Annotated in this window: 110 protein-coding genes and 1 tRNA gene (2 of these 111 only partly in view); 48 read left to right on the top strand and 63 right to left on the bottom strand. The window is 60.3% G+C overall.

The window, feature by feature from the left end; all coding sequences use genetic code 11:
• On the top strand, positions 1-710 hold the 3' portion of the coding sequence (locus O9K64_RS23605; protein ID WP_275096816.1) for an HDOD domain-containing protein. It extends 529 nt beyond the left edge of the window; the window shows 710 of its 1,239 coding nt (coding positions 530-1,239); its start codon lies beyond the left edge, outside the window; its stop codon occupies positions 708-710.
• A 250-nt stretch (positions 711-960) separates the two neighbouring features.
• Positions 961-2,901, top strand: coding sequence for a sensor histidine kinase (locus tag O9K64_RS04120; RefSeq protein WP_275096815.1), 1,941 nt, complete (start codon positions 961-963; stop codon positions 2,899-2,901).
• Positions 2,902-3,226: 325 nt separating this feature from the next.
• On the opposite strand, the gene O9K64_RS04115 is transcribed toward O9K64_RS04120, so the two are convergent.
• The 5 genes from O9K64_RS04115 to htpG all read right to left on the bottom strand — a co-directional run bounded on the left by O9K64_RS04115 (position 3,227) and on the right by htpG (position 8,801).
• Positions 3,227-3,706 carry an Rrf2 family transcriptional regulator gene (locus tag O9K64_RS04115; RefSeq protein WP_275096814.1) on the bottom strand — a complete coding sequence of 160 codons (480 nt, stop codon included), beginning with the start codon at positions 3,704-3,706 and terminating at the stop codon, positions 3,227-3,229.
• 338 nt (positions 3,707-4,044) lie between these two features.
• Positions 4,045-4,542, bottom strand: a complete 498-nt coding sequence (locus O9K64_RS04110) for a DUF1249 domain-containing protein (RefSeq protein WP_275096813.1) — start codon at positions 4,540-4,542, stop codon at positions 4,045-4,047.
• A gap of 692 nt (positions 4,543-5,234) precedes the next feature.
• The gene (gene trxA / locus O9K64_RS04105; protein WP_275096812.1) at positions 5,235-5,597 is read right to left on the bottom strand and encodes a thioredoxin; all 363 of its coding nucleotides are present in this window, start codon (positions 5,595-5,597) and stop codon (positions 5,235-5,237) included.
• Between the two features lie 290 nt (positions 5,598-5,887).
• On the bottom strand, positions 5,888-6,541 hold the full coding sequence (gene adk, locus O9K64_RS04100; RefSeq protein ID WP_275096811.1) for an adenylate kinase: 654 nt from the start codon (positions 6,539-6,541) through the stop codon (positions 5,888-5,890).
• A 349-nt stretch (positions 6,542-6,890) separates the two neighbouring features.
• Complete coding sequence (gene htpG / locus O9K64_RS04095; protein WP_275096810.1) at positions 6,891-8,801, bottom strand: molecular chaperone HtpG; 1,911 nt, start codon at positions 8,799-8,801, stop codon at positions 6,891-6,893.
• Between the two features lie 396 nt (positions 8,802-9,197).
• On the opposite strand from htpG, the gene O9K64_RS04090 reads away from it, so the two are divergent.
• The 3 genes from O9K64_RS04090 to O9K64_RS04080 all read left to right on the top strand — a co-directional run bounded on the left by O9K64_RS04090 (position 9,198) and on the right by O9K64_RS04080 (position 13,900).
• The gene (locus O9K64_RS04090; protein ID WP_275096809.1) at positions 9,198-9,797 is read left to right on the top strand and encodes a hypothetical protein; all 600 of its coding nucleotides are present in this window, start codon (positions 9,198-9,200) and stop codon (positions 9,795-9,797) included.
• A gap of 35 nt (positions 9,798-9,832) precedes the next feature.
• Complete coding sequence (gene ppsA / locus O9K64_RS04085; RefSeq protein ID WP_275096808.1) at positions 9,833-12,193, top strand: phosphoenolpyruvate synthase; 2,361 nt, start codon at positions 9,833-9,835, stop codon at positions 12,191-12,193.
• A gap of 297 nt (positions 12,194-12,490) precedes the next feature.
• The gene (locus O9K64_RS04080; RefSeq protein WP_275096807.1) at positions 12,491-13,900 is read left to right on the top strand and encodes a dihydrolipoyl dehydrogenase; all 1,410 of its coding nucleotides are present in this window, start codon (positions 12,491-12,493) and stop codon (positions 13,898-13,900) included.
• Between the two features lie 72 nt (positions 13,901-13,972).
• On the opposite strand, the gene O9K64_RS04075 is transcribed toward O9K64_RS04080, so the two are convergent.
• Positions 13,973-14,329: a hypothetical protein gene (locus O9K64_RS04075; RefSeq protein WP_275096806.1), complete on the bottom strand. Its 357-nt coding sequence runs from the start codon at positions 14,327-14,329 to the stop codon at positions 13,973-13,975.
• 234 nt (positions 14,330-14,563) lie between these two features.
• Here O9K64_RS04075 and ettA point away from each other — a divergent pair, with 234 nt between their 5' ends.
• Positions 14,564-16,231 (top strand): energy-dependent translational throttle protein EttA, encoded by a 1,668-nt coding sequence (gene ettA / locus O9K64_RS04070; RefSeq protein ID WP_275096805.1) that lies wholly within the window; start codon positions 14,564-14,566, stop codon positions 16,229-16,231.
• A 253-nt stretch (positions 16,232-16,484) separates the two neighbouring features.
• Complete coding sequence (locus O9K64_RS04065; protein WP_275096804.1) at positions 16,485-17,357, top strand: ATP-binding protein; 873 nt, start codon at positions 16,485-16,487, stop codon at positions 17,355-17,357.
• On the opposite strand, the gene cysS is transcribed toward O9K64_RS04065, so the two are convergent.
• Complete coding sequence (gene cysS / locus O9K64_RS04060; protein WP_275096803.1) at positions 17,354-18,736, bottom strand: cysteine--tRNA ligase; 1,383 nt, start codon at positions 18,734-18,736, stop codon at positions 17,354-17,356. The genes O9K64_RS04065 and cysS overlap by 4 nt on opposite strands.
• 227 nt (positions 18,737-18,963) lie before the next feature.
• On the opposite strand from cysS, the gene O9K64_RS04055 reads away from it, so the two are divergent.
• From O9K64_RS04055 to O9K64_RS04045, 3 genes are read left to right on the top strand one after another with little or no spacing between them, the layout of a single operon-like run.
• Positions 18,964-19,497: a peptidylprolyl isomerase gene (locus O9K64_RS04055; RefSeq protein WP_275096825.1), complete on the top strand. Its 534-nt coding sequence runs from the start codon at positions 18,964-18,966 to the stop codon at positions 19,495-19,497.
• Between the two features lie 21 nt (positions 19,498-19,518).
• Entirely contained in the window at positions 19,519-20,007 is a 489-nt protein-coding gene (locus tag O9K64_RS04050; RefSeq protein ID WP_275096802.1) for a peptidylprolyl isomerase, read from the top strand.
• Positions 20,008-20,019: 12 nt separating this feature from the next.
• Entirely contained in the window at positions 20,020-20,763 is a 744-nt protein-coding gene (locus tag O9K64_RS04045) for a UDP-2,3-diacylglucosamine diphosphatase (RefSeq protein ID WP_275096801.1), read from the top strand.
• A 32-nt stretch (positions 20,764-20,795) separates the two neighbouring features.
• Here O9K64_RS04045 and O9K64_RS04040 read toward each other — a convergent pair whose 3' ends face one another.
• From O9K64_RS04040 to O9K64_RS04030, 3 genes are all read right to left on the bottom strand, one after another.
• The gene (locus O9K64_RS04040) at positions 20,796-22,928 is read right to left on the bottom strand and encodes a FimV family protein (protein WP_275096800.1); all 2,133 of its coding nucleotides are present in this window, start codon (positions 22,926-22,928) and stop codon (positions 20,796-20,798) included.
• A 394-nt stretch (positions 22,929-23,322) separates the two neighbouring features.
• A complete protein-coding gene (locus tag O9K64_RS04035) occupies positions 23,323-24,087 on the bottom strand; it encodes a DUF2189 domain-containing protein (RefSeq protein ID WP_275096799.1) in 765 nt (254 codons plus the stop codon).
• Positions 24,088-24,276: 189 nt separating this feature from the next.
• Positions 24,277-24,537: a hemerythrin family protein gene (locus O9K64_RS04030; RefSeq protein WP_275096798.1), complete on the bottom strand. Its 261-nt coding sequence runs from the start codon at positions 24,535-24,537 to the stop codon at positions 24,277-24,279.
• A gap of 165 nt (positions 24,538-24,702) precedes the next feature.
• Between O9K64_RS04030 and O9K64_RS04025 the strand changes: the two genes are divergently transcribed.
• The 4 genes from O9K64_RS04025 to O9K64_RS04010 all read left to right on the top strand — a co-directional run bounded on the left by O9K64_RS04025 (position 24,703) and on the right by O9K64_RS04010 (position 26,962).
• Positions 24,703-25,233, top strand: coding sequence for a hypothetical protein (locus O9K64_RS04025; RefSeq protein ID WP_275096797.1), 531 nt, complete (start codon positions 24,703-24,705; stop codon positions 25,231-25,233).
• Positions 25,230-25,730 carry a thioredoxin family protein gene (locus tag O9K64_RS04020; protein ID WP_275096796.1) on the top strand — a complete coding sequence of 167 codons (501 nt, stop codon included), beginning with the start codon at positions 25,230-25,232 and terminating at the stop codon, positions 25,728-25,730. Before O9K64_RS04025 ends, O9K64_RS04020 begins: the two co-directional genes overlap by 4 nt.
• A gap of 23 nt (positions 25,731-25,753) precedes the next feature.
• Positions 25,754-26,209 carry a hypothetical protein gene (locus tag O9K64_RS04015; protein WP_275096795.1) on the top strand — a complete coding sequence of 152 codons (456 nt, stop codon included), beginning with the start codon at positions 25,754-25,756 and terminating at the stop codon, positions 26,207-26,209.
• Positions 26,210-26,359: 150 nt separating this feature from the next.
• Positions 26,360-26,962 carry a hypothetical protein gene (locus O9K64_RS04010; RefSeq protein ID WP_275096794.1) on the top strand — a complete coding sequence of 201 codons (603 nt, stop codon included), beginning with the start codon at positions 26,360-26,362 and terminating at the stop codon, positions 26,960-26,962.
• Positions 26,963-27,138: 176 nt separating this feature from the next.
• Here the strand turns inward: O9K64_RS04010 and O9K64_RS04005 are convergent, their stop codons facing one another.
• The gene (locus O9K64_RS04005) at positions 27,139-28,719 is read right to left on the bottom strand and encodes an inorganic phosphate transporter (protein WP_275096793.1); all 1,581 of its coding nucleotides are present in this window, start codon (positions 28,717-28,719) and stop codon (positions 27,139-27,141) included.
• 269 nt (positions 28,720-28,988) lie between these two features.
• Between O9K64_RS04005 and O9K64_RS04000 the strand changes: the two genes are divergently transcribed.
• A complete protein-coding gene (locus O9K64_RS04000) occupies positions 28,989-29,330 on the top strand; it encodes a hypothetical protein (RefSeq protein WP_275096792.1) in 342 nt (113 codons plus the stop codon).
• Positions 29,331-29,419: 89 nt separating this feature from the next.
• Here the strand turns inward: O9K64_RS04000 and O9K64_RS03995 are convergent, their stop codons facing one another.
• On the bottom strand, positions 29,420-29,809 hold the full coding sequence (locus tag O9K64_RS03995) for an antitermination protein NusG (RefSeq protein ID WP_275096791.1): 390 nt from the start codon (positions 29,807-29,809) through the stop codon (positions 29,420-29,422).
• Between the two features lie 72 nt (positions 29,810-29,881).
• On the opposite strand from O9K64_RS03995, the gene O9K64_RS03990 reads away from it, so the two are divergent.
• Together O9K64_RS03990 and O9K64_RS03985 are read left to right on the top strand one after the other, a co-directional pair.
• Complete coding sequence (locus tag O9K64_RS03990) at positions 29,882-30,517, top strand: ankyrin repeat domain-containing protein (RefSeq protein WP_275096790.1); 636 nt, start codon at positions 29,882-29,884, stop codon at positions 30,515-30,517.
• 120 nt (positions 30,518-30,637) lie between these two features.
• Positions 30,638-30,922, top strand: a complete 285-nt coding sequence (locus O9K64_RS03985; protein ID WP_275096789.1) for a hypothetical protein — start codon at positions 30,638-30,640, stop codon at positions 30,920-30,922.
• 281 nt (positions 30,923-31,203) lie between these two features.
• Here O9K64_RS03985 and sbcB read toward each other — a convergent pair whose 3' ends face one another.
• From sbcB to ffh, 6 genes are all read right to left on the bottom strand, one after another.
• A complete protein-coding gene (gene sbcB, locus O9K64_RS03980) occupies positions 31,204-32,640 on the bottom strand; it encodes an exodeoxyribonuclease I (RefSeq protein WP_275096788.1) in 1,437 nt (478 codons plus the stop codon).
• Positions 32,641-32,856: 216 nt separating this feature from the next.
• Positions 32,857-33,201, bottom strand: coding sequence for a 50S ribosomal protein L19 (gene rplS / locus O9K64_RS03975; protein ID WP_275096787.1), 345 nt, complete (start codon positions 33,199-33,201; stop codon positions 32,857-32,859).
• A 19-nt stretch (positions 33,202-33,220) separates the two neighbouring features.
• Entirely contained in the window at positions 33,221-33,964 is a 744-nt protein-coding gene (gene trmD, locus O9K64_RS03970; RefSeq protein WP_275096824.1) for a tRNA (guanosine(37)-N1)-methyltransferase TrmD, read from the bottom strand.
• Positions 33,965-33,971: 7 nt separating this feature from the next.
• A complete protein-coding gene (rimM, locus tag O9K64_RS03965) occupies positions 33,972-34,493 on the bottom strand; it encodes a ribosome maturation factor RimM (protein WP_275096786.1) in 522 nt (173 codons plus the stop codon).
• Between the two features lie 74 nt (positions 34,494-34,567).
• Positions 34,568-34,819 (bottom strand): 30S ribosomal protein S16, encoded by a 252-nt coding sequence (rpsP, locus tag O9K64_RS03960; RefSeq protein ID WP_029135081.1) that lies wholly within the window; start codon positions 34,817-34,819, stop codon positions 34,568-34,570.
• 255 nt (positions 34,820-35,074) lie between these two features.
• Entirely contained in the window at positions 35,075-36,454 is a 1,380-nt protein-coding gene (gene ffh / locus O9K64_RS03955) for a signal recognition particle protein (RefSeq protein ID WP_275096785.1), read from the bottom strand.
• A 231-nt stretch (positions 36,455-36,685) separates the two neighbouring features.
• Here ffh and O9K64_RS03950 point away from each other — a divergent pair, with 231 nt between their 5' ends.
• Entirely contained in the window at positions 36,686-37,495 is an 810-nt protein-coding gene (locus O9K64_RS03950) for a cytochrome C assembly family protein (RefSeq protein WP_275096784.1), read from the top strand.
• A 64-nt stretch (positions 37,496-37,559) separates the two neighbouring features.
• Here O9K64_RS03950 and O9K64_RS03945 read toward each other — a convergent pair whose 3' ends face one another.
• The 20 genes from O9K64_RS03945 to O9K64_RS03850 form a co-directional block, all read right to left on the bottom strand.
• Positions 37,560-37,931 carry a DUF86 domain-containing protein gene (locus O9K64_RS03945; RefSeq protein WP_275096783.1) on the bottom strand — a complete coding sequence of 124 codons (372 nt, stop codon included), beginning with the start codon at positions 37,929-37,931 and terminating at the stop codon, positions 37,560-37,562.
• Positions 37,928-38,218, bottom strand: coding sequence for a nucleotidyltransferase family protein (locus O9K64_RS03940; protein WP_275096782.1), 291 nt, complete (start codon positions 38,216-38,218; stop codon positions 37,928-37,930). The genes O9K64_RS03945 and O9K64_RS03940 overlap by 4 nt, the downstream gene beginning before the upstream one ends.
• A 415-nt stretch (positions 38,219-38,633) precedes the next feature.
• Complete coding sequence (locus O9K64_RS03935) at positions 38,634-38,948, bottom strand: flagellar protein FliT (RefSeq protein WP_275096781.1); 315 nt, start codon at positions 38,946-38,948, stop codon at positions 38,634-38,636.
• Between the two features lie 9 nt (positions 38,949-38,957).
• The gene (gene fliS / locus O9K64_RS03930; RefSeq protein ID WP_275096780.1) at positions 38,958-39,380 is read right to left on the bottom strand and encodes a flagellar export chaperone FliS; all 423 of its coding nucleotides are present in this window, start codon (positions 39,378-39,380) and stop codon (positions 38,958-38,960) included.
• 54 nt (positions 39,381-39,434) lie between these two features.
• Positions 39,435-40,796, bottom strand: coding sequence for a flagellar filament capping protein FliD (gene fliD / locus O9K64_RS03925; protein WP_275096779.1), 1,362 nt, complete (start codon positions 40,794-40,796; stop codon positions 39,435-39,437).
• Positions 40,797-40,984: 188 nt separating this feature from the next.
• Positions 40,985-41,413, bottom strand: coding sequence for a flagellar protein FlaG (locus O9K64_RS03920; protein ID WP_275096778.1), 429 nt, complete (start codon positions 41,411-41,413; stop codon positions 40,985-40,987).
• A gap of 61 nt (positions 41,414-41,474) precedes the next feature.
• Positions 41,475-42,893: a flagellin gene (locus tag O9K64_RS03915; RefSeq protein WP_275096777.1), complete on the bottom strand. Its 1,419-nt coding sequence runs from the start codon at positions 42,891-42,893 to the stop codon at positions 41,475-41,477.
• A 317-nt stretch (positions 42,894-43,210) separates the two neighbouring features.
• Complete coding sequence (gene flgL, locus O9K64_RS03910; RefSeq protein WP_275096776.1) at positions 43,211-44,116, bottom strand: flagellar hook-associated protein FlgL; 906 nt, start codon at positions 44,114-44,116, stop codon at positions 43,211-43,213.
• A gap of 215 nt (positions 44,117-44,331) precedes the next feature.
• Entirely contained in the window at positions 44,332-46,317 is a 1,986-nt protein-coding gene (flgK, locus tag O9K64_RS03905) for a flagellar hook-associated protein FlgK (RefSeq protein ID WP_275096775.1), read from the bottom strand.
• Between the two features lie 245 nt (positions 46,318-46,562).
• Positions 46,563-47,627 (bottom strand): flagellar assembly peptidoglycan hydrolase FlgJ, encoded by a 1,065-nt coding sequence (gene flgJ / locus O9K64_RS03900; RefSeq protein WP_275096774.1) that lies wholly within the window; start codon positions 47,625-47,627, stop codon positions 46,563-46,565.
• A gap of 183 nt (positions 47,628-47,810) precedes the next feature.
• Positions 47,811-48,881, bottom strand: coding sequence for a flagellar basal body P-ring protein FlgI (locus tag O9K64_RS03895; RefSeq protein WP_275096823.1), 1,071 nt, complete (start codon positions 48,879-48,881; stop codon positions 47,811-47,813).
• A gap of 96 nt (positions 48,882-48,977) precedes the next feature.
• Positions 48,978-49,688 (bottom strand): flagellar basal body L-ring protein FlgH, encoded by a 711-nt coding sequence (gene flgH / locus O9K64_RS03890; RefSeq protein WP_275096773.1) that lies wholly within the window; start codon positions 49,686-49,688, stop codon positions 48,978-48,980.
• 15 nt (positions 49,689-49,703) lie between these two features.
• Entirely contained in the window at positions 49,704-50,489 is a 786-nt protein-coding gene (gene flgG / locus O9K64_RS03885; RefSeq protein ID WP_275096772.1) for a flagellar basal-body rod protein FlgG, read from the bottom strand.
• A 71-nt stretch (positions 50,490-50,560) separates the two neighbouring features.
• Entirely contained in the window at positions 50,561-51,301 is a 741-nt protein-coding gene (gene flgF / locus O9K64_RS03880) for a flagellar basal-body rod protein FlgF (protein ID WP_275096770.1), read from the bottom strand.
• Positions 51,302-51,648: 347 nt separating this feature from the next.
• Positions 51,649-52,935: a flagellar hook protein FlgE gene (flgE, locus tag O9K64_RS03875; protein WP_275096769.1), complete on the bottom strand. Its 1,287-nt coding sequence runs from the start codon at positions 52,933-52,935 to the stop codon at positions 51,649-51,651.
• Between the two features lie 23 nt (positions 52,936-52,958).
• Positions 52,959-53,639, bottom strand: coding sequence for a flagellar hook assembly protein FlgD (locus O9K64_RS03870; RefSeq protein WP_275096768.1), 681 nt, complete (start codon positions 53,637-53,639; stop codon positions 52,959-52,961).
• 77 nt (positions 53,640-53,716) lie between these two features.
• A complete protein-coding gene (gene flgC / locus O9K64_RS03865; protein WP_275096767.1) occupies positions 53,717-54,130 on the bottom strand; it encodes a flagellar basal body rod protein FlgC in 414 nt (137 codons plus the stop codon).
• A 2-nt stretch (positions 54,131-54,132) separates the two neighbouring features.
• On the bottom strand, positions 54,133-54,522 hold the full coding sequence (gene flgB, locus O9K64_RS03860; RefSeq protein WP_275096766.1) for a flagellar basal body rod protein FlgB: 390 nt from the start codon (positions 54,520-54,522) through the stop codon (positions 54,133-54,135).
• Positions 54,523-54,896: 374 nt separating this feature from the next.
• A complete protein-coding gene (locus O9K64_RS03855) occupies positions 54,897-55,715 on the bottom strand; it encodes a CheR family methyltransferase (RefSeq protein ID WP_275096765.1) in 819 nt (272 codons plus the stop codon).
• A gap of 229 nt (positions 55,716-55,944) precedes the next feature.
• Positions 55,945-56,898, bottom strand: coding sequence for a chemotaxis protein CheV (locus O9K64_RS03850; protein WP_275096764.1), 954 nt, complete (start codon positions 56,896-56,898; stop codon positions 55,945-55,947).
• A 269-nt stretch (positions 56,899-57,167) separates the two neighbouring features.
• On the opposite strand from O9K64_RS03850, the gene flgA reads away from it, so the two are divergent.
• The 3 genes from flgA to O9K64_RS03835 all read left to right on the top strand — a co-directional run bounded on the left by flgA (position 57,168) and on the right by O9K64_RS03835 (position 58,938).
• Positions 57,168-57,893 carry a flagellar basal body P-ring formation chaperone FlgA gene (gene flgA / locus O9K64_RS03845; protein ID WP_275096763.1) on the top strand — a complete coding sequence of 242 codons (726 nt, stop codon included), beginning with the start codon at positions 57,168-57,170 and terminating at the stop codon, positions 57,891-57,893.
• 122 nt (positions 57,894-58,015) lie between these two features.
• Positions 58,016-58,378 carry a flagellar biosynthesis anti-sigma factor FlgM gene (gene flgM, locus O9K64_RS03840; protein ID WP_275096762.1) on the top strand — a complete coding sequence of 121 codons (363 nt, stop codon included), beginning with the start codon at positions 58,016-58,018 and terminating at the stop codon, positions 58,376-58,378.
• A 77-nt stretch (positions 58,379-58,455) separates the two neighbouring features.
• A complete protein-coding gene (locus tag O9K64_RS03835) occupies positions 58,456-58,938 on the top strand; it encodes a flagella synthesis protein FlgN (RefSeq protein WP_275096761.1) in 483 nt (160 codons plus the stop codon).
• A gap of 327 nt (positions 58,939-59,265) precedes the next feature.
• Here O9K64_RS03835 and O9K64_RS03830 read toward each other — a convergent pair whose 3' ends face one another.
• From O9K64_RS03830 to arsS, 3 genes are read right to left on the bottom strand one after another with little or no spacing between them, the layout of a single operon-like run.
• Positions 59,266-59,889 carry a TIGR04282 family arsenosugar biosynthesis glycosyltransferase gene (locus O9K64_RS03830; protein ID WP_275096760.1) on the bottom strand — a complete coding sequence of 208 codons (624 nt, stop codon included), beginning with the start codon at positions 59,887-59,889 and terminating at the stop codon, positions 59,266-59,268.
• Positions 59,890-59,902: 13 nt separating this feature from the next.
• Positions 59,903-60,589 (bottom strand): TIGR04283 family arsenosugar biosynthesis glycosyltransferase, encoded by a 687-nt coding sequence (locus O9K64_RS03825; protein WP_275096759.1) that lies wholly within the window; start codon positions 60,587-60,589, stop codon positions 59,903-59,905.
• Between the two features lie 20 nt (positions 60,590-60,609).
• Positions 60,610-61,575 carry an arsenosugar biosynthesis radical SAM (seleno)protein ArsS gene (arsS, locus tag O9K64_RS03820; RefSeq protein ID WP_275096758.1) on the bottom strand — a complete coding sequence of 322 codons (966 nt, stop codon included), beginning with the start codon at positions 61,573-61,575 and terminating at the stop codon, positions 60,610-60,612.
• Positions 61,576-61,751: 176 nt separating this feature from the next.
• Between arsS and O9K64_RS03815 the strand changes: the two genes are divergently transcribed.
• A tRNA-Arg gene (locus tag O9K64_RS03815) sits at positions 61,752-61,828 on the top strand.
• Positions 61,829-61,867: 39 nt separating this feature from the next.
• Here O9K64_RS03815 and O9K64_RS03810 read toward each other — a convergent pair.
• Positions 61,868-62,197, bottom strand: coding sequence for a hypothetical protein (locus O9K64_RS03810; RefSeq protein WP_275096757.1), 330 nt, complete (start codon positions 62,195-62,197; stop codon positions 61,868-61,870).
• A 266-nt stretch (positions 62,198-62,463) separates the two neighbouring features.
• Here O9K64_RS03810 and O9K64_RS03805 point away from each other — a divergent pair, with 266 nt between their 5' ends.
• From O9K64_RS03805 to O9K64_RS03785, 5 genes are all read left to right on the top strand, one after another.
• Complete coding sequence (locus tag O9K64_RS03805) at positions 62,464-65,325, top strand: 2-oxoglutarate dehydrogenase E1 component (RefSeq protein WP_275096756.1); 2,862 nt, start codon at positions 62,464-62,466, stop codon at positions 65,323-65,325.
• Positions 65,326-66,528 (top strand): 2-oxoglutarate dehydrogenase complex dihydrolipoyllysine-residue succinyltransferase, encoded by a 1,203-nt coding sequence (gene odhB, locus O9K64_RS03800; protein ID WP_275096755.1) that lies wholly within the window; start codon positions 65,326-65,328, stop codon positions 66,526-66,528. It begins immediately after the preceding gene.
• 513 nt (positions 66,529-67,041) lie between these two features.
• Positions 67,042-68,862, top strand: a complete 1,821-nt coding sequence (locus O9K64_RS03795; protein ID WP_275096754.1) for a Na/Pi cotransporter family protein — start codon at positions 67,042-67,044, stop codon at positions 68,860-68,862.
• 27 nt (positions 68,863-68,889) lie between these two features.
• Positions 68,890-69,132 carry a hypothetical protein gene (locus O9K64_RS03790; protein WP_260291120.1) on the top strand — a complete coding sequence of 81 codons (243 nt, stop codon included), beginning with the start codon at positions 68,890-68,892 and terminating at the stop codon, positions 69,130-69,132.
• A 108-nt stretch (positions 69,133-69,240) separates the two neighbouring features.
• Positions 69,241-70,749, top strand: a complete 1,509-nt coding sequence (locus O9K64_RS03785; RefSeq protein WP_275096753.1) for a fumarate hydratase — start codon at positions 69,241-69,243, stop codon at positions 70,747-70,749.
• A 531-nt stretch (positions 70,750-71,280) separates the two neighbouring features.
• On the opposite strand, the gene O9K64_RS03780 is transcribed toward O9K64_RS03785, so the two are convergent.
• The 9 genes from O9K64_RS03780 to O9K64_RS03740 all read right to left on the bottom strand — a co-directional run bounded on the left by O9K64_RS03780 (position 71,281) and on the right by O9K64_RS03740 (position 81,403).
• Positions 71,281-71,523: a BolA family protein gene (locus O9K64_RS03780; protein ID WP_275096752.1), complete on the bottom strand. Its 243-nt coding sequence runs from the start codon at positions 71,521-71,523 to the stop codon at positions 71,281-71,283.
• Positions 71,524-71,653: 130 nt separating this feature from the next.
• Positions 71,654-73,234: a peptide chain release factor 3 gene (locus O9K64_RS03775; protein WP_275096751.1), complete on the bottom strand. Its 1,581-nt coding sequence runs from the start codon at positions 73,232-73,234 to the stop codon at positions 71,654-71,656.
• 333 nt (positions 73,235-73,567) lie between these two features.
• Entirely contained in the window at positions 73,568-74,032 is a 465-nt protein-coding gene (gene rimI, locus O9K64_RS03770; RefSeq protein WP_275096750.1) for a ribosomal protein S18-alanine N-acetyltransferase, read from the bottom strand.
• 287 nt (positions 74,033-74,319) lie between these two features.
• Positions 74,320-75,246 (bottom strand): uracil-DNA glycosylase, encoded by a 927-nt coding sequence (locus O9K64_RS03765; RefSeq protein WP_275096749.1) that lies wholly within the window; start codon positions 75,244-75,246, stop codon positions 74,320-74,322.
• 18 nt (positions 75,247-75,264) lie between these two features.
• A complete protein-coding gene (locus O9K64_RS03760; protein WP_275096748.1) occupies positions 75,265-76,809 on the bottom strand; it encodes a 2-isopropylmalate synthase in 1,545 nt (514 codons plus the stop codon).
• A gap of 325 nt (positions 76,810-77,134) precedes the next feature.
• Complete coding sequence (gene pssA / locus O9K64_RS03755; protein ID WP_275096747.1) at positions 77,135-77,926, bottom strand: CDP-diacylglycerol--serine O-phosphatidyltransferase; 792 nt, start codon at positions 77,924-77,926, stop codon at positions 77,135-77,137.
• Positions 77,927-78,082: 156 nt separating this feature from the next.
• Entirely contained in the window at positions 78,083-79,093 is a 1,011-nt protein-coding gene (gene ilvC, locus O9K64_RS03750) for a ketol-acid reductoisomerase (RefSeq protein WP_275096746.1), read from the bottom strand.
• 97 nt (positions 79,094-79,190) lie between these two features.
• On the bottom strand, positions 79,191-79,682 hold the full coding sequence (gene ilvN / locus O9K64_RS03745) for an acetolactate synthase small subunit (protein ID WP_275096745.1): 492 nt from the start codon (positions 79,680-79,682) through the stop codon (positions 79,191-79,193).
• A 2-nt stretch (positions 79,683-79,684) separates the two neighbouring features.
• Complete coding sequence (locus O9K64_RS03740; protein ID WP_275096744.1) at positions 79,685-81,403, bottom strand: acetolactate synthase 3 large subunit; 1,719 nt, start codon at positions 81,401-81,403, stop codon at positions 79,685-79,687.
• Positions 81,404-82,075: 672 nt separating this feature from the next.
• Here O9K64_RS03740 and O9K64_RS03735 point away from each other — a divergent pair.
• The gene (locus O9K64_RS03735) at positions 82,076-82,528 is read left to right on the top strand and encodes a DUF4124 domain-containing protein (RefSeq protein ID WP_275096743.1); all 453 of its coding nucleotides are present in this window, start codon (positions 82,076-82,078) and stop codon (positions 82,526-82,528) included.
• Positions 82,529-82,746: 218 nt separating this feature from the next.
• Here the strand turns inward: O9K64_RS03735 and O9K64_RS03730 are convergent, their stop codons facing one another.
• Positions 82,747-84,708 (bottom strand): EAL domain-containing protein, encoded by a 1,962-nt coding sequence (locus O9K64_RS03730; RefSeq protein ID WP_275096742.1) that lies wholly within the window; start codon positions 84,706-84,708, stop codon positions 82,747-82,749.
• Positions 84,709-84,790: 82 nt separating this feature from the next.
• Positions 84,791-85,492: a transglutaminase-like cysteine peptidase gene (locus O9K64_RS03725; protein ID WP_275096741.1), complete on the bottom strand. Its 702-nt coding sequence runs from the start codon at positions 85,490-85,492 to the stop codon at positions 84,791-84,793.
• 176 nt (positions 85,493-85,668) lie between these two features.
• On the opposite strand from O9K64_RS03725, the gene O9K64_RS03720 reads away from it, so the two are divergent.
• The 4 genes from O9K64_RS03720 (at position 85,669) to O9K64_RS03705 (ending at position 90,380) form a co-directional block, all read left to right on the top strand.
• Complete coding sequence (locus tag O9K64_RS03720; protein ID WP_275096740.1) at positions 85,669-87,393, top strand: proline--tRNA ligase; 1,725 nt, start codon at positions 85,669-85,671, stop codon at positions 87,391-87,393.
• Between the two features lie 71 nt (positions 87,394-87,464).
• Complete coding sequence (gene fabA, locus O9K64_RS03715) at positions 87,465-87,980, top strand: 3-hydroxyacyl-[acyl-carrier-protein] dehydratase FabA (RefSeq protein ID WP_275096738.1); 516 nt, start codon at positions 87,465-87,467, stop codon at positions 87,978-87,980.
• Positions 87,981-88,384: 404 nt separating this feature from the next.
• The gene (cpdA, locus tag O9K64_RS03710) at positions 88,385-89,230 is read left to right on the top strand and encodes a 3',5'-cyclic-AMP phosphodiesterase (RefSeq protein ID WP_275096737.1); all 846 of its coding nucleotides are present in this window, start codon (positions 88,385-88,387) and stop codon (positions 89,228-89,230) included.
• Positions 89,231-89,354: 124 nt separating this feature from the next.
• On the top strand, positions 89,355-90,380 hold the full coding sequence (locus O9K64_RS03705; protein WP_275096736.1) for a hypothetical protein: 1,026 nt from the start codon (positions 89,355-89,357) through the stop codon (positions 90,378-90,380).
• A 280-nt stretch (positions 90,381-90,660) separates the two neighbouring features.
• On the opposite strand, the gene O9K64_RS03700 is transcribed toward O9K64_RS03705, so the two are convergent.
• Positions 90,661-90,918, bottom strand: a complete 258-nt coding sequence (locus O9K64_RS03700; RefSeq protein ID WP_275096822.1) for an acylphosphatase — start codon at positions 90,916-90,918, stop codon at positions 90,661-90,663.
• Between the two features lie 8 nt (positions 90,919-90,926).
• Complete coding sequence (locus O9K64_RS03695) at positions 90,927-91,394, bottom strand: TlpA family protein disulfide reductase (protein WP_275096735.1); 468 nt, start codon at positions 91,392-91,394, stop codon at positions 90,927-90,929.
• A gap of 346 nt (positions 91,395-91,740) precedes the next feature.
• Here O9K64_RS03695 and arsC point away from each other — a divergent pair, with 346 nt between their 5' ends.
• Genes arsC through hda form a run of 3 tightly spaced genes read left to right on the top strand, consistent with a single transcriptional unit; the run spans position 91,741 to position 93,419 of the window.
• On the top strand, positions 91,741-92,088 hold the full coding sequence (arsC, locus tag O9K64_RS03690; RefSeq protein ID WP_275096734.1) for an arsenate reductase (glutaredoxin): 348 nt from the start codon (positions 91,741-91,743) through the stop codon (positions 92,086-92,088).
• The gene (gene wrbA / locus O9K64_RS03685; RefSeq protein ID WP_275096733.1) at positions 92,088-92,684 is read left to right on the top strand and encodes an NAD(P)H:quinone oxidoreductase; all 597 of its coding nucleotides are present in this window, start codon (positions 92,088-92,090) and stop codon (positions 92,682-92,684) included. Before arsC ends, wrbA begins: the two co-directional genes overlap by 1 nt.
• A gap of 3 nt (positions 92,685-92,687) precedes the next feature.
• Positions 92,688-93,419 (top strand): DnaA regulatory inactivator Hda, encoded by a 732-nt coding sequence (hda, locus tag O9K64_RS03680; RefSeq protein WP_275096732.1) that lies wholly within the window; start codon positions 92,688-92,690, stop codon positions 93,417-93,419.
• A 193-nt stretch (positions 93,420-93,612) separates the two neighbouring features.
• Here the strand turns inward: hda and O9K64_RS03675 are convergent, their stop codons facing one another.
• Both O9K64_RS03675 and O9K64_RS03670 read right to left on the bottom strand, forming a co-directional pair.
• Positions 93,613-94,170 carry a CDP-alcohol phosphatidyltransferase family protein gene (locus O9K64_RS03675; protein WP_335342226.1) on the bottom strand — a complete coding sequence of 186 codons (558 nt, stop codon included), beginning with the start codon at positions 94,168-94,170 and terminating at the stop codon, positions 93,613-93,615.
• A 42-nt stretch (positions 94,171-94,212) separates the two neighbouring features.
• On the bottom strand, positions 94,213-95,277 hold the full coding sequence (locus tag O9K64_RS03670) for a DUF2066 domain-containing protein (RefSeq protein ID WP_275096731.1): 1,065 nt from the start codon (positions 95,275-95,277) through the stop codon (positions 94,213-94,215).
• 253 nt (positions 95,278-95,530) lie between these two features.
• Here O9K64_RS03670 and purM point away from each other — a divergent pair, with 253 nt between their 5' ends.
• Genes purM through O9K64_RS03655 form a run of 3 tightly spaced genes read left to right on the top strand, consistent with a single transcriptional unit; the run spans position 95,531 to position 97,991 of the window.
• Complete coding sequence (gene purM, locus O9K64_RS03665; protein ID WP_275096730.1) at positions 95,531-96,583, top strand: phosphoribosylformylglycinamidine cyclo-ligase; 1,053 nt, start codon at positions 95,531-95,533, stop codon at positions 96,581-96,583.
• Complete coding sequence (purN, locus tag O9K64_RS03660) at positions 96,580-97,248, top strand: phosphoribosylglycinamide formyltransferase (RefSeq protein WP_275096729.1); 669 nt, start codon at positions 96,580-96,582, stop codon at positions 97,246-97,248. The genes purM and purN overlap by 4 nt, the downstream gene beginning before the upstream one ends.
• A complete protein-coding gene (locus O9K64_RS03655; RefSeq protein WP_275096728.1) occupies positions 97,245-97,991 on the top strand; it encodes a DUF3108 domain-containing protein in 747 nt (248 codons plus the stop codon). Before purN ends, O9K64_RS03655 begins: the two co-directional genes overlap by 4 nt.
• Before the next feature lie 10 nt (positions 97,992-98,001).
• Here the strand turns inward: O9K64_RS03655 and O9K64_RS03650 are convergent, their stop codons facing one another.
• Together O9K64_RS03650 and apbC are read right to left on the bottom strand one after the other, a co-directional pair.
• Positions 98,002-98,523, bottom strand: coding sequence for a deoxycytidylate deaminase (locus O9K64_RS03650; RefSeq protein WP_275096727.1), 522 nt, complete (start codon positions 98,521-98,523; stop codon positions 98,002-98,004).
• Between the two features lie 93 nt (positions 98,524-98,616).
• On the bottom strand, positions 98,617-99,708 hold the full coding sequence (gene apbC / locus O9K64_RS03645; protein WP_275096726.1) for an iron-sulfur cluster carrier protein ApbC: 1,092 nt from the start codon (positions 99,706-99,708) through the stop codon (positions 98,617-98,619).
• A 337-nt stretch (positions 99,709-100,045) separates the two neighbouring features.
• On the opposite strand from apbC, the gene metG reads away from it, so the two are divergent.
• The 7 genes from metG to O9K64_RS03610 all read left to right on the top strand — a co-directional run bounded on the left by metG (position 100,046) and on the right by O9K64_RS03610 (position 107,921).
• Positions 100,046-102,085, top strand: a complete 2,040-nt coding sequence (metG, locus tag O9K64_RS03640; protein ID WP_275096725.1) for a methionine--tRNA ligase — start codon at positions 100,046-100,048, stop codon at positions 102,083-102,085.
• A 557-nt stretch (positions 102,086-102,642) separates the two neighbouring features.
• The gene (gene rsxA, locus O9K64_RS03635; protein WP_275096724.1) at positions 102,643-103,224 is read left to right on the top strand and encodes an electron transport complex subunit RsxA; all 582 of its coding nucleotides are present in this window, start codon (positions 102,643-102,645) and stop codon (positions 103,222-103,224) included.
• A 12-nt stretch (positions 103,225-103,236) separates the two neighbouring features.
• Entirely contained in the window at positions 103,237-103,809 is a 573-nt protein-coding gene (rsxB, locus tag O9K64_RS03630; RefSeq protein WP_275096723.1) for an electron transport complex subunit RsxB, read from the top strand.
• Between the two features lie 9 nt (positions 103,810-103,818).
• Entirely contained in the window at positions 103,819-105,540 is a 1,722-nt protein-coding gene (gene rsxC / locus O9K64_RS03625) for an electron transport complex subunit RsxC (RefSeq protein ID WP_275096722.1), read from the top strand.
• A gap of 3 nt (positions 105,541-105,543) precedes the next feature.
• The gene (gene rsxD / locus O9K64_RS03620; RefSeq protein ID WP_275096721.1) at positions 105,544-106,587 is read left to right on the top strand and encodes an electron transport complex subunit RsxD; all 1,044 of its coding nucleotides are present in this window, start codon (positions 105,544-105,546) and stop codon (positions 106,585-106,587) included.
• Positions 106,580-107,230: an electron transport complex subunit RsxG gene (gene rsxG, locus O9K64_RS03615; protein ID WP_275096720.1), complete on the top strand. Its 651-nt coding sequence runs from the start codon at positions 106,580-106,582 to the stop codon at positions 107,228-107,230. Before rsxD ends, rsxG begins: the two co-directional genes overlap by 8 nt.
• Entirely contained in the window at positions 107,223-107,921 is a 699-nt protein-coding gene (locus tag O9K64_RS03610; protein WP_275096719.1) for an electron transport complex subunit E, read from the top strand. Before rsxG ends, O9K64_RS03610 begins: the two co-directional genes overlap by 8 nt.
• A 348-nt stretch (positions 107,922-108,269) precedes the next feature.
• Here the strand turns inward: O9K64_RS03610 and O9K64_RS03605 are convergent, their stop codons facing one another.
• Positions 108,270-110,357 (bottom strand): ATP-binding protein, encoded by a 2,088-nt coding sequence (locus O9K64_RS03605; RefSeq protein WP_275096718.1) that lies wholly within the window; start codon positions 110,355-110,357, stop codon positions 108,270-108,272.
• A 172-nt stretch (positions 110,358-110,529) separates the two neighbouring features.
• Between O9K64_RS03605 and nth the strand changes: the two genes are divergently transcribed.
• Together nth and O9K64_RS03595 are read left to right on the top strand one after the other, a co-directional pair.
• The gene (gene nth / locus O9K64_RS03600) at positions 110,530-111,165 is read left to right on the top strand and encodes an endonuclease III (protein WP_275096717.1); all 636 of its coding nucleotides are present in this window, start codon (positions 110,530-110,532) and stop codon (positions 111,163-111,165) included.
• A gap of 13 nt (positions 111,166-111,178) precedes the next feature.
• A complete protein-coding gene (locus O9K64_RS03595) occupies positions 111,179-111,610 on the top strand; it encodes a DUF1841 family protein (RefSeq protein ID WP_275096716.1) in 432 nt (143 codons plus the stop codon).
• Positions 111,611-111,617: 7 nt separating this feature from the next.
• Here the strand turns inward: O9K64_RS03595 and O9K64_RS03590 are convergent, their stop codons facing one another.
• From O9K64_RS03590 to pomA, 3 genes are read right to left on the bottom strand one after another with little or no spacing between them, the layout of a single operon-like run.
• Complete coding sequence (locus O9K64_RS03590) at positions 111,618-112,226, bottom strand: PilZ domain-containing protein (RefSeq protein WP_275096715.1); 609 nt, start codon at positions 112,224-112,226, stop codon at positions 111,618-111,620.
• Positions 112,227-112,278: 52 nt separating this feature from the next.
• Positions 112,279-113,130 carry a MotB family protein gene (locus tag O9K64_RS03585; protein ID WP_275096714.1) on the bottom strand — a complete coding sequence of 284 codons (852 nt, stop codon included), beginning with the start codon at positions 113,128-113,130 and terminating at the stop codon, positions 112,279-112,281.
• A gap of 5 nt (positions 113,131-113,135) precedes the next feature.
• A complete protein-coding gene (pomA, locus tag O9K64_RS03580) occupies positions 113,136-113,897 on the bottom strand; it encodes a flagellar motor protein PomA (protein WP_275096713.1) in 762 nt (253 codons plus the stop codon).
• A 198-nt stretch (positions 113,898-114,095) separates the two neighbouring features.
• On the opposite strand from pomA, the gene O9K64_RS03575 reads away from it, so the two are divergent.
• On the top strand, positions 114,096-114,166 hold the start of the coding sequence (locus O9K64_RS03575) for an SDR family oxidoreductase (protein WP_275096712.1). Its footprint extends 808 nt past the window's final position; 71 of the gene's 879 nt are visible here — the first part of the coding sequence; the start codon lies at positions 114,096-114,098; the stop codon falls past the right edge of the window.

Here is a 114,166-nt window from a genome sequence, read left to right as displayed (position 1 = left end):
GGATCATCTCGGCCGATCCGCCGCTGGCGGCACGCCTGGTGCGCACCGCCAACAGCCCGGCATTCGGTGGTGAAAGCCGCATCATCCACTGCCGCGATGCGGTCACCCGCCTGGGCCACGGCAACACCCGCAACCTGGTCACCAGTTTTGTCCTGAAGAACCTGTTCGCCACCGACTCACCGCTGATCCGGCAGCACATGCTGCAACTCTGGCGTCACAGCCGGCGTGTCGCCGCCATCGCCTACGTGCTGGCGCGCCTGTCACCCGGCCTGGTGGCGGATCAGGCGATGCTGTCGGGTCTGCTGCAGAATATCGGCGCCATCCCCCTGCTCTGCGCCGCCGCAAAATATACCGAGCTGCTGGAAGACCCGGAGAAGCTGGATCGACTGGTGGATGCGCTCAAACCGGAGGTTGGCGCCCTCATCCTGCGCAACTGGAATTTCCCGCAAAGCGCGATCGATACCGTACTGCAGGGTGATAAGTGGTTCAGATACACGGCACAGTCCGCCGACTATGGCGATCTGGTGATCGTGTCCCAGCTGTTCTCCTATATCGGCACCCGCAAGATGCAGCGACTGCCGGCGCCCGATCTCTCGCCGGCATTCCACAAGATCGCTGCCGGCAAGCTAAATCCCCTGCTCTCCATGTCCATCATCACTGAGGCGGAAAAGGAAATCCATGCCATCGAGGACCTGCTTGAAGGTGGCTAAGGGCTCGCGCAAGAATAAGTTCCTGTATTCGGTCGCCCCTGGACCCCGCTGGCGGCGTTACGCTTTTTGCCAAGGGATCAACCATTGTCTGCAAAGCGTGCCTTGCCAGCGTGGCCCAGGAACGTCCTCGGTACTGCGGAATTATTCTTGCGCGAGCCCTAAGGACCCGCGGCTGTCAACTACGGCTGGCCTTTTGGGATCTCTGCTGTAAGCTTTATAGACCGTAGGGAAACAACAACAGCGGACCCAGATGAAACTGCTTAAGATGCTTAAAACCCAGATCGCCGCGGCACTGGTATTGATCATGCTGCTGTTCGGGACGGTCTTCGCCCTGAGCATGATGGCCCTGCAGGAGCAGCAGAGCTACAACATCCTGCTGAACATCACCTCCCGGCTGGAGCAGACGGCGCAAAGCCTGGTCTCCCTGGGGATGAACTACTCCATGAATGTCCCCCCGGACAGCAGCAGTTATGCGCGTGATGTAAAACTGTATTACAGCGCCATGCACGGTCAGGTCGAGATGCTGGACACCATCACCAACAGCTTTATGCTGGCGGAATTCCCTCCAGCGCTTACCGATTACCCCGACCCGTTCCAACCCCATCTGACACCGGCCACGGAGCAGGCGGTTTCCGCCGTCGAGGAGATCTGGAAAGACTTTCGCGGGGGCATCATGCAGGCGCTCGGCAATGACAGCGACATGCCGCGCCTGGATCGCGCCTCGGACTACATTGCCCACTATAACGCGCCGCTGGTCGCCTCCATCAATATCCTGCTCTCCCGAATACAGCAGCAGACCGACCAGCGGCTGACCCAGGTGCATCGATTGCATCTGGGCCTGCTGTTCGCCGCTGTGATGATCACCTTCGGCGTATTCGCCTGGTTCTTTCTGGCGGTGCTGAGACCCCTGCGGCTGGCCGTGAACGGCTTCCAGAAGGTCGCCCGCGGGGATTTCGGCTATCAGGTGCCCATCACCATTGACAACGAATTGGCGCTGATGACCAGTTCGTTCAATACCCTCTCATTGCGACTGCATGCCATCTTCCGGCTGATTGACCAGATACAGCAGGGCTCGGACCTGAATGAGACACTCGGTTTTGTCGCCAAGGAGTTTGCCTCCCTGCTGCCGCTTGACTGGGTCGGCGCACTGTTCGTGGCCGGCGACAACAGCACCATTGTGCTGGAGGGCAGTTACCGGGCCGGGCAGCCGGAGATCACCCGGCGCAACCGCTATCCCCTTGGCAACACGCTGTTGCTGAAGGCCCTGGAATCCGGCGAGCCACTGCACATACCGAACATGTCGGCCACTGGAAGTCAGAACCCCGACTTCCAGTTTCTCAACCATCTGATCAGCGAGGGGGTCCAGGACGCCATATTCCTCCCCATAACCGATGCCAGCCCGATTCCCGGCGTCCTGGCGTTCGGCACCTGCACAGCGGACACCTACACCCCGGAACATCTGGAACTGCTCACCAATATCGCCGGCCTGGTCACCCACAGTTTCGGTAAGACCGTAAAGCTGGCGGAACACATCCGGCTGGCCGCCATCGGCGGCTTCGCTTCGAGTATTGCCCACGAAATACGCAGCCCGCTCTCCACCATCAGCATGGCACTGGGCTATTTCCAGGACGCCGGACTGTCCGATTCCGCCAACAAACGGGCCACGCTGGCGCAACAGGAAGCGGAGCGGATGGCACGACTGCTGGAAGAGATCCTGCTTTATGCCAAACCGCTCCAGTTGCGGCTGGAGCCTATCGACATCAAGCAGCTGCTGACCCAGCTGTTCGAAACACACCGGAAGATCGCCCAGGAGAAGCAGCAACGCTTCGAGCTGGTTGCACCGGACACCGAGCTGCAAATACTGGGCGACCAGGATCGGTTGATCCAGATTTTCCTGAACCTTGCCAAAAACGCCTGTGATGCGGCGCCACTGCATGACCCCATCGTCTGGCGCCTGGAGAAGGACAGTATCGCCCGGGTCCTGAAGGTCAGTGTGACGAACGGGGGGAATCCGATCCCGGAAGATCAGCTACCCCAGCTGTTCAATCCGTTCTTCACCACCAAGGCACACGGGACCGGTCTTGGACTCAGTATTGTTAAGCGTATTGTCGAGGCGCATGGCGGTGAAATCGTCATCGCCTCCAGTCAAGCACAAGGAACCCGCGTCACCCTGCTGCTGCCGCTGGCATGACTACGCCGGCGATTTTCGAGAACCATGGGGCGCCCGCTGACCGGTTTTCGGGGTAGGATGCAGAGGGAGGAGTGATGCCGGCCCGTTCATGGTACCCAGGGGTCGGAGTCAAACCGGTCGAAATGGACCAACCGGTTTTCGAAAATACGCGGCTTGACTCCGACCCCCTTTCAATCTCGACTTCGCGTTATACATCCGTCCGTAAACAGCGTCGCTCTCACACATCCTGTGTGCCCTGCGGGATAAATCCAACCATGAAAAAAAGGCCACCGGTACGGGTGGCCTTTGATATTACACACAGCGGGAAATCTTTACTGAAACCGGTTCAAGCAGCGGCGGTCGTATCCGCCCGGGGCATGATCGGTTCCTTGTTCTGCTCCTTGCGGCACCCCTCTTCCTTCAGGCCACCCCGTTCAACCAGCTCCGCCAGGGTGATACTCTGCAGGAAAGAGAAAATCTCGTTACTGAGGTCATCCCAGAGATTGTGAGTCAGGCAACGTTTGCCGTCCTGGCAGTCACGGTTGCCGCCACAACGGGTAAACTCCACCCACTCATCAACGGCACAGATGATATCCGCAATGGAGATCTCATCGGCTTCACGACCCAGATAATAGCCCCCACCCGGCCCGCGCACGCCCTTGACCAGTTGCTTGCTGCGCAGGGCGGCAAACAGCTGTTCCAGGTATGACAATGAAATACCCTGGGTTTCGGAAATCTCAGCCAACGTCACCGGCCCGTCATTGCCGTTGAGGGTAAGATCCAGCATTGCAGTTACGGCGTAACGCCCTTTGGTTGATAGTCTCATAATTTCAGTTCCACTTAGTGAATAATTACCCACTCCTTTACTTGGTTATAAAACTATCATTTCCCTATGGAAATTGTCAACATTTATTGGATTGACTCCAACAACAAACAGGCATATACCCTGATGTCCCATAATTTTATCTGAAATAACAAAAAGTTAACTCTAGCTCCGCGTCATCTCAATCACCCCGTAAAATCTGGTTTTCGGGGGTAGGATGCCGGTGAGGCACGAACCACACCTATCTGACCTCCGGCGAGCGATGCGTTTGAAAGCTCACCGGCATCTACAATTCGCATACAAAGCTGAAGCTATTGATAAATGGTGGTAAATAAGGGTCTTCAGACCGGGGCGAGGTGTTCTTGTGTCGGGGCTGTCGTCATCGCGTGGCGGGGTAGAAAGCAGTGGCCTTGACGGACTGAATAGGCGAGCCATTTTGAAAGGAACAGACTGAGTTTCCACTTCTGTTCCAGGGTCGGGCGGATGAACCCCCTGTTGAGGGGAAGTATATGCTGCTTGAGACTGAGCACCTCGGCCTGACGGGAGTCATGGTAGATTCTGATGGTGGCGTCGGGATCCGGCGACTGGCCCGACTCGTGGGCAAAATAGTAGGTCAGATGCAGCAGGCTGGTGTAGGGCGTCTGCTCCAGCACCTCCAGATAGAGATCCATGACCCCATCCAGGCGGGAAAGGTAGCGTCCCTGCATGTTCCTCATGTCGGGGGCCAGCCGCGTCAGATAATGATAGTTCTCGTCACACAGATCCATCAGCCAACCCACCGTCGGTTTTCCCGACAGCAGCGTCTTCAGGCTCCAGGGGTAATGCGGTCTGCGTCGCACATATTGTCTCTGCATTATCTGTGTCTAACATTTATGGTGAGATTTCCGGGATCCGCCCGACCCACTTGCCTTGCACCTGCCCGCCTATCCGTGAACTGCGGGATTTTAATTCCGCCCGTCTGAAGCAACGTCCGCGACCTGCCTCCATGGCTTAATCATAGTCATCGGCGTCCCCGTATAATACTGAAGCCGCTCACTGTGGCAATGACACCTTCAGACACTATAGCAAACGGCCCACGACGTCCTCCAGCATAACGGAGCAGTCCCAGAGCCACGTCATCTAAACACGTAACTGCTTGTGAGAGTGGATCTGACTGCTTGACCGCTCCTGGGCATCCCTGCCCTCGCGGCATTAGTGAATCCATTCACGTCATTGGCGGGTGTCCGCGGCCATGGGTGAGGCAAGCGCTTGCGAAGTGCAGCCGAACGCTGAAGCAGCTGTGCTGCGAGACCGGAACGGCCGCGGCAAGCCCCCAGGGGTGAGCGCCCACCCAGGGATGGGTGGGCCGGGCTTTCATGCGAAGCAGGATGCGTAGCATGAAAGGGTATACGGTGTCCCGGCAAGCAAGGAGGCAGATCCTCCACCGCTCAGCGTTAGATGACGTCGTCCTGAAAACAGTCCTGTATTTTCCCCACAAAGCAGAAGGCCGGCATTTCAGCCGGCTCCGATTCTACAGTCTGGAGAGCCCGGATCAGGCGTTCTCTGTCGCTATCTGCTGATGAACCTCACTCATATCCAGTTCACCCGCCTTCTGCACCAGATCGCGGAATCCGCCCTCGGGCAGGGCACCGGCCTGACTGAAGATGATCACCTTCTCACGGAAGATCATCAGGGTGGGAATGGAACGAATCTGAAAATGTCCGGCGATCTCCTGCTCCACTTCCGTGTTCACCTTGGCAAACACGATATTCGGATGATCCTCGGACACCTTTTCATAGGTAGGTGCAAACGAGCGGCAGGGACCGCACCAGGGGGCCCAGAAATCGACAATGACAAAGTCATTGTTGGTCACGGTCTCTTCAAAGTTATCTTTGGTCAGTTCTATGACAGCCACGGGAAGATCCTCTTTCACTAAATACAGTTGTGAAAGACTATATCATCATTTTCTAATGGATACTAATTTTATCCGCGCATAAAAAAAGCCGGGGGATACCCGGCTTTTCCGTAACCCTGGCGATGGACTTAGGGCTCGCGCAAGAATAATTTCGCAGTACCGAGGGCGTAACTGGGCCACGCTGGCAAGGCACGCTTTGCAGGCAATGGCCGTTCCCTTGCCAAAAAGCGTAACGCCGCCAGTGGGGTCCAGTTGCGACCGAATACCGAAACTTATTTTTGCGCGAGCTCTTAATCCAGGGCGGCAAAGATGTTGTCGCGAATCTGGTCCACACTGCCGACGCCGGCAATCTTGTGATGTACCGGCGCCCCGCTCTGGCCGCTGGCGGCCCAGCTGGAGTAGAAATCGATCAGCGGCTCGGTCTGATCATGGTAGACCTTGAGGCGCGCCTTGACGGTCTCTTCCTGATCGTCATCCCGCTGGATCAGTGGCTCACCGGTGACATCATCCTTGCCCTGCTCCTTGGGTGGGTTGAAGGTGACATGGTAGGTACGACCGGAGGCCAGGTGCACGCGACGGCCGGACATACGCTTGATAATCTCTTCATCGGGGACATCGATCTCGACGACCGCATCCACCAGGACCCCGGCATCTCGCAATGCTTCAGCCTGGGGAATGGTGCGTGGAAAGCCGTCGAACAGGAAGCCGTTTGCGCAATCGGCATCGGTGATCCGCTGTTTCACCATCCCCATGATGATATCGTCTGAGACCAGCCCCCCTTCATCCATGATCATCTTGGCCGCCTTACCCAGTTCGGTCCCCGCCTTGACATGGGCGCGCAGCATGTCGCCGGTCGAGATCTGCGGAATATTGTACCGTTCCTTGATGTAGTTGGCCTGGGTACCTTTGCCCGCGCCGGGGCCTCCTAGCAGAATCACTCGCATTCAAATACTCCTTGGTTCTGGATAATAATCATTTTTGAATGGCGGGAGTCTGACACAGGCCACCCCCAATCACCATTCGAGTATGCAAATATATGAATATAAAAGACTTATGTTGCAACCGCACATAAGCGTGACAACCCTACCAAATAGTTAAATATCACACAATAAATCCACTCCCGGCCCTCCATGGACAAACCTGTTCCCTTGCCAAAAAGGGTAACGCCGGCGGCTGAGTCCAGGGACCGAATAGCGGAACTTAATTTTTACGCGAGCCCCGAGTCCATCCCTGAATAAAAAAACCCGCCACGTCTGAGCCGTGGCGGGTTTTTGTTCGCTGGACGGTATCGGCTCAGGCCGACAGGCTCAGCATCAGCTTGTTGAGCCGGTGAACAAAGGCGGCCGGGTCCTCCAACTGCCCGCCCTCGGCCAGGGTTGCCTGATCCAGCAACACCCGGGAGAGATCGGCAAAACGCTCCTCGTCCGGCTCCCGGTCCATTTTCTCCACCAGCGGATGCTTCAGGTTCAGCTCCAGGATCGGCTTGGTCTGGGGGGCGTCCTGTCCCAGCTGTTTCAGCACCCGTTGCAGGTTGGCCCCCATATCATGCTCGTCGGCCACCAGGCAGGCAGGCGACTCGGTCAGACGACTGCTGACACGTACTTCTTTCACATCGTCCCCCAGTGCCGCCTTCACCCGATCCAGCAGCCCCTTGTGCTCCTCGGCCTCCTTCTCCAGGGCCTCCTTGTCCTCCATGTCGCCGAGATCCAGCTGGCCCTTGGCCACCGACTGCAGCGGCTTGCCCTTGTACTCGTTGAGGTGGGAGACCAGCCACTCATCGACCCGGTCGGTGAGCAGCAACACCTCCACACCCTTGGTGTTGAACACCTCCAGGTGCGGGCTGTGGCGGGCCGCGGCATAACTGTCGGCGGTGATGTAGTAGATTTTTTCCTGCTTCTCCTGCAGCCGCTCCAGATACTGGTCCAGGGAGACCGTCTCCTCCTTGCCCTCCGACTTGGTGGTGGCAAAACGCAGCAGACCGGCGATTTTTTCCTTGTTGGCGAAATCCTCCGCCGGCCCCTCCTTCATCACCCGGCCGAACTCCTTCCAGAACTTCTGGTACTTCTCCGCGTCATCCCTGGCCATCTTCTCCAACAGACCGAGGACCCGTTTGGTGCTGGCGGTGCGGATACTGTCGATCTTCTTGTCATGCTGCAGCAGTTCGCGGGAGACATTCAGCGGCAGGTCATCGGAATCGACCACCCCCTTCACGAAACGCAGGTAGTGCGGCATCAGTTTCTCCGCCTCATCCATGATGAAGACCCGGCGCACATACAGCTTCACCCCGTGCTTCTGGTCGCGCTCCCAGAGATCGAAGGGCGCCCGGCCGGGGATGTAGAGCAGCGAGGTGTACTCGTTCTTGCCCTCGACCCGGTTATGCACCTGGTCCAGCGGCTCCTCGAAATCGTGGGCGATGTGCTTGTAGAATTCGTTATATTCCTCCTGGGTGACATCCGCCTTGTTGCGCATCCACAGCGCGGTACCCTTGTTGACCTGCTCCCACTCGGGTTCCGGCGCCTTCTCCTCCTCGTCCGTAGCGAAATGCTCCTTGAGCATCTCGATCGGTATGGAGATGTGGTCGGAGAATTTACTGATGATGCTGCGCAGGCGGTAGCCCTCCAGGAACTCGCCCTCCTCTTCGTTGAGGTGCAGGGTGATGGAGGTGCCGCGACCCGGCTTTTCGATGGTTTCGATACTGTACGCACCCTCGCCGGTAGACTCCCAGCGCACCCCGTGCTCCGCCCCCAAGCCGGCCCGGCGGGTCTCCAGGGTCACCTTGTCGGCGACAATGAATGCGGAGTAGAAACCCACACCGAACTGACCGATCAGCTGGCTCTGGCTGGCCCCCGAGTCATCCCCCTTGCCGCCCAGCGCCTCCAGAAACTTCTTGGTGCCGGAACTGGCGATGGTGCCGATGGTCTCGGTCACCTCCTGACGGCTCATGCCGATGCCGTTGTCCTCGATAGTGACGGTGCGGCGCTCCTTGTCCATAGAGACCCGGATGCGCAGATTGGGGTCCTCCTCATAGAGCGCATCGTCCGTCAGGGCCTCGAACCGGAGCTTCTCCGCGGCATCGGACGCATTGGAAATCAATTCCCGCAGGAATATCTCCTTATTACTGTACAGCGAGCGAATCACCAGGTTGAGAACCTGGCTCACTTCCGCCTGAAACTCCAATGTCTCTTTATGCGCATCGACTGTCATGGTGTTGCCGCCTCCAATAAAATTTCAAGTAGCTCGTATTTCAAGTGGATCGATGTTCTCGGTTTTGGCCCTAACCCCCTAAATTCCGCAGGGTAATCGGCCATCGACAGAAGGTGAGGGTCAACCGGTGAATTTCAAGCTGGCCGGGCGAATTGGAAAGGCGGCGGGCAAAATTCCGCATGCGCTATTCCGCTTCCTTGCCAGGGTAGCGCCCAATCGCCTCCTCACCCCCATTTTGTTTGCAAAATATGACAAAATCCGTACACTTCAACCCCACCTGAAGCGAGTAGCGTTCCGATACTGTGTATAGCCAAATACCAACCACAGATCGACGCCCTGGCGCCAACTACTGAAGAGCGGCCCTGCGCCCGACACACAGGCCGGATCACGACTGCCATGTTCAAGCGTCTGCTCTTCGTCGTTGTCATCGCCTATGGCGCCTATGCGACCTACACCTCTCGCTCCATAGAATATGATCCGGGGGTACTGGTCAAAAACGCACCGAGTCAGCGCGACCCCGACAACACCAGCCCCTTTACCCACAACGGCTACCGGGTGACGCCGCTGGCGGAGTTCAGTCTGGAGGCCAGGATACTGGGCATCGAGCGCTACACCCTGGGTAGGGAGTCGGACCTTTCACCTGTTGACCTGGCTCTGGGCTGGGGTCCGATGTCCGACAGCGCTGTACTCTCCCAGCTTTCAATCCGTCAGAGTGGCCGCTTCTATCACTGGTCCGCCGAGAGATTGCCGATCCCGCAACAGGCCATCTCCCGCCACTCGGCAAATATGCATATGGTGCCGGCCGACAAACAGGCCGAGGCCGAGTTAAAAAACCTGCGCGAGGGCGATATTATCCATTTGGCGGGCTATCTGATCCGTGCCGATGCAGCGGACGGCTGGCAATGGGTAAGCTCCCTGACACGGGACGACACCGGAAACGGCGCCTGTGAACTGGTCTGGGTCAGGGAGATCAGCCGGCGCGGGACAACGCTTTAAGATTTTATATTTGCTGCAATTTACCGAGGAAGATCATGAACAACTATGTCCAATGGCTGAGCGAACTGGGGATGGATGACGTCGAACACGTCGGCGGCAAAAATGCCTCCCTGGGCGAAATGATCCAGAACCTGTCCAATCTTGGGGTACAGGTACCGGGTGGTTTTGCCACGACTGCCTTTGCCTATCGGGAATACCTCGCCACCGACGGCCTGGCCGATCGCATCAACGAAGCCCTGGACAAACTGGATGTGGACAATGTGCGGGCGCTGGCCGAGACCGGCGCCCGGATCCGCCAGTGGATCATGGAGACCCCCTTCCAGGCGGCCCTGAATCAGGCCATCGACGAGGCCTATGTCGCGCTGATCGAGGAGTATGGTGAGGAGGTGACCTGGGCGGTGCGCTCCTCGGCCACCGCCGAGGATCTGCCGGACGCCTCGTTCGCCGGCCAGCAGGAGACCTTCCTCAACGTCTCCGGCCTGGACAATATCAAAAAACAGATCCACGAGGTGTTCGCCTCGCTGTTCAATGACCGGGCCATCGCCTATCGCGAGCACCAGGGATTTGAACATTCGCTGGTCGCCCTCTCCGCCGGCGTGCAGAAGATGATCCGTTCCGACATCGGTGCCTCCGGTGTGATGTTCACCCTGGACACCGAGTCCGGCTTCCGCGACGCGGTCTTCGTCACCTCCAGCTACGGCCTGGGCGAGATGGTGGTGCAGGGGGCGGTCAATCCGGACGAATTCTATGTCCACAAGCCCACCCTGGCAGCCGGACGGCCGGCGGTGGTGCGGCGTAATGTCGGCGGCAAGGCGATCAAGATGGTCTACAACCCCGGTGGCAACAGCCCGGTCAAGATCGTCGATGTGGACGAGGCCGCGCGGCACCTGTTCTCCATCACCGATGCCGAGGCCGAGGAGCTGGCGCGCCAGGCCGTCACAATCGAGAAACACTATCAGCGTCCCATGGATATCGAATGGGCCCGGGACGGTATCGATGGCCGGTTGTACATCGTCCAGGCCCGGCCCGAGACCGTGCAGAGCCGCAGTGGCAACATCATGGAGCGTTATGAACTGAAGGCCAAGGGCAAGGTGCTGACCGAGGGACGCTCCATCGGCTCGCGCATCGGTGCCGGTACCGCCAAAGTGGTGATGAGCCTGAACGATATGGACCATGTGCAGCCGGGCGACGTGCTGGTGACCGACATGACCGATCCGGACTGGGAGCCGATCATGAAGCGGGCCGCCGCCATCGTCACCAACCGCGGCGGGCGCACCTGCCATGCCGCCATTATCGCCCGCGAGCTGGGCGTGCCGGCGGTGGTGGGCTGTAATGACGCTACTCAGCATATCCACAATGGACAGGAGGTGACCGTCTCCTGTGCCGAGGGGGACACCGGCTTCATCTACGAAGGCAAGCTCGATTTCGAGTACAAGACCATCGAACTGGACGCCATGCCGGAGATCCCCACCAAGATCATGATGAACGTGGGTAACCCCGACCGCGCCTTTGACTTTGCCAGCATTCCCAACGCAGGTATCGGCCTGGCCCGGCTGGAGTTCATCATCAGCAACATGATCGGCATCCATCCCCAGGCGCTGCTGGAGTATGACAACCTGCCGGATGACCTGAAGGCCGAGATCGGGCCGCGCGTCGCCGCCTACAAGAGCCCGACCGACTTCTACATCAGCAAGATCGTCGAGGGCGTCTCCACCCTGGCCGCGGCCTTCCCCGGCCCGGTGATCGTGCGCATGTCCGACTTCAAGTCCAATGAGTATGCCAACCTGATCGGCGGTACCCGCTACGAGCCGGATGAGGAGAACCCGATGATCGGCTTCCGTGGCGCCTCCCGCTACATCTCCAAGAGCTTCGCCCCGTGCTGGGAGATGGAGTGCAAGGCACTGAAATATGTGCGCGAGGTGATGGGCTTCACCAATGTGGAGATCATGATCCCGTTCGTGCGCACCCTGAGCGAGGCGAAAGGGGTGGTCGAGGCGCTGGAGGCCAACGGCCTGAAGCGGGGCGAGCACGGCCTGCGCCTGATCATGATGTGCGAGCTCCCCTCCAACGCCGTGCTGGCCGAGGAGTTCCTGGAGTATTTCGACGGCTTCTCCATCGGCTCCAACGACATGACCCAGCTCACCCTGGGCCTGGATCGGGACTCCAGCCTGATCGCCGACGGCTTTGACGAGCGTGACCCGGCGGTGATGAAGATGCTCAGCATGGCCATCTCCACCTGCCGGGCCAAGGGCAAGTACGTGGGTATCTGCGGCCAGGGCCCCTCGGATCACCCGGACCTGGCCAAGTGGCTGCTGGAACAGGGGATCAGCAGCGTCTCGCTGAATCCGGACACCGTGATCGACACCTGGTTGTTCATGGCGGGGCAGCAGGCCTGACTGGATAGCCGGAAAACCGGGCGCTAACGGGACCGGGCGGGGGCAACTCCGCCCGGTTTTTTTGTCCAGGGATGGACTTATGCCGCGGAGGCCAGGGATGGCCGGGAGCGGCTTTGCCAGAGATGGACTTATGCCGCGTAGACCAGCGTCCCGACCGGGTACCCTGCCCTGCCACCGGCAAGACCTCTACCCAACCCCGTAAACTGAAAGGCTTTGAATCTGCGCCCCAGTGTTTACAATGGGGGCGAATTTCACAACGGGCAGAGACCCGCCAGCGAATCACGGGAGCGTATTACAGTGGAAGAGAGAAACGTTGATGTCGCCATTATCGGCTCCGGCAGTGCCGGACTCTACGCCCTGGGCCGGGTCAAGGCCTCGGGAAAAAGTTTCGTGCTGATCAACGGCGGCGCGCAGGGCACCACCTGCGCCCGGGTCGGCTGCATGCCCTCCAAGGTACTGATCCAGATCGCCGAGGATTTCCACCGCTGCGGCATCCTCGGACGTTACGGGGTGGAGGGCCACAAGGCCCTCACCCTGGACGGCGAGGAGGCGATGGGCCACGTACAGGACCTGCGCGACACCTTTGTCGACCGGGTCGTCAGCAACAGCACGGCGCATATGGGTGAGGAGCTGTTCATCGAGGGCTATGCCCGCTTCCTCGAACCCCATCTGCTGGAGGTGAACGACATCCGCGTTCGGGCGGAGAAGATCATCATCGCCACCGGTTCGCGTCCCATCATACCCAAGCCGTGGCAGGCCTTCAGCGAACGTATCCTGACCACCGACAGCCTGTTCGAGCTGGAAGAACTGCCGGCATCACTGGCGGTGATCGGGCTCGGCGTCATCGGCCTGGAGATTGGCCAGTCCATGGCCCGCCTGGGGGTGGAAACCAACGGCTTCGATCAGCTCGAAAGCGTTGGCGGACTGGATGATCCGGCGGTGGCCAAGGCGGCCATCGAGATCATCGGGCGGGATTTTCCGCTCCACCTTGGTCACGCCGCGGAGATCAGCGAAGAGGGCGACAAGTTGCGGGTCAGCGCCGGCGAGCACTCGGTGCTGGTGGACAAGGTACTGGCCAGCCTGGGGCGGCGCCCCAACCTGGACAACCTGCAGATCGAGAACGCCGGCATCGACCTGGGGGTGAATGCCATCCCCACCTATAATCCCCAGACCATGCAAATCGGCGACAGCCATGTCTTCCTGGCCGGCGATGTGGATGCCGAACGGCCGCTGCTGCACGAGGCCGGCGACGAGGGGCGGATTGCCGGCCACAATGCCTGCAGCGACCGGGTCCAGGCGTTTCAGCGCAAGACCCCGCTGGCCATCAACTTTGTCGACCCCAATATCTGTCACGTCGGCCGGCGCTGGTCCGAACTGGACCCGGAACAGAGCGCCATCGGCGAGGTCAATATGGCCCCGGTGGGTCGCGCCCTGATCATGGGCAAGAACAAGGGCCTGATCCGGGTCTATGCCGACAAGGCCAGCGGCCGGCTGCTGGGCAGCGAGATGATCTGCGCCAAGGGTGAGAACCTGGCCCATCTGCTGGCCTGGGCTATCCAGCAGCAGCTGACCGTCGGGGATCTGCTGCGTATGCCGTTCTACCATCCGGTGATCGAAGAGGCGCTGCAGGCGGCGCTGTATGACCTCTACAACAAGGTCGACCGCAAGAACAGCGGCCCCATTACCGAACTGAAGCTTGTGGAGTGAACCCACCCGGGCGACAGGGAGGTCGCCCCGCCACCTCCAATCTCATGGCAACCCCGTGGCTACCTCGTGGGCTCAGCCCTCCGGGGTCCGGCGGAAACGGCCGATCAATGCCTCATCCCTGAACAGCTGCGCCGTGCCGTCCCCCTCTACCCGCAGGTTGAAACGGATCCGGGTCTCGGTATCCTCCGGCGTGGTGCAGTCCAGCTGAATCTCGCCGTCATTTTTCGCGCCCCAGAAACAGTGGTGACTCTCCGCGCCGCTGGCGGCATCAAAGAGTTCGGCCCGGCCCTCGAAGTGGACCAGCAGCTTGGCAAAGGGCGTCGCGGCAGTATCGACCGCCTCCCAGTTGCCGGCACCGGGATGGGGCGAACAGCCGGCCAGGCCAGCGGTCGCCAGAAGTACCAATCCCGCCATTCCCATCTTTTGCATTATCAATCCCGTGTTTAGCCGCTGCTTGTCGTGGCGGCATTATAAAGCAGAGCATATCGGTTTGGTTACCCATAATCTCAGCAGGTTCCGGGATCCGCGGAAAGGCAGATGAGGAGAGCCGCCAGATGTGCCACAATAGACGCCGATTTATAACTCCCGGTAAACCGGCCCGCTGCCCGAAACGGATCAACAAGCGCCGGCAAACCCCTCTCAGTCTCAACCAAAAGAAACATTATGGCCCAGTACATCTATACAATGAATCGCGTCGGCAAGGTGGTACCGCCGAAACGGGTAATCCTCCGCGACATCTCCCTCTCCTTCTTCCCGGGCGCCAAGATCGGCGTACTGGGCCTGAACGGTGCCGGCAAATCGACCCTGCTGCGCATCATGGCCGGGATCGATAGCGATATCGAGGGCGAGGCACGGCCGCAGCCGGGCATCCATGTCGGGTACCTGCCGCAGGAGCCGCAGCTCGATCCGGCCAAGGATGTGCGCGGCAACGTGGAGGAGGCGCTGGCTGACGTGGTCGAGGCACTGGCCGAACTGGACCAGGTCTACGCCGCCTATGCCGAACCGGATGCGGATTTCGATGCCCTGGCCACCAGGCAGGCCAGGCTGGAGGATCTGATCAATGCGAAGGACGGCCACAACCTGGAGCGCACCCTGGAGATCGCTGCCGACGCGCTGCGCCTGCCCCCCTGGGACGCGGATGTCACCAAGCTCTCGGGCGGTGAACGACGCCGCGTAGCGCTGTGCAAGCTGCTGCTCTCCAAGCCGGACATGTTGTTGCTGGACGAGCCGACCAACCACCTGGATGCGGAGTCGGTGGCCTGGCTGGAGCGCTTCCTGCACGATTACCCCGGCACCGTGGTGGCGGTCACCCATGACCGCTACTTCCTGGACAATGTGGCCGGCTGGATTCTGGAGCTGGACCGCGGCTACGGCATCCCCTGGGAAGGCAACTACAGCTCCTGGCTGGAGCAGAAGGAGCAGCGCCTGGAGATGGAACAGAAGCAGGAGGCGGCGCGCATCAAGAGCATGCAGCACGAGCTGGAGTGGGTGCGCTCCAACCCGAAGGGACGCCACGCCAAGAGCAAGGCGCGCCTGCAGCGCTTCGATGAACTGCAGAGCCAGGAGTTCCAGAAGCGCAATGAGACCAACGAGATCTATATCCCGCCCGGCGAACGGCTGGGGGATCTGGTGATCGAGGCTGAGGGGCTGAGCAAGGCGTTCGGCAACAAGCTGCTCTACAGCGATCTCTCCTTCACCCTGCCCAAGGGCGGCATTGTCGGCATCATCGGCCCCAACGGCGCCGGCAAGACCACTCTGTTCCGCCTGCTGACCGGCCAGGAGCAGCCGGACGGCGGCGAACTGCGCATCGGCGAGACGGTCAAGATCTCCTCCGTGGAGCAGTCGCGCGAGGCTCTGGATGATAAGCACACCGTATGGGAAGAGCTCTCCGGTGGCGCCGACATCATCACCATCGGCCGCTACGAGCTCAACTCCCGCGCCTATGCCAGCCGCTTCAACTTCAAGGGCACGGATCAGCAGAAACGCATCGGCGATCTCTCCGGCGGCGAGCGCAACCGCGTGCACCTGGCCAAGACCTTGCAGCAGGGCGGCAATGTACTGCTGCTCGACGAGCCGACCAACGACCTGGACGTGGAGACCCTGCGGGCCCTGGAAGAGGCGCTGCTCACCTTCCCCGGCTGCGTGGTGGTGATCTCGCACGACCGCTGGTTCCTGGACCGCATCGCCACCCATATCCTCGCCTTCGAGGGGGATTCCAGCGTCACCTGGTTCGAGGGTAACTATGCGGATTACGAGGCCGACCGGAAACGGCGCCTCGGCGCCGAGGCGGACCAGCCGCACCGCATCAAGTACAAGCCGCTGAACCGTTGATGACACCGGGGCCGGGGCAAGTCGTGAAAGGAGTGTAGTGTCAGCTTTGAGTAATCTCTCGCAAAGACGCAAAGCGCGCAAAGGAAAAGCGTACCAGTAGATTCTTTGCGTTCTTGGCGTCTTTTCGAGAATAATATTTCTGACTCACAGGGGTCGGAGTCAAGCTACCTGATCTCGACAATATTTATCACCGTTGGTGCGCGGCTTGACTCCGATCCCTGCACCAGCGACCTGATCCAGGCAACCGACCACCATGAACCAGACAGAACAGCTCCTTGAACGGGCACAACAGCTGATCGAACGCCTGGAGGGGGTCTTTTCACCCAGCGTCCAGGAACCGGACTGGGGTTGCATCGCCTTTCGCTGGCAGCGGGACAAAGGACTCCAGGCCGTGGCCCGGCCGCATCGGGTGGCGCTTGACGACATCCTCTGTGTGGACCGGGTCAAGGCGGAGATCACCCGCAACACCCGCCAGTTTGTCGAGGGTCGCAGCGCCAACAACACCCTGCTCTGGGGCTCCCGCGGCACCGGCAAGTCCTCCCTGATCAAGGCACTGCTGAACGAATTCGCCGACCGGGGACTGCGCCTGATCGAGGTGGAGAAACACGACCTGATCGACCTGCCGGCCATCGTCGAGCTGATCCAGGACCGGCCGGAACGCTTCCTGCTCTATTGTGACGACCTCTCCTTCGAGGCCGATGACGCCAGCTACAAATCCCTCAAGGCGATACTCGACGGCTCGATCTCGGCACCGCCGGAAAACGTGCTGATCTACGCCACCTCCAATCGCCGCCACCTGCTGCCGGAGTTCAAGCAGGAGAACCAGGACGTGCATATCGTGGAGGGGGAGATTCACCAGAGCGAGAGCGTCGAGGAGAAGATCTCGCTATCCGAGCGCTTCGGCCTCTGGCTCTCCTTCTACCCGTTCAGCCAGGATCAGTACCTGACCATTGTCGATCACTGGCTGACTCGCTTGGGGGCCGCGACAACCGCCGATGAGACGATCCGCCTGGAGGCGTTGCGTTTCGCCTTGATGCGCGGATCACGCAGCGGCCGGGTGGCACTGCAGTTTGCCCGCGACTGGGCCGGCAGGCTGCCGGATGAGCGGCCGGCAGGTGTCGACTAACCGCGCCGCCAGGTGGTGCCCTGGGGGCTGTCCTCCAGCACCACGCCCTGCTCCTTGAGCTGGTCGCGAATGCGGTCGGCCTCGGCCCAGTTCTTCGCCGCCTTGGCGTCCTGGCGCTGCTGGATCAACTCCTCGATCCGCGCGTCACTGAGTCCGCTGTCGACATCGCCGCCGCGCAGATAATGTTCCGGGTCATCCTGCAGGATACCCAGCACCCCGCCCAGGCGGCGCAGTTCGCCGGCCAGGGCCGCGGCCCGGCCTTCATCCTCGGCGCGCACCCGGTTGATCTCCCGCACCAGCTCGAACAGCACCGCCAGCGCCTCCGGGGTGTTGAAGTCGTCGTCCATGGCCGCCAGGAAGCGCTCCGCGAAGGCCTCCCCGCCCGCCGGCTCGGCTACCGGCAGGCCGCGCATAGCGGTGTAGAAACGGGTCAGGGCGCCGCGCGCGTTGTCCAGATGCTCGTCATCGTAGTGGAGCGGACTGCGGTACTGGCTGGTGAGGATGAAGTAGCGCACCTCTTCCGCCTGGTAGCGGGCCAGGATCTCCCGTACGGTGAAGAAATTGCCCAGGGATTTGGACATCTTCTCGTCATTGATGCGCACAAAACCGTTGTGCATCCAGTAGTTGACGAACGGCTTGCCGGTCGCCCCCTCGGACTGGGCAATCTCGTTCTCGTGATGGGGGAAGGTCAGGTCCGCCCCGCCGCCATGGATATCGAAGGTATCGCCCAGGCAGCAGGTGGACATGGCCGAGCACTCGATATGCCAGCCGGGCCGCCCCGCGCCCCAGGGGGAGTCCCAGGCCGGCTCCGCCGGCTTGGCGGCCTTCCAGAGCACGAAATCGAGGGGATTGCGCTTCTGATCTCCCACCTCGACCCGGGCCCCCGCCTGCAGGTCCTGCAGCGTCTTGCCAGACAGCTTGCCGTACCCCTGAAAGCTGTCGACCGCGTAATAGACATCGCCGTTAGTCGCCACATAGGCGTGGCCATTGGCCAGCAGCCGTTCGATCATGGCGATGATTTCTGCAATGTGGGCGGTGGCCCGCGGTTCGCTGTCCGGCTCCAGCACGCCCAGTGCCGCGGCATCCTCGTGCATCGCCTGGATGAAGCGTTCCGTCAGCGCGGCAATCGGCTCGCCATTTTCGTTGGCGCGGTTGATGATCTTGTCATCAATATCGGTAATGTTGCGGATATAGGTGACGTCGTAACCCTGCGCCTGCAGGTAGCGATAGACCACGTCAAACACCACCATCACCCGGGCGTGCCCCAGATGACAGAGATCGTAGACCGTCATGCCACAGACATACATTTTCACTTTTCCGGGTTCCAGAGGCACAAACGCCTGTTTCTGGTTGGTAAGATCGTTGTAGATCTTCAGCATAACGACTCCGACAGCTCATCTTGATACGGCAAACCGGCAGCGGACAGAATCCGATTGCCGCTCCCAGACCGCGCATAGTAAACGAAAGCGTGCGGGCAACAAAGGGGAGCAACAAAGCGGGGGTTTTTCCGGGGGCCGGTAACCTATATCATTGACCCCTGAATCACACTACTACGCGAGCATTGAATATGAATAGACGCCTTTTTTCGCTCCTGCTACCGCTGGTCATGTTGTTGGGTTTCACTTCTCAAGCCAGTGCGGATAGCATCCGGGTGCTGATGAAGACCAATCTTGGCGAGATTGAACTGGAACTGGACGGCGACAAGGCGCCCGCCTCAGTGGAGAATTTCCTTCGCTATGTCGATGAAGGATTCTACAACGGCACCATTTTCCATCGCGTGATCAACGGCTTCATGATCCAGGGCGGTGGATTCACCCCCGACCTCGACCAGAAGCGCGGCCACGCCGCGATCACCAACGAGGCCAAGAACGGGCTGTCCAACGCCCGCGGCAGCATCGCCATGGCCAGGACCAATGCCCCGCACTCCGCCACTTCCCAGTTCTTCATCAACCATAAGGACAATGACAATCTGGACTATCCCAGCTTCGATGGCTGGGGTTATGCGGTCTTTGGCCGGGTCACCCGGGGAATGGACACCGTGGACCGGATCGCCGACGTCGCCACCGCCAACAGGATGGGCATGCAGAATGTGCCCGTCACGGATGTCATGATTGAAAACGTCACCCGACTCTCCAACTAAAAGACCACAGGAAGCCAGCACATGATCACTCTCAAAACCAATCGCGGCGATATTGTCATCGAACTGGATGAGGAGAAGGCGCCGATCACCAGCGCCAACTTTGCCCAGTATGTCAGGGACGGTTTTTATAACGGCACCATTTTTCACCGGGTCATCAACAACTTCATGATCCAGGGCGGCGGCTTCGAGGCCGGAATGGCCGAGAAAAGCACCCGCGCCCCAATCGAGAACGAGGCCAAGAATGGCCTGAGCAACGTCACCGGCTCCATTGCCATGGCACGCACCATGGACCCCCACTCCGCCTCCGCCCAGTTCTTTATAAATGTGGCGGACAACAAATTTCTTGACTATCCGGGCCAAGACGGCTGGGGCTACTGTGTCTTCGCCCGGGTGGTCGAGGGCATGGACGTGGTCAACCAGATGAAAAGCGTCGACACCACCATGCGCATGGGGCATCAGGATGTGCCGGTGGAGGATCTGATCATCGAGGAGGCGATCATCGGCGAATAGGCGAACGACGCCATGCCGCAAGATACCCTGCTCATCTCGGACCTGCATCTGTCCCAGGCACGGCCCGGGACCGTGGAGCTGTTCCTGCGTTTTCTGCGGGAACAGGCCTGCCGTGCCGGCGCGCTCTATATCCTTGGCGATCTGTTTGATGCCTGGATAGGCGACGACAACACCCTGCCGCCGGCACCCGAGGTGATCGGGGCTTTGCGCCAGCTGAGCGACGGCGGCTGTCGACTCTCGGTGATGCACGGCAATCGGGATTTTCTGCTGGGAGAGGATTTTGCCCGGGCCACCGGCGCTCGCCTGTTGCCCGACCCCTGTGTTGTGGAGCTGGGTGTGGGGGAACCGGGCGGGCAGCCGACCCTGCTGATGCACGGTGACCTGCTGTGCAGTGATGATCTGGAGTATCAGCAGGCACGGCTGCTGCTGCGCAGCCCCGAATTCATCCGCGACTTCCTCTCCCGGAGCATCGAGGAGCGTGTCCAGCTAGCCGCCGAGTACCGCCGCCGCAGCGGTGAAGTGATCTCACTTAAATCGGCTGACATCATGGATGTGAATCAGCAGACGGTCGAGCGCTACATGCGCGAACACCGGGTCAGGCAGCTGATACACGGCCACACCCACCGTCCGGCGTTACATGAGTTTCAGCTGGATAGTAAACCGGCGCAACGTTATGTGCTGGCGGACTGGCATGAACAGAGCGGTTCCTGCCTCAGGATTCACGATGGGCTGATCCTGCAGGAAACCTGTGGCTGAACGCCCTGACCTGAATACTCTACCTTGAATGCCTACTTATCCTTCGGTAAGTCATCCAGATTATCGAAATCCAGGTCAACATCGATATCGATGGAGGGGATATCGTCCTCCCCCGCCGGATAATCCTTCTTGATCAGGTCATCAAAGGAGACCGGTTCACTCTCCCCACCGGAGATATCCAGATCCTCCAGCTCGATATCAATATCGAACGGGTCCAGCTCGGAAGGCTCCTCCTCCTCCGCCTCTTCACCCAGCCCTTCCTGGTACTCCCCGGGGGCGACCGGTGGGATCACCTCGGTGGTTGCGTCCGACTGCCAGGCCGTATGTTCCGGCACCAGATGCCGGCCCATCTCCTCCACTTTCTCCCATAGCTCCGGTGCCTGGAGCATCAGCACGGGATATACCTGGTCCAGGTATTGGGTGAAGGCCTTCTTGTCACGCCGGAACGCATAGATCTCCAGACGTTTCGCCTTGAGTTCCAGACTCTCGGGATTCTGTTCCATCGCCTCCTCCACCAGGGACTCGGCCTGACTGTAGCGGCGATAGGCCAGATAGATATCTGCCTCCATCAACACCGAAGCGACATCATTGCGCGTTTCAGGCAGCGCCTCGGCATCCTGAGGCGCGGTATCCAGTGGCTCCTTTAGCGGCGTCATCGGTGCGGCGGCCCGCTGGTCACCCCACGCTGCCGGTTGGGCAGACCCCTTCTCACCGGGTGCGGTGGTCCCACTGGACATCTCGAACAGCTCCGGCGTTTCAAATCGGGTCTCGCGCTGTCGTCCACGCCGGTTGAGCAGGAGCAAGGTGGAGAGGATGACGATAATCGCCCCCATCAGCATCATCCAGTACTCATTCTTCCAGCCGGCGGCAAGCGGGGAGATCTCCGTGACGGGGGCGGATACCGCGACATTGCCTTGGGGCGGTGCCGCCACAGCCAGCGTGCCTGTAGCATCCGTGGCCGAACCCGGTTCCGGTTTGACACTTCCCCCGGTGCCACCGGCCTGGGCAATCTGCTGGCGCAGGTTTTCGAGTTGGGCGTCCTTCTCCGCCAGCGCCTTCTTCAGCGCATCCACCTTGGATTCGAGTGCCGCCCGCAGCTCGATGATGTCCTTGTTGATCTCCTGAACGGCCACCAGCTCCTGTTCGGAATCCCTGATGGCTTCCCGCAGCTTGTCGCTCTCCTGTGCCGGATAGCCTGCTTCGCTCTTCTCGGTGACCTGCCAATTACGCTCCGGCTCAACCACGCGAAGCCGTTGCCGCTCCTCGGCGGTCAGCTCCCGGTCAGCCGCCGCGGGCGTGGCCGGCTCCTCCACTGCGGCAGGTGTGGACACGGCCGGCTGGTCAGCGCCCGGCTGGCTTTCGGATGCCGCGGGTTGCCGCTCCGCTACGGGTTGCGGTTCCTCCGGCCCGGGTCGGGATGCCGCGGTTGCGGAGCGACGCCCCTCGCGCCACTCCGCCATCTGTTGCCTGACGGCCGCACGCGCCTCCGCCTCCGTAACCGCCGCCATCTCCCCGGGCGTGGGGATGGTCAGCAACGCACCGCGCTTCAACAGGTTGATGTTTCCTCTGTGGAACGCCTCTGGGTTCGCCTTCAACAGGGCGATCATGATCCGATTACGTGAGAACCGCGCATCGGGCTGAACCTTTCCGGCAATCAACCACAGCGTATCGGTCCGCTGCACCGGACCGTAGCTGGTGGCGGCGGGTGAAGGACGGCTTGGCGCCGGTTGAGGCCGCGCCCGTGGCGCCGCGACAGACTCCGCCCGCGGCGGTTGATATGTGGGCGGATCGAGCAGTATGGTGAACTCGCGGACCAGGCTTCCCTGCGGCCAGCTGATCTCCAGCAGGAAGTCCAGAAACGGCTCCCTGATGGTCTCCCGCGTGCTGACCCGGATATAGGCGTCGCCATCCTCTGGAAAAACCGGTTGGAAGCGTAACCTGGACAGCAGCAACGGCCGGTCGAGGCCGGCCCGCTTAAAATCATTTGGCGCCGCCAGCCTCACCCGGATGTCGTCGATCGCCATCTGTTCGACCGATATCAGCCTCACCCTGGCATCCAGGGGCTCATTGAGGGCGGAGTCAACCTGGATACCACCCAGCCCCAGAGCAAAAGCCGAGGCTGACGGAATCAACAGCAGAAGAGATAACAGTGGCTTTCTGATCATTATTTTATTTGGATTTTATGCAAACCCATTTCTCTGTTGGTCCAGCGACTTCCCCGGGCCGGTAAGAAGCCCGGTAAATGTTAGGAGTCTGTCGGGCTTGACCGATCGTAGCGAGGGAAAGCCGGTTTGTTCCGCACATCCCTGTGCTTCACCCCTTCGGGGTTGGCACGTCAATCGCTCCCGGCGATTGAATGAGACAGATTTTTCGATCTTTCGAGGCCAATAGTGGACCTATTAAACGAGAAAGATCGGAAAATATGGCCAAATCCGGCTTTTCCGCAGTAGATCAGCGTTAAGTCCGACAGACTCTTACGTCTCAATATAAAACAATAAGATAACCACGTCACTTAAATCCAGACACAAATTCTCCCGGGCGCTGAATAAAAGCAGGCCATCATTCAGGCCCCATCAGTTGCCGCATATCGCTGTAGGTCGCGTAATTGGCGTAGGCGAGCACCGGCAATACCACCAGCAGCAGCGGCAAGGCTAACAATACGGTAAAAAAGGTCAAACCGCCCAACACGACAGCCCAGAACAACATGAGCCGGGGGCTGTGCGACACAATCCGGACACTGAAAGAAACCGCGTCCACCAATCCGCAGCGCCTCTGAAAGGCGTAGGGGATGGAAAACGCCGTCACGCAAAAGCTGATGAAACTGAGTACAAAGCCAAGGAAGCTGACGAACAACAGAAATGCCAGGGCGTCCGTGCGCAGTACCGGGTCGGCCTTATAAGCCGCCAGGGACGTCGACACAAAATCAAAGTAAACGCTATAGATGATGAGCGCATCGGTTATCCAGATCAGATAGATCACCAGCGAGACCAGCCCGATCACCAGAACAGAGACCGGGCATTGCCTGAATCCCTCGGTAATATCGACAAAGCCGGGCTTGTTACCGCCGTGAATCCTTTCCGCCAGATGGTAATAGACGGCGACCAGGCCGGGGACAACGATAAGAAACCCGCCCGCGACAATAAAATAGACCAGACTGAAGCCGCGGTACAGAAGCAGCGTGCCGATGGCCAGCCCAATCAGCAGAAAAAGCGCGGCGAAGATCATATTGAGAACCGCAGCCTGTCTGAAATCATGCCAACCGCGCCGCAGCCACTCCCCGGCAATGGTGAACATCATCTTCTCCCGCGCGACATCGACACTCATCTATCCGCACCCAACTGCTTAAGCTACTGTTCTGTATAATTCTAGACGTCTCAGCGAGAATAATCGGAGTTAAAGGGGTAAAAAAATCCGTTTGGCAGCGGAGGGACACTTTGGAAACGCCGGGCGTGCGGCAACCGACCATCCGCGGCGGCGGCCTCAACCGCGCAGCCCGGGAGGCCGAATCCGCCATTATTTCAGTTTGGATTCGTCATCATTTTCCCGGGTGGATTTTATTTTCAGATTGGGGAGATCGACCCGACCGATTACGTGCAAAACAATCCCCGCCCCCACGAAAAAGACCACTGCGGCCCCAAAACTGGCCGCCACCGGGTGATCACCACCCAGCTCTGCAGCATAATAAATGGCCCCAAAAAGGGAGCCGATTGCGGCGATATAAGAGAGGATTGCAATAAAGAACGACACTTTCTGCGCCCTGCTGGTCTGTTTCACCCGGATCCCTACTGTTCAAGCCAAAAGATCGTTGCAGGGTACGCTAATCACCCGTAACTGGCTAACGGTTATCCCCAATGGCGCGCGAAATTAACTTGCTTATAATCAGAAATTTAGTTTATTTTGATCTAACGTTTTCCGCGCTGTTAACCCTATCGGTAACCCATGTCCGCTGACGAACCCATCACGCTTCAGGTCTCGGCGCACCAGATTGAGCGGTTCTGTGCCGAACTCCGTCGCGGCAGCGCCAATACCAATCGCAAGCACTCGGCGCTGATTGCTCTTGAGGGTTTTATCATCCGACATGCCGCAACCGATAAATATACCAGTGCGTTCAACAACATAGTTAACATCATCCAGGGCCATGCGGAACAGACACGCCAGGCACTGCTAAACGAGTACGCCGAGAATCTTGAACCGGCGCTGAAAAACAGGGACCGGAACGCACTGGCCGCAATACACCAGTCTGTTTCGCGGAACGGATTCGACCAACTGCTGGAGCAGGTGTTGGTGAGACTATCCCCGGAGCTGCTGCATTCATTGAAACTCTGGGCTGAAAAGTGGGTCAATGAGGCAGAGTCCAAGGCACGTCGGGCAAGCGGCTATCCCGATGCCCTCAATTTCAAACAGGCCGGCATTCCGCTTGACCAGTACCGGGCACTCAGCGAGCTGAAGAGAAAACTGACACCACTATGAAATACCTGGCCGCACTCTTTCCAGTATTATTATTCATTGCGCCGTTACATGCCGATGCTGAGAGGGAGCACGCCGCGTTGGCCCCGGTGACGGTCGCCGCCAACCTGCAGGCTGATGGTGAGTCCGCCAGGAAAGCGCGGAAGGCGATACTGCTGCTGGTATCACAAGAAGAATGCAGCTACTGCATCCAGATCAAACGCGAAGTGATCGGCCCGATGATCCGCAGCGGCGATTACGCCGACCGCCTATTGATTCGCGAGCTGCTGCTCGATGGCGCCTCCACCGTGATTGACTTCCAAGGGGTGACAAGAGACAGCCACAACGTGGCCTACGACTATCGGGCCTCGGTCACCCCGACGCTGCTGTTTCTGGATGCCGACGGTAAAGAGCTGACCGCCAAAATGGTCGGCATTCAGACCCCCGATATGTACTATTACTATGTTGATCAATCCATCCAGGCAGCTATCGAGGCACTCGACAGTCGGTCTGGACACTGACATCCTGACCAATACGGACTTTAATGACTGTTAAGAGCACCGCCTGCCGCCTGTTGTTGCCCTTGCTCTGTATCGCCCTGACGGCCAACGGCCAATCCAACGCAACCGGCGGTCCGCAAAAGAGCGGCGGCAGTGCCTGTGTCATCGCCAAAAAGCTGGGAGACTCCCTCGCCATAGAATGGGCTGTCGGGGAACCCTCTGTTGGCCATGCCATGGAAAAGGCGAAGCAGGCACTGCACGCGAAAGGTTATGAATATGTGTTCCCCCAATCCAACAGCAGTAACCAACATGGCTGGATGATCATTGTCAAAACCCGCTATCGCACCAATACCGGCAGGGAACGCACCAGTTATGGCTGCGGTTTCAGCAACCAGTCGCCGGCCGCCGCGGAGACCAATGCGCTGCTCAATCTTCGCACCTACTCCTGGGGCTGGAAAGAGAGCAGCGGCTACGAAGTGATCGAGAAACAGCAGTACTGATATCCCCGGCCGGAGCGGCAGGCGTTTGAAAATAGGGCCACGCCGGCACGCGCTCAACATCAACAGCGCTGCACAGATCTTCTCCTCCACTTGCGGTTATACTTGCCTTCAGACAAGCACCATCCAGACCGACTGAAGGAAGACAGCGATATGCCCGTACAATGCTACGACATCTTTTTTTCAGGCAAGACCGTGGAGGGGGCGGACCCGGCGGCGGTGAAGCAAGAGCTTGCGCGGATCTTCAACACCCGGAGCGAGCAGCTTGAATACCTCTTCTCGGGAAGCTCGGTGAAGGTCAAGAGTGGCGTGGATCAGGAGACCGCCATCAAATACCGGGTCGCCTTCAGAAACGCCGGCGCACTGGTGGAGATCCAGTCCGCGGATCCTGTTGCCGACGCCCCCCGGCCGGCCGCGGCTGCAGCCCCACCGGTGGAGCGGCAAAGCAAGGAGAAAATGACCCTGCTTCCTCCCAGGAGCGGTAGCCTGATTGACTGTGCCCCGGCCGTAACGCCCGCGCCGCTACCCGATATCAGCGGGTTATCCCTGGCCAACCCGGGCGCCGTACTGGACGAGACCCCACCGCCAGCGCCCCGCGGAATCGATACCAACGGCCTTGAACTGGCCCCGGCCAACAGCGGCACCCTGGAAGATTGCCAGATAAAAAGGGAGGCCGCCGAACTGCCGGATATCAGCCGACTGGCGATCGTTGAGGATGACGACTTACCCCCATATCCATCCCGCCCGGAAACCTGACATCCAGCTTATTCGTCGGATTACGCTGATCCGACCTGCGATCTCGCGGCATCACCCGCAATCGTTGGGTGGGTTACGGCGCGCACGGTGCAATGCAAACAATCATGCCCTGGGCCAGGTGCGCCTAACCCACCCAGGAGCTGGGATGTGGATCCGCAGGGAGCGGCACCAAGCCCTCAGGGCAGCATCATCCCGCGAATCATGAAATAGAGCAGCGCCGCCATCAGTCCGGAGACCGGTACGGTGATAACCCAGGCGGCCGCGATCTTCAGCAGGGCTGAACGCCTCACCAGCTCATGCCGATAGACCTTGCGCAGACCTTTCCGCTCTTTCTTGGTCAGGGGTGCGTCGTGTTGCGTTTTCGCCCGCTCCTTCAACTCCGCCAGTATTTCACCCTTGCGGGTCAGGGAGGCCTTTTTGAAATCCATCAGGTAGGCCTCGATCGCATCGGGATCATCCTCCTGATGATGCAGTTTGATCTCCTCGACCATCTTGGCATAGCTGGTTTTGATGAATTCACGCAGAAATCCCACACCGAAGATACCACCAACGGCGATATGGGTGGAGCTGACCGGCAGCCCGAGCTGGGTAGCCAAAATCACCGTCACCGCCGCGGCCATGGCGATACAGAAGGCCCGCATTTTGTCCAGTTCGGTGATTTCACTGCCCACGGTCTTGATCAGCTTCGGACCATACAGGGCGAGGCCCACGGCGATACCCAGCGCCCCCACCATCATCACCCAGAGCGGGATGGCGGCCTTTTGGGCAATACCGCCATGGGCGATGGCATCATTGATCGCGGCCAGCGGGCCTACGGCATTTGCCACATCATTGGCCCCGTGGGCAAAACTCAGCAAGGCGGCGGCGAAAATCAGCGGCAGGGTGAACAGCTTGTTGATGCTCTGCTTCTCGTTGGGCAATCTGCCGGCCACACTGGAGATCAGGGGACGGACCAGATAGAAGACCGCGACACCCGTCGCCAGGCCGATCAGGACGGCGGAACCAAATTCCACTTTCCAGATTTTCTTGAATCCCTTGAGGACGATATAGGTGGTGAACGCCCAGATCATGAGCCCTACCAGCAAGGGCACCATGCGTTTGGCCGCCGCGATCATATCCGCCTGATAGGTAATGGTTCGCTTGATCAACAACAGAAAGGCGGCGGCGATCACCCCCCCCATGACCGGGGAGATGACCCAGCTGGCGACGATGGCCCCCATCTTGTCCCAGTTGGCGATACCGACGCCGCCGGCCGCAATACCCGCGCCAAGCACCCCGCCGACAATGGAGTGGGTGGTCGATACCGGCGCACCCAGTGCTGTTGCGATATTCAGCCAGAGTGCACCGGCAAGCAGCGCGGCCATCATCAGCCAGATGAAGGTGTCGGTGCCGACAATCGCGGACGGATCGATAATTCCACTTTTGATGGTGCCGACCACATCGCCACCGGCGATCAAGGCGCCGGACGCCTCGAACACAGCGGCAATAATGATCGCCCCCCCCAGGGTCAGGGCCTTTGAACCGACGGCGGGACCCACGTTGTTGGCCACATCATTGGCGCCGATGTTGATGGCCATGTAGCCGCCGATCACCGCGGCGACCAGCAACATCACGTGCCCCGGCGTATCCATTCCCCCGCGCATGACGGTAAACAGCATAATACCCACGATAAAGAGCAGGGCTACACCGATCCGAAACAGCTCCTGTCGGCCTTTACTGGTCGCTTTTTCAAGCTCACTTATATTCTGAAGTTCCATAAAAACTCAGTGTGAATTTGCTTTAGATTTCGGCATGGGAATCCACCATTGAACACGCGACATGCCACCCGAAAGTAAAGTGCGCACTGTAACATTTTTGTCACTTAAAAGCCCCATGGAATACCGCTAAAATCAATCGCGCAACCGATCAGCAAGACCCCGGCAAGCGCCAGTCAGGGTTAATCTGGCCCATGTTTTGCTTAACTGGAATCAAGACGCGTTCAACCGACGTCCCGAGTCAGTTAATTGACAGAATCTGGAGAGTAATCGTGGTCAGCCCTATTTCAAACGACAAATTATTGCCGCAGAACAACGACAGAAACAGCACCGCGACCAGCAAACGGTCCACGGGTGAGCAGCACAGCACCGCGGGTACGGGCGCCAGACGCCCGACCGGCGACACGGTGGAGCTCAGCAGTGCGAGCCGACTGGCCAACCAGGAGATCGCTGCCAGCAGAAACAGCGGCGCCGTCAACAGCGCCACAGAGGCCAGGGAGTTGGTCATCAAGATAAGGGAGCAGATTGAAGCCGCCGGTCGCCAGGCCCTGAAGAGCCACAACCCGCTGGAGAAAGGGGAGCTGACCGCGTTACTGGAATTTTCCGCGGCCTAGGACATAGCGCGGGTCGTGCCTGCCGAAGGCGCCCACGGGGCGCCCTATGACTGTCGGTCAACACGACGCAACCGAACTGCTACTCACCGTTATTCGGGACCGGTCTCCAATCGTTCCACCTCGGCCAGGGTCACCACCCTGCCGTCGGTGGTGACGAAGCTGCGCCCATCGATATCGCCTTTATAGGCCTGGTATGCGGTCACCCGGGCGCTACGGGTATCGATCACCCGGACGGTGACCACCTGATAGGCATCGCTCCACTGATGGTAGAGATAGAGACCCGCCCCCGCCAACATCAGAAACACCGCCCCAGCCGCCAGGAGTTGAGTGATGCGCCGTCGCCCCTGCCGGGCATCCATGGTTGCATTGAGCACCGGGGCCGGTGACCGGTAGTGCTGCATTTTGCGTTGATTACGCAGCCGCAGGGTCAGGAGTGCCCCAACAATCACCAATGCGGTCAAAAGAAGTTTCAGGAACATGGGCGCGTACCTTATCATGGGCTTGGTAATGGCGCTATTATTTGAACCAGGGAACCGGACTATCAGGCAGAAATGAACAGATTAAACCTCTTCGTATTAACGGCATTGCTTTTTGTGGCCGCGTGCAGCGAGCCTGACAAACCAAGCATCCCGCTCAGTCTGGCGGTCGAGCGTGGCGACATCAATCAGATCGAGCGCCATATCCTCTGGGGCAGTGATATCAACCAGCTCAATATCAACGGCGAAGCACCCCTTCATGTCAGCGCCACCCAGGGTAACTACATTGCCATCAAACTGCTTGTTGAAAATGGCGCCGATATCAATCTTCCGGATAAAAATGGAATCAGCGCTCTCGGGCGGGCTGTTATCTCGGGCCGCACGCAGATAGCCGAATATCTTTTCATGCAGGGTGCCCAACAGGAACCCGACCAGTTACTCGACCTGCTAGTCAGGGCCGGCAACACAAGCCGCGATATCATCCCCTTGCTGATCAAGAGGGGCGCACGGATCAACCACCAGGATGAAGCGGGCCAGACCCCGTTGATGCGCGCCATTGCCGCCAGCCACCGGGTCCTGGTAAAAAACCTGATCCAGAATGGCGCCGACGTCAATCTGGCGAACAATGCCGGCCAACGTCCGCTGGCTGTCGCCAGGGAGCAGGGAGATGAGGATATTATCCGCATGCTGGAACGTAATGGCGCACAATAATGAGCCGGTAAACCAGTCGCCAGATCGTGACGCGGCAGCTTACTTCTGTTAAGTTTCCGCCACTCCATCTTCAGTTATCATACGCGGGCCTGACTGGCCCTGAAAACAGGACTCACCCATATGGCATCGACCGTTGAAGAACTCACGATTAACTATTCAGAAGACGGTATAGACGTCGTCAAAGAGCTGGACAAGGTGATCCTCTCCAAGGGGGCCTGGTCAACTGTGATGTTCCGCTACCAGGAGTGGAACCGTTCCAAAAATGAGTACAGCCCGGACAAATACAGCATCCGCCGTTACCAGAAGCGCAGCGGTGAATATATCCCGAAATCCAAGTTCAACATCTCCAGCAAGGCCCAGGCGGAAGCGATCATCGAGGCCCTGAGCAACTGGACCAAGGATTGAGAGCCGGGCAATCACACCAGGGCAGCACTGTAGGGTGGGTTAGCGGCGCACAGCCACCCCACTTCCAGACCGCGACAATACGCGGGCGCCGCGTAACCCACCGTTTTCTCGACCCGCCCAATGGTGGGTTACGGCGCGCGCATGGTGCAATGCGAACAGCCAGCCCCTGTGCAGGGCGCGCCTAACCCACCCTACAAACTGGACCAGGGGTTGACTGTGGTGGTGGCTTCATCCAGGCCGTAAGTTGGGGTGAGCAGAGCGAACCCCAACGAGCTAGTCATTCAATCCAGCCCGATCATCATTGGCCAATCCGCCAGCTCTGAAAGCACCTGCTTGCGCCCGCTGTCGATTGCCGGATCGATCATGAGCCTGGCCAGTTGCTGGCGAAACGCGCTCAACGTGATGCTGCCGCCACCCTGCGGATCGGTCAAGCGGTCGATACGATACTCCTGCCAGCGTTCACGCTCGGCCACGGTCAGGGACTCCGGCCAGTTGCGCGCCCGATAGCGAAACAGCATCTCCGGCAGGCGGGCATCATCAAACACCGGCGCCATCTCCGCCAGCGACTCCGGGGTAGCGGTCAATACCCGGTCCATCCGCTTGCGATCATCCGCGCTGAAAAAATCCCCGGAGTAGAGACTCTGATCCGGATCCGTAATCGGCGCGAACTCCCGCCCCCCGTGAACCGACTGGATCTTCTCCTCCAGACCCGGCGCACTGTTCAGGCGATCAAGGTGGCGCAAGCCCTGCGCCTGATCGATCCCCCAGCGCTGGGCCGCCTGCTCGGTCAGGGTATTCATCGGCACCACTACCGGGCACTTGTTGAGATGAATGGTCTTCAGCGCGATCCGCGCCATGCCCTCGGGCAGCTGATCTCTCGGGGTAAACAGGCGGGATTGAATCTCCTCCACGGCCAGCCCGATCAGCGGCCCGGGATCCTGTCCCAGATCATAGACAATCACACCATTGGGATTACCGGGATGCCGGGCCAGCGGCACCACCATGGCAATACACCCCCGCTCCGCCGGATACATGGAGGAGACATGCAACACCGGTTGCCGGTCGCGAAGGTTGAGCAACTCCGCCACCTTGCGTTTGTTGCGCATGCCCAGCAGGTAATCGAACAGCCGGGGTTGCCGCTGCCGTATCAATCCGGCCAGGGCAATCGTGGCATGGACATCCGACAAGGCGTCGTGCGCCGCTTCATGGGCGATGCCGTTGGCCGCCGACAACTCCTCCAGCCGGAAGCTGGTGATACCATCCTCCCGCTTCGGCCAGACAATACCTTCCGGCCGCAGAGCGTGGGTCAGCCGCACCATATCGATAATATCCCAGCGGGAATTTCCATTCTGCCACTCACGGGCGTAGGGATCGATAAAGTTGCGGAAGAATCCGAAGCGGGTAAATTCATCGTCAAAACGGATGCTGTTATAGCCCACGCCACAGGTGCCGGGCTGCGCCATCTCTCGATGAATCAGGCGAAAGAACTCCGCCTCGTTCACCCCCTCGCGCAGCGCCTTTTGCGGCGTCAGGCCGGTAATCAGGCAGGCCTCCGGTTGCGGCAGCAGATCATCGGCCGGCCGGCAATAACAGACCAGGGGCTGACCGATAATATTCAGCTCTGCGTCGGTACGGATGCCGGCAAACTGGGCCGCCCGATCCTTACGTGGATCGGCGCCCCAGGTTTCGTAATCATGCCAGTAAAATGTCAGCGCCATTACCTGCTCTACCTGTTTTCCAGTGGAGATTCTTCAGCGGTATCTTGGAGGGTTTTGCCTGGGGAGGCAACCGTAGGGCAGGCCCCTGCGCTTGCCCGCTCCCAGCGGCAAACCTTCCCCCGGGCAACCACCGGGGGTTTCCCCTACGCCCATCCTTGAAAAAAAACACCCCGCCGGGGCGGGGTGTTTTCACTACAGGGCAAGATCAGGCAGGGATCAGATCTTCTCTCTGATACGCGCCGCCTTACCGGTGCGGCCCCGCAGGTAATAGAGTTTCGCACGACGCACATCACCGCGACGCTTGACTTCGATCGCGGCCACGGAGGGGCTGTAGGTCTGGAAGACACGCTCGACCCCTTCACCATGGGAGAGTTTGCGCACGGTGAAAGAGGAGTTCAAACCGCGATTTTTCTTGGCGATCACCACGCCTTCAAAGGCCTGCAGACGCTCGCGGGTACCTTCGACAACCTTCACCTGAACAACTACGGTGTCGCCGGCGCCAAAATCGGGAACCTCGCGGTTCATCTGCTCGGCTTCAAGTTCCTGAATGATATTGCTCACGGTCGTATGCTCCTGTATTTCAATCAGCGCTCGTTTGCGCCTGGATAAACTCGTTTAGTAAAATCTCTTCTTCCCGGGTGAGAACACGTCCCTCCAGGAGGTCTGGCCGTCTTTGCCAGGTCCTGCCCAATGACTGCTGCAGTCGCCAGCGACGAATCAATTCATGATTGCCGCCCATCAGGACCGCAGGTACACGGTCACCTTCAAATAGCTCTGGCCGCGTATAGTGCGGGCAATCCAGCAGACCATCTGTGAAGGAGTCCTGCTCGGCCGAATCCTTGTCCCCGAGCACCCCGGGCAGCAACCGGATCACGGCATCCATCAGCACCAGAGCCGGCAATTCGCCGCCACTGAGCACATAATCGCCAATGGACCACTCTTCATCCACATAGCGGTTGATCAGCCGCTCATCAATCCCTTCATAGCGTCCGGCAATCAGGATCATGCCGCCGCGCCGCGCCATCCGGCCCGCCGTGGCCTGGTCGAATCGCTGTCCCTGCGGCGAGAGATAGGCTACCGCCGAATCCGGAGCAACACTCCGGGCCTGGGCGATCGCATCACGCAGCGGCTCAATTTTCATTACCATACCGGGACCGCCCCCGTAGGGTCTGTCATCCACTGTACGGTGCACATCGTGGGTGTAATCCCGCGGATTCCACAACCCCAGGCTGACCTGCCCACGGTCCACTGCACGACCGGTCACTCCCTCGCCGATCATGGCCCTGAACATCTCAGGGAACAGGGTCACCACGTCAAAGCGCATGGTCACCTCAAAAATCCGGGTCCCAATCGACGGTGATCAGATCACCATCCAGATCGACCTCTTTGATCACCTGTGCAATAAACGGCAGCAGGTGCCGGCGGTCGCCCTCGACCACCATGACATCGTTCGCCCCCGTCTCGAACAGGTGATCCACCCGTCCAAGCTCGATTCCTTCCAGGGTAACGACCCTTTTCCCCTCGAGGTCACACCAGTAGTACTCATCCGCCGGAATCGCCGGCAGCTGGTCGCGCGGTATGGCAATTTCGGCGCCATTCAGCGCTGCCGCCTGATCCCGATCGTCCACACCTTCCAGGGCGGCGACTATCCCCTTTCCATGGGTCTTGCCCTGCTTCAGCTTATATTCCCGCCACTGCCCGTCCCGATATAAATACCAGGAGGGGTGGTTGAGGATATTCTCTTTCGGAGCCGTGTGTGAATAAACCTTTATCCATCCACGCACACCGAACAGCCCGGAAACCTGTCCCAGGATGGTCCAATCAGCTGGCTGCTCTCCCACCGCGACGCTCATCTCAAGCCACCCGGCAACAGATCTGTTCAGCTACTGGCAACACCCAGGGGGCTCCCAGCCAGTCTCCCGGCCAATCAGGCTGCAGCCTTGGATGCTTCCTTGACCAGCTGTGCAACGCGGTCGGTCGGCTGCGCACCCTGGGACACCCAGTGGCTGATGCGCGCCTGATCCAGGCGCAGACGCTCTTCACCGCCGGTCGCAATAGGATTGAAGAAACCCAGTCGCTCGATGTACTTTCCATCGCGGGGGTTTCTGCTGTCGGCCACTACGATGTGATAGAACGGCCGCTTTTTCGCGCCGGTCCGTGCAAGACGAATTGTTACCATTTCCAACCCTTAAGAATTTAAAAAAACTGCCACGCACCACCGGCCAACCAAACCGGCCGGAGTGAAACGGGGCATTCTACCCGTTTCCGGGGAAAAGTGAAGTGTTTTGTCATCTCAATTCGGAACCCCGCATTGGTGGATGCGCCTACCGGCTTATCCACGCCACGAAACGGCGTCCCGATCAATTACCCGCCAAGCACCGGACAGAACCGTAGGGTGGATAAGCGACAGCGCATCCACCACAAGACGACGGGCTCAGAAGGGAAAACCGCCCCCGGGGGGCATCCCACCGGGACCCAGCTTGGACTTCAGGCCACGCATCATCTTGGCCATGCCCCCCCCCTTCATCTTCTTCATCATCTTCTGCATCTGGGCATACTGCTTGAGCATTTTATTCACTTCCTGTACCTGGGTCCCCGATCCCAGGGCGATCCGGCGCTTTCTGGAGCCCTTGATCAGGTTCGGGAAGCGCCGCTCCTGCGGTGTCATGGAGTTGATAATGGCGATCGAACGGGTGATCTCCTTGTCATTGACCTGCTTTTTGACATGCTCCGGTACGTTGCCCATCCCGGGAAGCTTGTCCATCAGGGAGTTCAGCCCGCCCATATTGGACATCTGCTCCATCTGGTCGCGGAAATCCTCCAGGTCGAAGCCCTGCCCTTTATGCAGTTTCTTGGCCAGCTTCTCGGCCTTGGCCTGGTCCACCTTGCCCTGGACCTGCTCCACCAGGGAGAGCACATCGCCCATACCCAGAATCCGCGACGCCATCCGTTCCGGATGGAACGGTTCGAGGGCCGTCGTCTTCTCGCCCACGCCGAGGAACTTGATCGGTTTGCCGGTGATCTGGCGGATGGAGAGCGCCGCCCCCCCCCGGGCATCGCCATCGGTCTTGGTGAGGATCACGCCGGTCAGCGGCAGGGCATCATCGAACGCCTTGGCGGTGTTGGCGGCATCCTGGCCGGTCATGCTGTCAACCACGAACAGGGTTTCGACCGGGGTTATCCCGGCATGCAGCTCCCGGATCTCGTCCATCATGGCCGCGTCCACATGCAGGCGGCCGGCGGTATCGACAATCAGCACATCGATGAACTGCTTGCGCGCCCGATCCAGCGCCGCCCGGGCAATGGCCAGAGGCTGCTGCAGGGTGGTGCTGGGGAAAAATTCCGCCTCCACTTCGGCGGACAGGGTCTTGAGCTGGTCGATGGCGGCGGGTCGATAGATGTCACAGCTGACCACCATGACCGATTTCTTCTGGCTCTGTTTCAGCCAGCGCGCCAGCTTGGCCACGCTGGTGGTCTTACCGGAGCCCTGCAGGCCGGCCATCAGGATCACCGCCGGCGGTTGCGCCGCCAGATTCAGCCCCTCATTGGCCTCGCCCATGATCCGGACCAGTTCGTCATTGACGATCTTGATCAGTACCTGACCGGGGGTGAGGCTCCTCATCACCTCTTCGCCCAGTGCCTGCTGTTTCACCTGCTCGACAAATCCCCGAACCACCGGCAACGCGACGTCCGCCTCCAGCAGCGCCATGCGGATCTCGCGCAGGGTCTCCTTGATATTGTCCTCGGTCAGTCGCCCCTGACCGCGCAGCTTGTTCAGTACGCCACCCAGCCGGTCTGTCAGATTGTCAAACATGCTTTAACTCAGCCTCTCGCCATGAATTTGCCGTATTATATATGGAAACAGCCGGCGCCGCGTAACCCACCGATCCCCCGACCGCCAAACGGCGGGTTACGGCACGCGCACGATGGGATACAAACGCCCACCCCCTGCGCAGGGTGCGCCTAACCCACCCACAAAACTGAAGCCGCCCCTACAACCCGGGCTGGTCACAACAATGGTAGATATGCGATTATCACGCCCCATATGAACCAGACTCTCGTTGCTTTCCTCGCCATTGCCGGCTATCTCGCCAGCGGGACCATTATCGCCATCCGGCTGTTCTCGGATCGGACGGGGAAAACCCTCCCCCGCTATCTTGGGATCGCCATGGGCATGGTGGGTGCCGCCCTGCACGCGCTCCTGCTGTACCAGGGCATGGACAGCGAAGGCGGGCTGAATTTCAATTTCTTCGGTGCCGCTTCCCTGATCGCCTGGACCATCATCCTGCTGCTGATGCTGTCGGCGCTGACCAAGCCGGTCGAGAATCTCGGAATCACCCTGCTGCCGCTGGCGGCCCTGACCATCGCCCTGGACATGCACTTTCCCGCGGACCATATCCTGGCAGCCGATTCACCCTGGGCACTGCGCATCCATGTACTGATCTCCCTGCTGGCCTACAGCCTGCTGGCCATGGCCAGCGTCCAGGCCATCCTGCTAGCGGTCCAGGACTATCATCTGCGGCACCGCCACCCCGGGGGGTTCATCCGCGCCTTGCCGCCACTACAGACCATGGAAGCGCTGCTGTTCGAGATGATCGGGCTCGGCTTCATCCTGCTCACCGTGGCACTGCTGAGTGGATTCGTCTTCCTGGATGACCTGTTCGCGCAACACCTGGTCCACAAGACCATACTCTCCATCACCGCCTGGCTGGTATTCGGTATGCTGTTGTGGGGACGCCACCGCTCCGGCTGGCGCGGCCCGAAGGCGCTGAGTTGGACACTGGCGGGATTCGTGGTGCTGATGCTGGCCTATTTCGGCAGCAAATTCGTGCTGGAGATGGTTATCCCATCCTGACCACCGGATACACAGGAGTTGGATTGGATTGGTGTTTAGGGCTCGTCAGTCATGGCTTCATCCCTTAATCATGACAGTCTTCATCGTCGGCGTATTGGCGCACGGCAGGCAGTTGCCTGAGCAACTCCGGTAGCCATTCTTGTACCGTCTCCCACACCACATCGAGGTTGATGTCGAAATAGCCGTGGGCCATACGATTGCGCATATTGCGCATGCTGCGCCACGGCACTTCCGTGTGCGCCTGGGTGAACTCGGCGTAGCCGTCCATCACCTTCGTGGCGGCCTCACCGATGATGATGAGGCTCATGATGACGGCTTGCTGGGTGCGCTTATCCTCCAGGAAGTCATCTTTGGCCAGTCCCTCCACAAAGTTGCGTGCATCGGCAGCGGCCTGCTGTATGTGGTCGAGGTAGTCAGGTAGGCGGTTCTCACTCATACCGGCCGCGCTTCCGCGAGCACCTTGGCCCGAAACTTCGGCGGCAGGTCGCCGGGCGTCAATAAATCAACATGAACGCCGAGTAGCGATTCCAGTTCGTCCTGTAAATCGCCCAAGTCCAATAATGTGGCACCAGGCAGCGCATCGACCAGTAAATCAATGTCGCTACCATCCTGGTCGGTGCCATGCAGCACCGAGCCGAAGACGCGCGGGTTCGCCGTGCGAAAGCGGCTTACCGCTTCGCGCACCGCGGTTCGCTTGAGATCAAGTGCGTGTGAGGGGCGCATGGGCAACCTTCCTTTATCAAAATTCCACTGCATATGAATATATAATTTCTTGTATATTCACGCAATCCGAGCCAGGTGCGAGTAACAGACACTATCCTGAATCCGTGACTTCATGGAATGGTGTTGAGCGGTCGAGAAATCGGTGGGTTACACGGCGTCCGCTTTGTCGCGGCCTGGAAGTAGCGTGCTCGTGCGCCGCTAACCCACCCTACGGAACTGGCCATTCGGAATTCTGGATGGCCGGACAATGCCGCGACGGGCGTAGGGGCAACCCCCCGTGCCTGCTCGGATCGACGCGCCACCGATCGGCCCGGGCAGGCACAGGGGCCTGCCCCTACATCACCGCCTGGCTGGTATTCCGTACGCTGTCGTAGGCGTACGGCGCGCCGTCGGCGGCGCCCTATTGATGGTGGATTTATCCCCGCGAGGTATCCTGGTAGGCCCTGGTGGCTACCCGTCCCTGGTTCAGCTTGCCGAGGGTTTGGCCTATCTCCTGCTGCTGCGCCCGGGCCAACCGCATGAGCTGCCTGTCCAGATCCAGAATCACCCGGATCTGCCGGGCGGCATCGTCCGCAGCCCCAGGCCCCGCAGCCATAGCCCCCAGGTCCAGCGGAAACGCCTGCCCAATTATCTGCTGGCGCTCAGCCTGCCGCTCATTGAGACGTTCCCACTCACCCTGGCGGGCCAGCAACAGCATCTGTTCAGAGAGCGTGATTATTTGACCGAGCATCGGAGTTTCTCAAACCGCCGACTGGCGGTTCTCCGAATCCAGTTGTGACGGGATCACATCCCAGGCGGATTTCACCTCCAGCAGCAGTGACGACACCTCATCCAGAATGGCCGCTTCATTCTTGGCTCCGGCCTCCGCCAACCGACGCACCATGTAGTCGTACAGGTCATCCAGATTCCGCGACAGCTCGCCACCGGCCTCCATATCCAGACTGCTCTGCAGACCGCTGATGATGGAGATGGCCCAACTGATGAAGCGCCCCTTGTCGGCCGGCTCGTTTCTCAGCATATGTCCCTTGGCGGAGGCGATCTTGTCCAGTGCGCCCTCCATCAGCATCTGCACCAGACGGTGAGGTGTGGCGTCCTCGACTCCGGACTTGACGCTGACGCTCTTGTACTGAGACAAGGCACTTTTCATTCTTGATTTTACCATTGGGTACTCCCGATTGATTCAGACCACTGCCGAACCGGATATTCAAAGGTGTAATTATTTCTTATTCCCACCAGCCAAGTTGGAGAGCATATCCAATTGGCTCGTCAGATAATCACTGGTGGTGCTCATACTGGCAATCAAGCCATCCAGAACGCCAAATTCCCGCAGATAACGCGCTTCGACGACTTCCAGGCGCCGCTGCAGCGACTCACGACTCCGCTCAATTCTGTCCACTTGATTGTTACTGCCCTCGATGATGCTGTCGATGGTACCGTCAGATTTCACAAATCCTTCCAGCAGACCATCAAACCTTACCGCGAAACCACTCGTTTCATCACTGAAGAAACCGGCCACGCTGTCAGGCGTGTCCTCCATAGCGGTAATGAACATCTCACTGTCAAACTCCAACTTGCCGGTATCCGAGTTGGTGGTCACGCCCAACTGGGAGATATAGGAGTAGCTGCCCAGACCGGTCGCCTCGGTATTGAGCATGCTGCGCAGCTGCGCCTCAATATTGCGCAATACGCTCGCACTGGTACCTGCAGACTTTAATGAGGTGAGTTGGCCACGAACGTTGTTGTAAGCCTTCACCAGCCCCTCCATAGCCGATTTGGCGGTTGCTGTATCCTGGGCAATAGAGACCCCCGCCTGTCCCACTTCCTTCAAGTTTAGTGTCAGCCCCTCGATAACATCCGTGATGCGATTACTGCCGCGGGTGACCGCAACACCATCCACATTCAGCGACGCGTCCAGCTCACTCTCCGCCGCCAGCAACTGGTCATTTTCATCCCTGTTCAGCATCGAAAAGCTGAAGGTATTCGCATCCAGCGCACCCCCGAATGAGAGCTGGACCCGGTTATCATGACCACTTGATCCAGAAGTCAAAACCAGGGTCTGGTTGCCGCTGTCGCCGGTAATCAGGCCAGCCGTCACGCCGGTCTCATTGGCTTCCACATTGATTGCTGCCTGAATCTCACTCAGCGTCATGGCAGTGGAGAGATCCAGGGTAAAGCTCTCCGCGCCGACGGTCAGGGTCAATGCATCTCCCGCCGCGCCGCCAAAGGTTGCCAAATCGGCAAATTCCGACGAGCCCAGTTTATGTTGCTGTGCCAGTCGGTTGATGGTAACGCTATAGGAGGAGGTAACCGCATCGGAATCGGAAGAGGCGGTTAACACGGCACTATCGGAGGAGTTGGCCTTGGTCGCCTGAAAGGTCGCCGCGTCCATCAGTTTGGTCATCGCGTCCTGCAGGGAAGAGAGCCCCCCCTTCAGGTTGCCGTAGGCCGAGATCTGGGCTTGGGCCTGGGCCTCTTTCTGATTGAGCCGTGTGAGAGGCTGCCGCTCAATCGCCATCAACTGGGAGACAATGCCTGAAACGTCAAGCCCTGAACCCAGTCCTGGTGATGAAATGGCCATTTAGTTCTCCTGGTGAGACATATGTTGGGTGTAATGCGTAGTACAGAACCTTAGCGGCCTGCTTACTTAACAATGAACCTGTGAGCCGGATGCAGGTTGGGGTGCGTACCAGCCACCCCAACCTACGCACCAAACAGCCGGGTCAATACCAGCAAGCTGATGACCTCTCTGGCGCTGGAGCCAACGGGTTATGCCTTAGCCTGGAACAACAGCGAGATGCCCTCATTGCCGGTTTTGAAAATAGCCTCGCTGGTCTCCCGGAGTCTCTGCTGCATCTCCAGAATCTCTTCAGACGGAATACTCCGTACCATCTCTCCAGACTCTTTGTCTATAACCTTGATAACAGCCTTTCCACTCTGCTCATCCACCGAAAATTCCAGTTTACGCTGTACGGTCTGGGCAAACTGGTTCAGCCGCTCGACCGCCTGGTCGAGTGTTTGCCCATCCGTAGCGACTGATCTTTGCATCTGCTCAGCCACGCTTTCAGGGGATCCTGGTACATCCTGAGCGACCCGTTGGATATCAGAACTCTCCCGCACCCTTCCGGTACTACCCGCAGATCCTTTTGATTGAGCGGAGACACCGCTCAATATACTTTGCGAGATTTCATTAACCATGGCGATCACCTATTCAACGGGGAGTGGGGCGAACTGCCAGGTACCCCACCCCTCGCCCAGCTTACTGGAGAAGTGACAACACGCTCTGCGGCAGTGCATTCGCCTGGGAGACCATGGCCACACCCGCCTGCTGCAAGATCTGCGAACGGGTCATTTGTGCCGTCTCTGCCGCAAAGTCGGCATCGGTGATGCGTGACCGGGCAGCCGAGAGGTTCTCCACGGTAACACTCAGACTGGAGATCGCCGACTCGAACCGGCTCTGCACAGCACCCATATTCGCCCGCGCCCCACTGATGGTTGACATGGCGGCGTCGATCTTGGTAATCGCGTTATCGGCACCGGCGGTGGTCAGGATATTCATCAGCGTACCGCTTGCAGCGGCCGTGGCGGATGCCAGACCACTTGCCGTGGTATCATTGGCAACCGTGATATCGGCACCACTGGTCAGGGTGATGGTGGCTTTTGTGGTTGTAGTGGTATCGGAACCGCCCGCGACCAGTGTACCGGCGTTGGCAAAACCACCAGCCGTTGCACCGGCACCCCAGGTTTCGGCGAGATCGAACGCAGTGCCATCCGCCTTGACGAAGGCCAGATCACCACCCGCTGCGGTACCGGTTGTGGTAATCCCCTTAGCTGTCAGTGCTGCTGATGCTGCAGTGATAGCCGTGTCCACATTGGCAGCAGTTGTACCGACATCACCTTTTCCGGCAGTTCCATCCAGGATAGCAACGCCATCAACACTCAGTGCATAGGTACCACCCGCCACGGTGGTGAATGCGCCGAGGGAACCAGTCGTTGCATTGGAGGCCGCGGCGGTGACATCAACACCAGACGCGTTGATCGCGGTGGCCAGGTCAGCCGCACCCGCCGTACTGGTGGTAATCGTCGTGCCGTTGATATCGATGCTACCCGCAACAATAGTGGCCCCGGCTGTGCCGGCGGCCGTTGCCGACGCACCTTCCAGCCCCAGACCGGACAGTGCCTGGGCATTGGCAATGGCACTGATACTGATGGTCTGGCCCACATTGGCTCCGACCTGGAAGGCCTTGGAGGTAAAGGAGCCGTCCAGCAGGCTGGTTCCGTTGAACTGGGTCTGAGTGGCGATACGGTCGATCTCCGCCAGACGCTGCTGAACCTCGGCATCCAGCGCCTGACGATCGGCGGCGTTGTTGGTGGCATTGCGCGACTGGACCGCCAGCTCACGGATACGCTGCATGTTCTCGGTAATCTCACCCATGGCGCCTTCTGCCGTCTGGGAGAGTGAGATACCATCATTCGAGTTACGAATGGCCTGGTTCATGCCACGAACCTGGGTCGTCATCCGCTCGGAGATGGCCAGGCCCGCGGCGTCATCCTTGGCGCTGTTGATACGCAGACCGGATGAAAGCCGCTCCATGGCGGTCGCCAAGGAGGACTGGGATTTGTTCAGATTGCGCTGGGCGGTGAGAGACGCAATATTGGTATTGATGATCTGTGCCATTGTCTAGCTCCTTATTCCCCTTTAGCTACCTCACGGGTGCCCTCGGGGTCAGGTTGATAATTGGCGGATATATCTGATGGTTGATCTGATATTTACCGCCTCCGATGTCTGTAACGGCCATCCCGGTGGATTCTTTAAGGGAAAAAACAAAAAATCTTGAGAATGTCATTACAAAAAACATCCATCTTCTTTTTATTGAAAAATCAATTACGTAGAACGGGGTCTGGCAGGATGCGGTGGGGGGGAAGCGATCCGCATCAAAACCTTACCCCGAATGATGCGGTTCGCAAGCTCACCGGCATCCTACACTTCGGCTACTACAGGTAATTAAACAGGGAAAGCCCCTTCACCTTCACAAAGGCCTGCTGTGCCGCCTGCAGGGCCGTCATCTGGGCCTCGAAGCGGGCGATCGCCGAGGTATAATCCAGGTCCTGCTCATCCGAACGCTGGGTCTCCAGGTTCAGCTTAAGATCCTCATTTACCGTTTTCTGCTCCTCAATGGCGTTCAGACGGCCGCCCACCGAGGCTTTCGTCTCAATCACCCGCTGCAGGGCCAGGTCCACATCCGTGATGTAGTCGCCGACCGAAGTATTGGCCTCCAACGCGAGGGCCAGGTTGTCAAGCGTCTCGAACACACTTCGCCGGGGGGTGGCCGGGGGGGCCGTAGAGGCCACATTCATGAATACATCAAAGCCGTTGTCGCCGTCGGCGATGGTACGGCCCGGGGCTATCTGCAGCTCCCGCTGGCCGTTGTCACCATAGTAGATGTAATCGCCCGCGTTAAAAGGCGGGGTGCCGGTCTGGTAGCCGGAAAAGATGTACTCGCCATTGCTGTCCTTGGCATTGGCCATGGAGAACAGTTGATCGCGCAGCTGCCTGACCTCGAGCGCAATGGCGCCCTTGTCGGTGGCTGACAGCACATCGTTGTTGCCCTGCACCGTCAGCTCCCTGACCCGTTGCAGCAGGTTGGTTATCCCGTCCAGCGCCCCCTCCTCCGTCTCCAGGCGCGAGGTGAGCCGGTCGATATTATTCTGATACTGGGAGACGGTCTCCACCGCCCCGTTGAGCCCGAGTACCCGGACCGCGCTAGCGGGATCGTCCGCTGGCGTCAGCACCCGCCGGCCGCTGGAGAGTTGCAGCTGGGTGTTGCTCAGGTCACTCTGTTGCCTGAGCATGGCACTGAGGGAGCGCTCGGTGATCATCTGGGTCGATATGCGTATCATAATTGCCTCCGCGCATTAAGCGCGCATCAAGCAGTGCTATAGGTTGGGGTGAGCCTGCGAACCCCAACAAACACCCATTCAATGCCTTGATGTTGGGGTTCGTCCCTCACCCCAACCTACGGCCCTGATTTCGTAGGGTGGATAAGCTTGCGCATCCACCGCCAGCCGATTCATGGTGGATGCGCTGATGCTTATCCACCCTACCACTAATACCCTTACCTCCTGATCGCACCAATCAGGGTATCGAACAGGGTGTTGGCCACGGAGATCACCTGGGCCGCCGCCTGATAGGCCTGCTGGAACTTGACCAGGTTGGCCGCCTCTTCATCCAGGTTGACGCCGCTGAGCGAGAGCAGTGAGTTCCGGTGCCGCTCGCGCAGGCCATCGGTGGCGTTGAAATTCACCTCGGCCTGGTGGGTCTTGGTACCGACATCGGACACCAGCTGGGCGTAGGTCTCCTGGAAGGTGGCACTCTCCTGCCCGCCCCCGGTCTGCCCCAGCAGGGTATCGGCTGACTGCAGGTCCGCCAACTTGAGGGCGTTGCGGTTATCGCCCACCGCGCCACTGTTGTTCTCGATCACAAACCGGTCGCCGGCGGCGGGGGTGCCGCTCAGGGTGAAGCTCATACCGCCGTAGGCCGCGAAGGTGAAGCTGGCGCCGTTGCTCTGGGTCGCGGGATCATAGGCGATGGTCCCGCCCGGGCCGCCGGTGACGGTGAACCCGGGTCCGCCCAGGTGTGCCGTGGCACCCCACTCCAGGGTGATGGTGGCCGGAGCGGCCAGGGGAAGATTGGCGGTGCTGCTGAAATCGGGCTGGGAGATATCCCCGCTGCCCTGGTTGGGGCCGCCGGCCGAGTTGGTCGAATGGACCGCCCGGATGGGGCCGGCCGCGGCAATCTTGCGCGGATCGCTGATCAGCAGGTCCATGTTTCTGGCGGCATCCCGGGTCGGCTGGATCAGGTAGCTGTCACCGGCCACCGCGGCGGCCGAGATGGTCACGGCGATGCCGTCCACTTCCGCCGTCGTATACGGGTAGGTGCCGCCGGTATTGAGGGTGGTGACCTGGCCATCCAAAAGCCGGGTCAGGGTGAACTGGTCGGCCACCGTGGTCGCCTTCAGCTCATAGTCACTGGCCGTCAGGTTGCCGGTATCGACAAAGGCCGCCGTCACCACCGCCGAGCCGGTATTATTGGCGTTATCCAGAATGCCCACGCTGTGGGACGCAAAAAGCTGCCCGCCAAAGCTGCCATCCAGATCCAGACCCTGCTGGTGCTGGCTGTTGATCTGGTCGGTCATACCGATTGCCACCAGACCCAGTTGATTCATGGCCGGCTGCAATATCTGGTCCCGATAATTGATCAGCCCGCTGATCTCGCCACCACTCAGCTGGGAGGTGATCACCTGGGTACCCGAGACATTGGTAAAGGCGATATCGCGTTGGCTGGGATCACTGCTGCTGTTGACCGATGTCAGCGTGGCATTGGTGCTGCCCATCACCAGCGCCTGCCCCTTGCCGATAAAGACATTCCACGCCCCGTTATCCTGCGGCACGACCGAGATGCCCACCAGCTTGGAGAGGTCATTGAGCAGCACCTCCCGCTGATCCAGCAGATCATTGGGGGAACCGCCGCCGGAGGCCCCGACGGCCTCCACGATCCCCTGGTTGATCCGGGCGATCGATTGCGCCAGTCCGCTGATCTCGTTCGCCAGATCGCTCATCTCCTTGTTCACGTTATTGTTGGCATCGCTGAACTGGCGACTGAGATCCTGGTAGCGATTGACCATCGCCCCCGCCTCGGACAGCAGCACCTGCCGGGTGGAAATGGATGAGGGGTCATCCGCCACCACCTGCATGGCATTGAAGAAATCCTGAATGGCGGGATCCAGGCCGATATTGGGGTCGGCCAGGATGTTGTCGATACGGCTGGCGTGGGTGTGATAGTTCTCCATTTCGGAGGCCGAAGTCTGGGCCGTGCGCATCTGGGTGGCGAGGAAATCGTCGTACAAGCGCTCGATTTCGATCACCTTGACGCCGGAGCCGAGATAGCCCACGCCGGTGGATTGCGGGATCTGCGTCGCCAGATTGACCCGTTGCCGGCTATACCCCTCGGTCTCCGAATTGGCAATATTGTGCCCAGTCGTTGACAGCGAACGCTGAAACGAGAGCAGTGCCGATGTACCTATGTTGAGTATGCCTGCCATCTGTCTGTCCTGGTTGCGGCTGACGCCGCTTTTATGATTCGTGCCCTTCGCGGCGGAGCCGCTCCTACATATCCACATCCGCGTGGCAAACAACCACTTGTGTAGGAGCGGCTTTGCCGCGAAAACCTTCGTGCCAGCGGTAGGTTGGGGTGAGGTACGAACCCCAACATCATGGCGCACACCCCTGCAACACCGTTGGGGTTCGCAGGCTCACCCCAACCTACGAGTTGACGCCGCTCCTACGTTCATAGCGGCCGTGATGCCTCTGGCTTGAGCCTTTCCAGCGCCCGGGTCATTTCCGACCCATTCAGTACCGCGTTGATTTTATTCGCATATTCAGGGTCGGTCGCATAACCGGCCCGCTGCAATTCCGTGAAATAGGTCGCACTGTCTTCAGTGGCGCCCAGCGCGTCGCTATAGCGCGGGTTCGATTGCAGGAAATCCACATAGTCATGGAAGCTGTCCCGCAACGACTCGTAGGCACGAAAATAGGCCCGCCGTTTCACCGCCGTGCCCTGCTCATACTCCAGGCTACCGACACTTACCCGGTCGCCGTCCCAGCCCCGGTCCGCCTTGATGCCGAACAGATTGTTGGCCGGCGCCCCGTCCGCGGTGCGGATCAGTTTTTTCCCCCAACCGGTTTCCAGAGCGGCCTGGGCCAGCAGTGCCTGGGGCTTGAGCCCAATCAGCCCCGCCGCCTCGCTGGCCCAAGGCCAGAGGTTTTCGACGAACTCTTCGGGACTCCAGTGGCGCGGATCGGGTTGTTTCGTGGTGTCAAGGCGGGCACGGCCTGCCCTATCCCCTGCATCGGTACGGGGTGTTCCGTCGGCGCCACCGGCCAGGTCGATGCCGTCGAGGCGGGCGAGGCCCGCCCTATCCGCTGCACCGCTGCCCGCTTCCATGGCGCTATACAGCTTCACCGCCATCGCCAGGCGCCGATAATCCTCGATCGACTTGACCGGCAGGCCGATATCGCTATCAGTGTCGCTGCCGGAGCCCTCGTCCCCGCCCGCCCCGGCAGTACCGCCCAGTTGCCGCTTGATCACCTCGGCCAGTCCCATGCCGCCACTCTCGGCGAGATGGACGGAGAGTTGCTGATCATACATGTCGCGGTAGAACAGGCTCTGATCACTGTCCATCAGCCCTTCACCCAGGCCGGCCTGGCGCATGCTCTTGAGCATCTGCTGCACAAACAGCGATTCGAACTGGCGCGCCACCTCATCCAGCGAGCCCTTGGCATCCCCGGATGCCCGGGCCTTGAGTGCCGTCAGGCCCTCCATGCTGGTGTAGATCGAGGCATCAGCCCGCATTTCTCACCACCCTGCTACTGCGGACGCCGATTCGCTCGTTATGACGGGGTGTACTCCCTCCAGCCGGCTTGACGTAGTGTTGGCTACGCCGGCCGCCGCCCTCCGGTCCGTGCACCCCGTCACAACGGCGCCTCGACGCCCTCGCGACGCACGGTGGTGAGAAATCCGGGCTAGCCAGATCCATCAGATGATCACCAGTTCGGCCTTGAGGGCGCCGGCCTGTTTCAGCGCTTCCAAGATGGCCACCAGATCGGAAGGTGCCGCCCCTACCTGATTCACCGCCCGGACCACCTCGTTGAGGGTGACGCCGGGGTTGAACAGGAACATCCGGCTGCCGCCTTCCGCCACGCTCACGTCCGAGCGCGGCACCACCGTGGTGGTCCCGCCGGAGAGCGCTTCCGGCTGGGAGACTTCATTGCTCTCGCTGATGGTCACCGTCAGGCTGCCGTGGGAGACGGCGGCGGGCGAGACCTGAACCTGGTTACTGATCACCACCGTACCGGTGCGGGAGTTGACAATCACCCGCGCCGCCACCTCGCCGGGTTCCACCGGCAGATTTTCGATCAGCGAGACAAAACTGACCCGTTGGTTGGGGTCGATGGGGGTGTTGACACGGACGGACGTCGAATCCAGCGCCCGTGCGGCGCCAGGACCTATCGCCTGGTTGATCGATTCGACCACCCGGTTGGCGGTGGTAAAGTCCCCCTCATGCAGATTGAGGGTGAGGAAGGTCCCCTGATTGAAACCCGAGGTGACGGTGCGCTCCACCGTGGCCCCGTTGGGAATCCGCCCGACGCTGGGGATATTGATGGTGATACTGGAGCCGTCGGCACCCGATGCGCTCAGGCCACCCACCACCAGATTGCCCTGGGCAATGGCATAGACCCGGCCATCGGCGCCCTTCAGGGGAGACATCAGCAGGGTGCCGCCACGCAGACTCTTGGCATCGCCGATGGAAGAGACGGTGATGTCGATCTTCTGCCCCGGCTTGGCGAACGCGGGCAGATCGGCATTGATCGATACCGCCGCCACATTTTTCGGGTTGATCCGGGTACCGGGGGGCACCACGATACCGAGCTGGTTCAGCATGCTCTTCAGGCTCTGTTCGGTGAACGGCGAGGAGCTGCTCTTGTCTCCGGTTCCGTTCAGGCCCACCACCAGGCCATAACCGAGCAGCTGGTTGGTGCGCACCCCGGCGATGGCGGCGAGATCCTTGATGCGCTCGGCCTGGACCGCGCCGGAAAACACGAGCATCAGCGCCAGCAGGCCGATAGCGGCCGCAAACAGGGACCGGCCAACCGTGGCGAACTTCAAGGACCCGATCTCAAAAGACTGATTCATACAATTCACCTAAAAGGGAAACAGGGCGCTGATGAAGAATCTCCCCAGCCAACCCATCACGTTGGAGTCGGCCACCGCACCATCACCCACATAAACAATGGTGGGATCGGCCAGGCGGGTGGAGAGCACGGTGTTGGTGGCATCGATATCCGCCGGGCGCACAATACCCGAGACCTTCACATATTCGTTGCCCTGGTTGATGCCGATGCGTTTCTCGCCCCGCACCATCAGGTAGCCGTTGGGCAGCACCTCGATCACCGTGACGGTGATATCGCCGGTCAGCTCATTGTTCTGTTCACTGTCGCCCTCGCCGGAGAAGTCATGCTCCGACTCCAGGGAGAAGCCGAGATTGTTGTCCCGGTTGCTGAGCAGCGGTATCAATCCCGGGGCATTGAACTGGGGCGCGGAACCGAGCAGGGTCGGATTGGTCACGCTGTTGCTGTTGGATTTGCTGACCTCGGTCGTGGCGCTCTTTTTCGCATCGGTCTTCTCCGCCAGCTTGATGGTGAGCATGTCGCCGACGCGACGGGCGCGCATATCCTCAAACCAGGACTGTTCGTACCCGGCCTGATAGATGGAACCGTTACCCACCGGTGCGGGCGGTGCCACCACGGGACGCATCGGCGCGTAGGCCGGGTCACGCACCGGGGCGCTTTTGCAGCCGGCCAGACCGGCCAGCGCCAGTGCCAACAACATGAGAGAGAAAAGCCGTTTCGTCATCCCGTCCACCTATTGTTAGAGCTGATTGCTCACATAGGCCAACATATCGTCGGTCGTGGAGATCGCCTTGGAATTCATCTCGTAGGCGCGCTGGGTCTCGATCATGTTGACCATCTCCTCCACCACGTTCACATTGGAACTCTCCAGTGAGCCCTGCACTACGGTGCCGACCCCATCAACCCCGGGGGACGCGGTGGTGGGGGAACCGCTGGCCGCGGTCTCCCGGAACAGGTTCTGTCCCGCCGCTGCCAGGCCGGTGGGATTGACAAAATCCGCCAGCTCGATGGTACCGATCTGGTTCGGCGAGCTGCTGCCGGAGATCAGGGCCGAAACCACGCCGTCCGAGCCGACGGTGATGCTCAGGGTGTTGGCCGGCACGGTGATGGCCGGTTCCAGGGCATAACCATTGTTGTCCACGATCTGGCCATCCGCGCTCATGCCGAACGAGCCGTCGCGGGTGTAGGCGATGGAGCCGTCGGGATGCAGTATCTGGAAGAAGCCCCGGCCCTGGATCGCCATGTCCAGCGAGTTGCCGGTCTGCATGATATTGCCCTGGGTATGCAGCTTCTGGGTGGCCACGGTGGTGACACCGGTGCCAATGGCCAGACCCGACGGCAGCTGGGTATCCTGCGAGGACTGGGCACCGACCTGGCGCACGTTCTGGTAGATCAGATCCTCGAACGAGGCGCGGTCACGCTTGAAACCGGTGGTACTGACGTTGGAGAGGTTATTGGAAATAACCGACATGCGGGTCTGCTGCGCATCCAATCCTGTTTTTGCAATCCAGAGTGCGGGATACATAAGCTGTCATCCTCTATATGTTGCTGTTTGTTTGCCTGCTAAACGTGAGAGCAATCTGCGTGCCAATCACATCAGCCCATGCGCATGATGCTGGCGGATGACTCATCTGTCTGCTCCGCGGTCTTCATCATCTTCACCTGCATCTCGAAGCGGCGCGAGAAATCGATCATGTCCACCATGGAGTCGACGATGTTGACGTTGCTGCTCTCCAGTGCGCCGGTCGCCAGCTGCACCTCGGCATCGGCCTCCAGCGGCTGGCCATCCTGCTGGCGCAGCAGGCCATCCTGCCCCTTGCGCATGCCCTCCAGTGACGGCGCCACCATCTTGATCCGGTCGATCTCCGCCAGCTCACCGGCCCCCTGGCCCAGCGGGCGAATGGAGATGGTGCCGTCCGCGGCGATCTCGATCTTCTCCGCCGGCGGTATGGCAATCGGCCCGCCATTGCCGAGCACCGGCAAACCGTTGCCGGTGCTCAACAGGCCGTTGGCATCCACCTTCAGATCACCGCGACGGGTGTACGCCTCGCTGCCGTCGCGCGCCTGCACCGCGAACCAGCCGTCGCCGTTGATGGCCACATCGAGATCCCGGCCGGTATGCACGATGGCGCCGTGCTTGAAATCCACGCCGGGGCTTTCGCTCATGCCGTAGACCCGGGTGGGATAGCCGTCACCGAACACAGGCATGCTGCGGAACTGTTGCAGATCGGCCAGAAAACCCGGTGTGCTGGCGTTGGCCAGGTTGTTACTGTTGGTGGCCTGGGCCAGCAGGGTCTCCTTGGCGCCACTCATCGCAACAAATACCATGCGATCCATTGTCTTCTCCTGTATCTCTGCTCGTGCATTAAGGGTCATTTAGGGGTCAGAGCCCTTTTTGTTTTTAATGCATGGGAATGCCTTGTATCGTGCGCTAAAAGGGCTCTGACCCCTTAATGCTCGGTGGCCTGGGCCAGCAGGGTCTCCTTGGCTCCACTCATCGCAACAAATACCATGCGATCCATTGTCTTCTCCTGTGTCTCTGCTCGGATAGTCGGCGGGCACGGCCCGCTATATACCTGATTTATATGGGGCGCATCATGGGCGCCGGTTACCCTGTTGTAGGAGTGGCTCCGCCGCGAAAAGCTTCGCGCCAGAGGCGCTCCTACCCGCTCTCGCTCTCAACCTCAGCGGATATTGATAATCGTCTGGGTCACCGTGTCGGCGGTGGTGATCACCTGGGCGTTGGCCTGGAAGTTACGCTGTGCCGTGATCAGGTTGACCAACTGCTCGGCGATATCCACATTGGAGTTCTCCAGTCCACCCGACTGGACCAGGCCGAAGCTGGTGGTTCCCGCCTCGCCCATCTGCACATCACCCGAGGTGAAGGTCTCAGCCCAACTGGTGTCGCCCAGCTGACGCAGGCCCTGCGGGTTGTTGAACTTGGCCAGGGCCACCTTGCCCAGCGCACTGGATTGGCCATTGGTAAAACGGGCAAACACCACACCCGAATTATCGATATCGACCCCGCTCAGGCGACCCGTTGCAAAGCCGTCCTGGGTCAGGTTGTTGACCGCAAAGGCCGAGCCGAACTGGGTGGAATTGTTGTAATCGAAGGTCAGATTCAAATCCGCCGCACCCGCCACCGGGAAGGCGTTATAGGCCACGGTGCCGGTGGCGGATACGCTGCCGGATCCGGTGGTCAAGGCGCCCGAGGTATTGAAATTCAAGGTAGCGCTGGGGTAGGTCGCCGAGGAAGGTGCGGCGGTACTGTTGGTGGTTGGGGTCACGATACTGCCATCGACCGCGGTATAGACATGCCACTGATTGGCGACCGTATCGGACTCCCGATAGTACATGGTCATGGTGTGGGGCGAGCCCAGTGAATCGTATACCGTGGTGGAGGTGGAACTGTCATAGGAGGTGGGTATCGTGGGATCAAACAGCGTCGTGGCCGCGGTCGCGGTACCGCTCACATCCAGATTTACCGCCACATTGGCCGACGTGGTGGCGGAAGGCGCGCCGGAGAGGGTGGGCAGCTGAAGATCGGTGGTGGAGCCGGTGTTGAAATTGGTGGTGCTGCTACCGATCGGCGCAAACACCTGCAGCCGATCACTATTGTGGTTGACCACATAACCGTCCCGATCGACCGTATAGGCACCGGCCCGGGAATAGGAGACGTTTCCGGCCGAGTCAGCCAGGGTGAAGAACCCCTCGCCATTCAGTGCCAGGTCCAGATTGCTGGCGGTGAAGTTGATATTGCCCTGGCTGAACTGCTGCGCCACCCGGCTGACCCGCACGCCCCGGCCGGCCGAGGTGGTACTGACATCCTGAATCGAATTGGCGTAGATGTCGGCGAACTCGGCGCGCGACTGCTTGAAGCCGTTGGTGGCGGCGTTGGCGATGTTATGACCGGTGACCTGCAGGTCGGTGGAAGCGGCATCAAGTCCGCTCAATGCAATGCGAAATGGCATACTCTATCTCCTCATTAAAATTATCAGCGGATTTCTGCAACGGAATCGAATGATACGGGACCCAAACCGGCCAGATTGACCGTCAGCCCCTGGCCGGCGCCACCGATGCTGACACTGTTCACCCTGGCTTCCAGCAAGGTGTAGGGTGCGACCGTCTCGCCATCCACCTTGGCCGACGCCTCTACCTTGTACTGCCCGGGCGCAACGGCTTCGCCGCTCTCATCCAGGCCATCCCAGGAGAAATTCACCTCGCCCTTGGACTGGGTTCCCAGTTGAATCTCCCTGATCAGGGCACCGGAGGCATCGGAGATCCGCACCGTGACATCGCTGGCCGGTTCACTGACCCCCACCACACCGTTGATCGAACCACCCGCCTCCAGGTTGCCGGTGTTGACCGGCACCAGCACATTGCGCCCGACGATATTGGTCGCCTTCAGCGCCTGGTCGGAGATCATGCTATCGGCAAATCCCGAGAAAGAGCTGTTCAGTTCATCGATGCCGGAGACCGTGGCAAACTGGGAGATCTGGCTGGCCAGCTCGCTGTTTTCCATCGGCTTGAACGGATCCTGGTGGGTCAGCTCGGTCACCATCAGTTCGAGAAAATCCTCCAGCTGAAGGGAGTTATCCTTTTTTGTCTCAAGCTCCCGCGAGAGGCCCAGCGCCTGGTATAGCTGCTCGGTGCCGGCGGCATTGACAGTACTCATTCGGTTGCTCCTTTATTGTTCGGCGCGTCCCTGCGCCTTACCCCTTCGGGGCTACGCAAAAAATCGCTCCTGGCGATTTATTCACCTAAACGCAACGTGGCAACCATCAACTGCTTGGCTGTATTGACCACTTCCACATTGCTTTGATACGAGCGGGAGGCGGAGATCATATTGGCCATCTCCTCCATGACGTTGACATTGGGGCGGAAGATAAAGCCCTCTTCATTGGCCTTGGGATGGTTCGGGGCATACTCCTTATTGAGGGGTGCCTGACTCTCCACGATCCCCTTGACCTGCACGCCCACGGCCGGCTCATCCGGATTCAACTGGTTCAGTAGCGCGCTGAATACCGGCTGACGGGCACGGTAGGTCTCCTCGAGACTGCTGCTGACGCTGTCCACATTGGCCATGTTGCTGGCCACGGTATTCAAGCGCAGGGATTGGGCGCTCATGCCGGAGGCGGCGGTGTCGAATATCTTGAACATTGACATGATTATTGTCCCGTAATTGCTTTCTTGAGGGTTTGGATGGTGCCGCTGAGGAAGCGCAGGCTGGTCTGATACTGGATGGCGTTCTCCGCGTAGGCGGCATGCTCAAGCTGGCTGTCCACGGTGTTGCCGTCCAGACTCGCCTGACTGGGTATGCGATAGGCCATCTCGCTGGGGGAGACGACGCCGTTGTCCGGGGCTATGTGGTTCGTTTGGGTGGTCCGCAGGGTCACCGCCTGCGGCATCTCCTGGCGCAACATCTCGCGGAAATCGAAATCCCGGGCCTTGTATCCCGGGGTATCCGCATTGGCGATATTACCGGCCAGCACCTCGGCACGCCGCGCATGCAGCTGCAGGGACTGGGCATGGATTCCAAGTATCTTGTCGAAACTCATCGGTCTGCTTCCTGGTTTTACCTGAAAGGTCAGTAGCAGACAATGTGCCAAAATTATATCTATCTGTTTTTAATGGATTTACAGCATGTCCGGCAGCAAAACCACGCGGAAGCGGCAAGGCGAGGCCGCCACAGCGGCAAGCCTTGACCGGAAATGGATAGATTAAGAGATTAGTGCGGTAGGATGCGGTGAGTAACACGAACCGCATCAAGCCTTTCCGCGAGGAGTGGTCCAGGAGGAGTGGTACAGGGTTGTACCGATAACGGAGCCGAGGATGGAATGATGCGGCTCGCAAGCTCACCAGCATCCTACATTCGAACCAATAGATGGCGCCCACGGGGCGCCCTGTGACAGTGATAAACCTGTCGCGCCGATTATTTCAAACGGTAGGCAATCCCGCCCAGCTTGCTGACCATCTCGAAGCGGTCGGTATGGGCCGAAAGCGACTCGGTGGAACCCAGAAACAGGTAGCCGCCCGGATTGAGTGACCGGGCCATGCGATTGATGATGTCGCGTTTCTGTTCGCTGGAGAAGTAGATCAGGACATTGCGGCAGAAGATGACGTCGAATCGCCCCAGAATCTCGTAACCCTTGGTCAGGTTGAGTTCGCGGAAGCTGACCCGCTGACGGATCTCCGGCCTGACCTCCAGACAGTCGCCATTGACTTTGAAATAGCGGTTCTGCTGGTCCAGACTCAGGCCACGGGAGGAGGACATGCCGCAATAGATCCCCTTCCTGGCCTCGGTCAGGACAGTCGAAGAGATATCGGTGGCAATCACCTCGACCCCGCCCGGAAGCGCGCCGGGATTGGCCCGCTGATAGTCCTGCACCACCATGCTCAGGTTGTAAGGCTCCTGACCATAGGAACAGGCGGCGGACCAGAGCCGGATAGAGCGACTCGAGCGGGCCTTTATCTCCGGGCAGATCATTTCCTGCAGCAGGCGAAAGTGGGACATATCGCGAAACCAGAAGGTCTCGTTGGTGGTCATCGCATCAATGATACTGGTCCTGAGCCGTGGATTCCTGCCGCTGCCGAGCTGGTTCAGCAGCTCACCCACCGTGGCGATCCCGTACTCACGCATCAACCCGCCGAGACGGCTTGAGACCAGGTACTCCTTTCCAGCGCCCAACACAATCCCGCAGGCGTCCTCGAGAAACATCTGAAACGCCTCGTAATCACCGTGTGACAGCATATTCCGGCTCGCTAGGCACTGTTCGCCCTATCATTTCATAAATCTCTCGTACCGACGCCAAGAAGGCAAAGAAAACAAGGACATAACGCACATCTATCCCGGCAGGCTCCGGGCTGGGCAATGGGTTGCCATCAATTCAGGGGGTCGTGATTTGCTGACCTTTGCGTGCCTTGCGTCTTTGCGAGAATAATCTGGGTTAGATGGTGATCCATACTGATCAAGTCTGTTTCTATCCCTGTCGGGAGGCCAGCGCTTGGACTTCCAGCTTGTGTTGTTTGAGGCGCGCCTGTACTACCCTGGCCAGCTCATCCGGCGCAAATTTGGCCAGGAAGGCGTTGGCCCCGACCTTTTCAATCATGCTCTGATTGAACACACCGCTCAGGGAAGTATGGAGGATAACATGCAGATTGGCGAGCGCCGGATCCTTGCGTATCTCGGTCGTCAGGGTATAACCATCCATCATCGGCATCTCCACATCCGAGATCACCAGCGACAAAAAGCTTGAGACATTCCTTCCCTCATTGGTCCAGGCCTTCAACTGGTCGAGCGCCTGTTTGCCATCATTGCAGATTGTGGTCATCACACCCAGTCTGTCCAGTACACGCTTGACCTGATTGCGCGCCACCGAGGAGTCATCGGCGATCAAAACATGCTGGGACTCATCGATTTCCGCTTCATCTATAATACCGTCGGACACATCCTCCGATATCGCGACAATCTCGCTAAGCACCTTCTCCACATCGATAATTTCCACCAGCTCATCATCGACACGGGTGACCGCCGTCATGTAGCTGCCCTTGGCCGCGCCCTTGGGTGGGGGCAGAATATCGCCCCAGTTCATGTTGACAATCCGGTCAACCGAACCCACCAGGAACCCCTGCACCCGACGGTTATACTCGGTAATGATGACGAAACGCCCTTCGATATTGGCCAGCGGAGGCCCGCCGATGGCCTGGGAGAGATCCATGACCGTGATGGTTTTTCCGCGCATGTTGGCAATCCCCCGCACCACCGGATGGGAGCCGGGCAACTGGGTCAATGGCGGACACTGAATCACTTCCTGCACCTTAAAGACGTTGATACCGAAGCGCTGTCTGCCGGCCAGCTGAAACAGCAACAGTTCGAGTCTATTTCTACCTGCAAGTTTGGTTCGCTGATCAACACCGTCAAGGATACCGGCCATCTCCACCCCTCAGTTCTATGTCCTCTGTCAGATGTTAGCGACCCACCACACTATTGCTTTAATCCTCCGCATGAGGCTCGCAGGATGCCGGTGAGCTTGCGAACCGCATCGATCCGGCGGCCAGCGAATGATGCAGTGGGCGCCATCGGCGGGCTCGGCCAGCCCTATCGCCGACGTAGGGGGCGGTAAATCCTGCTGGTTTCAGGCACGGGTTTTGCATATTTCTCAGGCGGCAACCAATAGAACCGGACAACTCAACAGGTGAAGTGATGAGCAGATTGACAACCATAAGCGGAGGACGGCATTTCTGGCCGATCCTGCTTCTCGTCTGGCCGCTCACGGCAATCTCGGCCGGCGGCGAGCCGACCCAACCCCACGAGAGTATTCGAACGGCGGCGGAACAGCATGTCCTGAACGATCTGGACGATGAGAATCAGCAGGTCAGCGTCTCGGCGGGACGCCTCGACAACAGGCTACGGCTGTCGGCATGCGCTCAGGAGCTGGACACCTTCGCACCCTATGGCCGTAAAAACTCATCCCGGATAACCATCGGCGTGCGCTGTAACGATAGCGATGGCTGGACACTCTATGTCCCGGTGACCCTCTCGATCATGAAAGAGATCGTGGTTGCCGACCGCGAGCTGCCCAGGGGCACCATCCTCACAGCAGCGGACATCAAAACCGAACAACGGGACGTCGCCAGACTGCATCGGGGTTATGTTGAAAATCCCCGGCAGGCGATAGGCAAAAAACTGAAACGCCGGCTTCATGCCGATGCCATCCTGACCCCAGGCCAGATGGTGATCCAGCACGCGGTTAAAAAAGGCAATCAGGTGGTGATCTTGGCCCAGATAGGCACCTTGCAGGTCCGGATGAATGGCAAGGCGCTATCGAATGGCGCCGTCGGAGAGCGTATCAAGGTGGAGAACAACAGCTCCAACAGACGCATCGAGGCTACCGTCATCGCCTCGGGCGTGGTGAAGGCAACTACCTAGGAGTCTGTCGGACTTGACCGGCCGGCAGTGTGAACTGACCCGGGTTTTTATCGTCAAACAGACCGAATCCGACTAAAGCCCGTATCCGTTTGGCCGCTATCCTGATAGGAATTTTTTACACGGTGGTTAACATCATGAAAATCAAAGGTCTATCCGGGCACCCTATCAATACCGGTGAGAGTAACCAGAGCAATAAGAGTGAAAAAACGCAGACGGCAGGCAGCGCCTCTCCCGGAAAGTCCGCCGGAAAGTCCGCCGGAAAATCAGCCGGCACCGGAGGAGATACCGTAAGCCTGACGGTATCGGCCACCCGACTGCGGGAACTGGAGGCACAGATCGCCAGCCTGCCGATCGCAGATGCACAACGCGTCTCGGATGTACAACGATCCCTGGCAACCGGCACCTTTGTATTCGAACCGGAGGATGCCGCGGAGAATCTGCTGGCGCAGGAGCGCCAATTTTCGCAACTGGAACAAAAGGAGTAATCAATGAAGAATTGCCAGGACAGTCAATTTTTACGCCCGAAGGCCACCCGTCAGGGTGTGGCACGGGGATGTGCCGCGTGAACCTCTCTGCCGAACAGCAGAACCGACTCAGCCGGATCCTCTCCGTCGAGTTGGAGTGCGCCCGCTCGCTAGCGGCCATTCTTCAGCGCGAGCACAGCGCGCTCAAGTCCCGCGATCCCGATCGGGTTCTGGAGATCAGCAGCGAGAAACAGCAGGCGGTAGAACAGATGCAGCTCAGCGGCAGGCAGCGGGAACAGCTGCTCGCCTCGCTCAGGGTTGCCCCAGGCAGCGAGGGAATCGAGGCGCTGTTTCAGGCCAACCCCGATACCGCCTGTACCGATCTATGGCGCCAATTGGGAGAGATCGCCGGCCAACTGCGTGAACAGAATGAGATCAACGGCGGCATACTGGCCCTCAGCCAGCGTCACAACCAGCAGGCGCTGGACATACTCTGCGGACGCACCGAAAGCAGAAACACCTATGGCGCCAAGGGGCAGCACCACCAGACGCAGTCCGGCCACACACTGACCAAGGCCTGACGGCACCCGTCAACCGCGCTCGAATCGGTAAAGTTTCATTACCTCACCGCATCCTACCTTGCTATCCGAACCACGGATGCACACGGATGGACACAGATGAACCCACCCTCCAGTTGGGCACATGCATGCCCCCCTGGCGCGGCCAACCGTCCGTTGGACAGCTCCCTATCCCGAATCCGTGTGTATCCGTATCCATCCGTGGTACTTCCTCCGCCATAGGGCGCCATCGGCGGGAACGGCCCGCCCTATGGAGGGCAAATCAAACCGCAGCGCCGGAGATAGGCGCCGGTGCATTCACCAAATTGAGTTCGACACCCACCTCGGAGATTATTGGGAACCCCCGTTCAAGCGCAGATATCTGTCAAGATCGGCTTCCCGATCCAGATCCCAAAGCGGCTCAAACTCGCGCCATGACCAGTTCAATTCGCCAAGACGGCGGCGCGTGACATCCAACACCGCCGGGGTGCTCCAGGGGATCCCGGCAAACAGCTCCCGCGCCACCCGCCTCAGGCCCAGCAGCACATAACCGCCATCCTCCGCCGGCCCCAGCACCGCATCAGAGCCGGCATAGAGCCAAGCGAACGCCTGTTTCAGATGCGCCCCATTCAGCACCGGACAATCACCACCGATCAGCAGTACCGCCTCTGATCGGGTCAGCGCCTGTCGGGTTGCGAACGCCATCCGTTCACCCAGGTCGCCCCCCGGCTGGGTATGGAGGCTGATCGAGGGATTGCTCGCGGCTTCCCGAAAAACGCCATGTCGTGTGTCCGGCGCGCACCAGATCTCAACCGGCGCTATGCCCGCGGCTGCCTCCCCTATCATCCGCTCCAGGAGTTCCCGATAGAGCTGCGCGGCACGCTGCTCACCCACCGCGGGAATCAGGCGTGTCTTTACCTGCCCAGGCAGCGGCGCCTTGGCAAAGAGCAGGATACGGCCACCAGGAAATAGCATCAGTGAAATAGCATCAGCGGTAGCGCTGTGCCAGCCGGGCCGGATCTGCGCCGAAATAGTAGGCCCAGCGCAGACGCCACATCAATAGCACGGTGGGGATGATCCCGGCCTGCTCCCAGCGCCGACTGGAGGTCTGCAGACGCTGCGCCACCACCACCGGACGGGTATACGCCTTCAACCGCCGGCTGATTGCGATATCCTCCATCAGCGGGATATCTGGAAATCCCCCCAACCGCTCGAACAGTGCCCGATGCATGAAGATACCCTGGTCACCGGTGACGATGCCGGTCAGCCGGGAGCGCCAGTTCATCAGGAACTCAATGATTCGAAGTGCCGGGCGCCGTCCTGAAAGGCGGACATCGAACCGCCCCCAGGGTCGGCCCGACGCCACCAGTGCGGCCTGGATCAGGTCGGGAAAATCGGCATGGATGACGCTGTCGGCATGGAGAAACCAGAGGATCCCGCCGCTGGCGGCCCGGGCACCCGCATTCATCTGTTTGGCACGTCCCGCAGCCGAGTAAATCAGTTTATCGACCAGCGGGGCCGACAATGTCACGGTGTCGTCGACGCTACCCGCGTCCACCAGCACCAGCTCGATACCGTCGGTCCGGGCAGCCTGCAGCGTCTCCAGCAGCTGAACAATGGACTCCGCCTCGTTCAGGCAGGGAATGACCACGGAAAGCTTCCCAAAGGCACTCATTCAACGTCACTCATTCAGCGTCATTGGCTCAGCGCCCCACCGCAGCTGCTCCCCCTTCCGGCGGTACAGCCGTAGCAGTGTTCGGCAATCCGGATCGCCCAGCCTTCCAGCTGTTGCTCGGTCACCTCATGGAGATGGATCCTGTCCCTCCCCTCGCGGGATATGGGCATCCGCAGCATCTGATTGAAATCGCAATCATAGAGATAGCCCTGCCAATCGACGCTTAGCAGATTGCGACACATCACCGTCTCCAGGTTATCGTTGCTGTAGGCACTCTTCAGCAGCGCCAGATAGTCGTGAAACTCCCCCTTCGACAGCAGCATGCTGCCAAAGCGACTGATCGGCATATTGGTAATGGTGAAGAGCCGATTGAACAGGATGCCGTGATCCTCCAGGAGACGCTGCTTGTAATCCGCCTCCAGTCCGTCCTGGGAAGGAGGAAGAGCGGGACCCAGGGGATTGTAGACAAGATTGAGCACCAGCCCGCTTCCCGTCTTGGCATATCCCAGGGCGTTCAACTGCTTGAGTCCACGGATACTGGCGTCATAGGCGCCAGCGCCGCGCTGCTGGTCCACATTTTTCTGCAGATAACAGGGCAGCGAGGCCACTACCTCTACCCGTTGTTCAGCCAGGAACCGGCCCAGGCCTGCCTGCCCCGGCTCCTGCAGAATGGAGAGATTGCAGCGATCGATGACTTTGACACCCCGTTCTCTGGCCGCCGCCACCAGATAGCGGAAATGCCGGTTCAGTTCCGGGGCGCCGCCGGTCAAGTCGATACTGCGTATCCGCTGCCGGTCGATAAACCGCAACACCTCGTCGATGGTCTCTCTCTCCATCATCTCCGTTCGGGTCGGTCCCGCATTGACATGACAGTGCTTGCAGGTCTGATTGCACTGATAACCCAGATTAATCTGCAGCGTCTCCAGACGCCCCCGGTTGATGGCCGGAAAGGTGGTGGGTGTTAACAGATGTGCGGTATCCAACATAGTAAAGCGTGCCTCGGCCAGCAATAGTTAATATTCGTAGTTTACGATAATCGGCACTTCAACAGGTACCGTTTTGGCGACGGCAACCCGCCAAGGTTGCCAAGCAACCCGTGGACAGTGCTAAAATGCGCTTCGCTCGTCGTCTACCGCATTCACGTCAGGACGACTTCCGCACCGCCCCCGTAGCTCAGCTGGATAGAGCGCACCCCTCCTAAGGGTGAGGTCACACGTTCGAATCGTGTCGGGGGCGCCACTTTCATCCCACGCTCCGGAATAAGGACCCGAACAGGGGTCATTCTATTTCATCATTGAGCAAACAGGGGATGGTATTGTCCGCCAACACGCCATTCAGGGGGAGTGAATCCGCTTCCGTACTCACTTCGATGGCGGACGCCGGCACGGCAGAGGGGGATGGTTTTGGCCGCGCCCGCAGGCGTGCCAAAACCTCCGACAGGACGCGCTCAAGTTCGGTATAGGCCCTGAGCTGGGCCAACTGGTAGTAACTGGTCTTTTTCTCGTTCAACAGTGCCAACCGGGCATCAAAATAGGCCACATCCGCTTCCAACGAACTGACGGTGAGTTGCACCCACTTTTTCTTCTGTTTTTTTTCCGATTCCTGCATAAAAAGGTGCCGCTTCCGGAGAAGGTTCAAGGATTTCCGCCACTCACCCCGAGAGTATAGCGCCCTGCCCGAATAAAACCCTAACTCCATGAATAAGTGTGATTTAGTTCAACGTGGGCAGTTTTACCGCAATATGCAAACGCACAAACTTCCATGTTTATTTGGACGCTTATACTAATTATACAAAAACACTTTAAAAAAGTGCCTCTTATGCTACTATCCACCTACTCGCTCTCCCAACCACAAATAATAGGCCGATCATCCAAATGAGCGCACTTCTGGAGTTGTTACGCACCACATCTGCCCTCTCCGGCGGTAATGCCGCCTTTATAGAGGATCTCTACGAACGCTACCTGCAGGACCCGAACAGTGTCGACCCTGCCTGGAGAGTGCGTTTCGACAGCATTATCAAGGACTCGGCGAACGAGGCACCGGATATTGCCCACGGCCCGGTTCGATCGAATTTTGCCCGTCTGGCACGGGAGAAGCGCCCGGCCTCACGACAGGCCGCCGAGCGCATGTCACCGGGGGCCGCCGAAAAACAGGCGGCCGCTCTGCGTCTGGTCAATGCCTGGCGTGTGCGTGGACATCAGTACGCCACCCTGGACCCGCTGCGCCTGCGGGACGTGGAGGACGTGCCGGATCTGGACCCGGCCTTCCACCGGCTTGGCGAAGCCGACATGGACACGGTATTCAATACCGGCTCGCTGTTTGCCCCGGACCGCATGCCGCTACGCGAGATCATCAATTTTATAAAAGAGGTGTACGGCGGCAATATCGGCACCGAGTACATGCACATCACCGACACCCGGCAGAAGCGCTGGATCCAGAAACGGGTTGAAGGGTCCAAGGCCAAGGCGGATCTGAATGCGGATGACAAAAAGTGGCTGCTGACCCTGCTCACCGCGGCCGAGGGCCTGGAAAAATACCTGCACACCCGCTATGTCGGTCAGAAACGTTTCTCCCTGGAGGGCGGCGAGTCCCTGATCCCGCTGCTGGATGAACTGATCCAGCGCGGTGGCCAGGACGGCATCCGCGAAGTGGCCATCGGCATGGCACATCGCGGACGCCTCAGTGTGCTCACCAATATCCTGGGTAAGGCGCCCGCCGAACTGTTTGAAGAGTTTGAGGGTAAGAAGACACCGGAGCGCTACAAGAGCTCCGGCGATGTAAAATACCACATGGGGTTCTCCACCGACATAGAGACTCCGAGCGGCTTTACTCACGTGGTGCTCGGCTTCAACCCCTCGCACCTGGAGATCATCAGCCCGGTAATCGAGGGTTCCGTGCGCGCCAGACAACAGCGCCGCGAAGACCGGGAAGGTGCCAAGGTGCTGCCCATCCTGATCCATGGTGACTCGGCCTTCGCCGGTCAGGGCGTGGTGATGGAGACCTTCCAGATGTCCCAGGCCCGCGGCTACGGCACCGGTGGTTCGATCCATATCGTGGTCAACAACCAGGTCGGTTTCACCACCAGCAATCCCCTGGATACCCGTTCCACTCTCTACTGTACCGATGTGGCCAAGATGGTGCAGGCGCCGATCTTCCATGTGAATGGAGACGATCCCGAGGCGGTGATCTTTGTTACCCGCCTGGCCATGGACTATCGTCAGCGCTTCCACAAGGATGTAATCATCGATCTGATCTGCTACCGCCGTCATGGCCACAACGAGGCCGATGAGCCGGCGGTGACCCAGCCGATGATGTACCAGAAGATCCGGCGGCTGCCGACCACCCGGTCAAGCTATTCCGATCAGCTGATCTCGGAAGGCATCGTCACCCCCGAGCAGAGCCGGGAGATGGTGGAGGATTACCGCTCCTCGCTGGAGCAGAACTCCAGGGTCGCCCGACCGACCCTGACCGACCTGAACTACCCGTATCATGTCAACTGGGCGCCCTACCAGCATATAGACTGGGAACACCCGGCCGACACCACTATCAGCCAGGAAAAACTGGCACGCCTCGCCAGCCGGCTGCTGGCGGTACCGGAGAGCTTCGAGCTCCACCCCCGGGTCAACAAGCTGATCGAAGGACGCCGCAAGATGGCCACGGGCGATCAACTGGTGGACTGGGGTTTCGGTGAATGCCTGGCCTACGCCTCGCTGGTTGATGAAGGCATTCCGGTACGGCTCTCCGGTCAGGATTGCGGTCGCGGCACCTTCTCCCACCGCCACGCGGTACTGCACAATCAGCTGACCGGCGAAGGCCATACGCCACTGCAGCACATCTCCGAAGAGCAGGCCAATTTCCTGGTAATCGACTCACTGCTCTCGGAAGAGGCGGTGCTCGGCTTTGAGTATGGCTACGCCACCACCGAACCCAAGGCCCTGACCATCTGGGAGGCGCAGTTTGGTGACTTCGCCAATGGCGCCCAGGTGGTGATCGACCAGTTCATCAGCTCCGGCGGTGCCAAGTGGGGGCTCTATTGCGGCCTGGTGATGTTGCTGCCCCACGGCTATGAGGGCCAGGGCGCGGAACACTCCTCCGCCAGACTGGAGCGTTACCTGCAACTCTGCGCGGAACATAACATGCAGGTCTGCGTACCGACCACACCCGCCCAGGTATTCCACATGCTGCGCCGGCAGATGCTGCGGCCGATGCGAAAACCTCTGATTGTGATGTCGCCGAAAAGCCTGCTGCGTCACCGTCTGGCCACCTCGGCACTGGACGAGTTTATCAAGGGCGAGTTCCAGCCTGTGATCGGCGAAATCGACGATCTCGACCCGAATGAGGTCGAGCATATCGTAGTCTGCTCCGGCAAGGTCTATTACGAACTACTGGAGGCGCGCCGCGCGCGGGGAGTGCGCAATGTCGCCATCATCCGCATCGAGCAGCTGTATCCGTTCCCGCGCGAGATATTCGACGCCATTATCGACCAGTATCCCCAGGTCGACCGGATCATCTGGTGTCAGGAGGAGCCACAAAACCAGGGTGCCTGGGATCAGATCAAGCACCGTTTCCACACCCTGCTCGACAAGGGTAAACACCTTTATTACGTAGGGCGGCCGGCCGCTGCCGCACCTGCTGTCGGGTACTACCCGATTCACGTCCAACAACAAGAGACCCTGATCGATGAAGCCCTGACCGGCAACATCAATCCCTCAATGAACCGAAGGATGCCTGCATAAATGAGTACTAATGTATCTGTACCGGCGCTGCCGGAATCTGTCGCCGACGCCACCATTCTTGCCTGGCACAAAAAGCCGGGCGATGCCGTGTCACGTGACGAGAACCTCGTGGACCTGGAGACCGACAAGGTTGTACTGGAAGTTCCCTCTCCGATCGACGGCATACTCGGCTCCATCAGTGCGGCGGAGGGCGACACCGTGCAGGCAGGCGATCTGCTGACGATTATCCAGGAAGGCAGCGCAGCGCAGGCCCAGGCAGCGGCGGCCACACCCGCCACGCTCGAAGCGGCGGCTGATGAAGAACCGGTACTGACCCCGGCGGTACGCCGGCTGGTGAAAGAGAAGGGCATCGACCCCAAGGATATCGTCGGCACCGGCAAAGATGGCCGTATCCTCAAGACCGATGTCACCGCCTATATCGAAAGCCTGGAGGCGGCCGCCAGCAAATCGGCGGCGCAGACCACCCGGGAGAGCGAGATCACCCAGACCGGTATCGAGGGCGACCGCCCCGAGCAGCGCGTGCCGATGACCCGCCTGCGGGCGCGTATCGCGGAACGCCTGCTGGAGGCGCAGCAGAATGCCGCCATCCTGACCACCTTTAACGAAGTGGATCTGCAGGCGATCAACGATCTGCGTAAAAACTACAAGGACAAGTTCGAGAAAGAGCATGAAGTGAAACTCGGCTTCATGTCCTTCTTCATCAAGGCCTCCGTCGAGGCGCTGAAACAGTTCCCGGCGGTCAACGCCTCCGTGGACGGCAAGGACATCATCTACCACGGTTATTACGATATCGGTATCGCCGTCGGCTCACCCCGCGGCCTGGTGGTGCCCATCCTGCGCGATGCCGATCAACTCGGCTTCGCCGACACCGAGAAGGCGGTGCGGGATTTCGGCAAGAAGGCCAATGATGGCTCACTCACCTATGAGGAACTGACCGGCGGCACCTTCACCATCTCCAATGGCGGCGTATTCGGTTCCATGCTCTCGACGCCGATCCTGAACCCGCCGCAGAGCGCCATCCTGGGCATGCACACCATTCAGCAGCGCCCGATGGTGATCAATGGCGAGATCAAGATCCGCCCGATGATGTACCTGGCCCTCTCCTATGACCATCGCATTATCGATGGCCGCGAAGCGGTGCAGTTCCTGGTGACCATCAAGAACATGCTGGAAGACCCCACCCGCCTGCTGCTGCAGGTCTAGGAGCCTGTCCCGATACGGGCGTAACAAGAGCCGGAGCCCCCGCATGGGGGCTCCGTTTTTTTTACCCGGATGGTAACTACTCACGGGGTAATTGGCCTGCCTTGCCGGCCTCACACGATGGCTTGTTTCCTCGAATCCGGCCCCTTTTTCAGCGCCTGCCCAAGCCGCTCCCGGCCATCCCTGGCCTTCGCGGCATAAGTCCTTCCCTGGACAAAACTCGCTTCGCTCAAACAAGGGCAGGCTTGATCTGAAAAAAGGGCCGGATTCGAGGCGCCATCAAGATCGGCCAACAAGGCAGGCCAATCACTTACAAACTGGGTAAGTAGTCGCGTAGGGTGGGCACGTAGTCTGTGCCCACCTTTTTGCCCCTTGCCGCATCTTCCGCGTGGGCACAAAAAACGTGCCCACCCTACCAAGCTGTACATGGCGCGCCCCCGGATCCGTTTGCGGCTATACTCCCCCCATCGCGTTGGCAAACAATAAACAATTTCAACTGTCGCGCCTGGCAGGTCCATGCTGAAAAAAACAGTGCTTCCCACCATTTTCGTCATCCTCGCCTATGGCTTCTGGTTGAGCGATGATTTCCGGGAGATATCCGCCGGCATCGCCATCTTCATGTTCGGCATGTTGTCTCTCGAACAGGGTTTCCGTAACTTTACCGGCGGCATGCTGGAACGGCTGATCGACAGAACCACCTCCAGCCGCTGGAGAAGCCTCACGCTCGGTATTGTCGCGACCTCCATCATGCAGTCCAGTTCGCTGGTGTCGGTGATTACCATCTCCTTTCTCAGCGCCGGCCTGCTGACCCTGATCGCCGGCATCGGCATCATCTTCGGCGCCAATCTCGGCACCACCACCGGCGCCTGGTTGATCGCCGGATTCGGACTGAAGGTAAATATCGCCGCCTATGCCATGCCGATCCTGGTGTTCGGCGTGCTGCTGCTGTTCCAGAAGGCGAAAAATCTCAACGGATTGGGCTATATCCTGCTTGGTCTCGGCTTCCTGTTTCTGGGCATCCATTACATGAAGGAGGGCTTCGAGGCGTTCAAGGAGACGCTCGATCTCGCCGAATATGCGGTCAGGGGCTATCCAGGCCTGCTCCTGTTTACCCTGATCGGTGCCCTCGCCACCTTCGTCATGCAGTCCAGTCACGCCACCCTGGTACTGATCATCACCGCCCTGGCGGCCCAGCAGATCAGCTATGAGAATGCCCTGGCACTGGCCATCGGCGCCAACATCGGCACCACCATCACCGCCATGCTTGGTGCGATCAGCGCCAATGCCCAGGGCCGACGCCTGGCCGGGGCGCACCTGCTGTTCAACCTGATCACCGCCCTGATCGCCATCCTGTTTATCCATCAATTGAGCGCTGCCGTTGATCAGATCAGCCTGCTGAGCGGTATCCGCGACGACGATTACACCCTGAAGCTGGCCGTCTTCCATACCCTGTTCAACCTGATCGGCGTACTGGTCATGACACCGCTGATGGGCCCGCTGGTGGCGCTGCTCAACAGAACGATCAAGGAGAAAAAACCGGAGATCGACCAACCGAAATACCTGACGGATTCCGCCATCGATTTCCCGGAAACCGCCGTCAAGGCGGTGCTGCAGGAGTCACTGCATGTCTATGACAATGCCCAGGGCATCCTGATCCACGCCCTGGGTTTCAGGAGACCGGAGGTACTCTCCACACTGAACCTGCTGGAGCTGGCCGAAGCGCAGACCAAGCTGACCCGGCTGGATATCGACGCGGCCTATGAGCGCAGCATCAAGGGCCTCTACAGCGAGATCGTCGCCTTTATCAGTCGGGCCGATTTCTCCTGGCAGATGGAACAGTCCGCCGATCTGCATCACCTGCGAGAGGCCAACCAGCAGGTAGTGGAGGCGATCAAGGATGTCAAGCATCTGCAGAAGAACATGGTCCGCTTCATCAATTCAGGCAACCGGCCGATGCGTCAAGCCTACGACCAGTTGCGCAGCCAACTCGCCGCCATCATCCGTAAACTTGAAGAGATTAGGCTGACCGATACCAGTGATACCGCCATCCTCTCGCTGGATGCCCTGAAACTGATGATCAAGCAGACGCATGAGGCGTTCTACCTGTCCCTGATCGAGATGATACGAAATCACCGGATCATGCCGGAGATGGGCACCTCGCTGATGAACGACAGTAACTACAGCTACAGTATCGCCATGAATCTGGTACGCGCGGCCCAGACCCTGTTTGTCTCCGGCCCAAGGGACCTGGCACAGGCGGTTCGCACCATTGCCCTGGATGATAATGAACTCCAGGCGGTATCCGACCAGCAACAGGTCAAGGAATCCGGACAATAAACTCTCGATCACCGGGAACAGCATGAGATGAAACGGAAAAAGCTTTTACAGAAACTGGCGGATTACCTCAGCCTCGATCAACGCAGCCTGCGCAACAAGCGGGCAAAGATGAAGCAGGTGCTGAAACAGCTGCGGGAAAAGGAGCGGAAACTGAAGAAGCATCTGGGCCATGAACAGGACCCGTCCCGGCAGCAGCAATTGTCACGGGAACTGGACATTCTGCGGGCACAACGCCATAAAGGCATCAACGTACTCAGGGATCTGAAATAAGCCAACACTCATTTGGACAGTCGTCCATTTTTAAACTGATTTCTCCCCCTCCCAAGCCAATCGAAGGTATAATGGCGCCTCAGATAACCACCTCATCTGGGAACAGCCATGACCACAATCAAGCAAGACGATCTCATCCAGAGCATCGCGGATGCCCTGCAGTACATCTCCTACTACCACCCGGCGGATTACATCAAGGCGTTGACCGGTGCCTGGGAGATGGAGGAGTCGCCGGCGGCCAAGGATGCCATGGCCCAGATCCTGGTCAATTCGAGAATGTGCGCCGAGGGGCATCGCCCCATCTGTCAGGACACCGGCATGGTAACCGCCATTCTCAAGGTGGGAATGGAGGTGCGCTGGGACGCCAGAATGAGCCTGGAGGAGATGGTCAACGAGGGTGTGCGCCAGGGCTACAACAATCCGGACAACGTACTGCGCGCCTCGGTGGTGAGTGACCCCGCCGGAACACGTCTCAACACTCGCGACAACACCCCGGCGGTGATCCATACCCGGATTGTGCCGGGCGACAAGCTGGAGATCAGCCTGGCCGCCAAGGGCGGCGGCTCGGAAAACAAGAGCAAGTTCACCGTGCTCAACCCCTCGGGCAGCCTGGTGGACTGGGTACTGAACACGGTGCCCACCATGGGCGCCGGCTGGTGCCCCCCCGGCATACTCGGCATCGGCATCGGCGGCTCGGCCGAGAAGGCGATGCTGCTGGCCAAGGAGTCGCTGATGGAGCACATCGACATCCACGAACTGATGGCGCGCGGCCCCGGCAACCGGGTCGAGGAGTTGCGTCTGGAGCTGTTCGAGAAGGTCAATGCCCTGGGTATCGGCGCCCAGGGTCTGGGTGGCCTGACCACCGTCCTGGACGTGAAGATTCGCGACTACCCGACCCATGCCGCCTCGCTGCCGGTGGCGATGATCCCCAACTGTGCCGCCACCCGTCACGTCGAGTTCACCCTGGACGGCAGCGGCCCGGCCGTGCTGGCACCGCCGAAGAGCTCGGACTGGCCCGAGATCAGCCTGGCCGGCGGCGCCGGCGCCCGCCGCGTCAACATCGACGGTATCACCAGGGAGGAGATCGCCACCTGGAAGCCCGGCGAGAGCCTGCTGCTCTCGGGCAAGCTGCTGACCGGCCGGGATGCGGCCCACAAGCGGATCCAGGACATGCTGTCGAGAGGGGAGGCGCTGCCGGACGGGGTCGATTTCAACAACCGCTTTATCTACTACGTCGGCCCGGTCGATCCGGTGGGCGACGAAGTAGTCGGCCCGGCCGGCCCCACCACCTCCACCCGCATGGACCCGTTCACCGAGATGATGTTGGGTGAGACCGGCCTGATCGGCATGGTCGGCAAGGCCGAGCGTGGCCCGACGGCTATCAAATCGATCAAGAAACACGGCGCGGTCTACCTGATGGCGGTGGGCGGTGCCGCGTTCCTGGTCTCCAAGTCGATCCGCTCCTCGCGCATGGTGGCGTTCGAGGACCTGGGCATGGAGGCGATCCGCGAGTTCGAGGTGGAGGACATGCCGGTGACCGTGGCCGTGGACAGCCAGGGCACCTCGGTGCACCAGACCGGACCGGCTGAGTGGCGGGTGAAGATCGGCAAGCGCTGAGCTGTAATAGAGCGGACCTACAGACTCACCGTCATCCTACGCCGGCGGTGTTCGAGAACCATAGGATAGGGCGGGCCGTGCCCGCCGACGGCGCCCATGGGGCGCCCTATGCCTGAGGAAGAACCACGGATAGACACGGATTTTTGGATAGGAAAGCCGCTCGACAAGTGGTTGGCCGTGCAAAGTGGCCTACATTTGTCCGGCTGGATGGTAAACCCCATCTGTGTCCATCCGGGTGAATCAGTGGTTCGGATATGGGCGGTCGCGCTGTTCCCGCGTTACCACGGCGCCATCCCTCTAGGACAGACACGTAGGGTGGGCACGCTTTTTGTGCCCACGCGAGGCCGCTCTCGGCCATCCATGGCCTCCGCGGCATAAGTCCATCCCTGGACAAAAAAGGTTTTCGCGGCAGAGCGACGCACAAGGAAGTGCTAATGCCGCGGGAGGCAGGATGTCGGAAGCGGCCCCTCCTACGGGGTGGCTGGAGAAACCGGTCAAGTTGCCAGTTTCTACCAGACCGGAAAACTCACCTCACCCCTGCAGGGTTTGCCACTGCTCCCGGGTGTAGGTCTTGATCGACAGGGCGTGCAGCTCATCGCTCTCCAGTTGCGCCTTGACCGTGGCCATCACCATGCGCTGTTTCTGGATCGGGCTCTTGCCCTCGAAATCCTCGCTGATCACCACCGCCTCGAAATGCCGGCCGTCGCCGGATACCACCGCCTGACACCCGGGCAGGCCGGACTCGATCAGTTGTGCAATCGCTTCAATTTCCATTACCGCTTCCTCAAAAGAATTTAAGCCGATCATAGCGCATCGGATCGACCGGTTTAACAGGCCGCCAGCAGGTATATTCCGGCCAGACGAATGTTTCGAAAATATTCCCGGCAAGAACCATTCGGGTTATCTACAGCTCCCGGGTGGCCAGGAAGCGGATTTTCGGCCAGCGCTCTTCGGCCAGGCTCAGGTTGACCCGGGTCGGGGCCAGATAGACCAGCTGGTCATCGCCATCCAGCGCCAGGTTCTCATGGGCCTTGACCTTGAACTGCTCCAGCATCTTGGGGTCGTCGCACTCCACCCAGCGGGCGGTGCTGACACCGACCGCCTCGACGATGGCCTCGACGCCGTATTCCCCCTTCAGCCGGTGGGCCGCCACCTCGAACTGCAACACCCCCACCGCGCCGAGGATCAGGTCGTTGTTCTTCAACGGCCGAAACACCTGGGTGGCCCCCTCTTCGCAGAGCTGCAACACCCCCTTCTGCAGCGCCTTCAGGCGCAGCGGGTCCTTCAGCACCACGCGCCGGAACAGCTCCGGGGCAAAATAGGGAATACCCTCGTATTTCAACTCCTCGCCCTCGGTGAAGGTATCGCCGATCTGTATCGTGCCGTGGTTGTGCAGGCCAATGATGTCTCCCGGCCACGCCTCCTCCACATGCTTGCGCTCATCGGCCTGGAAGGTGATGGCGTTGCTGATCTGTACCGTCTTGCCGATACGCACATGGCGCATCTTCATGCCCTTCTTGTAACTGCCGGAACAGACCCGCATGAAGGCGATGCGGTCGCGGTGCGCCGGGTCCATGTTGGCCTGGATCTTGAAAATGAAGCCGGAAAACTTCTCATCCGCCGGTTCCACCAGGCGCTGCCGGGTCTCCCGGGCCCGGGGCGGCGGCGCGTACTGGACGAAGGCGTCCAGCAGCTCCTTGACACCGAAGTTGTTGATTGCCGAGCCGAAGAATACCGGGGTCAGTTCACCGCGCAGATAGGCCTCCAGGTCCAGGGCATGGCTGGCGCCGCGCACCAGGTCGATCTCCTCACGCAGTTCATCCGCCATGTCGCCCAGCACCGCGTCCAGGCGCGGGTTGTCCAGCCCCTCGATCAGCTCGCCGGCCTGGATCTTGCCACCATGGGTGGCGGAGAAGAGGTGGGTGGTCTCGGTACGCAGATCGAACACCCCCTTGAGCCGCTTGCCCATGCCGATCGGCCAGGTCACCGGGGCGCACTTGATCTCCAGCACCTGTTCGATCTCGTCCAGGATATCCAGGGCATCGCGCCCCTCCCGGTCCAGCTTGTTGACGAAGGTGAGGATCGGCGTGTCGCGCATGCGGCACACTTCCATCAGCTTGATGGTGCGCGACTCGACGCCCTTTGCCACGTCGATCACCATCAGGGCGGAATCCACCGCGGTCAGGGTACGGTAGGTGTCCTCGGAGAAGTCCTCATGCCCCGGGGTGTCGAGCAGATTGACAATGCCGTCTCCGTAGGCGAACTGCATCACCGACGAGGTGACCGAGATACCGCGCTCCTTCTCCATCTCCATCCAGTCCGAGGTGGCGTGCCGGGCCGCCTTGCGACCCTTCACCGTACCGGCCATCTGGATCGCCCCACCGAACAGCAGCAGCTTCTCTGTCAGCGTGGTCTTACCGGCATCGGGGTGGGAGATGATGGCGAAGGTGCGCCGCCGTTGCAGTTGCTTGAGAAGTTCGGACATGGGGGATCTGCTGCTTGCTGACAAAAGCGGGATTATACAGTAATTCCCGGGTGCTCAGGAGCAAGCGCGGAAAAACTCGATAACCCTTTGGGTCATACCCTATCGCAGGGTGGGTTAGGCGCGCCTCGCGCAAACGGTGGCCGTTTGTTTGCTTGTCAGAAAAATTATTCTCGCAAAGACGCCAAGAACGCAGAGAATACACCGGTACGCTTTTCCTTTGCGTGCTTGGCGTCTTTGCGAGAGATTAATGAAAGCCTTCCGCGTGGGCACAAAAAGCGTGCCCACCCTACCAGGCTTCGAAATCGTACTGGACACTCGACACCGAACTGCACCCTACAACGCCTTGGCCAATAGAATGGCGTCTTCCCGCCCCTTGTCCGCGGGGTAATAGCCACGTCGCAGGCCGATCTCGTTGAAGCCCAGGGATTCATACAGGCCGAGGGCCACCCGGTTGCTGGCACGCACCTCCAGGAACGCCGTGTCGGCCTCGCGCTCCCGGGCCTGGTTGATCAGGCGCTGCAGCAGCCGGCGCGCCAGCCCCTGCCCGCGCACCTCGGGATCGGTGCAGATATTCAGTACATGGGCCTCGCCGGCCGCCACCGACATGACGGCGTAACCGACCAGCCGCTGGTCCAGGAAATAGCCCCAGCAGATATAGCCCACCCGCAGGGAGTCACGGAAGATGCCGGGGGTCCAGGGGTGATCGTAACAGCGGTGCTCCACCGTCATGATGGCGTCGATATCGCTCTCCCTGAGGGGGCGAATGCGCAGCAAGGGGTCCCTGAGTATGGCGCTCACGATCTGGGTTCTCGAAATTACCGGTTCACTGGATCAGTTTAGTACTCTGTCAAGGTGATATTGACGTATTCAGTTGGCCTGTCCGCGTTCCTGGCAAGGCGCGGCTCGTAGCGAATGGCCCGGTCCTTTGCAAGAGCCGCAACGCGGCCAGGGGCGCGAACAGGCCAACCCGAAGGGCTCCCCTGTGGTGTCCCGCCGCTGCGTTGCGTCGCTTGACAAGGACCGGGCCATTGCCTGCACGACGCGCCTTGCGGCAAAACACTACAGGGGCGCTGAACTAGTCAATATCACCTTGACAGAGTACCAGCAGCCTTCTGCAGATCCTGCCACGCCTTGGCCTTCTGCTCCGGGGAGCGCAGCAGGTAGGCCGGGTGATAGGTGACCACCACGGGGATGCCCTGGTAGCGATGCTCGCCTCCCCGCAGACGTCCCACCGCCTCATCACGCTGCAGCAGGTTCCGGGCGGCCACAGCGCCAACGGCTAGGATCACCCGCGGCTTGACCAGCGCCACCTGGCGCTGCAGGTAGGGGGCGCACTGCAGCGCCTCCTCGGCCCGCGGATCGCGGTTGCCCGGCGGCCGGCACTTGAGGATATTGGCGATATAGACCTGTTCCCGGCCCAGGCCGATCGCCTTGAGCATGGCGTTGAGCAGTTGTCCGGCCCGCCCCACGAAGGGCTCGCCCTTGCGATCCTCGTCGGCCCCGGGCGCCTCCCCGATGATCATCAGATCGGCATCACGCCGACCCACGCCAAACACCGTCTGGGTACGGGTCTTGTGCAGTTCACAGGCCACGCATTGAGCAACCCGGGCCTCCAGCCCCGCCCAGTCCAGGCGACTCACCCCGTCATCCATGAGATCCGCGTCCCCGAACCGATCGGCATGATCGCCCTGATCCCCAGCGGGCAGGTACTCATCCACCGGCGGCGGCACCTCATCCAGCCAGGAGGGCGGTTCGTCGGCCGCCGGCCTTGGCGGTTCCGCCCGCACCACCGACCTGGGCGGTGACGGTGACATCGTCGCAGGGGTTGGCGGAGTCCGCCTTTGCGGAGCCGCCGCCTGACCGATGCTGTCCGGCTCGACGTGCGCCGACTCAATCATCTCCGGTTCAATATTGTCGGGCTCGATGCTCTCCGCTTCGGCGACCGCCGACCTGGGGATCCAGTTCCGGATCCCCATGGCCCGCAGATACTCCTGTCTTTGCGCTTCGTTCATCGCCTTGGGGTCCGAAGCCTAGACATCGCCCTGAGGGTGGGCCTTGTGTTCCTGATCCAGCCGGTTGACGGCATTGATATAGGCCTTGGCCGAGGCGATCACGATATCGGTATCGGCACCCTGGCCATTGACGATCCCGCCATTGCGCTGCAGCCTGACCGTCACCTCGCCCTGGGCATCGGTACCGCTGGTGATGGCATTGACCGAGTAGAGCTGCAACTCGGCATTGCTCTGCACCATGGACTCGATGGCCTTGAACGCGGCGTCCACCGGACCGCTGCCGCTCGCCTCTCCCACCATCTCCCGCTCATCCACCAACAGGACCACCCGGGCGTTGGGGGTCTCCCCGGTTTCGGAGCAGACCTTGAGCGAGAGCAGCTTGATATGCTCGTTCTCGGCGCTGAAGCCGGCATCCGACACCAGTGCCTGCAGATCTTCGTCGAAGATCTCGTGCTTCTTGTCGGCCAGGTCCTTGAAGCGGCGGAAGGCGTCATTGATCTCCTCCTCCGAGTCGAAGGTGATACCGAGCTCCTCCAGCCGGGTGCGGAAGGCATTGCGCCCGGAGTGCTTGCCCATCACCATCCGGTTCTTGCTCCAGCCCACATCCTCGGCGCGCATGATCTCGTAGGTTTCGCGGTGCTTGAGCACGCCGTCCTGATGGATGCCCGACTCGTGGGCAAAGGCGTTCGCGCCGACGATCGCCTTGTTCGGCTGCACCGGAAAGCCGGTGATCCCCGATACCAGGCGTGAACAGTTGACGATCTGGGTTGTATCCAGGGTGGTGTCGCAGGTGAACAGATCGCGCCGGGTGCGCACCGCCATCACCACCTCCTCCAGCGAGGCGTTGCCGGCGCGCTCGCCCAGGCCGTTGATGGTGCACTCCACCTGGCGCGCGCCCTGGGAGACCGCGGCCAGCGAGTTGGCCACCGCCAGCCCCAGGTCGTTATGGCAGTGGACGGAGAAGATCGCCTTGTCGGCATTGGGGATGCGCTCGATCAGGGTACGGATGGTCTCGCCAAACTGCTGCGGCAGATTGTAGCCCACGGTATCCGGTACATTGATGGTGGTGGCGCCAGCGGTGATCGCCTGTTCAATGATGCGACAGAGAAAATCGATCTCGGAGCGGCCGGCGTCTTCGGGTGAAAATTCCACATCATCGGTATATTTCCGTGCCCGTTTGACCGCCCAGACCGCTTGCTCCACCACCTGATCCGGGGTCATGCGCAGTTTTTGCTGCATATGGATCGGCGAGGTGGCAATGAAGGTGTGTATGCGACCCGAACTGGCCTCCTTCAGCGCCTCGCCGGCGCGATCGATATCGGCTTCGAGGGCCCTGGCCAGACCACAGACGGTGCTATCCTTGATGGCACGGGCAATCGCCTGCACCGCATCGAAATCACCCGGACTGGCAATCGGGAACCCCGCCTCGATGATATCGACCCGCATCTTCTCCAACGCCTTGGCGATACGCAGTTTCTCGTCCTTGGTCATGGAGGCCCCGGGACTCTGCTCGCCGTCACGCAAGGTGGTGTCGAAAATGTACAACTTCTCTGGATTGGTCATAATCTGCTCCCGGATAAATTCAGTCGTCAACGTACTGAATCACCCTGTGCTCTATTCTTGAATTCGTTTTGTCTGCGTACTTGGCCCTCGCCAGGGCGTGTGTCGTGTTATGCCCCACAGGGCAGTAGCAGCAGGGAGAGCGGCAGAAAGGTGTGGAGGGGGCGCACAGAGACACCGGCCCGCTGGGCGGTGTACTGGGTAGACTGTGCGCTGCATGGATTCATCGGTGTCCCGTACCTCGGTTTCGCTCGAATATACCGCAAGGTTTTGCTGTTGCCAAGAGCGGAATGACTGGCGAACCCGGCACCGTGGACCCCGCCGCGCCTCACTCGTCCGGATGTGCCTCGTCTTTGCGCTCCGCATCGCTTCTCTGCGCGGATTTTCGTTCCGCCCGGCGCTGATGCAGATAGCGCAGAGTCAGCACCGGTCCGGAGACCGCGTAGACCATAAACAGGATAAACAGTACTTTCGACGGCTGACTGATCACCACGGCCAGCACCAGCATCATCACCACCACCGTCATGAAGGGGATCTTGCCCCGAAAATCGATCTCCTTGAAGCTGTTGTAACGTACGTTACTGACCATCAGCAGTCCGCAGGCCAGGGTAATGAGGCCGGCCAGATAGGAGACATCCACACCCTGGACCTGGTATTCGACGGCAACCCAGACACTGCTGGCCAGCACAGCGGCGGCGGCGGGGCTTGGCAGTCCCTGGAAATAGCGCTTGTCGGCCGTGCCGATCTGGGTGTTGAAGCGGGCCAGACGCAGGGCCGCGCCGGCGGTATAGATAAAGGCCGCCAGCCAGCCCAGCTTGCCCAGGTGATTCAGCGACCAGACATAGATCACCAGGGAGGGTGCCAGCCCGAACGCCACCATATCCGACAGGCTGTCGTATTCGGCACCGAAGGCGGTCTGGGTATTGGTCATGCGCGCCACCCGGCCGTCCAGGCCGTCCATCACCATGGCCACGAAAATGGCAATGGCGGCGTATTCGAACTTGCCGTTCATGGCGGCAAGGACGGCATAAAACCCACTGAACAGGGCGGCCGTGGTAAACAGATTGGGCAACAGATAGATGCCGCGGCTGCGTTTCTGCGGCAGAGGAGTCTCCGGCATGGGTTGCGTTCCTGTTTGGTTGAAATTGGCCTGATTATAGAGGGTTTGACGGGCAAAGACAGTAACCATCCGGTTCAAGCGGATGGATTTCCCTGACATAAAAAAACCGCGGGCCGCACCACCGGCAACCCGCGGTTTTCATGGGCCGTGCCCGGATCAGTTCTTGGACTTGTCCACGATCTTCTTGATCCACGGCATCATGCTGCGCAGACGCTCACCCACCAGCTCGATATCGTGGGCCGCGTTGAGGCGACGCATGGCGGTCATCTCGGGATAATTGGACTGGCCCTCGTTGATGAAGCGCTTGGCGTAGGCACCGGTCTGGATGTTCTTCAGACACTCGCGCATCGCCGCCCGGCTCTCGTCGTTGATCACCTTGGACCCGGTCACGTACTCACCATACTCGGCATTGTTGGAGATGGAGTAGTTCATGTTGGCGATACCGCCCTCGTACATCAGGTCGACAATCAGCTTCAGCTCGTGCAGACACTCGAAGTAGGCCATCTCCGGAGCATAACCGGCCTCGGTCAGGGTCTCGAAACCGGCCTTGACCAGCTCCACCGCACCACCGCAGAGTACCGCCTGCTCGCCGAACAGATCGGTTTCGGTCTCGTCCTTGAAGGTGGTTTCGATAATACCGGTGCGGCCACCGCCGATGGCGGAGGCGTAGGAGAGGGCGATGTCCTTGGCCTGACCGCTGGCATCCTGATAGATGGCGATCAGGTCGGGGATACCCCCGCCGGCGACAAACTCGGAACGCACGGTATGACCCGGCGCCTTGGGTGCGATCATGATCACATCCAGGTCGGCGCGGGGCACCACCTGGTTGTAGTGAATGGCGAAGCCGTGGGCGAAGGCCAGGGTGGCGCCCTGCTTCAGGTTGGGCTCCAGCTGCTCCCGGTACAGCACCGACTGGAACTCATCCGGGGTCAGTACCATCACCAGGTCGGCCTCGGCGACCGCCGCTTCCACACTCTTCACCTGGAGTCCGGCATTCTCCGCCTTGATCGCCGAGGCGGAACCGGCACGCAGGGCGACGGTGACGTCGACACCGGAGTCCTTGAGGTTGTTGGCGTGTGCATGGCCCTGGGAGCCGTAACCTACGATGGTGACCTTCTTGCCCTGGATCAGGGAGAGGTCGGCGTCTTTGTCATAATAGATGTTCATGGTCATTTCAGTAGTACCTTAAAAAATAGCTTCGTTCCAGGGACATGCCATCCGGCATGTCAATTCAATGTTGTCGCTCTGTTTGATCCGCTCCGTATCAGAGGCTGAGCCCCTTGGCGCCGCGCGCGATACCGGACGGACCGGTCCGCACCACCTCGACGATCAGCTCCTCTTCCACGGCGTTGACGAAGGCGTCCAGCTTGCTGGCCTGGCCGGTCAGCTCGATCAGATAGCTGGCATCGGTAACATCGATGATCTTGCCGCGGAAGATATCCACCAGGCGTTTGATCTCGTCACGCTGCGACCTTTCGGCCTTCACCTTGATCAGCATCATCTCCCGTTCCACGTGGGGACCCTCGGAGAGATCCAGCAGCTTGACCACCTCCACCAGCTTGTTCAGCTGTTTGGTGATCTGCTCAATGATGTTCTCATCCCCGCGGGTCACCAGGGTCATGCGCGACAGCGAAGCATCCTCGGTCGGCGCCACGGTCAGGGATTCAATATTGTAGCCACGGGCAGAAAACAGCCCGGCCACCCGCGAGAGCGCCCCGGCTTCATTCTCCATCAGAATTGATATTATATGTCTCATGGTTAGACCAGCTCACTTTTCGGCGGGAGATACATCTCATGGTGGCCCTTGCCCGCCTCGATCATCGGGTAGACATTTTCCGTAGGATCTATCACCACATCCATAAACACCAGGCGATCCTTCAGGTCGAAAGCCTCTTGCATCGCCCCTTCCAGGTCTTCCGGCCGCTCGACCTTCATCCCCACGTGCCCGAAGCTTTCGGCCAGTTTCACAAAGTCCGGCAAGGCATCGACGTAGGAGTGGGAGTAGCGTCCGTCATAGAAAAACTCCTGCCACTGGCGCACCATGCCCATGTAACCGTTGTTCAACAACAGTATCTTGATCGGCAGATCATGCTGCTTGCAGGTGGCCAGCTCCTGGATACACATCTGCACACTGGCCTCGCCGGTCACCAGCGCCACATCGGCGCCGGGGTGGGCGATCTGGATACCCATGGCGGCGGGCAGGCCGAAACCCATGGTGCCGAGGCCACCGGAATTGACCCAGCGGCGCGGCTTGTCGAAGCCGTAGAACTGGGCCGCAAACATCTGATGCTGGCCCACGTCCGAGGCGACAAAGGCATCACCACGCGTCACCTTGTGCAGGGTCTCAATGGCAAACTGCGGCTTGATCTGCGCATGGGTACGGTCGTAACTGAGGCAATCCGCGCCACGCCAGCCGTCGATCTGCTGCCACCATTTTTTCAAGGCGGCGCTGCTGGGGCGTTTCTTGCCCTCTTTCAGCACCGTCAGCATATCCTGCAACACCGATTTCACCGGCCCCACGATCGGCACATCCACCCGCACGTTCTTGGAGATGGACGAGGGATCGATATCCACATGGATGATCTTGGCATTGGGGCAGAAGTGGGCGATATGTCCGGTGACCCGGTCATCGAAGCGCGCCCCGATGGCAATCAGCACATCGGTGTCGTGCATGGCCATGTTGGCCTCGTAGGTGCCGTGCATGCCCAGCATGCCGATGAACTGCTTGTCACTGGCCGGGTAGGAGCCGAGACCCATCAGCGTATTGGTGATCGGAAATCCCAGCTCCCGGGTCAGCTCCCGCAACTCCTCGCTGGCATCGCCCAGCACCACTCCGCCACCGGTGTAGAACACCGGACGCTCGGCACTCAGCATCAGGCCGACCGCCTTCTTGATCTGCCCCAGGTGTCCCCTGAGCACGGGGCTGTAGGAGCGCATCTTGATCTTCTTCGGATAGTCGTAGGGGATTTTCTTGTTGGGATCGGTAATATCCTTGGGAATATCCACCACCACCGGGCCGGGCCGGCCGGAGGTGGCGATATAGAACGCCTTCTTCATGGTCTCGGCGATATCCCTGACATCCTTGATCAGGAAGTTGTGCTTCACACAGGGACGGGTGATCCCGACCGTGTCCACCTCCTGGAAGGCGTCGCTGCCGATGAACGGGGTTGGCACCTGGCCGGTCAGCACCACCATGGGAATGGAATCCATGTAGGCCGTCGCGATGCCGGTCACGGCGTTGGTCGCACCCGGTCCCGAGGTCACCAGGGCTACGCCCGGCTTGCCGGTGGAACGGGCATAGCCATCCGCCGCATGGGTAGCCGCCTGCTCATGCCGGACCAGAATATGCTTGACGAAATCCTGCTGGAACAGCGCGTCATATATATGGAGCACCGCCCCGCCAGGATAACCAAACACATGCTCAACGCCTTCGTCTTTCAGACACTGAATGACGATCTCGGCACCACTCAATTCCACAAATAACCTCCCAACCAACCGGGTTACTGGTCTTTACCGCGCCGGCCGGCACAATGTACAAGGGAAAAATCGAACGGTACAAATTACTCACATACGACAGGCAGGTCAAGCCACGGAATGCGATTGCAGCAATTCTAAGTATGGGCCTCAATAGCCGTTTAGTTATCCCAACCCGGTTAATATAATGAACCACGGATTCACACAGATAAACACGGATTCAGGATTCTGATCTCCTATCCGTGTGGATCTGTGTCTCTCCGTGGTTCCCCAGGGTCCCGCCCAACCATTATGAATTCGTCCGCAATGCCCCACCCCTCTGGCACCTACCAAACCATTGGAGGGGATTGTAGTAAATTTATTCGCGTTCATTTACGTTCATTCCATCCTTAGGTCCGTGAACGCTGCATGGCATCCTCGGCTCCGTAAACGGTACTCCCTGTACCACTCCTCCTGCACCACTCCTCGCGGCTAAAAATGCATACCTACCGAGAGATGCTGAGGCTAAACCTAAACCCCGCCAAATTTAGAATTGCTGCTGCAATCGATCAAGCCCGACAGACTCCCGGCGCACTCAGCAAGCCTGTTTTTGAGAAATCGATCCTTGCTGACCCCGAACGCAAACCCTACAATGACGACGAGCTCTTCTCACACTATAAACTAGGGATGATGCGCATGATTATCCGAATACTGTTGCCCGTGGTGCTTGCAATCTCCTGGATTGGGGTGGCCGATGCCCGGATGTATCGCTGGATTGATGAGGATGGTACCACCGTCTATTCGCAATCCCCACCGGCCTCCGGCGAAGCCGCTGAGATAAAAATCAACACCTCAACGGCGCCCACCGGGAACAAGGCCGAAGACGAGACGCCCGCCGCCTCCGATAACCCGTCCCAGGCGGACACACAGCAGCCGGCCGAGGGTCCCAGCAAGGCGGAGATCGCAGAGTCCAACAGGATAAAGTCGGAGAACTGCGCCTCCGCCCGCCACAACCTCGACCTGTACAGCAATCTCGGCAATCGACTGGTGAAGACGCCGGACGGCCTCTATAAACGCCTTACCGAGGAGGAGCGCCAACAGAAGATCGCCGACAGCAAGACGCAGATCGGCGAATTCTGCGGCAAATAAACGGATTGGGATATTTCCTACAAGGCGATCGTGTTCCCCCTACATACGACACCGCTCGACATGGCCATACTGCAGTCACCGTCAACAGGGAAGACCAAGGATCGGTGATACTCTTCAAGGATGGGTGAAAGGATACCGCTTTCTGCCAAAAGAATTCGACGGTAACCCCGAAGGCATGGATGTCTTCGGGGTTTTAATTTGCCCGGAATAAAGAGCCCCTACTCGGGCCGGCCAATAAAGTAGCCCTGGGCGCCGTCCACATGCAGCGATGGCAGTATCTTCCAGACCGATTCGGTCTCAACCGCCTCCGCGATCACGACAATTTCCAACCCATGGGCGATCTCCGCCAGGGCCTGCACAAAGAACTGATTATCGCTGTTTTCCTCGATGGAGCGCATGAAACTGCCGTCGATTTTCAGATAGTCGACCTTCAGCGAGCGCAGATAGGCCAGGGAGCTGAAGCTTCTGCCGAAGTGATCGATCGAGAGTTTCGCGCCATAGCCGGCAAGCAACTCCAGCAGCGCCGTCACCCGGTCGATGAACGACACCACCCCGTACTCGGGCAGCTCAAAGATGAGCCGCGGCGCATGGTCACGGTGTTCGGCCAGTTGACCCGACAACCACTCGACAAAACCGTCCGTCGAGATCGATTGGAGCGACAGGTTCACCGCATAGCGGGTCTGCTCATCCGCCGAGTCCCGCAACTGCCGCAACAGCCGGCTGATCACCGCCTTGTCGATATCCACCGCCATCCCCAGACTCTCCACCTGGGGCATGAACAGGCCCGCGGTCAGCAGTCTGGAATGATCGGGGTTTTCAAGGTCCTGGGGTATCCTGACCAGCACCTCCTGATGCAACAACTGCCGGTCTCCACACGCAACCACCGGCTGATACTGCAGGCGTATCCGGTCACGTTCCACCGCCTCGCCGATAAACTCGCGCCATTCGGCGGCACCCCGCACCCGAACGACTTCAGTGGCGTCCAGACGACTGAAATGCCAGCCATTCGCCCCCTGGCGCTGGGCGCTACGCAACGCCATATCGGCTTCCGCCAACAGCTCCGAGGCGCTCTGGCGGCCGTCGAACCAACCGATACCGACATGTCCCACATCCGGATTATCCAGCTTGCCGCTGGCGTACAGCCCGGCCAGCGCCGCCACCAGCTGTTCGGCAAGCGGCGCCACCTGATCATCCGCGCACTCTTCGACCAGCAACGCGAAATCGGCGCCCGCCAGGTGGGCGAGCTGGCTTCTGGGCCACTGTTTCGAAACCTTTTCCAGCTCCCTCGCGGCGGCCTCCAGCAAGGCATCGCCGGCACTGTACCCGCGCTCGTCGTTATAGCGCTTGAAATCCTTCAACTGCACCAGACAGAGAAGTCCGTGAGAAAACTCCTCGGTCGAATCGATCTGGTTTACCAGCAGATCCATAAAAAAGCGCTTGTTGGCCAGGCCGGTCACCGGATGCTGGTAGGCCTGCCGCCTGAACCCGGCGGCCAGGCGCTCCAGTTCGTCCAGCATCTGCCGCACCTTGGCCGACATGCGGTTCATCGCCTCGACGATGCGCCGGATATCGGGCGTCCTGGGCAACGGCTCAAGGATGGGGAACTCGCGGTTGCAGATGGCATCGGCCTGTCCCTCGACGGATTTGAGGGGACGCAATACCCGCTTCAGCAGCAGCACCCCAATCAACAGCGCGATGGCGGCACTGACCAGGAACCAGCGCAGCATGCCGGCGATGTTCTGCCACAGCTGGCGGTAGGCGTAGCCGGGATGACTGCGGACCAGTACCTGGCCGCGCTGCACCCAGCCATCCATCAGGGCCGCCGTGCCCTCGGGCGTGGTCAACGGCAGGGCATCGATAAACCACTCGGGCACACCCTCGAGCTGCACCGGCAACACCCGGTCGACCAGGGGCTTGCCCTGCATATCCTCGATCCGGATCGAGCGATAGAAACCCCGGTCGAATATGACGTCGGTCATCGAGGTGATGGTGGCGAGATCCCGCTCCGCCAGGTAGGGCGATATCGAGAGACCGAGCGAGGTGGCGGCATCCTGGGCGTGCGACTCCAGCTGCTTCTCCAGATAGTCGCGAGTGTTGTGCACCGAGATCAGGAAGGTCCCGAGAAAGACCAGCAGCAGCAGGGTGGCGATCAGCACCATCAGTTGTTTAGACAAGGTCATAATAGTGTCCGCGGGTTGCACACCCCGGGCCTCCACCTGTTGTTTTTAGGTTGTTTTGTGAAAAGAGTGTACTGAACACGCTTCATTGCGCCATCTCCCGGGCCATTCTCGCCTTCAGGTCCTGCCACAGGCTGATGCGGCTCGATGATCCCACCTTCTCGCCCCGCCCGCGGCTCTTGGCCAGCCACAGGCCCTCGGCGTTGAAGCTGTAGACCGGCGCCAGGTCCCCGCGCTTGTCGGCGGAGAGGATCTGGCCATTGAGATTATCCAGCACCAGGGGCACCCCGCCCGCCTCCGGGTAGTAGGTCAACACCATGTGCGCCTGATCCAGTTCCAGCGCCTTGACATACATGATGCGCATCTTCTCCTCCGGCACGCCCATCTCCCGCAGGGTGAAGTATTTGGCGATGGAGTAATCCTCGCAGTCGGCCTGACCCTTGCCCAATGCTTCCACCGGGGTGGCCCAGTAATCGTTCTTGCCCCAGATATTCAAGTCGGAACGGTAGGTCAGCTGATTGAAGAAGTCATTCACCAGGATCAGCTTTTCGGCTTCGCTGCCGCCCTGATGACGCTCCATCAGCGCCTGCCACTCGGTCATCCTGCGCGCCGCCGACTCGCCGTATTCCTGCCCGGCCCACTGGATCAGCGCCGTGCTGACCAGGGCCTCACCCGCCACCAAGCCGCACAGCAGGAGCGCCAGGGCCAATACCAGCCCGCGGGTCCGGTAGCGGCGGCATCCGGAGCGGGTGGGATTGAGTCGGCCTGTGGCTGATGTGATTGGCAAAGGGCTACCGTTGGCGATATCTGATTCCACTAATGGTTTTCGGCCGCTCCGGGAAATGCTGTAGCGGCCATGAACGAAGATCGGACTCTATAAGATAGTCGTTATTCATTTGTCCCGATCATGGCATACCGTTAGAATAAGCGCATTTTGCACCATACCCCCCTTGGACACCGGACATGCGCACATCCCAATTTCCCCTTCAGACCATCAAGGAGACCCCCTCCGACGCCGAGATCAGCAGTCACCAGCTGATGCTCCGGGCCGGCATGATCCGCAAACTCGCCGCCGGTCTCTATACCTGGCTGCCACTGGGCCTGCGGGTGCTGCGCAAGGTCGAGGCCATCGTGCGCGAGGAGATGGATCGCTCCGGCGCCCTGGAGGTGCTCATGCCCTCCATCCAGCCGGCCGAGCTATGGCAGGAGTCGGGACGCTGGGAAGAGTACGGTCCGGAGCTGCTGCGTCTCAGCGACCGGCACAAGCGGGCCTTCTGCTACGGCCCCACCCACGAGGAGATCATAACCGATCTGGCGCGTAACGAGCTGCACAGTTACCGGCAGCTGCCGGTCAACTTCTATCAAATCCAGACCAAATTCCGTGACGAGATCAGGCCCCGTTTCGGCGTCATGCGCGCGCGCGAGTTCCTGATGAAGGACGCCTACTCCTTCCACATCGACCAGGCCTCGCTGCAGCAGACCTACGACCTGATGTACCTGACCTACAGCCGCATCTTCAGCCGTTGCGGCCTGGACTTCCGCGCGGTACAGGCGGACAGCGGCAGTATCGGCGGCAGTGCCTCGAAAGAGTTCCACGTATTGGCCGACTCCGGTGAGGACGCCATCGCCTTCTCCACCGCGAGCGATTATGCCGCCAATATCGAGACCGCGGAAGCGGTGGCGCTCGGCGACACGCGCCCGGCACCGGGCGAGGCGCTGCGGCTGGTCGACACCCCCGATACCCGGACCATCCAGGACCTGGTGGGGCGGTTCGGTCAGCCGATCGAGAAAACCGTCAAGACCCTGATCGTGGTGGCGGCCGAGGGGCAGGCATCGGCCTACGTCGCCCTGCTGGTGCGAGGCGATCACGAACTGAACGAGATCAAGGCGGAGAAACTGCCCGAGGTCGCCGCGCCGCTCACCTTCGCTACTGAAGAGCAGATCCGCGAGAGCATAGGTGCCGGGCCCGGTTCACTGGGGCCGCTCAACCTGCCGATCCCTTGCATCATCGACCGCACTGTCGCCCTCACCGCCGATTTCAGCGCCGGCGCCAACCAGGACGACAAACACTACTTCGGCATCAACTGGGAGCGCGACCTCCCCACCCCCCAAGTGGCCGATATCCGCAACGTCCGCGAGGGAGACCCCAGTCCCGACGGCAAGGGCGTGCTGACCATCGCCCGGGGTATCGAGGTGGGGCACATCTTCCAGCTGGGCAACAAGTACAGCGAGGCGATGAAGGCCAGCGTCCTGGATGAAAACGGCCGCAGCCTGATCATGGAGATGGGCTGCTACGGCATCGGCGTCTCGCGCGTGGTGGCGGCGGCCATCGAACAGAATCACGACGCCAGGGGGATCATCTGGCCGGCGGCTATCGCCCCCTTCCAGGTGGCCCTCTGTCCGATGAAGATGGATAAATCGCATCGGGTACGCGAGGCGACCGAACAGCTCTACCAGACCCTGACCTCGGCCGGCATGGAAGTGCTGCTGGACGATCGCGGCGCCCGTCCCGGGGCCATGTTTGCCGACATGGAGCTGATCGGCATTCCACACCGTATTGTGATTGGCGAGCGCAGCCTGGACGAGGGCAGGCTGGAGTACCGCGGCCGCACCGACAGCGACAACCGCATGATCGAGATAGAGCGGATTTTACCCTTCCTGCAGGAACAATTGAGCCCACTAAACTGAAGCGGCATGCGTCAGTAGTGCGCCCCGATCCTGAAGACAAATGAAGACAAAAACCTAGAGAAACTGGATTCATGGCAAAAGTAGAAAGCTTTACAAGAGATCAGCTGCTGGAGTGCGGCCACGGCAGAATGTTTGGCGAGGGCAACGCCCAGCTGCCGGTCCCCAATATGCTGATGATGGACCGGATCACCCACATTTCCGATGAGGGCGGGCTATACGGCAAGGGCGAGATTCAGGCGGAACTGGACATCACGCCGGATCTCTGGTTTTTCGCATGCCACTTTCCCGGCGATCCGGTGATGCCGGGCTGCCTGGGGCTGGACGCCATGTGGCAGGCGGTCGGCTTCTATCTCGCCTGGCTGGGCAATCCGGGACATGGCCGGGCGCTGGGTGTGGGTGAGGTGAAATTTACCGGCCAGGTCCTGCCCAGCGCCAAGAAGGTGACCTATCAGATCGACCTGAAACGGGTCATCACCCGCCGCCTGGTGATGGGCGTCGCCGACGCCGTGATGAAGGTGGATGGACGGGAAATCTATACCGCCAAGGACCTGCGGGTCGGCCTGTTCGTCTCCACCGATAACTTCTGATCCCCGCCACGGTTGCCTGATCGGGCCGGATCCCTGTCCGTGGGCAGGATCCGGCCCGCCGTTTGTCCTTTCCGCGAAACAACTTGCGAAGCGCATCTGTCATGCTCGATGCGGTTCGTTGCACTCACCTCATCCTACGAACTGATTAATATTCCCATACTGTAGGCTGGATGGAGCCCGCTCCATGGGAGCGTGACAGGCGCACCGCCCCCGACGGGCGGAATCCAGGGCCGCCGGCCCGCCGGAGGACAGGAAGTAAATGTGACACCGTTCGCAAAAAAGCAGCTTTCAGAGGAAATATCCCGTTAGCGGACATTTATTGCAGCATCCATCACACCCTTATCTGATACAAATTTGCCGTTCATGACTTAATATTCAGCTATATCGGTCGAAACCTGTTCTATATGGCCCAAGATATCATCAATCTCATCAGTCAGAGACCTGAATCCAGCCGGCGCCCAGGGGCCCTGAGGATTCTGCAGATCACTGACTGTCATCTGCATGCCAATACCGAGTGGAAGCTTGCAGGCATCAATACCCAGATCAGCTTTGACTGGGTGATGTCGTTGGCTGAACAACAGAAAGCCCAGACCGATCTATTGCTGTTGACCGGCGACCTGGTCCATGACGCCTCCCCCATCGGTTACCGGAGACTCCGGCAGCGGGTGCAGGAGTTCGGTGTCCGGGCCTGCTGCCTGCCGGGAAATCATGACAAACCGGAGACGCTCAACGCGCATATGCGGGGCGGCCTGGTGGATGTTCCCAAACAGGTGAAGCTCGGCAACTGGCTGATCATACTGCTCGACTCCACCCAGCCCCATTCAGAGGGCGGGCACCTGAGTGAGCGGGAGTTGCGGACCCTGGATAAACTGCTGAGCGATAATCCGGACCGGCACGCGCTGATCGCCCTGCACCATCACCCGATACCTATCAACAGCGCCTGGATGGACGAGATGGCGCTGGACAATCCGCGGCCGTTCCTCTCCCTGCTCGAGCGGCATGACAATGTGAAGGGGGTGATTTGGGGCCACATCCATCAGACCTTCGAGACCGATCACCACGGGATCAGGATGCTGGGGACCCCCTCCACCTGCATCCAGTTCATCGAGAATCAGGATACATTCGGTATCAGCACAGCACCGCCAGGATTTCGCTGGCTGGAACTGCAGCCCGATGGCCGCATCGACACCGGTGTCGAACGAATAGCCGCCCTGCCCCCGGGACTGGACCTCAAAACCGCCGGTTACTGAACCGGAACCCCGCCCCCGACAAGCAGCTCCCGACAGCGACAGCCGCCCCTTATTCCAGTTATGATAGTCCTAATGACAAGAACCGGAACACCTGCTAATCCGGTCATTTCTATGGAGTATAACCATGCAATGGTCCAGCCTCGGCGCCTGCTGCCTCGCACTGGTAATGAGCACTGCACGGGGGGATGAATTGCCCGGCGCCGCAGCCGGCAACGGCTGGCGACCCCTCGATGCTCCCCCGGCCTATCAGCCATCCGTAACATCGAGCCCGACGGATATCCCGCTGCTGCAACAACCGGCCAATCCGGCCGCCGCCGGGTATCCCGCCGACAGCTATCCGGCCCCGGCGGCCGATGCGCCCGCCGATATCCCCTCTGGCAACCCCTACAGTGGCTCTTTTCCGCCCGACGGTGTGGCGGGAGCACCCCCTTACGGCTACAACACCTATGGCGAGCAGGACCCCTATGGCTCCTATCAGCCACCCTACCCAGCGACAGATTATCCCGGGGAATGGAGCACGCCGGTTGCACCGGGCTACCCGAACGGTTACTACCCGACACCCGCCTATGGCTTCCCCTACCCCTATCAGGAGGAAACCGCGCCGGCATACGTCCCCGATGGCGTACCGCCGGGCTACGCCTATCCGCCAGGCTATGCCGATGGCTATGGGGGTTATGGCTATGGAGAGGGGTATCCGGGACCCGCAGGGCCGGCACCGGGTTACACTCCAGATTACTATCCGGGCGATTACTATCCAGGCGATTACTATCCGGGGAATCAGGGCGGCTACGCCACCCCACCGTCCCAACAGCTCCAGCCGATACCGGGATACGAGCCATGGCTGCCGCCCGCCTATCCGCAGGGCGGGGAGTATCCGGCAAGCGGAGCGGCCGGTTATCCGGGCTACGCACAACCACCGAACCGCCCCCCGGAACAGCGCCAATCCCAGCCGTCTCCGGCGCAATCCCCAACTCGCCCCACAGCGAACGACCGGCAGCAGAACGCATGGCGCCCACCAAGCCGTGGCGGCTCCCCGGTACCACCCGCCCCGGCGCTGGGCGGCGGCTACACGGTGAATGGCGCCCCGGCCGTATTCAGGCCCTGGAGCGATCCGGTTCCGGAGACTGGCCCCGAGCCCCTCCCGAAATAGCGTCGCCGGTACTTAGGGCTCGCGCAAGAATAATTTCGCAGTACCGAGGGCGTCGCCGGGTTACCCTGGGCGCCACGCTGGCAAGGCACGCTTTGCAGGCAATGGCCGCTCCCGGCCATTGCATCCTCGGCTCCGTAAACGGTACATCCCTGTACCACTCCTCATGGCCTCCGCGGCATAAGTCCATCCCTGGACAAACCCGTTCCCTTGCCAAAAAGCGTAACGCCGCCAGCGGGGTCCAGTGACGACCGAATACCGAAACTTATTTTTGCGCGAGCCCTTAATCTATGGTGAAATCCGCCAGTTCACGCGGGGGGACCGGTTCACTGGAAACCCCCTCCACCCTGGCATTGGCTGGTCCGCGGGTCAGCCAGCCGCGTAGCTGATCGACCGCTTCCGCTTCGCCGCAGGCCAACACCTCGACCCGGCCATCGGCCAGGTTCCTGGCATATCCGGTGATCTTCAGTCGCTCGGCCTCAAACCGGGTCGAGGCACGAAAGAACACACCCTGAACCTTGCCCGAAACCCGATATCGCATACAGATCGTCACTGGACAACTCCTGCTTCTGTTGTTTTCCCCGCCCGGATGCCGGCGCCCCGTTCGATCAGTTGTTCGATCATCCCGGCGGTGAGGCTGCCGACATGCCGGCTGACTATCTCACCCTCCGGCGAGATGAGCAGCGAGGTGGGCAGCGCCGCCACCCTTCCCAGGGGAGTATAGCCATCAACCGGCGCCAGCAGTATGGGGTAACTGATGAACATCTCCTCGACAAACTCGCTGAGCCGCTGTGGTTCCAGATCATCCATATTGATACCCACCACCTGTGCATCCCGCTCCTTGTGTGCCAGATGAAAAAGCTCCAGCTCCGGCATCTCCGCAATACAGGGCGGACACCAGGTAGCCCAGAAGTTTACCAGCAGCCACTTGCCACGAAACTCCGACAGCGACCGATCCCTGCCCGCCAGATCGGGAAGGGTGACATCCACCGCCTGGACAGCGGGGGCGAAGAGCATCAACAGCACGGCCCACTTTAGGGCTCGCGCAAGAATAAGTTTCGGTATTCGGTCGCAACTGAACCCCGCTGGCGGCGTTACGCTTTTTGCCAAGGGAACGGCTTTGTCCATGGATGGACTTATGCCGCGGAGGCCATGGATGGCCGGGAGCGGCCATGCCTGCAAAGCGTGCCTTGCCAGCGTGGCCCAGTTACGCCCTCGGTATTGCGAAATTATTCTTGCGCGAGCCCTTAGTCGACCCGACCACCGCCGCATTCTATTAATAAGCACACCCATCGAAGCTGTTTCAACCCCCGCGGTTTGGTTACAATGGACGGCCACAAGCCGGACAGGAGTTGAGATTACCATGACGGTAAAGATCTATCACAATCCACAATGCAGCAAATCCCGCCAGACCCTGCAGATCCTGGAAGGGGAAGGGGTGGAGGCCGAGGTGATCGAGTATCTGAAACAGCCACCCAGCCGGGAAGAGCTGATCGGCATCCTCAAGGCGCTGGGCCTGAAACCGCGCGAGCTGATGCGCCGCGGCGAGGCCGAGTACCAACAGGCCGGGCTGGATAATCCGGAGTTGTCGGATGAACAGCTGATCCAGGCCATGCTGGACCACCCGCGGCTGATCGAACGGCCGATCGTGGTTAAGGATGGCAAGGTGGTGATCGGGCGTCCGCCCGAGCGCGTACTGGACATACTCTGATGGCTGACATACTGGTGCTTTACTACAGCCGCTACGGCGCCACCGCCGCCATGGCCCGGCAGATCGCCCGCGGGGTGGAAGAGGTGGCGGGTATGCAGGCCAGGCTGCGCACTGTGCCGCCGGTCTCAGCGGTCTGCGAAGCGACCGAACCGGCCGTCCCCGACAGCGGCGCCCCTTACGCCACCCTGGCCGACCTGGAATCCTGCGCCGGACTCGCCCTGGGCAGCCCGACCCGGTTCGGCAACATGGCCGCACCGCTGAAGCATTTTATCGACAGCACCAGCTCCCTCTGGCTAAGCGGTGTCCTGGTCGGCAAACCGGCGGCGCTATTCACCTCCACCTCCAGCATGCACGGCGGCCAGGAGACCACCCTGATCTCCATGATGCTGCCGCTGCTGCATCACGGCATGTTGATTGCCGGGCTCCCCTATACCCAGACCGAGCTGCTGCACACCGCTTCCGGCGGCACGCCCTACGGCCCGAGCCACCTGGCCGGTGTCGACAGCAAACTGCCGCTCACCGAAGATGAGCAACAGCTCTGCCGCGCCATGGGTAAAAGAGTGGCCACCATTGCCAGCAAACTGAGCGCGCCCTGATCCATGTCGAAGCAACTCGCCCTCGGACTCACCCTGCCGGAGAGTACCGGCCTTGAGAGCTACCTGCCGGCCTCCAATCAACAGGCGGTATCCGATCTGGCCGCCTGCGCCGGGGGTACGGGCGAACCGTTCATCTACCTCTGGGGAGCGCCGCAGACCGGCAAGAGCCACCTGCTGCAGGCCGCCACGCAGCTGGCCGACCAGGCCGGACGGAGCGCCCTGTACATACCGCTCGACCAGGCCACCCAGCTGTCGCCGGCGATCTTCGACGACCTGGAGCAGCTGGACCTGATCTGTCTGGACGTGGTGGAAGGCATCGCCGGTAATGCCGACTGGGAGCAGGCCCTCTTTGGTCTGTTCAACCGGCTCAGGGAACGGGAAAAATCCCTCCTGGTTGCCGCCCGCTGCAGCCCGCTGAATCTACCGATCAGGCTGCCCGACCTGGTGTCCCGCCTGAGCTGGGGTCTCTGCTATCAACTGCAGCCGCTGAACGACCAGGACAAGATTCAGGCATTGACCGTGGTGGCGGCCCGCCGCGGCCTGCCGTTGAGCGACGAGACCGCCCGTTACATCCTGCGCCATACCCAGCGTGACATGGGGTCGTTACGACGGTTGCTGAAACGGCTCGACCAGGCGTCGCTGGAGGCGAAGCGCGGACTGACCATTCCATTCATCAAGGCCTTCCTGGAACAGCACCGTAGCCTGGATGAAGCCGCCATTCCCCCGACAGGATAAACCGCATGCGCCCACGGCGGCGGAATCCGGGGCAGCCCGGCGCAACGCCGCCCTGGATTCCGCCCGCCGGGAGCCGTACGCCTGTTAATCTCCCATGAAGCGGGCTCCATCAGGCTACAAATCGCGCTGCCCAAGATGCCGGTGAGCTTGCGAACCGCATCACTCGCGGTAACGCTTGATGCGGTTAAGTGCCTCAACTGTCCTTCTGGTGTGCCATGGCCAGCCGACTCCAGACCCAGACATAGTTGACCCCGCTGGCGAGCGTGGTCGCCATCACCACCCAGACCAGGCTGTCGAGCAGCACCCCCGGCAGCGATACCAGTCCGCGGTCCAGCACCACCGCCAGCACCAGTACGATCTGGGAAAAGGTGTTGATCTTGCTGATCAGGCTGGGGTTGGCGGTCAACTCCATCACCCGGAAATGGTAGACCAGGGCACCGGTCACGATCACCAGATCGCGCAGGATCACCAGCATCACCAGCCAGACCGGGATGATATCGATCAGTGCCAGGGTCAGATAACTGGAGACCAGCAACACCTTGTCCGCCAGTGGGTCCAGCAGACCGCCGAGCTGACTCTGCCAACCGTAGTGTTTGGCCAGATAGCCATCCAGGCCATCCGAGATCCCGGCCAGGGCAAACAGCACCAGCGCCACGCCGAACTGCTGCTCCAGCAGCATCCAGACAATCGGCACCGACATAAAGATACGCAATATACTGATCAGATTAGGTATATCTTCGCGTTTCAGCATTACTACCCTGTCGCCATGGAAGACTCGTCGATTACGCCGAGGTTACCGCATACGGTAGAAGAGATCGACTCCCTCCACCAGCGACTGCGGCGCATCCGGCAGGTCGGTGACCGGTTCGATCACGCCGCCCAGGGAAAGTCCCTGTTCCAGTACCTGGATACCGCCGCGTACCTGCAGCTCAAAGATCACCGCGTCCGGCTCAACGGCGATCATATCGGCCCGCACAACCGAACTCTGGGACTGGAGCAAACGTCCCACCCCGGCATACTGCGCCAGCGCCGTCACCCCACTCACCCGCAGCCTGATCCGGGACAGATTCGCCTCCCCGCCCACCGGCGCGTAGCGCTCCGCCAGCAGATCGCTCACATGCTGTGCCCCTTCACGGGCCAGATCGACAAGATTGCCACCCTCATCACCCCAGCTGGTGGTGCGGTCGCCATGATAGAGACGCCAGGTCACCCGCCACAGCCGCCCGGAGATTTGGGTCATCCGGCCGGTGACGATCAGATCGGGCATATAGCGCTGCGAGGCGCGGCGGATATTCTGCTCGAAATCCCCCCACAGATCGGCGACCTGCACAGCGGCCTGGTCCTCCAGATCCATCAACGGCAGGATCAGGGGGACACCGCGCTGATCTGCCGTCACCGTCATGGCATTGACCAGGGCGGCATCCAGCTCGGGACGCATCACCCGGCGCTGCCCCTGGCTCTCGATGCCGAGCCAGACCAGGCCCGAGGGGCGATTCCCCCCCCACACCGGCAGCCGCCGCTCTCGCAGCAGGCGCTGCACGGCGGCGCTATCGAACTGCACGGTCAACAGACGGCCGCTCGCCCCCCCGGCACCCAGCCGATAGCGGAACTGCTGCACGTAACGGGTCGCCTGGGCGATATCCTCCTGCAACTCGGGGCGCTGAGGCACCGTCCGGTTGCCCGTCACCTTGATCAGCATCCGGGCAAAGGCGCGACGGATTCCATCGGTCCGCTGCTCCACGGATTGCCCCGCTACCGGCACCTCCGCACTGTACAACCCGGTTACCTGACCGGCCATGGCGGTCGCGCCATACCCCATGCACAGCCACAAGAGCAGTAGCTGAATTGACTTTAGCAAACGATGCGTGAGCTCCGATGAACAACTGGACATGTAATTTAGAATCCGACTGACGTGATAATCCGGTCGATTCTAGCCTGACCTCAGCCGCAAATCCATTCGCGCCCCCGGGACCGCCCGAAGTCACCCGGTTAGCGGCTGGAAAAAACACCCGTCATCCGTTCCAGTGGTATAATTCCGCTCCTTTTGCCTGATCCTGGCCCGTGGATTTGGTAGACTCAACAACTGCAGCACGTTCTCTTAGGAGTGATCAGTGGATCAGAACAAGACCGATTCCGCCTCTCTGAGTTACCGGGACGCCGGTGTCGATATCGATGCCGGCAACAGCCTGGTCGAGCGGATTAAACCCATAGTGAAAAACACCTTCAGACCCGGCGTCATGACCGGCCTGGGGGGATTCGGGGCGCTCTTCGAGCTACCGCTGGACCGCTACCGGGAGCCGGTACTCGTCTCCGGCACCGATGGCGTGGGAACCAAGCTGCGCCTGGCGCTGGCCCTGCAGAAGCACGACACCATCGGCATCGATCTGGTCGCCATGTGCGTCAACGACATCATCGTCACCGGCGCCGAACCGCTGTTCTTCCTGGACTATTATGCCACCGGGCACCTCGACGTGGACGTCGCCAGCAGCGTGATTGCGGGCATTGCCGAGGGGTGCCGGCTCTCCGGCGCCGCCCTCACCGGCGGCGAGACCGCCGAGATGCCCGGCATCTATGCGGCGGGCGATTACGACCTGGCCGGCTTTTGCGTCGGTATTGTGGAGAAATCCCGTATCATCCAGCCGGACCGGGTGCAGCCTGGCGATGTGCTGCTGGGTCTCGCCTCCTCCGGACCCCACTCCAACGGCTACTCGCTGGTGCGCAAAATCCTCGAGGTCTCCGGTGCCGATCTGCAACAGCCCCTGGGCGACACCACCCTGGGCGAGGCCCTGCTCACCCCGACCCGGATCTACGTGAAGTCGCTGCTGGCGCTGCACCAGGCGATCGATATTCACGCCATGGCACACATCACCGGCGGCGGGCTGCCGGAGAACCTGCCCCGGGTCCTGCCGCAGGGCTGCCGCGCCTTGATCGACGGCAGCTCGTGGGAACGGCCGGCGGTGTTCCAGTGGCTGCAGGCACAGGGCAATGTGGTGGAAACGGAGATGCTGCGCACCTTCAACTGCGGTGTCGGCATGGTGGTCTGTGTCGCCGAGGGGGATGCCGACCGGGCCATCGCACTGCTGCAGGCCCAGGGGGAAACCGCCTGGAGACTGGGCCGCATCGAAGCCCATGACGGGGCGCCGAGCGTGGAACTGACGGCGTGACCGAACAGCGGAAACTCCCCATTGTGGTGCTGCTCTCCGGTAGCGGCAGCAACCTGCAGGCAATTATCGACAGCGCCGCCGACGATCTGCCAGTGGAGATACGCGGGGTGGTCAGCAACCGGGCCGACGCCTTCGGCCTGGAGCGGGCCCGCCGGGCGGCCATTCCCACCCGGGTGCTCGATCACACCGGCTACCCGGACCGGGCGGCGTACGACCGGGCGCTGATAGCGGCGATCGACGAGTACCAGCCGGCCCTGGTGATCCTGGCCGGCTTCATGCGTATCCTGACACCGGACTTCGTCAAGCACTTCCAGGGACGGCTGCTGAACATTCACCCCTCCCTGCTGCCGAAGTATCGAGGGCTGCACACCCATCGGCGCGCACTGGAGGCGGGCGACCGGATGCACGGCGCCAGTGTCCACCTGGTCACCGAGGAGTTGGACGGCGGCCCGGTGATTCTGCAGGTGCGCGTGCCGGTGGAGCCGGGCGATGACGAAGCTGCCCTGGCTGCCCGGGTACTGACCCAGGAGCACCGCATCTACCCGGCCGTGATTCGCTGGTTCGCCGAGGGACGGCTGCGGGTGAACCGGGGCGGGATCGAGCTGGATGGCGAAATACTACAGGGACCGATGGTCATGGAATTCAACCAGGTAACCGCTGGATGAGCGCGCGTGGGGCGGGGTTGCTGCTTGGCCTGTTGCTGACGGCCCTGGCCCTGTCGCCACCCGGAACCGCCGGGGCAGAAACCGGGCAGCCGCTCAGACCCTTCAGAGCCGAATATCGCCTCAGCATGGGGAACCTGGTCATCGGCCGGGCCAATATCACCCTGCGCCTCTCCGGCGAAGGCCGTTATACCTACCGGGCCTACACCACCCCGGTTGGCCTGGTGGCGGTATTCCGCGATGACGAGATCACCGAACAGAGCCAGGGCCGGGTGGTCAACGACCGCATCATCCCCAGCCGCTACCTGTACACCCACAAGCGGCCCAAGCGGACCCGCCAGGTGAACCTCGACTTCGACTGGCAGGCCGGCAAGGTGGCGAACCAGAGCGCCGACTCCCACTGGAGCATGGAGATTCCCGAGGGAACCCAGGACAAGTTCAGCCAGCAGCTGGCGCTGATGCTGGCGCTTAATCGGGGTGATAAGGCAGCCGAATACCAGGTGGCCGACGGCGGGTTGCTCAAGCGCTATCGCTACACCGAGGTCAGCCGGGAGCCGGTCGCCACGGAGTCGGGTGAGTACCAGGCCATCAAGCTGGCCAGGAACAAGGGTGACCGTCCCTCCCGGGCCACGTTCTGGTTCGCCCCCAACCTGAACTTCCTGCCGGTGCGGGTCACCAAGCATGAAAAGGACGGCGACTACGTAATGGAGCTGGTCTCGGTCACCTGGCAGGACGGGGGGAGTTGAAAGGGTTAAATCAATCGCGCCGCAACAATCGGCTCATCACCGCGCTGAAAAAGCCGCCCGGCGCCACGGTGATGCGGGCGTCGTCCACGTTGATCTGTTCCAGATCGTAGCTGCTATACTCCACCCCCGCCTCCTGGTACATCTCCTGGGAGAGCTTCAGGTCCTCGGCCCAGCGGGAGAGAAAATCCTCGCTGGGTGAGATGCAGACAATCCGCCCGACCTCCTCCTGGATCAGCTTCGAGGCACAGCGGGGACAGGGGGGATGGGTGACGTAGACGGTGCAGCCGGTGAGATCCCGCTTGGCGAAGATCATGGCGTTCTCTTCCGCATGGATGGTCAGATTGAGCTTGCAGTTGCGATCGGCAAGGCGCTCGGTGCGATCCTCCACCCCCGCGGCAAAGCCGTTATAGCCTACCGAGACGATGCGGTTGCCATCGGTGATCACCGCACCCACCTGGGATGAGGGGTCCTTGCTCCAGGCGGAGATATGGGCCGCCAGTCCCAGGAAACGGGTATCCCATTTGACACTCATTCAGGTGGCCTCACTGGGGATCGGTGGGTGGTTGACCCGGATTGAGAGAAACAGCCGTGGTGGCGGCAACAGACACCACCACGGCGGACACACTCAGTTGTTCTGGATCACGATATTGGGGAACTTGGCCGCATAGCTCTTGGACTGCAGGGCCAGAATCGCCGTGGTCTTGCGAGCGATCTCGCGATAGATCTGGGAGATGCGCGCATCCGGATCGGCCACCACGGTCGGCTTGCCGCCATCGGTCTCCTCGCGGATACGGATATCCAGCGGCAGGGCACCGAGGAAATTGACCCCGTACTGCTCGGCCATGAGCCGACCACCACCCTCGCCGAAGATGTGCTCCTCATGGCCGCAGTTGGAGCAGATGTGGGTACTCATGTTCTCCACGATACCCAGCACCGGCACCTCCACCTTCTCAAACATCTTGAAGCCCTTACGCGCATCCAGCAGGGCGATGTCCTGGGGGGTGGTCACGATCACGGCACCCGATACCGGCACCTTCTGCGCCAGGGTCAGCTGGGTATCACCGGTACCCGGCGGCAGGTCGATAATCAGGTAATCCAGACTGTCCCAGTTGGTGTCATTCAGCAGCTGTTCCAGCGCCTGGGTGACCATGGGTCCACGCCAGATCATCGGCGTCTCCTCGTCGATCAGGAAACCGATGGACATGGCCTGGATACCGTAATTCTCCATCGGCTCCAGACTCTTGCCGTCCTTCGATTCCGGTTGCCCGGAGACACCCAGCATGCGCGGCTGCGAAGGCCCGTAGATATCCGCATCCAGCAGCCCCACCTTGGCGCCCTCCGCCACCAGCGCCAGCGCCAGGTTGACCGCGGTGGTGGACTTGCCCACCCCGCCCTTGCCGGAGGCGACGGCGATGATGTTTTTCACATTGTCGATCGGCTTGAGTGATTTCTGCACCGAGTGGGCGGTGATCTTCCAGTTCACATCCACCTCGACCGCAGAGACGCCCGCCACGGCGGTAATCCGTGCCTTCAGCGCATCGGCCAGTTCATCTCGGAAGCCCTTTGCCGGAAACCCCAACTCGACGGCCACCTTCACGGTGCCGCCATCGATCTCGATCCCCTTGATAAACTTGGCGCTGACCAGATTCTTATCCAGGTGGGGCTCGATGTAGCCCTTGATTGCCTCTTCGATCAACTCTTTTGTTACTTCAGCCATTGCATGCTCCTACGAGATGGCCTCGCAGGGAGGCCGCAAATTCGGGTGATGATGGCCGCGCATTCTACATTAAAAAATGCTTATGCCCAACCAAATCGCTAGGTCTTTCAACAGCCTAGATTGACAATTCTCCTTTCCGCCGCCATTAAATCCCTGTGATACTTGGCTTTTCCGAGAACTTTACGGCTGTCGACCGACGTTGACGACTTTTCGCATTCCCTTGAACTATGTGATAATTGCACGTTTTATTGGACGACCGGCTCGGGACATCGCCCAGCGATGCCCCTCGATACCCAGGCGCCCAGGTTTCTTTCCCTCCAGAGACAGCCGTGAAATCATGACTCAGACAGCGCGAAAAATACTGGTGACCAGCGCCCTCCCCTATGCCAACGGCCCGATCCATATCGGCCACATGGTGGAATACATTCAGACCGACATCTGGGTGCGATTCCAGAAGATGCGCGGCCACCAGTGTCTCTATGTCTGCGCCGACGACGCCCACGGCACCCCCATCATGCTGCGCGCCCGCCAGGAGGGAATCGAGCCGGAGGCCCTGATCGCCCGGGTCGCCCTAGAGCATAAGGCCGATTTTGCCGATTTCAATGTGAGCTTCGACAACTATCACTCCACCCACTCGGAGGAGAACCGACATTACGCCTCCCTGATCTATCAGCGCAACAAGGAAAAGGGAAATATTGCCAACCGCACCATCACCCAGGCCTATGATCCGATCGAGGAGATGTTTCTGCCGGACCGCTTCATCAAGGGCGAATGCCCGAAGTGCGGCGCCCGGGACCAGTACGGCGACAACTGCGAGGTGTGCGGCGCCAGTTACTCCCCCAGCGAGTTGAAGAACCCGGTCTCGGCGGTCTCCGGCGCAACCCCGGTGGAGCGCGATTCCGAGCACTACTTCTTCAAGCTGGCCAATTTCGAGGCCATGCTGAAGGCATGGACCCGGGGCGGCCACCTGCAGACCGAGGTGGCCAACAAGCTTGGCGAGTGGTTCGAGGCCGGGCTGCATGAGTGGGACATCTCCCGTGACGCCCCCTACTTCGGCTTTGAGATCCCCGACCATCCGGGTAAATATTTCTATGTCTGGCTGGATGCGCCGATCGGCTACATGGCCAGCTTCCGCAATCTGTGCGATCGCAGCGACGGCCTGGACTTCGATGAGTTCTGGGGCAAGGACGCCACCACCGAGCTGTATCACTTCATCGGCAAGGACATCATCTATTTTCACGCCCTGTTCTGGCCGGCCATGCTCAATGGTGCCGATTTCCGCACCCCGACGGCGGTCTTCTCCCACGGCTTCCTGACGGTCGACGGCCAGAAGATGTCCAAGTCACGCGGCACCTTCATCAAGGCGCGCACCTACCTGGACCACCTGAACCCGGAGTACCTGCGCTATTACTTCGCCGCCAAACTCGGCGCGGGGATCGAGGACATCGACCTGAACCTGGATGATTTCCAGGCCCGGGTCAATTCGGACCTGGTCGGCAAGGTGGTGAACATCGCCAGCCGCTGCGCCGGCTTCATCAACAAACGCTTCGAAGGAAAACTGGCCGATCAACTCGCGGATGCGGCACTGTTCCAGAGTTTTGCCGAGGCCGGTGGGCAGATTGCCGAACACTACGAAAAACGTGAATTCAGCCGTGCCGTCCGCGAGATCATGGCACTGGCCGACCGCGCCAACCAGTACATCGACGAGCGGAAACCCTGGGTCATCGCCAAGGAGGCGGGACGTGAGGACGAACTGCAGCAGGTCTGCTCCCTGGGGCTGAACCTGTTCCGCCTGCTGATCGGCTACCTGCGGCCGATCCTGCCGGCCACCGCGGAACGCTCGGAGGCCTTCCTACGGGTCGCCCCGCTACGCTGGGAGGCCCTGGCCACGCCCCTGCTGGGCCATGACATCGACCCCTTCAAGCCGCTGATGACCCGGGTCGAGCCGAACCAGATCGAGGCGATCATCACGGCCTCGAAGGCGGATCTGGAAAAACAGCCGGGGGCTGCGGCCGCCCCCGGCGGACCCCTGCTCGATGACCCGATCAGCGACACCATCGACTATGCCGATTTCGCCAAGGTGGATCTGCGGGTGGTGAGGATCGTCAAGGCGGAGCGGGTCGATGGCGCGGACAAACTGCTGCAGTTGACCCTGGACCTGGGCGGCGAGCAGCGCAATGTCTTTGCCGGCATCAAATCCGCCTATGAGCCGGCCGACCTGGAAGGACGCCTGACCGTCATGGTGGCCAATCTGGCACCGCGGAAGATGCGTTTCGGGCTGTCCGAAGGCATGGTGCTGGCGGCCGGACCGGGCGGGAAGGATCTGTTCATCCTCAGTCCGGACAGCGGCGCCACGCCCGGCATGCGGGTGAAGTGACCTGTATTGCATGACTTCTCAATGACTTGGCACAATCCATATCAGGATGCCGGTGAGGCACGAACCGCATCAATCGAGAGACCGGAAAGCGATGCGGTTCGCAAGCTCACCAGCATCCTGTCTACGTCTGAAGTTTGATTGCATGGGTTTTTGATAAGTTACCGAATAGCAAGCTACTGTTTCTAATGGGTAACTACTCACCCGGTCTGTATGTGATTGGCCTGCCTTGTTGGCCGATCTTGATCCAGCCATCATGTGAGGCCGGCAAGGTAGGCCTATCACCCCGTGAGTAGTTACGTTAATGGAATAACTGCGGGAAGGAAGCGACGACATTATGCCCGGGGTGGCCGGGCGGTACGCTCCGGACGGAAAATACATGAAATATTGTGCATGTATTTTCTCTGTCTTTGATGATATATAATGCACTATACTTCAGGTAGCCGCCGGATATACCTAAAAGTTATAAGGTTATACACACACAAACTATCGGTTGTTAGCATTAGGGTTAACCACTACTATCGGCCATCCTGCTATATATGGTGTAGGTCTGCTATTTAATGAAAGAGTACGCGCTCATCCTTGTCAGTACCGTACTGGTCAACAACTTCGTTTTGGTGAAGTTCCTTGGCCTCTGCCCCTTCATGGGCGTCTCCAAGAAACTGGAGACGGCGGTCGGCATGGGCATGGCCACCACCTTTGTACTCACCCTCTCCTCCATCTGCAGCTATCTCGCCAATGAGTATCTGCTGGCCCCGCTGGGACTGGGATATCTGCGTACCATAACCTTCATCCTGGTGATCGCCGCGCTGGTGCAGTTCACCGAGATGGTGATGCACAAGACCAGCCCGGTGCTGTATCAGCTGCTGGGCATCTTCCTGCCGCTGATCACCACCAACTGCGCAGTGCTCGGCGTCGCCCTGCTCAATGTCCAGGAGCAGCACGGCTTTATCGAATCCGGCCTGTACGGTTTCGGCGCCGCGGCCGGCTTCTCCCTGGTGCTGGTGCTGTTCGCCGCCATGCGCGAGCGGGTGACCGTTTCCGATGTGCCGGTCCCCTTCCAGGGCGGCGCCATCGCCATGATCACGGCCGGGCTGATGTCGATTGCCTTCATGGGCTTTTCCGGCCTGGTGGCGAACTGAGGTGGCGTCGGTATGTTGATAGCGATCGCCGCCATTGCCCTGCTGGCACTCGCCTTCGGCCTGTTGCTCGGCTACTCCTCCATCCGCTTCCATGTGGAGGGGGACCCGATTGTCGAGAAGATCGAGGCGCTGCTGCCCCAAACCCAGTGCGGACAGTGCAACTTCCCCGGCTGCCATGCCTATGCCGAGGCCCTGGCCAACGATCAGGCCGAGATCAACGCCTGCCCGCCGGGTGGCGAGACCACCATGATCGCCCTGGCCGATCTGCTGGGCAAGGATCCGATCCCCCTGGAAGGCGTCGCGGCCGAGGATAAACCCAAGGCCGTTGCGGTGATCCGGGAGAACGAGTGCATCGGCTGCACGCTGTGCATCCAGGCCTGCCCGGTGGACGCCATCCTGGGTTCGGCGAAGCATATGCACACGGTGATCCGTAACGAATGCACGGGTTGCGCGCTGTGCCTGCCGCCCTGCCCGGTGGAGTGTATCGACATGGTGCCGCTTGAAGTCAACACCGGTAACTGGAGGTGGCCCTTCCCGGGGGAGACCCAGCCCGGCGAAACGCTCGCCACCGCCTCCGGGAGCTAGAGAAGCGATATGCCGCATTCCGTGCAAAAGCAGCAGAAACATACCCTCTACCGATTCAACGGAGGATTGCACCTGCCGGACAACAAAAGCCAGTCGCTCACGCTCCCCCTGGAGAAGGCCGCACTGCCGAAACGCCTGATCATACCGCTGCAGCAGCATATCGGTGAGGGCGCCGAGCCGCTGGTCAAGATCGGCGACCAGGTACTCAAGGGCGACATGCTGGCCAAACCCCATGGCTACGTGAGCGCCCCGGTACATGCCCCCTCCTCGGGGACGGTGGTGGCGATCGATGTCCTGCCCATTCCCCACCCCTCCGGCCTGCCCGCCCCCTGCGTGGTGATCGAGACGGACGGCAAGGAGCGCTGGGGCAACCAGCTGCAGCCCATGGCCGATTACCAGCACGCCGACCCCTCCCTGTTGCGCGAACGCATCCGCAACGCCGGCGTTGTCGGCCTGGGTGGCGCGGCCTTCCCCTCCAGCGTCAAGCTGACGCCGGGGATGGAAAACCCGATCGACACCCTGATCATCAACGGCGCGGAGTGCGAGCCCTATATCACCTGCGATGACCTGCTGATGCAGACCCAGGCGGAAAAGATCCTGATCGGCATCGGCATCATCCGCCGGCTGGTGGGTGCCGCGCGCTGTCTGTTCGGCATCGAGGACAACAAGCCGGAGGCGATCCGCCAGCTGCGTCAGGCGGTCGCGGATGCGGGCCTGGAGTGGGTATCGGTGATCGCCATCCCGACCCTCTATCCGAGCGGCGGCGAAAAGCAGTTGATCAAGGTCCTGACCGGCAGGGAAGTGCCCTCGGGCAGCATTCCCGCCACGATCGGCATGATCTGTCACAACGTCAGCACCGCCTTCGCCATTGCCGAGGCGGTAGTCGAGGGCCGGCCGCTGATCTCCCGCTATGTCACCGTCACCGGAAACGGCGTCAGGCAGCCGAAGAACCTGGAGGTGCTGATCGGCACACCGGTGGCGGAGCTGATCGCCCAGGCCGGCGGCTATACCGGGCAAGTCGCCAAACTGATTGTCGGCGGCCCGATGATGGGCTTTACCCTGAACAGCGATGAAGTACCCGTCACCAAGGCGACCAACTGCCTGCTGGCGGCCGACAGCCATGAAGCGCCCGATCCCGGGGTGGCGGTCGCCTGCATCCGCTGTGGCCGCTGCGCCAGTGCCTGCCCGGCCAACCTGCTGCCGCAGCAGATGTACTGGTATGCGCGGGCCAAGGACCTGGAAAAGGTGCAGGAGTACAACCTGTTCGACTGTATCGAGTGCGGCTGCTGCTCGCATGTCTGCCCCTCGCACATCCCCCTGGTGCAGTATTTCCGTTTCGCCAAGACCGAGAGCTGGGCCCAGGAGAAGGAGCAGCGCGCGGCGGAACGGGCACGCCAGCGTCACGAAGCCCAACTGGCCCGCAAAGAGCGCCTGGAAGCCGAACGCAAAGCCAAGCTGCGGCAAAAGAAAGAGGCGCTGAAAAAACCCGCCGTGCAGCAGCCCGATGCGGCCCAGGTGGATAGCGCCGACGCCGTGGATCCGAAAAAGGCGGCCATTGCCGCCGCCCTGCAGCGGGCCGCCGAGAAAAAGGCCCGGCTGGCCGAGCAAGGCGTGGAACCAAAGAACCAGGCTGACCTCAGCGAACCCCAGAAACAGGCCATAGAACGGGTGGATAAACGCAGGGCCAACAGCGACGCCAATTCCGTCACCTCGGAAAAGCAGGGTGGATAAGCAATGCGCTTTAGCACGATAACATCACCCCACAGCGCGCGCCCCAACAGCGTGAGTAGAACCATGCTGCTGGTTATCCTGGCGCTGCTGCCGGGTGCCGCCGCCATGATCTGGTATTTCGGCTGGGGCGTACTGATCAACATGATCCTGGCCAGCGTCACCGCCGTGGCCTGCGAGGCGCTCGCCGTACGCCTGAGAAACCGGCCGGTGCTGCCGGTGATCGGCGACTTCAGTGCCGTGCTCACCGCGCTGCTGTTGGCCGTCGCCCTACCGCCCCTGCTGCCCTGGTGGCTGACGGTGATCGGCGTCGCCTTTGCCATTCTGATGGTAAAGCAGATTTATGGTGGTCTGGGCTACAATCCGTTCAATCCGGCGATGGCGGCCTATGTGCTGTTACTGGTCTCCTATCCGGTGCAGATGACCTCCTGGCTGCCGCCGGAGATGCTCAATGAGCACCCCCTGACCCTGCTGCAGAGCGCCAGCGTCATCTTTACCGGGGCCCTGCCGGCGGGGCTCTCCTGGGATGCCCTCACCATGGCTACGCCGCTGGATGCCATGTTCACCCAGCTCGATCAGAGCCGGATGCTGAGCGAGATACTCGCCCAGCCGCTGTGGGGGGACTTTGGCGGCCGCGGCTGGGAGTGGGTCGGCAACTGGTATCTGCTGGGCGGCCTGTTCCTGCTCTACAAGCGGGTCATCAGCTGGCACATCCCGGTATCCATGCTGGGCAGTCTGCTGGTGATCGCCATGCTGTTTCACTTCCTCGACCAGGAAGCCTATCCGTTCGGCATGTTCCACATCTTTACCGGCGGCACCCTGCTCGGTGCATTCTTTATCGCCACCGATCCGGTGTCGGCCTGCACCACCAGGAAGGGACAGCTGGTGTACGGCGCCTGCATCGGCCTGCTGGTGTTCATCATCCGCACCTGGGGCGGTTATCCCGATGCGGTGGCCTTCGCCGTGCTGTTGATGAACATGGCGGCACCGACCATCGACTACTACACCCAGCCGAGGGCCTTCGGCCATCAGGGGGCGGGGCGTGATTAAACATCCGGTCTCCGTGGCCGGCATACTGCTGGCCCTGTTTGCGACAGCGGGCACCGCCCTGGTGGCGGTCACCAACAACCTCACCGCGGAGAAGATCACCGCCAACGAACGCGAGGCGCTGCTGCAGAGCCTGACCGCGCTGGTACCGGCGGAGACTATCGACAATGACATCGCCACCGATACCCGCCTGGTTTCACAGAGAGCCCTGCTGGGCAGCGACCAGACCCTGGTCTATCTGGGGCGCAAGGAAGGCAGCCCCGTAGCGGCGGTCTTCTCCTCCGTGGTACCCAACGGCTACAGCGGGCCGATAAAACTGCTGGTGGCGGTAAATACCGACGGTACCCTGGGCGGTGTCAGGGTGGTGGCTCACAAGGAGACCCCCGGACTGGGCGACAAAGTGGAAGAGAGCCGCTCCGACTGGATCTTCTCATTCAATGATAAGTCGCTCTCCAACCCGGCGCTGGCGGGCTGGAAAGTGAAGAAGGATGGCGGCCAGTTTGACCAGTTTACCGGCGCCACCATCACACCGCGGGCCATCGTTACCGGCGTCAAGAATACCCTGCTGTATTTCCAAGAGCATGGCAAGGCGTTGTTTCTGAAACCAGATGGGGCAGCCCCAGATAAGGCAACGAAAGATGAGTGAGACAAGCTACGGCCGACTGATCCGTGATGGCCTCTGGAGCAATAACCAGGCCCTGGTGGCACTGCTGGGTCTGTGTCCGCTGCTGGCCGTAACCAATACCGCGATCAACGGCCTCGGCCTGGGCATCGCCACCACCGCGGTGCTGGTGTTGTCCAACGCCACCGTATCGTTGATCAGAAACCTGGTGCGTCCGGAAGTCAGGCTGCCGGTGTTCGTCATCGTCATCGCCTCCTTCGTCACCGCCGTGGAGCTGAGCATGAATGCCTGGTTCCATGACCTCTACAAGGTGCTGGGCATCTTTATTCCGTTGATTGTCACCAACTGCGCCATCATCGGTCGCGCCGAGGCCTTTGCCTCGAAGAATCACCTGTTGCCGGCGATTGTCGATGGCCTCTCCATGGGCCTGGGATTTACCGGTGCACTGGTAGCGCTCGGCGCCATGCGCGAGTTGCTCGGTATGGGCACGCTGTTCTCACAGGCCGATCTGATGTTCGGTGCAACTGCCGCCGACTGGTCATTCAGTCTCGGGGCGAATTTCCAGGGCATGCTACTGGCGATCCTGCCGCCCGGCGCCTTTCTGGGCATGGGGCTGATGATCGCCCTGAAGAACATCATCGACGGCAGACAGCGGAAAGCCCAACCGGCCAAGGTTGAGGCCGCGCCGGCCGGCCTGGAGTCCGGTGCCGCCTGAAGTCTGGAGGCGCATTCACCAGGCAACGGCTTTTGGCGGGTGCGACCTTCGGGGTTGTACTTAGCCGATTACTCCTCTGGTTCGGCCGTGACGTGGAAAAAGATTAGCCGCGAATAAACGCAAATGAACGCGAATAATGTCATTTCGTAAACGGCTGATCCGCTGATTCCGGACGGCACCGATCATTTTCGGGACCGGATCGACCCCCGTTCCATCCTGAGTGCATGGTTATCTCTATTTGCGTGTATTCGCGTTCATTCCATCCTCAGGTCCGTAAACGGTGCATCCTTGCACCACTCCTCGCGGCTTGACAAATGGTGTTAGACCATAGCTGAGTCTGATGGGTAATCAGCAGGGCTTATGATCCTGTGGCTGGCCAAGCGTGGTGTAGCGTTCTATGGCCTGGCGCAATAACGACTCGTCCACCGGCTTGGCCAGAAAATCATCCATACCCGCCTCGGCACAGGACTTGCGAATATTGGAGGTGGCATTGGCGGTCAAGGCGATGATCGGCAGTCGCCGGTCGCCCTGCTCCTGACCCCGATATTCACGAGTAAACAGGATGCCGTCCATTTTCGGCATGCGAAGATCGATAAAGGCAATATCGAAACGCTGGCGCAACGCCAGCGCCAACGCCTCATCGCCGTTCCGCGCCCAGCTTACCCGGCAGCCGATACCGGCCAGCAGCGTACTCAGGACCCTGGCATTGATTTCATTGTCCTCGGCCATCAGCACATTGATCGGCAGCGCCAGCGGCGCCTGTGAACCGCGCTGCCCGCCCTGCTCCGGACAACCGCCCCGCCGCAACAGCCGGCCCACATGGTTCAGCAGCTCGGATGATATGAAGGGCTTGATCAGGAAGTGGCTGGCCGGGTGGTTATCCGACAGCTTCCGTTCCATGTAACCGAGATAGATGATGGCCAGCTCCCTCCCCAGGTGCTGGCGCAGAATCCTGCCGATGCGGTAGACATCCTGCCCGCCGGGGGAGTCCGCGATAATGGCAAAGTCCAGGCCGCCCCCCCGCTCGGCCTGTTGCATCAGCTCCGACAACTCCGCGATATCGGATACACCATGGCAATGGATGCCCCGGGCGGCGCATGACCGCCGGATGATTTCAAGGGTGGTCCTGTTGTGCTCATAGACCAGGGTACTGAAGCCGTCAAACCGGCATGAGCGGGGGGGGGCCAGTGCGAGCGGCTGTCCAGCGAGCGGCAGTCGTATGCGGAATGTGCTGCCGGTTCCCGGGCTGCTTTCCACAGTGACATCCCCATCCATCAGCTGGACCAGGCGCTTGGTAATCGTGGTGCCGAGCCCCAATCCCCCATGGCCACGGGTCGAGGAGGCATCGGCCTGCCAGAACCGTTCAAACAGCTTCTGCTGCTGCTCCAGCGGGATGCCGATGCCGGTATCCCTGACCGCGATCACCAGCCACTGGCGGTCCTCTTCGCGGTCATCCGCCAGGGTTGCCGACAACTCAATCTCACCCGACTCGGTGAACTTCAAGGCGTTGGAGAGCAGGTTGCAGAGTATCTGGCGTAATCGCAGTTCGTCATAATAGAGCTGTGGCGGGATCGCCTCATCGACACGGCAGATGAGCTCCAACCCCTTGTCCAGAGCCTGATGGGAATGGGTCAGACTGATATCCCTGAACAGCCCGCGGATATCGAACAGTTTTGGCTTCAGCACGAAACCCTCCGCGTCCATCTTGGAGAGGTCGAGCACTTCGCTGATCAGGGAATCGAGAATATTTGCCGACGAGGCGATGGAGTCGAGATACTCCCGCTGCTCCAGATTCAGCGTAGTATTCCTGAGCAGTTGCGACATCCCCACGATACCGCTCAGCGGGGTGCGCAACTCATGGGTCATGCTGGAGAGAAAGATGCCCTTGGCCCGGTCGGACTGCTCCGCGTCCAGCCGGGCGGCATGCAGCTTGCGCAGCAGGGAGTATTGATAAAGCGGCAGCAGAATCAGCAGCAGCAGAAAAAAGATCACCTCGAAGGTATATTTCTCCCACTGCCCCAGGACGGTTAGCAGCAGGGTATAGGCGAGGATACTCAACAGTGAGGCCGCCTTCAGATGCCGTTTTCCATAGCGCGTTCCATAGGAGATGAAAATCCAGATATAGAGCAGGTAAAAAGGGCTCACCACCTCCTTGGTCAGATAGATACAAAGACTGGTGGCGGAGACGTCAAGCAGCAGAGAAAGATAGCGCCTGGCCTCCCACTCCGATCGATAGAACACGCTCACCAGCAACAGGAGAAACAGCAGCAGAAAGCCGCCGAACAACAGCGCGTAGTCCCCCAGGTCGACGGCGTAATAATCCGTCGCCGCGCCCAGACCAATGTAGACGACGGCAAACAGCCAGACCGCCAGCCGCACCAGCGCGGACTGGAACTCCGGATTCCTGAATGTTGAAGGGTGTGGCCGACTGAGCATCCCATGCCTCGATAGGTTATTCTGATCAAAGTCTCGCGAGGGCGATATACTACTTTATATCTGCCGAATATTGAAATGCGCTTATCCCCGACTTGCCGGTGGCGTTGCGGAACAGCCAACCAGTGCGCATTTAGCGGCCCCTGGAGCGGGTTGACATGGTAAAATCCACCCCATGAACCAGGCAACAAGACGCACCATCTTTGAACGGTTTCGGGAACAGAACCCTCACCCCACCACCGAGTTGAATTACCGCTCCCCCTTTGAACTGCTGATCGCGGTGATCCTCTCCGCGCAGGCCACCGACAAGGGGGTGAACAAGGCCACGGAAAAACTCTATGCCGTGGCCAACACCCCCGAGGCGATGCTCGCTCTGGGTGAAGCGGGACTCAAGGACTATATCAAGACCATCGGTCTGTTTAACGGCAAGGCGAGCAACATCATCAAGACCTGCGAACAGCTGCTCCGGCGTCATCAGGGCCAGGTACCGCGGGACCGAGTCGCACTGGAGGCGCTGCCCGGCGTCGGCAGAAAGACCGCCAACGTGGTGCTCAATACCGTATTCAGGGAACCCACCATGGCGGTCGACACGCATATCTTCCGGGTGGCCAACCGCACACGGATAGCCACCGGAAAAAATGTACTCGAAGTGGAAAAGAAACTGCTGAGAAACATACCCAGGGAGTTTCTGCTGGATGCACACCACTGGCTGATCCTGCATGGACGCTACACCTGCCTGGCTCGCAGCCCACGCTGTGGTTCATGTATCATCGAAGACCTGTGCGAATTCCGCGACAAGCGTCTGGAGTGAGGATTTCGGGATAATGTTTGGAAATGATCGAAATCAGATGCGCCGTTTCTTTACCGAAGCCTGGCGCAAGGCCCGCGCCGGGGAGGAACTCATCCCGCTGGAGCGGATGCTGGCCGGGGTCATCCAACAGCATGCGGAATATCACGCCCTGCTGGAAGCCCCGGAGAGCGCACTGGAGAAGGACTTCCTCCCCGATGTCGGCGAGACCAACCCGTTTCTGCACATGGGAATGCATATCAGCCTGCAGGAACAGATCGGCACCGACCGTCCACCCGGGGTACGGCAACTCTACCAGCAGATGGTGCGGCGGATCGGTGACGGCCACGAGGCGGAACACCAGATGATGGAGTGTCTGGGCAGGATGCTCTGGGAGGCGCAGCGGGAAAACCGCCTGCCGGACGAACAGGCCTACCTGCAGTGCCTGCGGCGGCTTGCGGAAAAATAACCGGTCCTCACCCGCCGCCACTCAACTCCAGCGCCTCGCGGGCCTTGCGTAGCTGCGCCCCCTGCTTCTGGATGACATGCTGAATCAGCACATCCCGGTCCCGGCCCCGGATATTGAGGAAATTGGTGCGCAACCGGTGGGTACGCCCCGAGGGGTCGGCCTCCACGCCATCGCAGCCCACCACCTCGGCAAAGCAGAGAATGCCGGCATAGGAGGGCATCAACAGAATCTTCAGTTCCAGAATCGACCCGGGCTCAACAAATCGGGAAGTCTGAAAGGAGATACCCGAGGCACTGAGATTGACCGCCTGGGTCGGCTGATTCAACAGTGTGGTGCTCTGGGTCAACAGCGCGCGCCCCAGGATCTCGATCTTCTTGTCCAGCGACTTCAGATAGACGGCAATCTCCGGGCTACTCAGCTCGATTTTATGCAGCGTCCCCGTCATCTCCTGGGTCACGGCGGTCAGGCTGCTGAGCACGGTGAAATCACTGTCGACTTCATTTTCCAGACGCTCAATGGCGGCCGGCAGGCTGTCCGCCGGAATCTGCCGATAACTCAGACTGAGGCTATCGTCGATACGAAAAAACTCTCTGCGTTCATCCCGCTTGTAATTCAACGTCTGCTCCCGAATAGATCATTCCCCAACTTAGGACCCGACGCCGTTTTTATCAGCGCGCAAGCTCCAGCACATCACGCTCCCTATCCTCGCCCCGCTGAATGACCAGTTCAACCCGCCGGTTGATGGCCCGGTTTTCCCGGGAATCGTTCGGCACCAGGGGGGCGGAATCCGCATGCCCCTCCACCGCGATGCGCTTGGGGTCGATATTGGGATCATCCAGCAGGGCGTGCACCACGGTCACGGCGCGGGCGGATGAGAGCTCCCAGTTTGAACGGAACCGATTGGTGGAGATCGGTACGTCATCGGTGTGCCCCGCCACCACCACGTTGCCGGGGGTGCGTGCCACCGCCTCGCTGATGCGCACCATCACGCCATAGAAGTCATCGTTCAGCTCGGCGCTGCCGGAAGGGAAGGAGCCCTTCTCATTGATGCGGATGATGATCTTGGTGTATTCCGTCTCCACACTGACCAGGCTCTCCTCGATCTCCAGCTTGAGCGCCTCGCGGATCTCCTCCGCCTGCCGGGCCACCTCTTCCAGGATTCTTTCCCTTTCGGCCTCGATCACCGCGTCGACCACGCCGTCCGGCACCTCCAGATGCTGCTGCTCCACCTCCGTGGTCTGCTGCCTGATCTCGTCAATAATAGCGGGGTCCGGATTGATGGAGGGCGAGAACTCCTGCTTGATCACACTGGTGCCCATGACAATATCGGGTACCGGTACCTCACGCTGCACTCCAAACGCGTCCTTCATCGATTCCGCCATCTTCTGGAAGCGGATCGCATCGATCTCGGCAAACGAGAGCAGCAGCACGAAAAAAGCCAACAGCAGGGACATCAGGTCGGCAAAGGTCGCCAGCCAGGGGGGTAGGCCCGCCTCGCATTTTGGGCTATTGTTCGCCATATCGCCTACTCGGTCTCTTCCTTGGCGCGTTGATTCGACGGCAGGTAGGTGGAGAGCAACTGCTCCAGCACCCGCGGATTCATGCCTTCCTGGATGCCGGCAATGGTTTCGATGATCAGGGATTTATTGGTCTTCTCCAGGGCACTGGCCCTGGCCAGCTTCTCTGCCAGCGGCTGGGCGAAGGCGTTGGCGATAACCGCGCCGTAGAGCGTGGTCAGCAGCGCCACCGCCATGGCGGGACCGATACTGGCCGGATCGGACATATTGGCCAGCATCTGTACCAGACCGATCAGGGTGCCGATCATGCCCATGGCCGGGGCCATGGTGGCCATGTTCTTGAACATGCTCTGCCCCACCTCATGGCGATCTATCGTCAGATCGATATCCTTGCTCAGGAGTCGATTGACCAGGGCCGGATCATGGCCGTCGACACACAGCTCGATACCCTGCTTGAGGAAAGGATTGCCGATCTCCTGCCCCTCCAGGGCAAGCAGGCCATTCTTGCGGGCCACATCAGCCAACCTGACCGCCTCCTCAATCAGCGTGGCCGCATCATCCGTCTGGTAGAAGAAGGCCTTCATGCCGATAGTGAAAGAGCCGAGAAAATCCTTCAGTGAAACCTGCATCAGGGTCACCATGAAGGTGCCACCCACCACAATCAGAATAGAGGGTACGTTGACGAACAGCATGATATCACCGCCCGTCGCGATCGCGCCGATGATGATACCGAAGCCGCCCAGCAACCCGACCAGTGTCGCAATATCCACAAATACTTCCTCGTCACTCTACAGACCAAACCCATGGCAAAATCCAGGCACGCAATCCTGTAGCGGACAACCGCGGCGAAACTTTAGATACGGAGCGTGCAACATACTCGGTTAATTCGCTACAATCGGACACCGATACCGCCCGCTTGCGATCCCCCGGGTTCCCGCCGGCAACTTGTCCAGGCCCGCCCGCGCCGAATGTCGCCAACCCCGCAAATACACAACAAAAGGAAGGTTGAATTGAGTGACCCATCCACGAAACCAATTCT

It is taken from the genome of Sedimenticola hydrogenitrophicus, from assembly GCF_029017505.1.
GTDB lineage: Bacteria > Pseudomonadota > Gammaproteobacteria > Chromatiales > Chromatiaceae > Sedimenticola > Sedimenticola hydrogenitrophicus_A.
This window is presented reverse-complemented; position numbering and strand designations above follow the sequence as displayed.

What these genes read in the sequence shown, in the direction of transcription:
- O9K64_RS03830 (WP_275096760.1), bottom strand. Translation starts at nt 59,889, where the DNA reads ATGCTATTTCCTGGTGGCCGTATCCTGCTCTTTGCCAAGGCGCCGCTG.
- htpG (WP_275096810.1), bottom strand. Translation starts at nt 8,801, where the DNA reads ATGACAGTCGATGCGCATAAAGAGACATTGGAGTTTCAGGCGGAAGTG.
- ilvC (WP_275096746.1), bottom strand. Translation starts at nt 79,093, where the DNA reads ATGAACATCTATTATGACAAAGACGCCGACCTCTCCCTGATCCAGGGC.
- adk (WP_275096811.1), bottom strand. Translation starts at nt 6,541, where the DNA reads ATGCGAGTGATTCTGCTAGGAGGCCCCGGCGCGGGCAAAGGTACCCAG.
- O9K64_RS04050 (WP_275096802.1), top strand. Translation starts at nt 19,519, where the DNA reads ATGATCACTCTCAAAACCAATCGCGGCGATATTGTCATCGAACTGGAT.
- ffh (WP_275096785.1), bottom strand. Translation starts at nt 36,454, where the DNA reads ATGTTTGACAATCTGACAGACCGGCTGGGTGGCGTACTGAACAAGCTG.
- flgB (WP_275096766.1), bottom strand. Translation starts at nt 54,522, where the DNA reads ATGAGTTTCGACAAGATACTTGGAATCCATGCCCAGTCCCTGCAGCTG.
- ilvN (WP_275096745.1), bottom strand. Translation starts at nt 79,682, where the DNA reads ATGAGACATATAATATCAATTCTGATGGAGAATGAAGCCGGGGCGCTC.
- fliS (WP_275096780.1), bottom strand. Translation starts at nt 39,380, where the DNA reads ATGGTAAAATCAAGAATGAAAAGTGCCTTGTCTCAGTACAAGAGCGTC.
- rsxC (WP_275096722.1), top strand. Translation starts at nt 103,819, where the DNA reads ATGCCGCATTCCGTGCAAAAGCAGCAGAAACATACCCTCTACCGATTC.
- flgH (WP_275096773.1), bottom strand. Translation starts at nt 49,688, where the DNA reads ATGACGAAACGGCTTTTCTCTCTCATGTTGTTGGCACTGGCGCTGGCC.
- rimM (WP_275096786.1), bottom strand. Translation starts at nt 34,493, where the DNA reads ATGAGCGTCGCGGTGGGAGAGCAGCCAGCTGATTGGACCATCCTGGGA.
- O9K64_RS03775 (WP_275096751.1), bottom strand. Translation starts at nt 73,234, where the DNA reads ATGTCCGAACTTCTCAAGCAACTGCAACGGCGGCGCACCTTCGCCATC.
- O9K64_RS03655 (WP_275096728.1), top strand. Translation starts at nt 97,245, where the DNA reads ATGAGCGCGCGTGGGGCGGGGTTGCTGCTTGGCCTGTTGCTGACGGCC.
- arsS (WP_275096758.1), bottom strand. Translation starts at nt 61,575, where the DNA reads ATGTTGGATACCGCACATCTGTTAACACCCACCACCTTTCCGGCCATC.
- O9K64_RS03650 (WP_275096727.1), bottom strand. Translation starts at nt 98,523, where the DNA reads ATGAGTGTCAAATGGGATACCCGTTTCCTGGGACTGGCGGCCCATATC.
- flgG (WP_275096772.1), bottom strand. Translation starts at nt 50,489, where the DNA reads ATGTATCCCGCACTCTGGATTGCAAAAACAGGATTGGATGCGCAGCAG.
- O9K64_RS03805 (WP_275096756.1), top strand. Translation starts at nt 62,464, where the DNA reads ATGAGCGCACTTCTGGAGTTGTTACGCACCACATCTGCCCTCTCCGGC.
- O9K64_RS04115 (WP_275096814.1), bottom strand. Translation starts at nt 3,706, where the DNA reads ATGAGACTATCAACCAAAGGGCGTTACGCCGTAACTGCAATGCTGGAT.
- fabA (WP_275096738.1), top strand. Translation starts at nt 87,465, where the DNA reads ATGGCAAAAGTAGAAAGCTTTACAAGAGATCAGCTGCTGGAGTGCGGC.
- O9K64_RS03855 (WP_275096765.1), bottom strand. Translation starts at nt 55,715, where the DNA reads ATGCTGTCACACGGTGATTACGAGGCGTTTCAGATGTTTCTCGAGGAC.
- O9K64_RS03810 (WP_275096757.1), bottom strand. Translation starts at nt 62,197, where the DNA reads ATGCAGGAATCGGAAAAAAAACAGAAGAAAAAGTGGGTGCAACTCACC.
- rsxA (WP_275096724.1), top strand. Translation starts at nt 102,643, where the DNA reads ATGAAAGAGTACGCGCTCATCCTTGTCAGTACCGTACTGGTCAACAAC.
- flgK (WP_275096775.1), bottom strand. Translation starts at nt 46,317, where the DNA reads ATGGCAGGCATACTCAACATAGGTACATCGGCACTGCTCTCGTTTCAG.
- apbC (WP_275096726.1), bottom strand. Translation starts at nt 99,708, where the DNA reads ATGGCTGAAGTAACAAAAGAGTTGATCGAAGAGGCAATCAAGGGCTAC.
- O9K64_RS04090 (WP_275096809.1), top strand. Translation starts at nt 9,198, where the DNA reads ATGTTCAAGCGTCTGCTCTTCGTCGTTGTCATCGCCTATGGCGCCTAT.
- O9K64_RS03940 (WP_275096782.1), bottom strand. Translation starts at nt 38,218, where the DNA reads ATGCGCCCCTCACACGCACTTGATCTCAAGCGAACCGCGGTGCGCGAA.
- O9K64_RS03705 (WP_275096736.1), top strand. Translation starts at nt 89,355, where the DNA reads ATGCAATGGTCCAGCCTCGGCGCCTGCTGCCTCGCACTGGTAATGAGC.
- hda (WP_275096732.1), top strand. Translation starts at nt 92,688, where the DNA reads ATGTCGAAGCAACTCGCCCTCGGACTCACCCTGCCGGAGAGTACCGGC.
- O9K64_RS03795 (WP_275096754.1), top strand. Translation starts at nt 67,042, where the DNA reads ATGCTGAAAAAAACAGTGCTTCCCACCATTTTCGTCATCCTCGCCTAT.
- O9K64_RS03870 (WP_275096768.1), bottom strand. Translation starts at nt 53,639, where the DNA reads ATGAGTACTGTCAATGCCGCCGGCACCGAGCAGCTATACCAGGCGCTG.
- O9K64_RS03825 (WP_275096759.1), bottom strand. Translation starts at nt 60,589, where the DNA reads ATGAGTGCCTTTGGGAAGCTTTCCGTGGTCATTCCCTGCCTGAACGAG.
- flgJ (WP_275096774.1), bottom strand. Translation starts at nt 47,627, where the DNA reads ATGCGGGCTGATGCCTCGATCTACACCAGCATGGAGGGCCTGACGGCA.
- O9K64_RS03730 (WP_275096742.1), bottom strand. Translation starts at nt 84,708, where the DNA reads ATGACCTTGTCTAAACAACTGATGGTGCTGATCGCCACCCTGCTGCTG.
- O9K64_RS04020 (WP_275096796.1), top strand. Translation starts at nt 25,230, where the DNA reads ATGAAATACCTGGCCGCACTCTTTCCAGTATTATTATTCATTGCGCCG.
- O9K64_RS03720 (WP_275096740.1), top strand. Translation starts at nt 85,669, where the DNA reads ATGCGCACATCCCAATTTCCCCTTCAGACCATCAAGGAGACCCCCTCC.
- O9K64_RS03785 (WP_275096753.1), top strand. Translation starts at nt 69,241, where the DNA reads ATGACCACAATCAAGCAAGACGATCTCATCCAGAGCATCGCGGATGCC.
- odhB (WP_275096755.1), top strand. Translation starts at nt 65,326, where the DNA reads ATGAGTACTAATGTATCTGTACCGGCGCTGCCGGAATCTGTCGCCGAC.
- O9K64_RS03950 (WP_275096784.1), top strand. Translation starts at nt 36,686, where the DNA reads ATGAACCAGACTCTCGTTGCTTTCCTCGCCATTGCCGGCTATCTCGCC.
- O9K64_RS03850 (WP_275096764.1), bottom strand. Translation starts at nt 56,898, where the DNA reads ATGGCCGGTATCCTTGACGGTGTTGATCAGCGAACCAAACTTGCAGGT.
- O9K64_RS03945 (WP_275096783.1), bottom strand. Translation starts at nt 37,931, where the DNA reads ATGAGTGAGAACCGCCTACCTGACTACCTCGACCACATACAGCAGGCC.
- O9K64_RS03895 (WP_275096823.1), bottom strand. Translation starts at nt 48,881, where the DNA reads ATGCTCGTGTTTTCCGGCGCGGTCCAGGCCGAGCGCATCAAGGATCTC.
- O9K64_RS03985 (WP_275096789.1), top strand. Translation starts at nt 30,638, where the DNA reads ATGGCATCGACCGTTGAAGAACTCACGATTAACTATTCAGAAGACGGT.
- cpdA (WP_275096737.1), top strand. Translation starts at nt 88,385, where the DNA reads ATGGCCCAAGATATCATCAATCTCATCAGTCAGAGACCTGAATCCAGC.
- O9K64_RS04075 (WP_275096806.1), bottom strand. Translation starts at nt 14,329, where the DNA reads ATGCAAAAGATGGGAATGGCGGGATTGGTACTTCTGGCGACCGCTGGC.
- O9K64_RS03675 (WP_335342226.1), bottom strand. Translation starts at nt 94,170, where the DNA reads ATGCTGAAACGCGAAGATATACCTAATCTGATCAGTATATTGCGTATC.
- O9K64_RS04015 (WP_275096795.1), top strand. Translation starts at nt 25,754, where the DNA reads ATGACTGTTAAGAGCACCGCCTGCCGCCTGTTGTTGCCCTTGCTCTGT.
- flgE (WP_275096769.1), bottom strand. Translation starts at nt 52,935, where the DNA reads ATGCCATTTCGCATTGCATTGAGCGGACTTGATGCCGCTTCCACCGAC.
- cysS (WP_275096803.1), bottom strand. Translation starts at nt 18,736, where the DNA reads ATGCTGAAGATCTACAACGATCTTACCAACCAGAAACAGGCGTTTGTG.
- O9K64_RS03765 (WP_275096749.1), bottom strand. Translation starts at nt 75,246, where the DNA reads ATGAACGAAGCGCAAAGACAGGAGTATCTGCGGGCCATGGGGATCCGG.
- flgC (WP_275096767.1), bottom strand. Translation starts at nt 54,130, where the DNA reads ATGTCAATGTTCAAGATATTCGACACCGCCGCCTCCGGCATGAGCGCC.
- trmD (WP_275096824.1), bottom strand. Translation starts at nt 33,964, where the DNA reads ATGCGCTTTGACGTGGTGACCCTGTTCCCTGAGATGTTCAGGGCCATG.
- O9K64_RS03735 (WP_275096743.1), top strand. Translation starts at nt 82,076, where the DNA reads ATGATTATCCGAATACTGTTGCCCGTGGTGCTTGCAATCTCCTGGATT.
- O9K64_RS04055 (WP_275096825.1), top strand. Translation starts at nt 18,964, where the DNA reads ATGTTGTTGGGTTTCACTTCTCAAGCCAGTGCGGATAGCATCCGGGTG.
- O9K64_RS03915 (WP_275096777.1), bottom strand. Translation starts at nt 42,893, where the DNA reads ATGGCACAGATCATCAATACCAATATTGCGTCTCTCACCGCCCAGCGC.
- fliD (WP_275096779.1), bottom strand. Translation starts at nt 40,796, where the DNA reads ATGGCCATTTCATCACCAGGACTGGGTTCAGGGCTTGACGTTTCAGGC.
- rpsP (WP_029135081.1), bottom strand. Translation starts at nt 34,819, where the DNA reads ATGGTAACAATTCGTCTTGCACGGACCGGCGCGAAAAAGCGGCCGTTC.
- nth (WP_275096717.1), top strand. Translation starts at nt 110,530, where the DNA reads ATGAACCAGGCAACAAGACGCACCATCTTTGAACGGTTTCGGGAACAG.
- pssA (WP_275096747.1), bottom strand. Translation starts at nt 77,926, where the DNA reads ATGCCGGAGACTCCTCTGCCGCAGAAACGCAGCCGCGGCATCTATCTG.
- rsxD (WP_275096721.1), top strand. Translation starts at nt 105,544, where the DNA reads ATGCGCTTTAGCACGATAACATCACCCCACAGCGCGCGCCCCAACAGC.
- flgF (WP_275096770.1), bottom strand. Translation starts at nt 51,301, where the DNA reads ATGGATCGCATGGTATTTGTTGCGATGAGTGGCGCCAAGGAGACCCTG.
- O9K64_RS04065 (WP_275096804.1), top strand. Translation starts at nt 16,485, where the DNA reads ATGAACCAGACAGAACAGCTCCTTGAACGGGCACAACAGCTGATCGAA.
- O9K64_RS03585 (WP_275096714.1), bottom strand. Translation starts at nt 113,130, where the DNA reads ATGGCGAACAATAGCCCAAAATGCGAGGCGGGCCTACCCCCCTGGCTG.
- wrbA (WP_275096733.1), top strand. Translation starts at nt 92,088, where the DNA reads ATGGCTGACATACTGGTGCTTTACTACAGCCGCTACGGCGCCACCGCC.
- O9K64_RS04025 (WP_275096797.1), top strand. Translation starts at nt 24,703, where the DNA reads ATGTCCGCTGACGAACCCATCACGCTTCAGGTCTCGGCGCACCAGATT.
- O9K64_RS04045 (WP_275096801.1), top strand. Translation starts at nt 20,020, where the DNA reads ATGCCGCAAGATACCCTGCTCATCTCGGACCTGCATCTGTCCCAGGCA.
- O9K64_RS04040 (WP_275096800.1), bottom strand. Translation starts at nt 22,928, where the DNA reads ATGATCAGAAAGCCACTGTTATCTCTTCTGCTGTTGATTCCGTCAGCC.
- rsxB (WP_275096723.1), top strand. Translation starts at nt 103,237, where the DNA reads ATGTTGATAGCGATCGCCGCCATTGCCCTGCTGGCACTCGCCTTCGGC.
- ppsA (WP_275096808.1), top strand. Translation starts at nt 9,833, where the DNA reads ATGAACAACTATGTCCAATGGCTGAGCGAACTGGGGATGGATGACGTC.
- O9K64_RS03700 (WP_275096822.1), bottom strand. Translation starts at nt 90,918, where the DNA reads ATGCGATATCGGGTTTCGGGCAAGGTTCAGGGTGTGTTCTTTCGTGCC.
- O9K64_RS03605 (WP_275096718.1), bottom strand. Translation starts at nt 110,357, where the DNA reads ATGCTCAGTCGGCCACACCCTTCAACATTCAGGAATCCGGAGTTCCAG.
- flgA (WP_275096763.1), top strand. Translation starts at nt 57,168, where the DNA reads ATGAGCAGATTGACAACCATAAGCGGAGGACGGCATTTCTGGCCGATC.
- sbcB (WP_275096788.1), bottom strand. Translation starts at nt 32,640, where the DNA reads ATGGCGCTGACATTTTACTGGCATGATTACGAAACCTGGGGCGCCGAT.
- O9K64_RS03990 (WP_275096790.1), top strand. Translation starts at nt 29,882, where the DNA reads ATGAACAGATTAAACCTCTTCGTATTAACGGCATTGCTTTTTGTGGCC.
- O9K64_RS03760 (WP_275096748.1), bottom strand. Translation starts at nt 76,809, where the DNA reads ATGACCAATCCAGAGAAGTTGTACATTTTCGACACCACCTTGCGTGAC.
- O9K64_RS03920 (WP_275096778.1), bottom strand. Translation starts at nt 41,413, where the DNA reads ATGGTTAATGAAATCTCGCAAAGTATATTGAGCGGTGTCTCCGCTCAA.
- flgL (WP_275096776.1), bottom strand. Translation starts at nt 44,116, where the DNA reads ATGATACGCATATCGACCCAGATGATCACCGAGCGCTCCCTCAGTGCC.
- metG (WP_275096725.1), top strand. Translation starts at nt 100,046, where the DNA reads ATGACTCAGACAGCGCGAAAAATACTGGTGACCAGCGCCCTCCCCTAT.
- O9K64_RS03695 (WP_275096735.1), bottom strand. Translation starts at nt 91,394, where the DNA reads ATGCTCTTCGCCCCCGCTGTCCAGGCGGTGGATGTCACCCTTCCCGAT.
- O9K64_RS03780 (WP_275096752.1), bottom strand. Translation starts at nt 71,523, where the DNA reads ATGGAAATTGAAGCGATTGCACAACTGATCGAGTCCGGCCTGCCCGGG.
- O9K64_RS03595 (WP_275096716.1), top strand. Translation starts at nt 111,179, where the DNA reads ATGTTTGGAAATGATCGAAATCAGATGCGCCGTTTCTTTACCGAAGCC.
- O9K64_RS04035 (WP_275096799.1), bottom strand. Translation starts at nt 24,087, where the DNA reads ATGAGTGTCGATGTCGCGCGGGAGAAGATGATGTTCACCATTGCCGGG.
- O9K64_RS04005 (WP_275096793.1), bottom strand. Translation starts at nt 28,719, where the DNA reads ATGGAACTTCAGAATATAAGTGAGCTTGAAAAAGCGACCAGTAAAGGC.
- O9K64_RS04120 (WP_275096815.1), top strand. Translation starts at nt 961, where the DNA reads ATGAAACTGCTTAAGATGCTTAAAACCCAGATCGCCGCGGCACTGGTA.
- O9K64_RS03790 (WP_260291120.1), top strand. Translation starts at nt 68,890, where the DNA reads ATGAAACGGAAAAAGCTTTTACAGAAACTGGCGGATTACCTCAGCCTC.
- O9K64_RS03610 (WP_275096719.1), top strand. Translation starts at nt 107,223, where the DNA reads ATGAGTGAGACAAGCTACGGCCGACTGATCCGTGATGGCCTCTGGAGC.
- ettA (WP_275096805.1), top strand. Translation starts at nt 14,564, where the DNA reads ATGGCCCAGTACATCTATACAATGAATCGCGTCGGCAAGGTGGTACCG.
- O9K64_RS03995 (WP_275096791.1), bottom strand. Translation starts at nt 29,809, where the DNA reads ATGTTCCTGAAACTTCTTTTGACCGCATTGGTGATTGTTGGGGCACTC.
- arsC (WP_275096734.1), top strand. Translation starts at nt 91,741, where the DNA reads ATGACGGTAAAGATCTATCACAATCCACAATGCAGCAAATCCCGCCAG.
- O9K64_RS04010 (WP_275096794.1), top strand. Translation starts at nt 26,360, where the DNA reads ATGCCCGTACAATGCTACGACATCTTTTTTTCAGGCAAGACCGTGGAG.
- O9K64_RS03935 (WP_275096781.1), bottom strand. Translation starts at nt 38,948, where the DNA reads ATGCTCGGTCAAATAATCACGCTCTCTGAACAGATGCTGTTGCTGGCC.